The 113,109-nt window shown below is 58.7% G+C and carries 103 protein-coding genes and 1 tRNA gene (2 of these 104 running past the window's edge); 51 read left to right on the top strand and 53 right to left on the bottom strand.

All coding sequences use genetic code 11. From position 1 onward, the window contains the following. The 4 genes from ICA15_RS19950 to mscL form a co-directional block, all read left to right on the top strand. Positions 1-2,565 carry the 3' portion of a class I SAM-dependent DNA methyltransferase gene (locus tag ICA15_RS19950; RefSeq protein WP_210554422.1) on the top strand. It extends 897 nt beyond the left edge of the window, so only the last 2,565 of its 3,462 coding nucleotides appear in the window; the start codon falls outside the window, past its left edge; it ends in the stop codon at positions 2,563-2,565. Positions 2,566-2,709: 144 nt separating this feature from the next. Then, entirely contained in the window at positions 2,710-3,045 is a 336-nt protein-coding gene (locus ICA15_RS19945) for a hypothetical protein (protein WP_224450896.1), read from the top strand. 263 nt (positions 3,046-3,308) lie between these two features. Then, positions 3,309-3,659, top strand: coding sequence for a hypothetical protein (locus tag ICA15_RS19940; RefSeq protein WP_318010477.1), 351 nt, complete (start codon positions 3,309-3,311; stop codon positions 3,657-3,659). A 359-nt stretch (positions 3,660-4,018) separates the two neighbouring features. Beyond that, on the top strand, positions 4,019-4,432 hold the full coding sequence (gene mscL / locus ICA15_RS19935) for a large-conductance mechanosensitive channel protein MscL (RefSeq protein ID WP_210554421.1): 414 nt from the start codon (positions 4,019-4,021) through the stop codon (positions 4,430-4,432). 138 nt (positions 4,433-4,570) lie between these two features. Here mscL and ICA15_RS19930 read toward each other — a convergent pair whose 3' ends face one another. From ICA15_RS19930 to ICA15_RS19890, 9 genes are all read right to left on the bottom strand, one after another. Beyond that, positions 4,571-4,873, bottom strand: coding sequence for a hypothetical protein (locus tag ICA15_RS19930; protein ID WP_210554420.1), 303 nt, complete (start codon positions 4,871-4,873; stop codon positions 4,571-4,573). 86 nt (positions 4,874-4,959) lie between these two features. Beyond that, entirely contained in the window at positions 4,960-5,973 is a 1,014-nt protein-coding gene (locus ICA15_RS19925; protein ID WP_210554419.1) for a hypothetical protein, read from the bottom strand. A gap of 110 nt (positions 5,974-6,083) precedes the next feature. Next, positions 6,084-6,740: a helix-turn-helix domain-containing protein gene (locus ICA15_RS19920; RefSeq protein WP_210554418.1), complete on the bottom strand. Its 657-nt coding sequence runs from the start codon at positions 6,738-6,740 to the stop codon at positions 6,084-6,086. Position 6,741: 1 nt separating this feature from the next. Next, complete coding sequence (locus ICA15_RS19915; protein WP_210554417.1) at positions 6,742-7,179, bottom strand: hypothetical protein; 438 nt, start codon at positions 7,177-7,179, stop codon at positions 6,742-6,744. 291 nt (positions 7,180-7,470) lie between these two features. Next, positions 7,471-8,094: a recombinase family protein gene (locus tag ICA15_RS19910; protein WP_210554416.1), complete on the bottom strand. Its 624-nt coding sequence runs from the start codon at positions 8,092-8,094 to the stop codon at positions 7,471-7,473. Positions 8,095-8,265: 171 nt separating this feature from the next. Further along, positions 8,266-8,994, bottom strand: coding sequence for a hypothetical protein (locus ICA15_RS19905; RefSeq protein WP_073453924.1), 729 nt, complete (start codon positions 8,992-8,994; stop codon positions 8,266-8,268). Positions 8,995-9,087: 93 nt separating this feature from the next. Continuing rightward, positions 9,088-9,411, bottom strand: coding sequence for a hypothetical protein (locus ICA15_RS19900; RefSeq protein WP_138726237.1), 324 nt, complete (start codon positions 9,409-9,411; stop codon positions 9,088-9,090). Between the two features lie 75 nt (positions 9,412-9,486). Next, on the bottom strand, positions 9,487-11,307 hold the full coding sequence (locus ICA15_RS19895) for a site-specific integrase (protein ID WP_073453926.1): 1,821 nt from the start codon (positions 11,305-11,307) through the stop codon (positions 9,487-9,489). Positions 11,308-11,415: 108 nt separating this feature from the next. Then, positions 11,416-11,486: transfer RNA gene (locus ICA15_RS19890), tRNA-Arg, on the bottom strand. Positions 11,487-11,934: 448 nt separating this feature from the next. Here ICA15_RS19890 and gabD point away from each other — a divergent pair. From gabD to ICA15_RS19875, 3 genes are all read left to right on the top strand, one after another. Further along, positions 11,935-13,377: an NADP-dependent succinate-semialdehyde dehydrogenase gene (gabD, locus tag ICA15_RS19885; protein ID WP_042557069.1), complete on the top strand. Its 1,443-nt coding sequence runs from the start codon at positions 11,935-11,937 to the stop codon at positions 13,375-13,377. A gap of 185 nt (positions 13,378-13,562) precedes the next feature. After that, a complete protein-coding gene (gene gabT, locus ICA15_RS19880) occupies positions 13,563-14,840 on the top strand; it encodes a 4-aminobutyrate--2-oxoglutarate transaminase (protein WP_210554415.1) in 1,278 nt (425 codons plus the stop codon). A 137-nt stretch (positions 14,841-14,977) separates the two neighbouring features. Next, positions 14,978-16,189 (top strand): response regulator, encoded by a 1,212-nt coding sequence (locus tag ICA15_RS19875; RefSeq protein WP_150603953.1) that lies wholly within the window; start codon positions 14,978-14,980, stop codon positions 16,187-16,189. A 119-nt stretch (positions 16,190-16,308) separates the two neighbouring features. Here the strand turns inward: ICA15_RS19875 and ICA15_RS19870 are convergent, their stop codons facing one another. After that, positions 16,309-17,298, bottom strand: coding sequence for a GGDEF domain-containing protein (locus ICA15_RS19870; protein ID WP_210554414.1), 990 nt, complete (start codon positions 17,296-17,298; stop codon positions 16,309-16,311). A 236-nt stretch (positions 17,299-17,534) separates the two neighbouring features. Then, positions 17,535-18,719, bottom strand: coding sequence for a delta-9 fatty acid desaturase DesA (desA, locus tag ICA15_RS19865; RefSeq protein WP_150603951.1), 1,185 nt, complete (start codon positions 18,717-18,719; stop codon positions 17,535-17,537). 146 nt (positions 18,720-18,865) lie between these two features. Between desA and dibA the strand changes: the two genes are divergently transcribed. From dibA to ICA15_RS19835, 6 genes are all read left to right on the top strand, one after another. Next, positions 18,866-20,785, top strand: coding sequence for a phosphodiesterase DibA (dibA, locus tag ICA15_RS19860; protein ID WP_210554413.1), 1,920 nt, complete (start codon positions 18,866-18,868; stop codon positions 20,783-20,785). Positions 20,786-21,023: 238 nt separating this feature from the next. After that, the gene (oscA, locus tag ICA15_RS19855) at positions 21,024-21,206 is read left to right on the top strand and encodes a sulfur starvation response protein OscA (protein ID WP_007917682.1); all 183 of its coding nucleotides are present in this window, start codon (positions 21,024-21,026) and stop codon (positions 21,204-21,206) included. Positions 21,207-21,347: 141 nt separating this feature from the next. Continuing rightward, positions 21,348-22,361: a sulfate ABC transporter substrate-binding protein gene (locus ICA15_RS19850; protein WP_150603949.1), complete on the top strand. Its 1,014-nt coding sequence runs from the start codon at positions 21,348-21,350 to the stop codon at positions 22,359-22,361. 228 nt (positions 22,362-22,589) lie between these two features. Further along, entirely contained in the window at positions 22,590-23,408 is an 819-nt protein-coding gene (gene cysT / locus ICA15_RS19845) for a sulfate ABC transporter permease subunit CysT (protein ID WP_210554412.1), read from the top strand. A 12-nt stretch (positions 23,409-23,420) separates the two neighbouring features. Beyond that, positions 23,421-24,293, top strand: a complete 873-nt coding sequence (gene cysW / locus ICA15_RS19840; RefSeq protein ID WP_042557077.1) for a sulfate ABC transporter permease subunit CysW — start codon at positions 23,421-23,423, stop codon at positions 24,291-24,293. Between the two features lie 3 nt (positions 24,294-24,296). Next, on the top strand, positions 24,297-25,286 hold the full coding sequence (locus ICA15_RS19835; RefSeq protein ID WP_003220514.1) for a sulfate/molybdate ABC transporter ATP-binding protein: 990 nt from the start codon (positions 24,297-24,299) through the stop codon (positions 25,284-25,286). Between the two features lie 96 nt (positions 25,287-25,382). Here the strand turns inward: ICA15_RS19835 and ICA15_RS19830 are convergent, their stop codons facing one another. After that, positions 25,383-25,910 carry a DUF962 domain-containing protein gene (locus ICA15_RS19830; RefSeq protein WP_210554411.1) on the bottom strand — a complete coding sequence of 176 codons (528 nt, stop codon included), beginning with the start codon at positions 25,908-25,910 and terminating at the stop codon, positions 25,383-25,385. Between the two features lie 82 nt (positions 25,911-25,992). Between ICA15_RS19830 and ICA15_RS19825 the strand changes: the two genes are divergently transcribed. After that, positions 25,993-26,673: a Crp/Fnr family transcriptional regulator gene (locus tag ICA15_RS19825; protein WP_210554410.1), complete on the top strand. Its 681-nt coding sequence runs from the start codon at positions 25,993-25,995 to the stop codon at positions 26,671-26,673. A 122-nt stretch (positions 26,674-26,795) separates the two neighbouring features. On the opposite strand, the gene uraH is transcribed toward ICA15_RS19825, so the two are convergent. Further along, positions 26,796-27,206, bottom strand: a complete 411-nt coding sequence (gene uraH, locus ICA15_RS19820; RefSeq protein WP_150603945.1) for a hydroxyisourate hydrolase — start codon at positions 27,204-27,206, stop codon at positions 26,796-26,798. 11 nt (positions 27,207-27,217) lie between these two features. Beyond that, a complete protein-coding gene (locus ICA15_RS19815; RefSeq protein WP_150618406.1) occupies positions 27,218-27,703 on the bottom strand; it encodes a GlcG/HbpS family heme-binding protein in 486 nt (161 codons plus the stop codon). Between the two features lie 135 nt (positions 27,704-27,838). Between ICA15_RS19815 and ICA15_RS19810 the strand changes: the two genes are divergently transcribed. The 4 genes from ICA15_RS19810 (at position 27,839) to ICA15_RS19795 (ending at position 31,476) form a co-directional block, all read left to right on the top strand. Beyond that, positions 27,839-28,519, top strand: coding sequence for a heavy metal response regulator transcription factor (locus ICA15_RS19810; RefSeq protein ID WP_042557086.1), 681 nt, complete (start codon positions 27,839-27,841; stop codon positions 28,517-28,519). After that, entirely contained in the window at positions 28,509-29,897 is a 1,389-nt protein-coding gene (locus tag ICA15_RS19805; protein ID WP_210554409.1) for a heavy metal sensor histidine kinase, read from the top strand. The genes ICA15_RS19810 and ICA15_RS19805 overlap by 11 nt, the downstream gene beginning before the upstream one ends. A gap of 114 nt (positions 29,898-30,011) precedes the next feature. Continuing rightward, the gene (locus ICA15_RS19800; RefSeq protein WP_210554408.1) at positions 30,012-30,260 is read left to right on the top strand and encodes a helix-turn-helix domain-containing protein; all 249 of its coding nucleotides are present in this window, start codon (positions 30,012-30,014) and stop codon (positions 30,258-30,260) included. Continuing rightward, positions 30,253-31,476 (top strand): type II toxin-antitoxin system HipA family toxin, encoded by a 1,224-nt coding sequence (locus ICA15_RS19795; protein WP_210554407.1) that lies wholly within the window; start codon positions 30,253-30,255, stop codon positions 31,474-31,476. Before ICA15_RS19800 ends, ICA15_RS19795 begins: the two co-directional genes overlap by 8 nt. A gap of 27 nt (positions 31,477-31,503) precedes the next feature. On the opposite strand, the gene ICA15_RS19790 is transcribed toward ICA15_RS19795, so the two are convergent. Then, positions 31,504-32,508 carry an AraC family transcriptional regulator gene (locus ICA15_RS19790; RefSeq protein WP_210554406.1) on the bottom strand — a complete coding sequence of 335 codons (1,005 nt, stop codon included), beginning with the start codon at positions 32,506-32,508 and terminating at the stop codon, positions 31,504-31,506. Between the two features lie 100 nt (positions 32,509-32,608). Here ICA15_RS19790 and ICA15_RS19785 point away from each other — a divergent pair, with 100 nt between their 5' ends. The 8 genes from ICA15_RS19785 (at position 32,609) to ICA15_RS19750 (ending at position 40,723) form a co-directional block, all read left to right on the top strand. Next, positions 32,609-33,682 carry a fatty acid desaturase gene (locus tag ICA15_RS19785; RefSeq protein ID WP_210554405.1) on the top strand — a complete coding sequence of 358 codons (1,074 nt, stop codon included), beginning with the start codon at positions 32,609-32,611 and terminating at the stop codon, positions 33,680-33,682. Positions 33,683-34,629: 947 nt separating this feature from the next. Continuing rightward, on the top strand, positions 34,630-35,211 hold the full coding sequence (locus ICA15_RS19780; RefSeq protein WP_210554404.1) for an alpha/beta hydrolase: 582 nt from the start codon (positions 34,630-34,632) through the stop codon (positions 35,209-35,211). A 55-nt stretch (positions 35,212-35,266) separates the two neighbouring features. Then, positions 35,267-36,187 (top strand): sigma 54-interacting transcriptional regulator, encoded by a 921-nt coding sequence (locus ICA15_RS19775; RefSeq protein WP_210554403.1) that lies wholly within the window; start codon positions 35,267-35,269, stop codon positions 36,185-36,187. Positions 36,188-36,443: 256 nt separating this feature from the next. Further along, positions 36,444-37,241, top strand: a complete 798-nt coding sequence (locus ICA15_RS19770) for a MetQ/NlpA family ABC transporter substrate-binding protein (RefSeq protein ID WP_042557106.1) — start codon at positions 36,444-36,446, stop codon at positions 37,239-37,241. A 528-nt stretch (positions 37,242-37,769) separates the two neighbouring features. Continuing rightward, positions 37,770-38,435, top strand: a complete 666-nt coding sequence (locus ICA15_RS19765) for an amino acid ABC transporter permease (protein ID WP_150603936.1) — start codon at positions 37,770-37,772, stop codon at positions 38,433-38,435. Then, positions 38,416-39,075, top strand: a complete 660-nt coding sequence (locus ICA15_RS19760) for an amino acid ABC transporter permease (RefSeq protein WP_103304103.1) — start codon at positions 38,416-38,418, stop codon at positions 39,073-39,075. Before ICA15_RS19765 ends, ICA15_RS19760 begins: the two co-directional genes overlap by 20 nt. Next, positions 39,072-39,854, top strand: coding sequence for an amino acid ABC transporter ATP-binding protein (locus tag ICA15_RS19755; protein WP_150618412.1), 783 nt, complete (start codon positions 39,072-39,074; stop codon positions 39,852-39,854). The genes ICA15_RS19760 and ICA15_RS19755 overlap by 4 nt, the downstream gene beginning before the upstream one ends. Then, positions 39,851-40,723 (top strand): transporter substrate-binding domain-containing protein, encoded by an 873-nt coding sequence (locus ICA15_RS19750; protein ID WP_210554402.1) that lies wholly within the window; start codon positions 39,851-39,853, stop codon positions 40,721-40,723. Before ICA15_RS19755 ends, ICA15_RS19750 begins: the two co-directional genes overlap by 4 nt. 140 nt (positions 40,724-40,863) lie before the next feature. Here ICA15_RS19750 and ICA15_RS19745 read toward each other — a convergent pair whose 3' ends face one another. Then, positions 40,864-42,024: an AAA family ATPase gene (locus ICA15_RS19745; RefSeq protein ID WP_150603932.1), complete on the bottom strand. Its 1,161-nt coding sequence runs from the start codon at positions 42,022-42,024 to the stop codon at positions 40,864-40,866. A 123-nt stretch (positions 42,025-42,147) separates the two neighbouring features. Between ICA15_RS19745 and ICA15_RS19740 the strand changes: the two genes are divergently transcribed. From ICA15_RS19740 to ICA15_RS19725, 4 genes are all read left to right on the top strand, one after another. Then, positions 42,148-43,251, top strand: a complete 1,104-nt coding sequence (locus ICA15_RS19740; protein ID WP_210554401.1) for an efflux RND transporter periplasmic adaptor subunit — start codon at positions 42,148-42,150, stop codon at positions 43,249-43,251. After that, positions 43,248-44,312: an efflux RND transporter periplasmic adaptor subunit gene (locus ICA15_RS19735; protein ID WP_210554400.1), complete on the top strand. Its 1,065-nt coding sequence runs from the start codon at positions 43,248-43,250 to the stop codon at positions 44,310-44,312. The genes ICA15_RS19740 and ICA15_RS19735 overlap by 4 nt, the downstream gene beginning before the upstream one ends. Continuing rightward, entirely contained in the window at positions 44,309-47,362 is a 3,054-nt protein-coding gene (locus tag ICA15_RS19730; protein ID WP_210554399.1) for an efflux RND transporter permease subunit, read from the top strand. The genes ICA15_RS19735 and ICA15_RS19730 overlap by 4 nt, the downstream gene beginning before the upstream one ends. A gap of 174 nt (positions 47,363-47,536) precedes the next feature. Continuing rightward, positions 47,537-49,789 (top strand): glycoside hydrolase, encoded by a 2,253-nt coding sequence (locus ICA15_RS19725; RefSeq protein ID WP_210554398.1) that lies wholly within the window; start codon positions 47,537-47,539, stop codon positions 49,787-49,789. A gap of 1 nt (position 49,790) precedes the next feature. Here the strand turns inward: ICA15_RS19725 and ICA15_RS19720 are convergent, their stop codons facing one another. After that, on the bottom strand, positions 49,791-50,417 hold the full coding sequence (locus ICA15_RS19720; protein ID WP_210554397.1) for a class I SAM-dependent methyltransferase: 627 nt from the start codon (positions 50,415-50,417) through the stop codon (positions 49,791-49,793). A gap of 204 nt (positions 50,418-50,621) precedes the next feature. Here ICA15_RS19720 and ICA15_RS19715 point away from each other — a divergent pair, with 204 nt between their 5' ends. Then, positions 50,622-52,028 carry a hypothetical protein gene (locus tag ICA15_RS19715; protein WP_215731438.1) on the top strand — a complete coding sequence of 469 codons (1,407 nt, stop codon included), beginning with the start codon at positions 50,622-50,624 and terminating at the stop codon, positions 52,026-52,028. Between the two features lie 91 nt (positions 52,029-52,119). Here ICA15_RS19715 and ICA15_RS19710 read toward each other — a convergent pair whose 3' ends face one another. The 11 genes from ICA15_RS19710 to ICA15_RS19660 all read right to left on the bottom strand — a co-directional run bounded on the left by ICA15_RS19710 (position 52,120) and on the right by ICA15_RS19660 (position 63,772). Further along, positions 52,120-52,764: a methionine ABC transporter permease gene (locus ICA15_RS19710; RefSeq protein ID WP_210554396.1), complete on the bottom strand. Its 645-nt coding sequence runs from the start codon at positions 52,762-52,764 to the stop codon at positions 52,120-52,122. Further along, positions 52,754-53,875 carry a methionine ABC transporter ATP-binding protein gene (locus ICA15_RS19705; RefSeq protein ID WP_210554395.1) on the bottom strand — a complete coding sequence of 374 codons (1,122 nt, stop codon included), beginning with the start codon at positions 53,873-53,875 and terminating at the stop codon, positions 52,754-52,756. Before ICA15_RS19705 ends, ICA15_RS19710 begins: the two co-directional genes overlap by 11 nt. Before the next feature lie 2 nt (positions 53,876-53,877). Then, on the bottom strand, positions 53,878-54,687 hold the full coding sequence (locus ICA15_RS19700; RefSeq protein WP_150618421.1) for a MetQ/NlpA family ABC transporter substrate-binding protein: 810 nt from the start codon (positions 54,685-54,687) through the stop codon (positions 53,878-53,880). Between the two features lie 125 nt (positions 54,688-54,812). After that, entirely contained in the window at positions 54,813-56,165 is a 1,353-nt protein-coding gene (locus ICA15_RS19695) for an LLM class flavin-dependent oxidoreductase (RefSeq protein ID WP_210554394.1), read from the bottom strand. Continuing rightward, entirely contained in the window at positions 56,165-57,358 is a 1,194-nt protein-coding gene (locus tag ICA15_RS19690) for an SfnB family sulfur acquisition oxidoreductase (RefSeq protein ID WP_210554393.1), read from the bottom strand. The genes ICA15_RS19695 and ICA15_RS19690 overlap by 1 nt, the downstream gene beginning before the upstream one ends. A gap of 35 nt (positions 57,359-57,393) precedes the next feature. After that, positions 57,394-58,635 (bottom strand): SfnB family sulfur acquisition oxidoreductase, encoded by a 1,242-nt coding sequence (locus ICA15_RS19685; RefSeq protein ID WP_210554392.1) that lies wholly within the window; start codon positions 58,633-58,635, stop codon positions 57,394-57,396. 392 nt (positions 58,636-59,027) lie between these two features. Further along, positions 59,028-59,792, bottom strand: a complete 765-nt coding sequence (locus ICA15_RS19680; protein WP_150618425.1) for a hypothetical protein — start codon at positions 59,790-59,792, stop codon at positions 59,028-59,030. A 477-nt stretch (positions 59,793-60,269) separates the two neighbouring features. Next, entirely contained in the window at positions 60,270-61,019 is a 750-nt protein-coding gene (tcyN, locus tag ICA15_RS19675; protein WP_150603918.1) for an L-cystine ABC transporter ATP-binding protein TcyN, read from the bottom strand. 4 nt (positions 61,020-61,023) lie between these two features. Continuing rightward, positions 61,024-61,689 carry a cystine ABC transporter permease gene (gene tcyL / locus ICA15_RS19670; protein WP_042608566.1) on the bottom strand — a complete coding sequence of 222 codons (666 nt, stop codon included), beginning with the start codon at positions 61,687-61,689 and terminating at the stop codon, positions 61,024-61,026. After that, complete coding sequence (gene tcyJ / locus ICA15_RS19665; RefSeq protein ID WP_210554391.1) at positions 61,689-62,489, bottom strand: cystine ABC transporter substrate-binding protein; 801 nt, start codon at positions 62,487-62,489, stop codon at positions 61,689-61,691. The genes tcyL and tcyJ overlap by 1 nt, the downstream gene beginning before the upstream one ends. Positions 62,490-62,779: 290 nt before the next feature. Further along, complete coding sequence (locus tag ICA15_RS19660) at positions 62,780-63,772, bottom strand: D-cysteine desulfhydrase (RefSeq protein ID WP_210554390.1); 993 nt, start codon at positions 63,770-63,772, stop codon at positions 62,780-62,782. Between the two features lie 190 nt (positions 63,773-63,962). On the opposite strand from ICA15_RS19660, the gene epsC reads away from it, so the two are divergent. From epsC to mgrA, 3 genes are all read left to right on the top strand, one after another. Next, positions 63,963-64,889 (top strand): serine O-acetyltransferase EpsC, encoded by a 927-nt coding sequence (gene epsC / locus ICA15_RS19655; RefSeq protein ID WP_210554389.1) that lies wholly within the window; start codon positions 63,963-63,965, stop codon positions 64,887-64,889. A 403-nt stretch (positions 64,890-65,292) separates the two neighbouring features. Continuing rightward, positions 65,293-67,254 carry a choline transporter BetT gene (gene betT, locus ICA15_RS19650; protein ID WP_191627708.1) on the top strand — a complete coding sequence of 654 codons (1,962 nt, stop codon included), beginning with the start codon at positions 65,293-65,295 and terminating at the stop codon, positions 67,252-67,254. A gap of 90 nt (positions 67,255-67,344) precedes the next feature. Continuing rightward, positions 67,345-68,382: an L-glyceraldehyde 3-phosphate reductase gene (gene mgrA / locus ICA15_RS19645; protein ID WP_150596768.1), complete on the top strand. Its 1,038-nt coding sequence runs from the start codon at positions 67,345-67,347 to the stop codon at positions 68,380-68,382. 90 nt (positions 68,383-68,472) lie between these two features. On the opposite strand, the gene tauD is transcribed toward mgrA, so the two are convergent. The 7 genes from tauD to ICA15_RS19610 all read right to left on the bottom strand — a co-directional run bounded on the left by tauD (position 68,473) and on the right by ICA15_RS19610 (position 76,813). Next, a complete protein-coding gene (tauD, locus tag ICA15_RS19640; protein ID WP_210554388.1) occupies positions 68,473-69,312 on the bottom strand; it encodes a taurine dioxygenase in 840 nt (279 codons plus the stop codon). Between the two features lie 138 nt (positions 69,313-69,450). Further along, complete coding sequence (gene tauC, locus ICA15_RS19635) at positions 69,451-70,284, bottom strand: taurine ABC transporter permease TauC (protein ID WP_210554387.1); 834 nt, start codon at positions 70,282-70,284, stop codon at positions 69,451-69,453. Continuing rightward, positions 70,281-71,075 (bottom strand): taurine ABC transporter ATP-binding subunit, encoded by a 795-nt coding sequence (gene tauB / locus ICA15_RS19630; protein ID WP_210554386.1) that lies wholly within the window; start codon positions 71,073-71,075, stop codon positions 70,281-70,283. The genes tauC and tauB overlap by 4 nt, the downstream gene beginning before the upstream one ends. A gap of 16 nt (positions 71,076-71,091) precedes the next feature. Then, on the bottom strand, positions 71,092-72,069 hold the full coding sequence (tauA, locus tag ICA15_RS19625; RefSeq protein WP_150603910.1) for a taurine ABC transporter substrate-binding protein: 978 nt from the start codon (positions 72,067-72,069) through the stop codon (positions 71,092-71,094). A 207-nt stretch (positions 72,070-72,276) separates the two neighbouring features. Next, entirely contained in the window at positions 72,277-73,860 is a 1,584-nt protein-coding gene (gshA, locus tag ICA15_RS19620; protein WP_150603909.1) for a glutamate--cysteine ligase, read from the bottom strand. A gap of 245 nt (positions 73,861-74,105) precedes the next feature. Next, positions 74,106-74,489 (bottom strand): PaaI family thioesterase, encoded by a 384-nt coding sequence (locus tag ICA15_RS19615; RefSeq protein WP_210554385.1) that lies wholly within the window; start codon positions 74,487-74,489, stop codon positions 74,106-74,108. Then, entirely contained in the window at positions 74,489-76,813 is a 2,325-nt protein-coding gene (locus tag ICA15_RS19610) for a Tex family protein (RefSeq protein WP_210554384.1), read from the bottom strand. Before ICA15_RS19610 ends, ICA15_RS19615 begins: the two co-directional genes overlap by 1 nt. A 357-nt stretch (positions 76,814-77,170) precedes the next feature. On the opposite strand from ICA15_RS19610, the gene ompR reads away from it, so the two are divergent. Next, complete coding sequence (gene ompR / locus ICA15_RS19605; protein WP_042557134.1) at positions 77,171-77,911, top strand: two-component system response regulator OmpR; 741 nt, start codon at positions 77,171-77,173, stop codon at positions 77,909-77,911. 114 nt (positions 77,912-78,025) lie between these two features. Further along, positions 78,026-79,339 carry an ATP-binding protein gene (locus ICA15_RS19600; RefSeq protein WP_042557135.1) on the top strand — a complete coding sequence of 438 codons (1,314 nt, stop codon included), beginning with the start codon at positions 78,026-78,028 and terminating at the stop codon, positions 79,337-79,339. 90 nt (positions 79,340-79,429) lie between these two features. Here ICA15_RS19600 and rimK read toward each other — a convergent pair whose 3' ends face one another. Genes rimK through ICA15_RS19585 form a run of 3 tightly spaced genes read right to left on the bottom strand, consistent with a single transcriptional unit; the run spans position 79,430 to position 81,607 of the window. Continuing rightward, positions 79,430-80,335 (bottom strand): 30S ribosomal protein S6--L-glutamate ligase, encoded by a 906-nt coding sequence (gene rimK / locus ICA15_RS19595; protein ID WP_007952690.1) that lies wholly within the window; start codon positions 80,333-80,335, stop codon positions 79,430-79,432. Beyond that, a complete protein-coding gene (locus ICA15_RS19590) occupies positions 80,332-80,778 on the bottom strand; it encodes an ATP-dependent zinc protease (protein ID WP_191626465.1) in 447 nt (148 codons plus the stop codon). Before ICA15_RS19590 ends, rimK begins: the two co-directional genes overlap by 4 nt. Positions 80,779-80,827: 49 nt before the next feature. Then, the gene (locus ICA15_RS19585; protein ID WP_210554383.1) at positions 80,828-81,607 is read right to left on the bottom strand and encodes an EAL domain-containing protein; all 780 of its coding nucleotides are present in this window, start codon (positions 81,605-81,607) and stop codon (positions 80,828-80,830) included. Between the two features lie 116 nt (positions 81,608-81,723). On the opposite strand from ICA15_RS19585, the gene ICA15_RS19580 reads away from it, so the two are divergent. Then, positions 81,724-82,131: an RNA-binding S4 domain-containing protein gene (locus ICA15_RS19580; protein WP_150593838.1), complete on the top strand. Its 408-nt coding sequence runs from the start codon at positions 81,724-81,726 to the stop codon at positions 82,129-82,131. A gap of 179 nt (positions 82,132-82,310) precedes the next feature. Here ICA15_RS19580 and ICA15_RS19575 read toward each other — a convergent pair whose 3' ends face one another. Continuing rightward, positions 82,311-83,111, bottom strand: a complete 801-nt coding sequence (locus ICA15_RS19575) for a phosphatase PAP2 family protein (protein ID WP_210554382.1) — start codon at positions 83,109-83,111, stop codon at positions 82,311-82,313. Between the two features lie 103 nt (positions 83,112-83,214). Here ICA15_RS19575 and hslO point away from each other — a divergent pair, with 103 nt between their 5' ends. The 3 genes from hslO to ICA15_RS19560 all read left to right on the top strand — a co-directional run bounded on the left by hslO (position 83,215) and on the right by ICA15_RS19560 (position 86,070). Continuing rightward, a complete protein-coding gene (gene hslO, locus ICA15_RS19570; RefSeq protein WP_042557140.1) occupies positions 83,215-84,117 on the top strand; it encodes an Hsp33 family molecular chaperone HslO in 903 nt (300 codons plus the stop codon). A 181-nt stretch (positions 84,118-84,298) separates the two neighbouring features. Then, a complete protein-coding gene (locus tag ICA15_RS19565; protein ID WP_047299301.1) occupies positions 84,299-85,840 on the top strand; it encodes a phosphoenolpyruvate carboxykinase in 1,542 nt (513 codons plus the stop codon). A gap of 17 nt (positions 85,841-85,857) precedes the next feature. Then, on the top strand, positions 85,858-86,070 hold the full coding sequence (locus tag ICA15_RS19560; RefSeq protein WP_210554381.1) for a hypothetical protein: 213 nt from the start codon (positions 85,858-85,860) through the stop codon (positions 86,068-86,070). Between the two features lie 142 nt (positions 86,071-86,212). Here the strand turns inward: ICA15_RS19560 and ICA15_RS19555 are convergent, their stop codons facing one another. The 4 genes from ICA15_RS19555 to ICA15_RS19540 form a co-directional block, all read right to left on the bottom strand. After that, positions 86,213-86,758 carry a PBECR2 nuclease fold domain-containing protein gene (locus ICA15_RS19555; protein ID WP_224450894.1) on the bottom strand — a complete coding sequence of 182 codons (546 nt, stop codon included), beginning with the start codon at positions 86,756-86,758 and terminating at the stop codon, positions 86,213-86,215. 182 nt (positions 86,759-86,940) lie between these two features. Next, entirely contained in the window at positions 86,941-87,240 is a 300-nt protein-coding gene (locus ICA15_RS19550) for a hypothetical protein (protein ID WP_210554379.1), read from the bottom strand. Positions 87,241-87,604: 364 nt separating this feature from the next. Further along, positions 87,605-88,732, bottom strand: a complete 1,128-nt coding sequence (locus tag ICA15_RS19545) for a hypothetical protein (protein ID WP_210554378.1) — start codon at positions 88,730-88,732, stop codon at positions 87,605-87,607. A gap of 98 nt (positions 88,733-88,830) precedes the next feature. Next, positions 88,831-89,118, bottom strand: coding sequence for a hypothetical protein (locus ICA15_RS19540; RefSeq protein WP_150617415.1), 288 nt, complete (start codon positions 89,116-89,118; stop codon positions 88,831-88,833). 273 nt (positions 89,119-89,391) lie between these two features. Between ICA15_RS19540 and ICA15_RS19535 the strand changes: the two genes are divergently transcribed. From ICA15_RS19535 to ICA15_RS19520, 4 genes are all read left to right on the top strand, one after another. Further along, on the top strand, positions 89,392-89,895 hold the full coding sequence (locus ICA15_RS19535; RefSeq protein WP_210554377.1) for a polysaccharide deacetylase: 504 nt from the start codon (positions 89,392-89,394) through the stop codon (positions 89,893-89,895). A gap of 180 nt (positions 89,896-90,075) precedes the next feature. Further along, entirely contained in the window at positions 90,076-92,004 is a 1,929-nt protein-coding gene (locus tag ICA15_RS19530; RefSeq protein WP_210554376.1) for an ATP-dependent DNA helicase RecQ, read from the top strand. A 217-nt stretch (positions 92,005-92,221) separates the two neighbouring features. Next, complete coding sequence (locus ICA15_RS19525) at positions 92,222-93,448, top strand: 3-hydroxyacyl-CoA dehydrogenase (RefSeq protein WP_210554375.1); 1,227 nt, start codon at positions 92,222-92,224, stop codon at positions 93,446-93,448. Between the two features lie 208 nt (positions 93,449-93,656). Beyond that, positions 93,657-94,082, top strand: coding sequence for an acyl-CoA thioesterase (locus ICA15_RS19520; RefSeq protein ID WP_210554374.1), 426 nt, complete (start codon positions 93,657-93,659; stop codon positions 94,080-94,082). A 99-nt stretch (positions 94,083-94,181) separates the two neighbouring features. Here ICA15_RS19520 and ICA15_RS19515 read toward each other — a convergent pair whose 3' ends face one another. The 4 genes from ICA15_RS19515 to ICA15_RS19500 all read right to left on the bottom strand — a co-directional run bounded on the left by ICA15_RS19515 (position 94,182) and on the right by ICA15_RS19500 (position 99,175). Beyond that, the gene (locus ICA15_RS19515) at positions 94,182-94,664 is read right to left on the bottom strand and encodes a glycine zipper domain-containing protein (protein ID WP_210554373.1); all 483 of its coding nucleotides are present in this window, start codon (positions 94,662-94,664) and stop codon (positions 94,182-94,184) included. A 346-nt stretch (positions 94,665-95,010) separates the two neighbouring features. Next, positions 95,011-97,359 (bottom strand): FdhF/YdeP family oxidoreductase, encoded by a 2,349-nt coding sequence (locus ICA15_RS19510; RefSeq protein WP_210554372.1) that lies wholly within the window; start codon positions 97,357-97,359, stop codon positions 95,011-95,013. Then, complete coding sequence (gene fdhD, locus ICA15_RS19505) at positions 97,356-98,195, bottom strand: formate dehydrogenase accessory sulfurtransferase FdhD (RefSeq protein ID WP_210554371.1); 840 nt, start codon at positions 98,193-98,195, stop codon at positions 97,356-97,358. The genes ICA15_RS19510 and fdhD overlap by 4 nt, the downstream gene beginning before the upstream one ends. 92 nt (positions 98,196-98,287) lie before the next feature. Further along, entirely contained in the window at positions 98,288-99,175 is an 888-nt protein-coding gene (locus ICA15_RS19500; RefSeq protein WP_150617423.1) for a LysR family transcriptional regulator, read from the bottom strand. 139 nt (positions 99,176-99,314) lie between these two features. On the opposite strand from ICA15_RS19500, the gene lysM reads away from it, so the two are divergent. Continuing rightward, entirely contained in the window at positions 99,315-99,755 is a 441-nt protein-coding gene (gene lysM / locus ICA15_RS19495; RefSeq protein WP_150617424.1) for a peptidoglycan-binding protein LysM, read from the top strand. A 102-nt stretch (positions 99,756-99,857) separates the two neighbouring features. On the opposite strand, the gene yrfG is transcribed toward lysM, so the two are convergent. Then, positions 99,858-100,520, bottom strand: coding sequence for a GMP/IMP nucleotidase (gene yrfG / locus ICA15_RS19490; protein ID WP_210554370.1), 663 nt, complete (start codon positions 100,518-100,520; stop codon positions 99,858-99,860). Between the two features lie 88 nt (positions 100,521-100,608). Between yrfG and nudE the strand changes: the two genes are divergently transcribed. Further along, positions 100,609-101,175 (top strand): ADP compounds hydrolase NudE, encoded by a 567-nt coding sequence (gene nudE / locus ICA15_RS19485; RefSeq protein ID WP_150617426.1) that lies wholly within the window; start codon positions 100,609-100,611, stop codon positions 101,173-101,175. Between the two features lie 11 nt (positions 101,176-101,186). Next, positions 101,187-102,014 (top strand): 3'(2'),5'-bisphosphate nucleotidase CysQ, encoded by an 828-nt coding sequence (gene cysQ / locus ICA15_RS19480; RefSeq protein ID WP_210554369.1) that lies wholly within the window; start codon positions 101,187-101,189, stop codon positions 102,012-102,014. A 77-nt stretch (positions 102,015-102,091) separates the two neighbouring features. Here the strand turns inward: cysQ and ICA15_RS19475 are convergent, their stop codons facing one another. Genes ICA15_RS19475 through rfbC form a run of 4 tightly spaced genes read right to left on the bottom strand, consistent with a single transcriptional unit; the run spans position 102,092 to position 106,316 of the window. Continuing rightward, entirely contained in the window at positions 102,092-102,547 is a 456-nt protein-coding gene (locus ICA15_RS19475; RefSeq protein ID WP_210554368.1) for a thioesterase domain-containing protein, read from the bottom strand. After that, complete coding sequence (locus ICA15_RS19470; RefSeq protein ID WP_210554367.1) at positions 102,544-103,926, bottom strand: sigma-54-dependent transcriptional regulator; 1,383 nt, start codon at positions 103,924-103,926, stop codon at positions 102,544-102,546. Before ICA15_RS19470 ends, ICA15_RS19475 begins: the two co-directional genes overlap by 4 nt. Further along, positions 103,923-105,731: an ATP-binding protein gene (locus tag ICA15_RS19465; protein WP_210554366.1), complete on the bottom strand. Its 1,809-nt coding sequence runs from the start codon at positions 105,729-105,731 to the stop codon at positions 103,923-103,925. The genes ICA15_RS19470 and ICA15_RS19465 overlap by 4 nt, the downstream gene beginning before the upstream one ends. Positions 105,732-105,770: 39 nt before the next feature. Then, positions 105,771-106,316, bottom strand: coding sequence for a dTDP-4-dehydrorhamnose 3,5-epimerase (gene rfbC, locus ICA15_RS19460; RefSeq protein WP_150617431.1), 546 nt, complete (start codon positions 106,314-106,316; stop codon positions 105,771-105,773). 147 nt (positions 106,317-106,463) lie between these two features. Between rfbC and ICA15_RS19455 the strand changes: the two genes are divergently transcribed. From ICA15_RS19455 to ICA15_RS19440, 4 genes are all read left to right on the top strand, one after another. Continuing rightward, on the top strand, positions 106,464-109,376 hold the full coding sequence (locus ICA15_RS19455; RefSeq protein WP_210554365.1) for an aminotransferase: 2,913 nt from the start codon (positions 106,464-106,466) through the stop codon (positions 109,374-109,376). A gap of 284 nt (positions 109,377-109,660) precedes the next feature. Beyond that, entirely contained in the window at positions 109,661-110,539 is an 879-nt protein-coding gene (gene aguB, locus ICA15_RS19450; protein ID WP_150617433.1) for an N-carbamoylputrescine amidase, read from the top strand. Between the two features lie 5 nt (positions 110,540-110,544). Further along, on the top strand, positions 110,545-111,651 hold the full coding sequence (aguA, locus tag ICA15_RS19445) for an agmatine deiminase (protein WP_210554364.1): 1,107 nt from the start codon (positions 110,545-110,547) through the stop codon (positions 111,649-111,651). A gap of 245 nt (positions 111,652-111,896) precedes the next feature. Further along, a complete protein-coding gene (locus ICA15_RS19440; protein WP_150604059.1) occupies positions 111,897-112,109 on the top strand; it encodes a hypothetical protein in 213 nt (70 codons plus the stop codon). Between the two features lie 148 nt (positions 112,110-112,257). Here ICA15_RS19440 and ICA15_RS19435 read toward each other — a convergent pair whose 3' ends face one another. After that, positions 112,258-113,109 carry the 3' portion of a TonB-dependent receptor gene (locus tag ICA15_RS19435; RefSeq protein ID WP_210554363.1) on the bottom strand. It continues 1,242 nt past the right edge of the window, so 852 of the gene's 2,094 nt are visible here — the last part of the coding sequence; its start codon lies beyond the right edge, outside the window; the stop codon is at positions 112,258-112,260.

Here is a 113,109-nt window from a genome sequence, read left to right as displayed (position 1 = left end):
CAACTCAACCTTTTAGCTGGCGCGGCCAAGGCTGACTGGCGCTATGTTGAACCAGCTATTTTCGGCACTTTGCTGGAGCGTGCCCTGAACCCCCGCGAACGACACAAGCTGGGTGCGCACTATACCCCCCGTGCTTACGTTGAACGTCTGGTACTGCCCACTATTATCGAGCCATTGCGCGCCGAATGGGGGGAAGTCCAGGCCGCCGCACTGACCTATAAGCAACAGCGGAAAACTAAAGAGGCCGTTGCCGAGATCCGCAAATTTCACCATCAGCTCTGCCAGACTCGTGTACTTGACCCGGCCTGTGGCAGTGGCAACTTCCTGTACGTCACTCTGGAGCACATGAAGCGACTGGAAGGTGAGGTTTTAGAGGTGCTCGGCAGTATTGTGAAGTCGGGTTCCTTCGAGCTGGAGGGGCTAACGGTCGATCCTCACCAGTTCCTCGGCATGGAGATCAACCCCCGCGCTGCCAAGATCGCAGAAATGGTGTTGTGGATCGGCTATCTGCAATGGCACTTCCGCACCTACGGCAAGGTCAACCCGCCTGAGCCCGTGTTGCGCGACTTCCACAATATTGAGCACCGTGACGCACTGATCACTTACGACGCAGTGGAGTTGATCACTGACGAGTCCGGCAAGCCCGATACTCGTTGGGATGGTCTGACCTACAAGATCAGCCCGATTACCGGGGAGTCAATTCCAGACGAATCCGTTCAGGTCGATCAATACCGTTATATCAATCCGCGTAAGGCTGAGTGGCCACAGGCCGATTACATCGTCGGCAATCCACCGTTTATCGGTGCCTCGACAATGCGACGGGCCTTGGGCGACGGCTATGTAGATGCTGTGCGCAGTACTTGGCCTGAGGTTCCCGAGTCGGGAGATTTCGTCATGCATTGGTGGTATATCGCTGCCGAAACGGTGCGCGCCGGAGAGGCACGGCGTTTCGGCTTCATTACGACCAATAGCATTAAGCAAACCTTCAATCGGCGCGTTCTACAGGCGCAGTTAGAAGCCAAAAACCCACTGTCATTGACCTTTGCTATACCTGACCACCCGTGGGTAGATGCTGGCGATGGAGCGCAGGTGCGAATTGCCATGACGGTGGGTGCCGCAGGCGAGCACGAGGGGCGTCTGCTCCAGGTTCGCGATGAGATCAGCGGCGACCAGGATGAGATTGAAGTCAGGCTACAGGAGCAGCAAGGTCGACTTTTTGCTGACTTAAAAACCGGCGCGAATGTCGTGGCAGCAAAACCGCTGCAAGCCAATTTAAATATCAGCTCGCCTGGCGTGAAGCTGCATGGTGCGGGCTTTATCGTGACGTCGGAACAAGCTACACAGCTAGGCTTTGGGGTTGTCGATGGGCTAGAACAACATATCCGCGCCTATCGCAATGGCCGTGATTTAACCCAATCGCCACGCGGTGTGAGGGTGATCGACTTGTTCGGTTTGAGCGCGGCTGACGTGCGTGATCGCTTTCCTGCGGTCTATCAGCATGTACTTGAGCGGGTAAAGCCCGAACGCGATCAGAACAATCGTGCAACCTATAGAGATAACTGGTGGTTATTTGGCGAAGCCCGTAAGGAGTTGCGGCAAATGGTCGATTGCCTGCCGCGCTATATCGCCACCGTTGAAACGATGAAGCATCGGATCTTTCAATTTCTTGATATTGATGTCCTGCCGGACAACAAGCTCGCCAGCATTGCCATCAGTGATGCCTTCACTCTTGGGGTGCTCTCAAGCCGTCTTCATACGGCGTGGGCTTTAGTGGCCGGGAGTCGGTTGGGGGTTGGCAATGATTCGGTTTATGTGAAAACGACCTGCTTCGAAACCTTCCCCTTCCCGGATGCCACACCAGAGCAACATTCCGACATCCGCGAACTTGCCGAAAAGCTTGACGCCCACCGTAAGCGTCAGCAGGTGCAGTTTCCCGATTTGACTCTAACTGGCATGTACAACGTGCTGGAGAAACTACGTGCCGACGAAGAGTTGAATGCCAAGGAAAAAGTGATCAACACTCAGGGTTTGGTCTCCATGCTATGCGAGCGGCATGACGACCTCGACCGTGCCGTATTCGCTGCTTATGGCTGGGATGATCTTGGCGGAAAACTTGTCGGACTACCCGGTGCCACCACCCCACTGCCTGACAAGCCCGAGGCGCAGGCCGAAGCGGAGGAAGAACTGCTGCGTCGTTTAGTTGAGCTCAACGCTCAGCGCGCCTCAGAGGAGGCCCGTGGCCAGATACGCTGGTTGCGTCCTGATTATCAGAACCCCAACGCCAAAGCTGTGCCGGAACAGACGGAGGCCAAGCTGGAAACAGAGATTGAAGGCTCCACGCCACTTGCTGCCAAGGCGAAGAAGGCCGCTTGGCCGAAGGGTATGCGTGAACAGATTGCGGCTGTGCGCAGCGCGTTGAGCATCGACGCTATGACAGCAGAAGCCATCGCCGGTAACTTCAAGGAGCCCAAGAAAACCTCCCCGCTCATCCTTGAAGCGCTGGCAGCCTTGGAGGAATTGGGAATGGTCTATCAGCAGGATGATCACTACCGCCTTGCCAGCTAAGCTTTGCGTCGTTTGCTGAAGCTGGAAAAAAGCTGAGTGGGCGGAATCATGACGAACAGGTAGGGTGCGATATTCGCCGCCTGTTCGATCTGGTGAGCAACGTCGGCGAATGATGAGCTACGCTGGCTCTATTGTCCGCTGGAGATGGCAATGAGACATCGGGGCGGGGAATACTGGGCTTGGGCTGATTGCCGACTTCATAGCCGGGCACATGATGAAATGCTGAGCGACTGTACTCAGATTGACGTGCAAGTCCGTCTGTCGAGGAAAGCCAAAACACAGCTATTTATTGGTGTTTACACAAAAGAAGGTCGCTTGCAGTTTGAAGAATTCTACCCAGCCCTCGACTCTATGACGATGGAGGATGCTTTGGTCCTGGGTGTCGACAGGGCAAGAGCGCTCGCTACCGGCGTAATCACACAAAGTGGAATCACTGGACGCTTCGGTACCTCGCAGTCCCTGCACGGGATTGTTTCGTAAACGAGGGATTGAAATAGTGGCTAGATGCCGGTATCAGTTAGATTTACTCAGCACAAGGACGCCGAAATGGGAACGAGATACGCTGTTGTTCATGCGATCCCCGTCGAAACGGGATCGGTTCGCAATGGGGCTCGCTTTTACTCCACGACAGTTCCGGTCGGTTTTGATATCTATGACAATCAAGACAAGCGGCGATTGAAGCCTACCTATCCGACCCGTACAGAAGCTGAAGACGAGTGCGAAAGGCGCAACGCCGAGTAGCCATGTCAGTCATTGAATTTGTGGCGTTTCTGCCGTTGGTGCTGATAAGTGGTGATTTTTCGAACTGCTTACATCCTGGCTGGTCTATCGCGATATCGCTCATGGGCAGAATGGCAATTATGAAAGATCCAGCACTGGATGCGACAACGAGGTGCAATGGTGGCCGGTTACTGGCGCAGATCAGCCGGGCTGATTCCATGATTGTTGCGGTGAAGGCAGGTGCGATAGCCGAAGGCTTTGTCCTGGGCTTGGAGACAGCAGGCGTGCTGGGTACTGGCGACGCCGAGAACCTCAATGTGGTTTTCGAGTCGGCGCTTCAACAGCGACTGAGATTCTGGTTGCTTGAACGTTAGCGCTGGACACTATGACAAGCAGCGCCAGCGGACAGCACGTCGCGCCAGAGGCAATGGCCAGGATAGCCCTGAGAGCTTGCTGGCGCTTTCAAAGCAGTTGTTCGGGAGAGAGCTCGGCATTGGCCGCAGCGGTTGCTATAGCGGCTCTAGGAGCGCAGCCAAACCCGAATCGCCTCATAACACTCTCTCCCTGTTGTGGTCACAAGCATTATTAATGCTGGCGGGGCACTGTCAGGCATTGAGCTAAGCGCCAATGCCCTCATAGAACGCCTTCGCTTGTTTTGTGTGAGCTGGAGCAAGATGCATTTTGCTGACTTACACTGCATTCACCAACCTCATCTGTAAGAAGGAAACAACCTATGGGCGTGATAAGTGAGTTCAAGGCCTTCGCGGTCAAAGGCAACGTGGTCGACTTGGCTGTCGGTATCATCATCGGCGCCGCTTTCGGCAAGATCGTCTCGTCGTTTGTCGGTGATGTGATCATGCCGCCAATCGGCCTGATGCTCGGTGGAGTGGATTTCAGCGACCTGGCCATTACGCTCAAGGCAGCCAACGGGGACATTCCGGCGGTGCTGCTGGCTTACGGTAAATTTATCCAGAGCCTGATCGACTTCATCATCGTCGCGTTTGCGATCTTCATGGCCGTCAAAGTCATCAACCGCTTGAAACGCGAAGAGGCCGTTGCCCCCACCCTGCCGCCGGTTCCGACCAAGGAAGAAGTGCTGCTGGGCGAGATCCGTGATCTGCTCAAGTCCCAGAGCAATCGGCCCTGAAGTTACTAGCGAAACAAAAAACGGTGCCTTCAGGGTGCCTTTTTTACCAGTAGTTCTGCACCGCTGTTTACACACAACCCGGTTTCGCGCCCCGCCTCCTTCTTCAGTAGGACTCGCAGCGACTGCTCTTGAATGCCCTTAAGCATGGATCAGGGCCGTCGCATGCATCGTCAAGATACTGAATGCCGTCTGGCTCAGTGCGCCGTCCAGATACCAGCGTTTCAATTGGGCCAACAAAGGTGGCCCGCCGATCTGCGGATTTTGTTGCACGCGGCGACACAACCAATAGATCATTTGTTGGACGACGTCGGGGGCATACACCCTCTCGCCATCCAAGGCATCACTGATCGCCGCCGCGAATTCAGCGAGGTCCGGATTTACCTGGCGCAACGCCTCAAAATCTTTCTGTGTTCGATAACTGTGGGGCAATGGCATTGGCATTGGCTATCCTTTTCCAGTAAGTAACAGACTGCGTAAAAACCACTCGCTACAAGATAGGTAGCCCAGTCGGTGGGCTGCTGAGCCGATTACGGTATATAAGCTTCTGCGGGCTTGTAGAGGCCTTCGGGGGCAGCTCGAATGAGTTCCGGCACAGTTAGTCCAGCCATCATTCCCGAATACCAGCGTTTTGCTTCACGCCTCAATTGAGCAGAGATGAAGGTCTGTTTTCCTCGTGGAAGGTCATAAGCGCCAGTCAATCCCGGATTGAACTGCACAGACAAACCATTTTTGACAGCATAGAAGCACCAGCCCATGGCTGACGACCTTGTGTCTCGTCCAATCTTCGCTCCAGGTGTCTGGAACATGAGGTCGGCGTCGGCCTCTCCTTTGATAGCCTGGAGAGCTCGACGAAGGGGGGTCTTCCCTTGAGCAGAAAATCCCACTGGCCCAATGATCAGACCATGAAGGTGCCAGCGGCCCCGGCTGGATTCATCAGCCAAGGCCCCCGGAGCTTTTTCGACACCATACAATAACTCTGCGCCAGCACCCACTGCTTCCGGAATGAGTCGTGTCAGTTGATCCCGGATGTATGGCAAGGTGGTGGTGTCTCCATCGTCCAGGCGGTCGCTGAGCTTTTTGCTGAGGATGAGAGTAAAGGTCTTCAGTTCCCAGCCCTTTTTCTCTGCCATCCAATACAAGGGGGTTGCTGCTGCGGCTAGCTTTGTAAACTCGTCCTCCTGTTTCCATGGCTTCAGCTTGGTCTCAGTAGGAAGAGGTTGATCAAGGAGAGTCTTAGCTCTCATCTTTGATCCAGGGATATGAGGAGTCTTGTTAGATAAGGTACTTCTCTTGTGCATAGCGAATTCCTTCGCATGCACCGCAGTTACTGCCGTTGAGAGCGTTTTAATAGGTCGAGTCTTTACGGCTTTTTGCTTTGACTCGACGAAATGCGCCGCTTTGTCAGAATGACGATCGGTATGAAGAATGCCCCCGATTGGGCGGCTCAATTCCTTGAGCTGCTCAGGGCTGTCTGAGAGCTCGCGTGAGAGGCGCTCGCGCTCTTGAGAGGATGCTGGTCCGGTTTCGCGGTCCGTTATCATGGTGGGCTCTTAGCCTCTCATCGAGGACGATTTTCAAAATGGTCATCCCGGCAGAGGCGCCAGGGTGTTCGATACTTACACTAGTTTCTAGGGGTTTGACGAATGGCCGGTCAAGTTCCGGTCATGAGTGAGTCACCCTCCTCACAGACAATGTCGTCTTGATCCGTCTGATCTAGTTGCGCTAGGCGTCTACTCTCCATCCATCGCAGGGTTTCCAACTCATCTTGAGTGCCTTGAGCATCTCCATTGATCTCCGCGTCCTCTAGCCGCTGCTTTGCCCGCATCTCCGCCACGTCCAGCTCGGTCATGATGTGAATTTGAAGCGTCGGAAGCTCCTCGATATCCTGAGCCTGATTCAGCTTCTCGATAGGAAGAGAGCGCCTGGTCACGTCCTGCGTTAGCTTGAGCGTTGTTGATGCAGCGGCAAGTCCTCTGAACGCAATTGGATCAGTCGGGTCTAGGGCTTCCAAGGCGTTTGCGAGCTTTGTTCTGATCTGGTGACTCAGCGCCAGTTCATCCATCACCAGCGTCGCTACTGTCTGCTGTACAGCTTCCAATGAAAAAGCTGACATGAGCAGCTCCTCCCTGGCTTTCTCGATGAGAGCCTGCGTCCCGGCGCCAGCTACAACTTTGTTCGTCTTGATAATGCGTTGCACCGTGCTGATGCTGAGATCAAGTCGACTCGCAATCGCTGGTAGCGCGTAGCCAGCTTCGCGAAGGATGACTACCTGAGTGCTTTGATCTGGAGTTGTCTTTTTACCGGGCATCTCACACCTCCTCGCCATCGAAGATGTGGAGCACAGTCGGCTTTGGCGGCAGCTTAGCTAAGGCAAGCAACTCGCGTTCGAGTCGGTCCCAGTTGCCGGTAACAGTGGCAAGCGGAAAGCCGGACAAGCGGGCGATGTCGTTGATTTGGAAAGGGGCAAGTGAGACTAGTAGGGTGCCGGACGCTCTGAGGGCGTCTGTCAGCGCCTCAGCGATGGCTTGGCGAGTGTGGCTGCGTTGCGTGATGCTCGCAGCGGGTTGGTTCCTGCATGGCCTAGGCGAGGTAATGCCATTTTTGCGGCAGAGATGATAGGCGGAGTCTTTCGTCCAGCGAACGCCGTCAGTTCTCGGATTGCTGTTGTTCAGGTGTTGAGCTAAACGACGGTAGGAGTTGATTGGATTCCGGAGAAAGTCACGAGCGTTTTCTTCGATAGTACTCATTGGGTCGTATCCTTGGTTTGGTGTGTTGATAAAGGTTCATGAGTTGAGTCTCTCGTCTGTTTAATGGTTGATCTGCTTCTATGAGCAGTAGGTTGAGCATATGCCGTGGAGTGTTTAGCGTCTAGCGTTTAATTCATAAATGTCAAGCGCTTGCAAGCGTTTTTTAGATCTTGTCTCTTGGTGTGAAACCCATGCTGACGACGCCACACCAAAAAAGGCGTTCGAGGGCGCGGATACCTGCCAGGAAGCACAAAGCCCGCACTAGGCGGGCTAGGGAGCCTTGCAGACTGATCAGGTGTTCAGCGCGCGCTTGATGCGGTAGACAGTAGCAACTCCACATTCGGCCATCTTGGCGACCTCGTCAGTGGTAGCCTGCGGATGTTTGGCGAGGATGCTTTGCACCTTGGTCCACTTGCTTGCGTCTTTACTCTTGCCAGTGGGCTTCCAGTCAGGTTCAGCGGCTTGCTTGTTTTGGATACCTTGCCGGATGCGCTCCACACGTTTTTCTTGATCGAGGCGGGCCATGGTCGCCATCAGGTCAATCAGCATGCCGTTGACCACTTCCATGATTTGGCCGGTAATACCGGTATCCTGCACCAGCAGGTGGCTGGTTGGCAGATCGGCAATGACCAGTCGCAGTCCCTTCGCTTCAATCGTGGCTTTCAACGACTTCCAGTCGGATTGTGAAAGTCGAGTGAGCCTGTCCACGGATTCACAGAGACAAATGTCTCCGGGTGCTGCGGCTTCAAGCATGGCGAGCAACTGAGGGCGATCAAGCTTGGTCCCGCTGATATTCTCCGCATAGATGCCCGCGATCTTCAGGCCCTTCTCGACCGCGAAGGTTTCCAACGTTACCTTCGCTCGGTTAGCGTCCTGATCCTTGGTCGATGCGCGGAGGTAAAGGTGGGCGTTCATTGGGGTCTATCCTTTGGACTAGTATTTAATAGACCTATGATAATTCGATCAGATAGCTATCAGGAATAGTTATTTGATAGGCGGCGACGAGTGGTCGCCGCACTATCAAACCTGTCTACTGTTTTGATAGTGGTCTGAGGACTATTTACCGGCCCAAATCAGATCTCGCGCCTAGTCTCCGGAACGGTTTGCGACAAGGCACTTGTCAATGTCCTCAAGTGCTCCTTCCATGATCTCGTTTGTCCGCTCGTGAAGTTCCTCACCGTAGTGGCCGGCTTTCATGCGGTGAGAGCGCCGAGTTTGGTCATAAATATCGCGCAAATACATACGGCTTTCTTCAAGATGAACGGAAACTAGCAGCCGCAAGCGCCTGAGTTTGGCTGTACTCAATCGACCCAACTCAGCCTCCCAAGTGCTGCGGTAGAAGGGCCGCATAGAGATGCTGCGGTAACTGCCGGCAGAATTAGCCAGGACGTCGTGCAAGTGCGGCGCCATGCTCTTGATCTCAGTCGACCGATCCCAGTTCGAGCCGACTTCGGGCTGCTTGAGATTGACGCTTCTGCTATGCGGCGTGGGTTTTATTTCAAAGCCTCGGCCATCAGTTGCGCGCTTAAACGCCCCGCCAGGGTTGGCCTGGGCCCAAGCCCGAGCCTGAGCAAAGGTCTCGAAACGCAGGGAAGCTCCGCTGGATGAAGACAACCTATTGCCAGATTGTTGAGTGCTCTCGCCGCCCCTTTCGTCGGCCGTCCAGGACAAAGACTTGCTACGGCCTGAGGAGGTCGCGTTGGGATTGCCCGTGCGCATGATGTGCTGCACGCCTGCATCCAGCTCGTCCTCGGTGAAGGCCGCATCGGGCATGCCATCATCGTCATCATCCCAGCCGAACTGACCTGAACCCATGCACTGACACCTTTTCAAACATGTTGACGATACTGCCGTCCTTGGGGGGAATAAACCCAAATCCGGGCCGTCTACTCACGTTAAACAATCTAATTAATTATCATCATCTTCATAGCCGCCCCCATATTGACCATTCGATTGGTCATAATAGGTATTGATACTATTAGAGTTTTGTTGATCCCGTTTTTGAGCGTCAATATCAATACTGTATCGATTACTATCGGCCGGATTACTTAAATCATAGCTATAGCTTTGGCCTGATGATCCTTGATAGGAGTCATTGCTCGAACCATAGCCTTTAATTTCTGTCCCAGATGCGCAATTGCCCATGACAGTAGGGCCCACACAACCTGCATTTGCAGTATTCATCACGCCAATAAAAAGCATGAATGTGGCTGCCATATAAACATTTTTCATTTCCTGCACTCCATGTCGTTTTTTTTCAAAATGCGATTATAGCCTTACCATTTTTCCTATCGCTAAATGATCAGCCTACTCGCTTTGGTTGAGGCCATAAGAGTCTCGATGCCGTTCAACACAGCTTTTAAGCTTGCTTCCAAGCCGGGACTCAAATTCCGAGTATGTGAGCTTCGAAAGATCAACAGGGATGGTCAAGCTCTCCAGAACTGCCTGTTTCCTCGATTGGCTGAATCCATTGCCGTACATGGCGACTTGACCCTCCCGGCCTCTTGAGTGTCCTGTCAGGTCCGGCAGCACAAGATATGCCTCTCCTCCGGCCTCACGGGCAAGGTCCGTGAATGTGTGGCGGAAGCTATGGAAATTCTTCCTATCAGTTTTGCCCGCCGCGTCTCTTTCACGAATGCCGCACTTAAAGAAATACCCTGATGCCGGTGTACTCTTGCTTGGGAAGCGACAGAAGAAATGGGTGGCATTGCTCCCCCATCCCTTTTTGGGGTTGTAGGTCAAACCATCTGAGAACAATTTATCCCGCCCTTCTTTGGCTGCTTGCTCTACAAATTCCAAAAAGCCCATACGAATCAGCTCGCTGTGTATCGGCAGTATCCTCCGGCTGGACTGGTTCTTCAGTGACTTCGGCAATGGGCGGTCCCGCTCGTCGTCCATCAAGCTGATGGTCCAGATACCTTCACGCTCGTTTTTGCTAACGTCCTCGGTATCAAGCTGACAGAGCTCGTTGAGGCGTCCGCCGGTGAGAAGTCCCAAGATTGGGAGCCAGAATTGGTATGGGAACACAGCGCTGCTCTTGACGAGTTCTGTGCCTGTGTACAAATAGCCGGAATAAATGGCTTGTAGGTCAGCTTTTGTGAACGCTTTTTCCACTGGTTTTTTCCCAGCTGGATTGCGATCTGGAGTCGGTCGGTCTGGGGCATCCGGTGAGATCTTTGTCAGCCCTTTCTTAAAGGCAAATTCATGGAGTACGCCGAGGCGAACGATGAGCTTTTCAATCGTGGCTGCTTCGATGCGTCGCTCCCCGTCTTTCGCCAGGATCGTCTCTATTGATGAGTCCGGGGGCGGTAGCTTGCTGCCTCGGCTCGGTCGTATGTCAAAAACGTCAGAGTAGATGCGCTCAAAGTCTTCAACTGTGAACTGATTGATCGGTTTGCTGGCGCTCAAGATATTCAAACGACAAGCGTGACCTTGCTCATCTTCTTTTGTCCGTGCGCTTTTCTGTTGGCCTCTCGACAGTTTCGCGAGCGTTTCCCAGTGTTGCTGCCACAGCTCGTATAAATTCGGCCCGTTAGGCGGAACGATCACGTTTGTTGCTGTCGATGCTTCATTGCTTTCGAAGGGTTGCAGCGCCAGCCGCTCAATAAGCGTGGGGAGAAGTTTTTTAAACTGAGGTAATGGCAAACTACGCCCCCGAGCGTAAAGCTGCTCAGCGAGCTTCTCCATTCTTGTAGGGATGGTCCTTGTGCCATGGCCAGTCAGCGCTCTGGCAATTATTTGTCGTCGCTGTTCCTCTTCGATTCCACACCACTCGTCGTCGGAGAGAAGCGACTGGAAGCCTGGCTTCTCTTGATCGCGTGTCGAGTGAGAAGCCCATGTTCCTGGGGCCTCAGCTTTCGCCATTTCGCTTAGATAGATTTCGTAATCTTCGTCTGTAGGCATGTATTCGTCGTTTTCGGCCATAGCTAGCACCTTGTCAAAAGCGGCTTCGAAGCGTGCAGCGTATTGCCGGGCACGTCGAAGCGCCAGCTTGGCACTGTCTGTTTTTAGCGTTCGTCGAATTTCTCGCTGTAGGCCAAATGCTGAGCGCAGAGGTTTTGGAATTACTATTCGGAAATAGTAGGTTCCATGGCGATTCTGAGTTAGGAATGCGGGTCGGGCTGGCATGGCTGCACCTTTGCGATGCCCCACCTGGTGGCACTACTCAGTGCCCCACTAACCTAAAAGACCCTTCACTGATCGAAAAAACGAACTCCGACAAGCGTTTAGCGAAACTGGATTTGATGGCGGGATTCGAACCCACGACCACTGCCTTCGGAGGGCAGTACTCTATCCAGCTGAGCTACTGGTGCAGCGGGCGACATCATACCTAGGTCGGCTCGGGGCGTCCATGCTGCGTTTCGGCACCTATTGTCAGTGCGCGTGTCGGAATAAAACGCTGCATTCCATAAAGCGGTAACGTCCTGCAAAACCCTCGCTTGGCGCTTTCGCAGGGCTGTTCTATGGTTTTGCTGCGGCCGGGGCTTTTTGTGCGTTGATCTGAAAATTTCCACAAACACGCCGTTTTTGTTCTTTTTTTCGAACGCCCTATTGTCCTTTAACCCCTTTGCTCCTACGATCCGTTTGAGATTTCAAACGCTCGTTGATTGGGTGTTGAAGCGCAGGTGTTCCGAAGCGTGCACTATTCTTGCGCCTCACCCGGTCACTGATTTCCCTGACGGCAGCCTTGCGAGGCGCCTTTCTACAATCATAATTTGCTCCGCGCAGGCCGCGGTGCTGTTAAGGAAAGCCGACATGCAGCTTAAAGACACCCAGTTGTTCCGCCAGCAAGCCTTCATTGATGGCGCTTGGGTCGATGCGGACAACGGTCAGACGATCAAGGTCAATAACCCGGCAACTGGCGAAATCCTCGGCACCGTGCCGAAGATGGGCGCTGCCGAAACCCGCCGTGCCATTGAAGCCGCTGACAAAGCGCTGCCGGCCTGGCGTGCACTGACCGCCAAGGATCGTGCGAACAAGCTGCGTCGCTGGTTCGAACTGATCATCGAGAACCAGGACGACCTCGCTCGCCTGATGACGCTCGAGCAGGGCAAGCCGCTGGCCGAAGCCAAAGGCGAAATCGTTTACGCCGCTTCGTTCATCGAATGGTTCGCCGAAGAAGCCAAGCGCATCTACGGTGACGTGATTCCGGGTCACCAGCCAGACAAGCGTCTGATCGTTATCAAGCAGCCAATCGGCGTTACTGCGGCCATCACCCCGTGGAACTTCCCGGCAGCGATGATCACCCGTAAGGCCGGCCCTGCGCTGGCTGCCGGTTGCACCATGGTGCTCAAGCCTGCTTCGCAAACTCCATTCTCCGCATTCGCTCTGGCTGAACTGGCTCAGCGTGCCGGCATTCCTGCTGGCGTGTTCAGCGTGGTGTCCGGCAGCGCTGGCGACATCGGCAGCGAGCTGACCAGCAACCCGATCGTGCGCAAACTATCCTTCACCGGCTCGACCGAAATCGGCCGCCAGTTGATGGCTGAATGCGCCAAGGACATCAAGAAAGTCTCGCTGGAACTGGGCGGCAACGCGCCGTTCATCGTGTTCGACGACGCGGACCTGGATAAGGCCGTCGAAGGCGCGATCATTTCCAAATACCGCAACAACGGTCAGACCTGCGTCTGCGCCAACCGTCTGTACATTCAGGATTCGGTCTACGATGCGTTCGCCGAGAAACTGAAAGTGGCTGTAGCCAAACTGAAGATCGGCAACGGTCTGGAAGACGGCACCACCACTGGTCCGCTGATCGACGAAAAAGCCGTGGCGAAGGTGCAAGAGCACATCGCTGACGCTGTAGCCAAAGGCGCAACCGTATTGGCTGGCGGCAAGCAAATGGAAGGCAACTTCTTCGAGCCGACCATCCTGACCAACGTGCCGAAAAACGCGGCAGTGGCCAAGGAAGAAACCTTCGGCCCACTGGCGCCGTTGTTCCGCTTCAAAGACGAAGCTGAAGTGATCGCGATGTCCAACGACACCGAGTTCGGTCTGGCTTCGTACTTCTATGCTCGCGATCTGGGCCGTGTGTTCCGTGTGGCTGAAGCCCTGGAATACGGCATGGTTGGCGTCAACACCGGGCTGATCTCCAACGAAGTCGCACCGTTCGGCGGTATCAAGGCCTCGGGCCTGGGCCGTGAAGGCTCCAAGTACGGCATCGAAGATTATCTGGAAATCAAATACCTCTGCCTGGGCATCTAAGCCGGGGAAAGGGATCGCTGCAAACGCAAAGGGCACGAGAGCGCTGTCCCTTTGCGTGTTTCAAACCGGAATTTTCTCTGCGGCCGGGAACGCCGTGGCAGTCGATCATCGCATGCTGTCACCGTCGCTTCCTCCCGCTTAATCCTTGAACCACGCCGCCCGATGAGCGGCGAATGAGGACTGTAATGAGCAAGACTAACGCTGAACTGATGGCCCGCCGTAACGCTGCTGTACCTCGTGGTGTTGGCCAGATTCACCCGATCTTCGCCGAATCCGCGAAGAACGCTACCGTGACTGACGTTGAAGGTCGTGAATTCATCGACTTCGCCGGCGGTATCGCCGTACTGAACACCGGCCACGTGCACCCGAAAATTATCGCTGCCGTGACCGAACAGCTGAACAAGCTGACTCACACCTGCTTCCAGGTGCTGGCCTACGAGCCGTACGTTGAGCTGTGCGAAAAAATCAACGCCAAGGTGCCAGGTGATTTCGCCAAGAAAACCCTGCTGGTCACCACCGGTTCCGAAGCGGTGGAAAACGCCGTGAAAATCGCTCGTGCTGCCACTGGCCGTGCTGGCGTGATTGCCTTCACCGGCGCTTACCACGGTCGCACCATGATGACCCTGGGCCTGACCGGTAAAGTCGTGCCTTACTCGGCCGGTATGGGCCTGATGCCTGGTGGCATCTTCCGCGCGCTTTACCCGAACGAACTGCACGGCGTGAGCATCGACGACTCGATCGCTTCCATTGAACGCATTTTCAAGAATGACGCCGAGCCGAAAGACATCGCCGCGATCATCATCGAGCCTGTACAGGGCGAAGGTGGTTTCTACGTCGCGCCGAAGGAATTCATGAAGCGTCTGCGTGCCCTGTGCGACCAACACGGCATCCTGCTGATTGCTGACGAAGTGCAAACCGGCGCTGGCCGTACCGGTACGTTCTTCGCCATGGAACAGATGAGCGTTGCTGCCGACCTGACCACCTTCGCCAAATCCATTGCAGGCGGTTTCCCGCTGGCCGGTGTGTGTGGCAAGGCTGAATACATGGACGCCATCGCACCAGGCGGCCTGGGCGGCACTTACGCCGGTAGCCCGATCGCTTGCGCCGCTGCTCTGGCCGTGATGGAAGTGTTTGAAGAAGAACACCTGCTGGACCGCTGCAAGGCTGTCGGCGAGCGTCTGGTCACCGGCCTCAAAGCCATCCAGGCCAAATACCCGGTGATCGGCGAAGTCCGTGCATTGGGCGCGATGATCGCCGTTGAGCTGTTCGAAAACGGCGACAGTCACAAGCCGAACGCTGCCGCTGTAGCGTCCGTTGTGGCCAAGGCTCGCGACAAGGGCCTGATCCTGCTGTCCTGCGGCACCTACGGCAACGTGCTGCGCGTACTCGTACCGCTGACCTCGCCGGACGAGCAACTGGACCAAGGTCTGGCGATCATCGAAGAGTGCTTCTCCGAGCTCTGATCCCCCAGTGTGACCTGATCGACAAAAAAACCCGCTTCGGCGGGTTTTTTTATGCCCCTGAAACACATCGCCTGCTTTAACGCTGTATCGAATGGCCATCATTGGCTAAGGTTCAGGCATTGCAAGGGAGAGCGTGCATGACTGCCGTTGATTTACCCGCCGTACCCCGAGTGCTGATTGCCGAAGCTGATCCGTGGTCCCGGGACCTGCTCAAACAAGTGTTGCTGAACGTGCGTTGTGATGCGCGGCTGGACCTGTGTGCCGATGGCAAGCAAGCGATGGCGATGCTCAGTGAAGTGCCGTACGACCTGGCCATCGTCGATTGGGAATTACCCGGCGTCGATGGTTTGAATGTGTTGCGCAGTGTGCGTCAGCGCAAACGTAATCCGCCGCTGCCGTTCATTTTGATGAGCAGCCGCAACGACAGTGCCAGCGTGCGTGAAGCCATACTGCTGGCGCCGACGGCGTACCTGACCAAACCGCTGAACATGGAAAGCCTGACCGAGCGTTTGCAGGGTTTGCTGTTGAATGCCGGGGAAGAAGTGTTCTGTGAGGTGCCAGCGCTGGCGCCCGGCATGACCTTGTCGGTATTCCTTGAGCGACGCCGTGAGCAGGCCGACGGCGCGCCGTTGATGACGGATGTGCAGGTCGCGGTCAAGCGCAGCCTCAATCCTGGTGGTCTCGATCTGACGGTGCTGCAACAGGAAATCCGTACCGATCCGCAGATTACAGCGGTATTGATTGCGGCGGCCAACAGCGCCGCGCAACACCATGGCGCACCGGTGCAAACTGTGGCTCAGGCACTGCAGCGGCTTGGCACGGGGCAAAGCATGAATCTGATTCTGGGGCTGGCGCTCAAACGCAGCGCCCGGCTTAGCGACCCATGTCTGGCGGACTACGCCGAACGTTATTGGGGGCTGTCGCTGCACACCGCTGAATACGCGCGCACGCTGGCGCGGTTGCTCGATCTGGATCAGGAGCGGTGCTATTGCGCGGGCATGCTGCATCGTCTGGGTGATCTGGCGTTGCTGCGCTGTTTGCAAGAATGGAAACAGGCGGGCGGTGAGCTGGACGATCTGGAGGAAGTGGGTGAAGCGTTGGCGCAATTTGGCGCGGCGTATGGTTCTGCGCTGCGCACCCGTTGGCGACTGCCGCTGGAACTGCGTGAGTTGATTGCCTCGGTCTACCAGCTCGGCGGCGGGGTGTATTCCCGCGAGGCGCTGGTGATGAACATGGCGGCGCAAATGGCTCGCCTGACCGAGCATGAAGGTATCGAGGCGTTGGCGAAGAGCCGGACGGCGCGGTTGCTCAAGATCGGTTTGCCGGAGTTGATGCGGATGCGTAAATAGCCAGATTCCAATGTAGGAACTGCGGCACGCTGCGATCTTTTGATCCTGATCTTTAAAGTCAAAAGATCGCAGCGTGCCGCAGCTCCTACAGGGGATTTGGTTGGGCTTGAGCCAAAGGTTCAGCCGGAGATAATCCGGTTCTTGCCCTGACGCTTGGCTTCATACATCGCCGTATCCGCCCGGGCGAACAGGCTGTCGAGGCTTTCGTCGCTGTCGGTGAGGCTGGTCAGGCCCTGGCTGACGGTGATGCCGAACGTCTGGCCGTCATGGCTGAAGCTCAAACGCTGAATCTCCTGTTGCAGCCGCTCGGCGACTTGCATGGCCATGTCGGGAGCGCAGCCGGGGAACACCGCGGCAAATTCTTCACCGCCTATTCGCCCGAACAAATCTCCCCGTCGCAACGAGGCGCGTCCACATACGGCAATGGCTTGCAGCACGCTGTCGCCTTGAGGGTGGCCGTAGGTGTCGTTGATCATTTTGAAGTCATCGATATCCAACAGCAGAAACGCCAGTGGCGAGCCTTGCAGCCGCGCCTCTTCGAACTCGCGATTGGCGCATTCGAAAAAATGCCGGCGGTTGCTGCTCTGGGTCAACACATCGGTGGTGGCCAGACGTTGCAGCTCGGTTTCCATCTGCTTTTTATCGGTGATGTCTTCAGCGATGCCGACGATGATCACCGGTTGCCCGGGCTCGTCCTGACGATTGATGAAGCATTTGTCGCTGAGCCAGCGCACCTGCCCGTCAGCGGCGATGATCCGGTACTCGCGATCTTCCACGGCGCCTTTGTGCAGGACTTCGGCGAGGCTGCGTTCAGCGTAATCCAGATCGTCGGGATAGATGCTGTCGCGCCACTGGTTGTAGTCAGCCAGCAAAAGCCCTGCCGAGCGACCGAAAATCCGCTCATAGGCCGGGCTGACGTACAGCACCTGGCGGGTTTCCCAGTTGAATGCCCAAAGCACGGCGTTGACACTGACCAGCAGCGAGCTGAACAGCTGTTCGCGTTCGCTCAGACGAGCGACTTCGCCCTGGGCGTGCATCAATGCCATGAGTGTTTGCGCGGCCTCGGGCCACTGCGGGAGGGATGAGTCTTTTTGGTTGTTGTTGACCATCGGCACAGTTCTCAGAGGGCGTGCCGCGTCGACAACAACGGCCACACCTAAGCCCGCCGGAATGGCGAAGTCTTTGAGATAGGGGATTTTCGGCGAAGTTCCCAACGGTAGTGGGGTTCTGCTAGGCGGTAAGGATGACGCGGTCCCTCAATGAAAACGCGTCGTCTGGTTTTGCGACTGCTGCGCAGCCGATCGGGGATAAATCCCCTCGCCACAGGGGATCCCATTGTTACCCGTCAGGTGGTGGCTGGGCGCAACGAGTAGGTTTTCAGCTGGTCGGCAAACTCGCGCAGGGACTGAATACCGCTGGCTTCAGCCTCGTGAATCCACTCTTTGATGGCGGCGAGCATGTCGTGGCCGTTGGAGCTGGTCTTCACCCAGATCTGCTGCAGGGCCAGGCGTTTTTCGTAAATGACCTTCAGCGCCTGGCTGTGCTCGAGCATGCTCTGGATGCGCGCGTGGTGGCGATCTTCCAGCAGGCTGGTTTCCCGCGAGAGCAGGCGTTTGGCGCGGTGGAACTGGTGACGCACCGAGTGATCGACTTTGGCCAACTCCTGCTTGACCAGCGGGCCGATGACCAATTTGCGGTACTGGGCCATGATCTGGAAGCGGTTGTTGAGGATCGCCATGGCGGTGTCCATGTCCAGATTGCCTTTGCCTTCGACGCGGTGGGCGATCGGCGCTACACGTTGCACCTTGGCCAGACGAAAGAAGCTGAAGACTTTGATCCACGCCCAGCCGAGGTCGAATTCCCACTTCTTCACCGACAGCTTGGCCGAGTTAGGGTAGGTGTGATGGTTGTTATGCAGTTCTTCGCCGCCGATCAGGATGCCCCAAGGCACCAGATTGGTTGCCGCGTCGCGGCATTCGAAGTTGCGATAACCGACCGCATGGCCCAGACCGTTGATGACGCCGGCGGCCCACACCGGGATCCACATCATCTGGATCGCCCAGATGGTGATGCCGATGGTGCCGAACAGCAGCAGGTCGATGACGCCCATGATTGCCACGCCCAACAGCGGGTAACGGCTGTAGACGTTGCGCTCGATCCAGTCTTCGGGGCAGTTCTTGCCGTAGATGCGCAGGGTTTCCGGGTTCTGGGCTTCGGCGCGGTACAGCTCGGCGCCGGTACGCAGTACCGTGGACAAACCCTTGATGACCGGGCTGTGCGGGTCATCTTCGGTTTCGCATTTGGCGTGGTGCTTACGGTGGATGGCGGTCCACTCGCGGGTGTTCTGCGCCGTGGTCAGCCACAGCCAGAAACGGAAAAAGTGCTTCAGGCCGGCATTCAGCTCCAGGGAGCGATGGGCCGAGTAGCGGTGCAGATAGACCGTGACGCCGACAATCGTCACGTGGGTCATCAGCAAGGTGACCGCGACCAGAGACCAGGCCGACAAGCCAAGAAAACCTTCGTACCACATAGGCTATAGGGCCCTCGATAAAGATAAAAACAGCCGATGCATTATCACTAAGCACACAGATAAAACCAGTCACGCTTTCAGATAAGAGTTAGCTGGATGTTTCCTGACCTATAATCCCACTTTTTTGTAGGGACATGGATGGCCTAATGCCTGACACTTATCGCGATGCCTTGCGTGCAGCGCTGCTCTATCTCGTACTTGCGGCGGTCTGGCTGCAAGGTACTGGTTATTTATTAAACAATTTCTTCGATAATCCGATCCAACTCGCACGATGGCAACTGATCAACGGTTATGTCTTCGCGGCGGTCAGTGCCGGGCTGATTTTTCTGGCGCGGGCGCGGTTGTATGAGTTTCTAGGGATAGGTGCGAGGTTGCGTGAACGTCACGCTGACCGGGAGCACTTGCGCCAGGCAGCGGCCGTGTTCGATTGCACCCGCGAAGGCGTTTTGGTCACCAGCCATCAGGGGCTGATCGTGCACGTCAATCGTGCGTTTATCGAGATCACCGGTTATCTGCGCGAAGAAGTGCTCGGCCAACAACCCAGTCTGTTCAAGTCCGGCCATCATCCGCCGGGCTTCTATCAGGCGATGTTCGCCACGCTCGAATCGCAAGGCGAGTGGAGCGGCGAGATCTGGAACCGCCGCAAAAGCGGGGAGATTTATCCCCAATGGCAAACCATCCGCGTCATTCATGATGATCAGGGGCGGATCAGTCATTACGTGGCGGTGTTTTCCGATATCAGTGCGATCAAGCATTCCGAGCATGAGCTTCAGCACCTTGCCCACCACGATCCGCTGACCGATCTGCCCAACCGTCTGTTATTCAGCGATCGTACCGAACAGGCCCTGGCATCGGCGCAGGTCCATAAGCGCGGCTGTGCGCTGCTGTTGCTCGATCTGGATCACTTCAAGATGATCAACGACAGCCTCGGGCACAACGTTGGCGATCGTTTGCTCAAAGCGGTGGCGACCCGTTTGCGTGAGCTGTTTGGGCCCGGCGTCACCGTGGCGCGGCTTGGTGGTGATGAATTCGCGGTATTGGCAGAAAGTTGTCCACAGCCCGGCCAGGCGGCGGCGTGCGCCCAGCGCATTCTCGATGCACTGAAGGAGCCGGTCGGCATCGACGGCGATGAGTTGTTCATCAACGCCAGTGTCGGCATAAGCCTGTTCCCCAGCGATGCGCTCAGCGCCGGCCAACTGTTGCGCAATGCCGATGCGGCGCTGTTCAAGGCCAAGAGCAGCGGGCGCAACGGTTATGCCTTGTATACCGAAGAGCTCACCGCTCACGCCCAGAAACGGGTCGAAATCGCCTTCGAACTGCGCCGTGCGCTGGAGCAACAGGAGTTGCGGGTCTACTACCAACCGGTGCATGACCTTAAAACCAGTCGCCTGATCGGCGTTGAAGCCTTGGTGCGCTGGCAGCATCCGCAGCGGGGACTGGTGTCGCCCGCCGAATTCATCCCGATCGCCGAGCGCACCGGGTTAATCGCCGAAATCGATGCCTGGGTGATGCAGCAGGCTTGCCAGCAGATGTGCCAGTGGCAGCAGGCCGGGGTGGTGTTGGCGTTTGTGGCTGTGAACGTGTCTTCGCGGTTGTTTGCCCGGCGTGAACTGTATCAGCAGGTGGCGCAGGTGCTGCGCGAGACCGGGCTGGATCCGGCGTATCTGGAACTGGAAGTGACCGAAAGCGCGGTGATGGACGATCCGGAGGTGGCGCTGGAGCAGATGCATCGCTTGCGTGAATTGGGTATTCGCCTGGCCATCGATGATTTCGGCACCGGCTATTCGTCGTTGCTGCGGCTCAAGCGCTTGCCGGTGCAAAAGCTCAAGATTGATCAGGGATTTGTTGCCGGTTTGCCGTGGGACGAGGATGACGCAGCGATCGTCCGGGTGATCATCGCGCTGGCGCAGAGTATGGGCATGCAGGTGCATGCCGAAGGGATCGAGCAGGTTGAGCAAGCGGCGTTTTTGCTGGAGCAGGAATGTGATCTGGGGCAGGGATATTGGTTTGGGCGGCCGGTGCCGGTACAGGAGATAGATTGGGCTAGAAAACCGGTGATTGGTTAAAAGATCAAAAGATCGCAGCCTTCGGCAGCTCCTACACCGATCCATGTAGGAGCTGCCGAAGGCTGCGATCTTTTGCTCCGCCACCGCGCAACCCCTTGCCCCACCACATAATGTTTTCTGGTTATATAAACATTCTTAAATAGTCTTTTTAAGAATATCCGAGCCTCTCTTATATTGCTCCCACGCCGAACGCAGTGCCGCCCACTGCCAGGCATATCCCATTCAAAGGAGCAGCACCATGAGCGCATCCCTTCGCAGCGTTGACGGTCAGGACGAAAGCACCATCTTGCGTGAAATCCAGAGCGCCCTGCGCGATCTGCGTTTCGGCGCGGTGGAGATCACTGTGCACAACGCTCAAGTCGTGCAGATCGAACGCAAAGAGAAATTCCGTTTGCAGCAGCCCGGTAAACAACCTGGCTAAAAGATCGCAGCCTGCGGCAGCTCCTACAGGGGGCTGTGTGTAGGAGCTGCCGAAGGCTGCGATCTTTTATCCATGGGCAACCTGATTCCAGCAGTACATACATAAGAAAAAGCCACCACCAGAATTCCAGGAGCTTTCACCATGTCGTCGATTCGCCGTTACGCTTTGGCCGCCCTGGCCAGCGCTGTGTTTGCCGGTTCCGCGGTTGCCAAGGATTACGAACTGCTCAATGTGTCGTACGACCCGACGCGCGAGCTGTATCAGGACTACAACGCTGAGTTCATCAAGTTCTGGCAGAAAGATCACGCTGGCGACACCGTGAAAATCCAGCAATCCCACGGTGGTTCGGGCAAGCAAGGCCGCGCAGTGATCGACGGCTTGCGTGCCGACGTGGTGACCCTGGCGCTGGCCGGCGACATCGACGAAATCGCCAAACTCGGCAAGACCCTGCCAGCCGACTGGCAGAAGCGTCTGCCGGAAGCGAGCACGCCGTATACCTCGACCATCGTGTTCCTGGTGCGCAAGGGCAACCCGAAAGGCATCAAGGACTGGGGTGATCTGGTCAAGAACGACGTCTCGGTGATCACCCCGAACCCGAAAACCTCCGGCGGTGCGCGCTGGAACTTCCTCGCCGCGTGGGCCTATGGCCTGAAAGCCAACGGCGGTGACGAAGGCAAAGCCAAGGAATACGTACAGACCTTGTTCAAGCACGTGCCGATTCTGGACACCGGTGCTCGCGGTTCGACCATCACTTTCGTCAACAACGGTCAGGGTGACGTGTTGCTGGCCTGGGAAAACGAAGCGTTCCTGGCGCTGAAAGAAGACGGCGGCGCCGACAAGTTCGACATCGTCGTGCCTTCGCTGTCGATCCTCGCTGAACCACCGGTGGCCGTGGTCGACAAGAACGCCGAGAAGAAGGGCAACGAGCAGATCGCCGAAGCGTATCTGAAGCACCTGTACAGCCCGGCCGGTCAGGAAATCGCCGCGAAGAACTTCTATCGTCCACGTGACAAGGACGTGGCCGCCAAGTATGCCCAGCAGTTCCCGAAACTGGAGCTGGTGACCATCGACAAGGACTTCGGCGGCTGGAAATCCGCGCAGCCGAAATTCTTCAATGACGGTGGCGTGTTCGACCAGATTTATCAGGCGCAGTAATCTCACTCTAACCAGCCTGATGTTTGGGCACATGACATGTGGGAGCGAGCTTTTGTTGTGAGGGGATTTATCCCCGACCGGCTGCGAAGCAGTCGCAAAACCCTGGTATGCGGTGTATTTGAAACACCGCATTTTCTGGTTTTGGGGCAGCTTCGCTGCCCATCGGGGATAAATCCCCTCACCACAGGGTTCGCTCCCACATTGATGCGTTTTTAACCAGGGACTTTTATGTCGCGTCGTATCTCCCCCGTCATACCCGGCTTCGGGCTGACGCTGGGTTACACCTTGGTGTACCTCAGTCTGATTGTGCTTATCCCGCTGGCGGCGATGTTCGTCCACGCCTCGCAGCTCACTTGGGAACAGTTCTGGACGATCATCTCCGCCCCCCGCGTGCTGGCAGCCTTGAAGCTGAGTTTCGGCACCGCGCTGTGCGCTGCGATCATCAACGGCATCATCGGTACGCTGCTGGCGTGGGTGCTGGTGCGCTACACCTTCGCCGGGCGCAAGATCATCGACGCGATGATCGATCTGCCGTTCGCCTTGCCAACAGCCGTCGCTGGTATCGCGCTGACCGCGCTGTACGCGCCGGCCGGCCTGGTCGGCCAGTTCGCCGCCGATCTCGGTTTCAAAATCGCCTACACCCCGCTGGGTATCACCCTCGCGCTGACCTTTGTGACGCTGCCGTTCGTGGTGCGTACGGTGCAACCGGTGCTGGCCGACATTCCCCGTGAAGTCGAAGAAGCCGCAGCGTGCCTTGGCGCGAAACCATGGCAGGTGTTCCGTCACATCCTGGTGCCGGCATTGCTGCCCGCCTGGCTGACCGGGTTTGCCCTGGCTTTTGCTCGCGGTGTCGGCGAGTACGGTTCGGTGATTTTCATCGCCGGCAACATGCCGATGAAAACCGAGATCCTGCCGCTGCTGATCATGGTCAAACTCGACCAATACGATTACACCGGCGCCACTGCCATCGGCGTGCTGATGCTGGTGGTTTCCTTTGTCCTGTTGCTGCTGATCAACTTGCTGCAGCGGCGCATCGAAACCCCATAAGGAGGCGCGAACATGTCCCAATCGTCTATTGCGGCCGCTTCCTCGGCCAACGCTGCACGCCGTGGCAGTGCCACTTCGCGCAGAATCCTGATTGGCCTTGGCTGGCTGATCTTTTTCCTGTTTCTGTTGCTGCCGTTGTTCATCGTGGTGTCGCAGGGTTTGAAGAACGGCCTTGGCGCATTCTTCACCGCGATCTTTGAACCGGATGCACTCTCGGCACTGAAGCTCACCGTGTTCGCCGTGCTGATTTCGGTGCCGCTCAATCTTGTGTTCGGCGTCAGCGCCGCATGGTGCGTGAGCAAGTACTCGTTCCGCGGCAAGAGCATGCTGGTGACGCTGATCGACCTGCCGTTCTCGGTGTCGCCGGTGATCGCCGGTCTGGTCTACGTGCTGATGTTTGGCGCCCAGGGCTTCTTCGGGCCGTGGTTGCAGGATCACGACATCCAGATCGTCTTCGCCCTGCCGGGCATCGTGTTGGCGACGATTTTCGTTACCGTGCCATTCGTGGCTCGCGAGCTGATCCCGCTGATGCAGGAACAAGGCACTCAGGAAGAGGAAGCCGCGCGTCTGCTCGGCGCCAACGGCTGGCAGATGTTCTGGCATGTCACCGTACCCAACATCAAGTGGGGCCTGATTTATGGCGTGGTGCTGTGTACCGCGCGGGCCATGGGTGAGTTCGGTGCGGTGTCGGTGGTATCCGGGCACATTCGCGGGGTGACCAACACCTTGCCGTTGCACGTCGAGATCCTCTACAACGAATACAACCACGTGGCCGCGTTCGCCGTGGCGAGCCTGTTGCTGATCCTGGCGCTCTTCATCCTGCTGCTCAAGCAGTGGAGCGAAAACCGTATCAACCGCCTGCGCGCCAGCGCCGCGGAGGAATAATTCATGTCGATCGAAGTGCGTAACGTCAGCAAGAATTTCAACGCGTTCAAGGCGCTGGACAACATCAGCCTGGATATCCACAGCGGCGAGCTGGTGGCGCTGCTCGGCCCGTCCGGCTGCGGTAAAACCACCTTGCTGCGCATTATTGCCGGTCTGGAAACCCCGGATCAGGGCAACATTGTGTTCCACGGTGAAGACGTGTCCGGCCACGACGTGCGTGATCGCAACGTCGGTTTTGTGTTCCAGCACTACGCCTTGTTCCGCCACATGACCGTGTTCGACAACGTCGCCTTCGGCCTGCGCATGAAGCCGAAAAACCAGCGCCCGAGCGAAAGCCAGATCGCGACCAAGGTTCATGAGTTGTTGAACATGGTGCAACTGGACTGGCTGTCGGATCGCTACCCGGAGCAACTGTCCGGTGGTCAGCGCCAACGTATCGCTCTGGCCCGTGCCTTGGCGGTTGAGCCGAAAGTGCTGCTGCTCGACGAACCGTTCGGCGCCCTCGACGCCAAGGTGCGTAAAGAGCTGCGCCGCTGGCTGGCTCGCCTGCACGAAGACATCAACCTGACCTCGGTGTTTGTGACCCACGACCAGGAAGAAGCGATGGAAGTCGCTGACCGTATCGTGGTGATGAACAAGGGTGTGATCGAGCAGATCGGCTCGCCGGGCGACGTTTACGAAAACCCGGCCAGCGATTTCGTTTATCACTTCCTTGGTGATTCGAACCGCTTGCTGTTGAGCGACGACAATCACGTGCTGTTCCGTCCGCACGAAGTGTCGTTGTCGAAGCATGAGCTGGAAGATCACCATGCCGCTGAGGTACGCGATATCCGGCCGCTGGGCGCGACCACGCGAGTGACGTTGAAGGTTGAGGGGCAGACTGATTTGATCGAAGCCGAAGTGGTGAAGGATCACGACAGCCTGATTGGCTTGGCCAAAGGTGAGACGTTGTTCTTCAAACCCAAGGTCTGGCAGAAAGTCGCCAGCCTTTAAGATCAAAAGATCGCTGCCTGCGGCAGCTCCTACAGGGGTTCGGCATCAACCGAAATTCTGTAGGAGCTGCCGCAGGCTGCGATCTTTTAAAGCGGCCTAAACCGCCGCTTTGCTGTTCGGATTAACCCGCACCACCCCCGCCCGCGCCTCGATCTGCTCTTTCAACTCATGCCGCATCCCAAGCATGAACGCCAGCTCCGCCACCACGAACAACGGCCCGACAATCAGCCCGCTGACGTCATCGACAAACGCCGGTTTGCGCCCCTCGTAGTGATGGCCGACAAACTGGATCACCCAGCCAATCACAAACATCGCCAGACCGCTGCTCAGCCAGACCATGGTGCTCTGTTGCGCCAGGACATGTCCGGCCCAGACGGAAAGCCCCATCAGCACTGTCATCAGTACGCCGAGTTGCAACTCCAGGCGTAGGTAAAACCACGCCGAGGCCAGCGCAACCAGGACGGCTGGAGATATCCACAACCCGCCCAGCGACCATTCCGGACGCGACAACAAAACCGCGACCGCCACCACAATCAGCGGAATACCGATAAAGTGGCTGGCGATGTTGCGTGGGTCGCGGTGGTAAGCGGCGTATCGACTCAAATGATCGACGAGGCTTTTCATTGTTGTTCCTCCTGTAGGGTGATCGCAGCATGCGCCGGGATCGGCGCTTACTCTGTCAGGCAGGCGACAGTTAGGAGTATTGATGGATAAGCGTTCACGACTGATGACCGGGCAGTGGTTCAGTCATTTACCTGCGTCCTTTCAGGATAGTCTGCTGACGGCTGCGCGGGAGCGGCGGCTGACGGCGGGGCAGCGCTTGTTCCAGCGTGGTGATCCGCCCTGTGGTCTTTACGCGGTACTCGATGGCGCCGTGCGCATCGGCGCGGTGAGCGAGCAGGGCAAGGAAGCGTTATTGAGCCTGGTGGAAGCGCCGCACTGGTTTGGGGAAATCTGCCTGTTCGACGGACAGCCGCGTACCCATGACGCCTATGCCGTGGGGTCTTGCACGCTGCTCAATATCCCGCAAGCGACACTGCTGAAACTGCTCGATGAAAACCCGGTGTACTGGCGGCATCTGGCGCTGTTGATGAGCCACAAACTGCGCCTGACTTTCATCAATCTCGAACAGCTCAGCCTGCTGCCGGCCCCCGCGCGGCTGGCTCATCGCTTGCTGATGATCGCCGAAGGCTATGGCGAAATCGACGCGCCCCGCCGGGTGCTGCAACTGCCGCAGGAGCAGTTGGCCTCGATGCTGTCGCTGTCGCGGCAGACCACCAATCAGATCCTCAAGGATTTGCAGGGGCAGGGGATTATTGGCTTGGGGTATGGCGAAATCGAGATCCTTGATGCCGTACGGTTGCGCGCGCTGGCCATGCTCCAGTGAGTTCACGCAGATCCAATGTAGGAGTGAGCCTGCTCGCGATCACAATCTGTCAGTTAACAAATGCGTGACTGATAAACCGCTATCGCGAGCAGGCTCACTCCTACAGTTGTTGTGTGTAAGGCTTAAGAACCGCGATAGGTCGAGAAGCCGTACGGGCTCAGCAGCAGCGGGATGTGGTAATGCTGATCGGTCTGCTTCACTTCAAAGATCACCGGAATCTCCGGAAAGAACGTGTCGTGTTTCACCTTCTTGAAATACTCGCCGGTCTTGAACACCACCCGGTATTCGCCCGCTTCAAAAGGCTGTTTGGCCGGGAACAGTTCGGCAATGCGCCCTTGCTCATTGGTGGTGCCTTGGGCCAGCGGCTGCCAGTTCTGACCGACGTGTTTCTCCAGCGTCACGTTGATGCCGGGCGACGGCAGGCCGTTTTCCAGGTTGAGCACGTGCACGCTCAGCGGGTTGCCGGCGGCCAGCGCCAGGCTTGAAAACGCACTCAGGCCGAGGGCGGCGAAGGTCATGCGCAGGGTGGTCATGATGAATCTCCTTATTGGGAACGGGTGATGGACAGACCGGCCTTGTCGGCGGCCCGGGTCGCACAGGTTTCGTCTTGCTCGCCACCGCCGGAACCGGCCACGCCCATGGCGCCGACCAATTCATTAGCGGCGAATAGCGGAATGCCGCCGCCGAGCAACAGCAATTCGTCGAGGGTGTTGAGGTTGGCGGTTTCCGGATTGCTGCGGGCGCGCTCGGCGAACAGGCGCGTTGGGGTTTTCGTCGATAACGCCGTATACGCTTTGCGTTGGCTGGCGACGGTGTTATGTGGCCCGACACCATCGCCACGCAGGGTCACCAGCAAGTTGCCGCCCCGGTCGAGCACCGACACCGTGCCGGTGCAATTACTCATCGCCGCGTCGGCCAGCAGGCGCGCAGTTTTCAGATCGAGGTCAGCGTGGCGCGGCAGTTCAGCAGCAGCGAAAGCGCTGGCGCTGACGCCAAGGGCCAGGCTCGCAACGAGGTATTTGAAGGTCATGGACAGGCTCCGGGTTGAATGTCGCCACCTTAGCCGCCGCACTTCGTCAGAACCTCGTCAGTCGGATTACAAGTTTGTAATAGGCAACGTTGCCGAAGACGCCTAGCCTGTGCGTCTGAACAATCGAGGTGTGCCATGCGTTTGCTGGTCGTAGAAGATGAAGCCAAAACCGCGAATTTCCTCGCCAAAGGCCTGGGCGAGTCGGGTTTTGCCGTGGACGTGGCGCTCAATGGCCTTGATGGGCGCTATTTCATCGAGCAGCAGGAATATGACCTGATCATCCTCGACGTGATGCTGCCGGGCCTCAATGGCTGGCAATTGTTGCAACTGATCCGTCAGCGCGGCGCCACCCCAGTGCTGTTCCTCACCGCCAAGGACGCCATTGAAGATCGCGTGCGTGGTCTCGAACTCGGCGCCGATGACTACTTGCTCAAACCCTTCGCCTTCGCCGAACTGCTCGCGCGCGTACGCACCCTGTTGCGTCGCGGGCCAATGCGCGAGGCCGAGTCGTACAGCATTGCCGATCTGGAGATCGACGTATTACGCCGTCGTGTCAGCCGCGGCGGCCAGCGCATCGCCCTGACCAACAAGGAATTCGCGTTGCTGCAATTGCTCGCCAGCCGCCAGGGCGAAGTGTTGTCGCGCACTCTGATCGCCTCGCAGGTGTGGAACCTGAATTTCGACAGCGACACCAACATGGTTGAAGTCGCGGTACGACGCTTGCGCTCGAAAGTCGATGACCCGTTCATGCCGAAACTGATTCACACCGTGCGCGGCGTCGGGTATCAACTGGAAGCGCCCGACGATGCGCTCTAGGTCGATTGCCTGGCGCCTGGCGCTGGCATTCGCGATGGTCTGCGCTTTGGTACTGGGCGCAATTGGCGTGTTTCTCTACCGCTCGCTCGCCGCAGAAATCGCCTACCGCGATGACTTGGCATTGCTAGGCCGACTGGAACAGGTGCGCGCCTTGCTCGCCGACAGCGACAGCCTCGACGCCTTGCAGGCGCGGCCGCGGCTGTATCAGAACATGCTCGGCAATCTCGACAGTTTGCTGCTGGTGCGCCGCACTGATGGATCAAATGTGATTGCGATCAACCCGCGCCAGCGAACGCTTCCAGCGCTGAACTCAATCGCGCGCGATCAGCCGCCGCAACGTCGCGACGTGATGACCTGGCAGGCGCCCGACGGTGCCGAAGTGGCGCTGCTGTCCGGCGAAGCTCAGGGGCCGAACGGCGAATCCCTGACCGTGATTGCCGGCAAAGTGTTAAACGAACGCGAGCAGATGCTCGCCAGTTACCGGATGCGGCTGTACGTCGCGATTGGACTGGGTGCATTGCTGGCGTTTGCGTTGGGGCTGGTGCTGCTGCGCCGTGGCCTCAAACCGTTACGACAATTGAGCGAAGCAATGCGCGGCATTGACCTGCGCAGTCTCGATCAGCGCTTGCCTGCCGCCGGCACGCCTGCGGAACTGCTTGAGCCGGTAAACGCGCTGAACGGCATGCTCGCGCGGCTGGAGGACAGCTTCCAGCGCCTGTCGCAGTTCTCCGCCGACCTCGCTCACGAAATCCGCACGCCGCTGCACACCTTGCTCGCCAGCAATGGCCAGGCGCTGAACCACCCGCGCAGCACGGCGGAGTATCAGGAAGTACTGGCCTCGAATATGGAGGAGTTCGAGCGGCTCAAACGCATGGCGGAAAATCTGATGTTCCTCGCCCGTGCCGAACAGGCGGAGCGTGCGCTCGATTTGCGCACGCTGGATCTGGCTGACATCGGCGATGAGCTGTGTGATTACTTCGAAGCCTTGGCCGACGATCGTGGGATTCACTTGAGAAACACCTTCAGTGGGCAATTGTTTGCCGACCAGCAACTGCTGCAACGCGCCCTCGGCAACCTGTTGGCCAACGCGGTGCGCCACGCTGACGTCGGCTCGGTCATCAGCTTGCGCCAGCGCGATGAGCCGGGCATGTGCTGGTTGCAGGTGAACAACTACGGCCCGGCCATCGCGCCTGAACATTTGGGCAAACTGTTCGACCGCTTCTACCGCGTCGACCCGGCCCGCGCTGAACCGGGTGATTCCGGCGGGTTAGGTCTGGCGATCGTGCAGTCGATCATGCAATTGCATGGTGGGCAGGTGCGGGTAAGCAGTGATGCGTCGGGTACTGTGTTTGAGCTTGGGTTTGTCAGCAGCCGATAAGCCCTCCGCCCATAACGTCTCATCTAAGCTAAACTCTTTCTGAATATGCATTGAATGCGATGCATATAATGCCTGTATAGCTTTATTGCATCGTAAATAATGCAGGAATAAACAATGGAAGAGCTTGGCGAATTAATTAGAACCCTGCGTAAAGCACACAAGCTCTCGCAGCAGGCGCTGGCGCAACGGTATGGAATGAGCCGCTCTACGATCTCGGGGATTGAAAACAATACGGTCTCTGAAATCGGTCTACGCAAGGTCGAGGCGATCCTCAATGGTTTCGGCTATGAGCTGAAGGCGGTACCTCTGCAAGCGCAGCGCCCCACGCTCGACTCGTTGCAAAGGGTAAATTTCCATGACTGATTCGACAGATCGATTACAAATTACCGTTGCCGATAGGTCAGTCGGGACGCTCGGTAGGGGGCAGGCCGGCATGGATAGTGTGTTCAGCTATCGCGAGGACATCACCGATCAAAATGCAGTTTCGCTGACCATGCCGACCCGTCTGGAAAGCTACGGCTGGGAGCGTGGCATTCATCCGGTTTTCGAGATGAATCTGCCGGAAGGGGCGCTGCGCGATGAACTGGTCCGGCGCTTCAGCAAAGCGGTTCGTGGCTTCGACGATTTTTCCTTGCTCGCGATCGTGGGGCCGCATCAGCTTGGACGGCTAGCGATTTCCAGTAAGTCGACAGTAGATCGTCAGCCTGAAACTGCGTTGGCAGATCTTCTGGTGCACGACGGTGCGCAAGGTTTGTTTGAGGACTTGTTGCAAACGTACGGCCAATATTCTGGCGTCTCAGGCGTGCAGCCTAAAGTCCTGGTTCGCGACAGCGCAGCCGCTGTTGATCGGCTGACTCACCGGGGCTCCACGCATCTGGTCAAAGCCTTCCGCCCCGAAGAGTTTCCTGAACTGGCAACCAACGAGTATTTCTGTATGCGCGCTGCAGCGCTGAGCGGGCTTGAAGTGCCAAAATTTGAACTGAGTGAGCGGGGCAAATTTTTGGTGGTGGAGCGTTTTGACCTGAGTGATCGTGGCTATCTGGGTTTTGAAGATTTCTGCGTGCTCAACGGCTGGGCTTCGAAAGCCAAGTACGATGGTTCTTACGAAGGCGCTTCCCGGCAGATCAAGGCCTATGTTTCGCCGGCGCTGTTGAGCCAGGCAATGGAAGATTTTTTCAAGATAGTGGCGTTGTCGGCGGGGCTGAAAAATGGCGATGCGCACCTGAAAAACTTCGGTGTGCTGTATGACAATTGCGGCGCGCAGGCTTCAATCCGGCTCGCCCCGGCGTACGACATCATCACTACATCGGTATACATCAAGAATGACAGCTTGGCCTTGCTGCTGGGGGGATCAAAAGCCTGGCCTAAAAACAAGGTGCTTATGCGTTTTGGTCGCACGGCGTGCAACCTTACAGAAGGACGCTGCAACGAGCTGCTGCAACAGGTGGTTCAGGGCATGCAGTTGGCAATGGACGAAATGGCTGACCACATGCGAACTCATCAGCCATTCGCTGAAGTGGGGGCGGCGATGATCGAACAGTGGAAATCAGGCATGGAGCGCAGTCTGATCAAGGGCTAGGGCGATTAACGCCGGATCAACGCCTGATCAACGCAACTGATCCCGAAACTGCCCCGGTGTCAGCCCCGTCCAGCGTTTGAACGCGCGGCTGAAGCTGCTGGTGTCGGCAAATCCCAGTAGATAGCTGACTTCACTCAATGAGCACTGCGGATCACGCAGGTGCAGCAGCGCGAGGTTTTCGCGGCTTTCGTTGAGCAGCGTGTCGAAGCGGCAGCCTTCGTCAGCCAAGTGCCGTTGCAGGCTACGCAAACTCAAATGTAAAGCCTGGGCAATGCGTTCGGCGCTGGGCTCGCCTTCCGGTAGTTGCTCCTCAATGGCGTCGCGAACTTTGCGCTCCCAGGTCAGCGGTTTGAGCTGGGCCATGGTGCGCTTGAGCACGGCCTCGTTGTGTTCCGCCAGTTCGGGGTTGGCGTCGTCGAGGTGGCTGTCGAAGTCGTTGAGGGCGAACTCCAGGCGATCTTCGACCGAGGCGAAATGCACCGGGGCGCGGAAGACCTTGTGCCATTGATGGACATCGAGCGGTTCCGGGCGCCGCAGATAAACGGCCAGCGGTGCGTAATCACGGCCGAGGCGATTGCGGCAGGTGCGCACGTAGATCGCAGCGAAGGCATCGATGGCTTCGAAGGCTGGCGCTGGATTGCCTGCGGGAATTTTCAGACGGAACAGATAGCGGTCCTCGCTGCGGCTCAGATCCAGCTCCAGTGCATCGCTGACCACCGGGTGATAGCGCACGATACGCTCGAACACTTCGCGCAAACTGCCACTGGCCACCAGCGCGTATCCGAGCGCGTGGAACGTGGTCGGGCTGACGAACCGCGACACGCGCAAACCAATCGCCGGATCGCCGCTGGCCTGCACGGATAGCTGCCACAGGCGCGTGGTGGCGGACAGGGGATAGCGGGCGTTGGGGTCGTCCATCAGTTGCGGATCGAGCCCGGCCTGTTGGCACAGGTCAGTACTGTCCAGCCCCAGCGCGTCGAGTTGCTTGCGCAGGGCACGGGTCCAACTGGCGAGGGAGGTCGGTTCCTTCATGCTGATTGGCGCTTCCGGTCAACAGGTTGGCGTTCTCGGCTACCGTCATTGCATACATCACAACGCAAGATACGCACATCTTAAACCCGAGGATGGAAGCATGGACGGTACTTCTGCAAGCCCCCAGCGACACAATGCGGCGCAGCGATCAGCGCATATTCGCCAAGTGGTGCTGGCCAAAGGCATGGAATTGCGTGAGCGCTACCCGATTCTCAAGCATCAGGATGCGCTGGGTGCGGGGATTCTGGCATTTGCCCTGGCCGGGATGATCGGTTCGGCGGCGTTGTACGTCACTGGCCATATGGCCTGGTGGGTGTGCCTGCTGCTCAACGCGTTTTTCGCGTCGTTGACCCATGAGCTGGAGCACGACCTGATCCACAGCATGTATTTCCGCAAGCAACGCGTGCCGCATAACCTGATGATGGGTCTGGTATGGCTGGCACGACCGAGCACGATCAATCCGTGGATTCGCCGGCATTTGCACCTCAATCACCACAAGGTTTCGGGCACTGAAACCGACATGGAAGAACGCGCAATCACCAACGGCGAACCGTGGGGTTTTGCGCGTCTGCTGATGGTCGGCGACAACATGATGTCGGCCTTCATCCGCTTGTTGCGGGCGCCGACCTGGGCGCATAAGTGGAGCATTCTGAAACGTGTCTTCAAGGTCTACGCGCCGCTGGCGCTGCTGCATTGGGGCGCGTGGTATGTGTTTCTCGGCTTTCATACTGCCAATGGCATCGCCTATCTGTTGGGCACGCCGATTGATTGGTCGGCGACCACGCTATCAGTGATGCAGGTGATCGATATCGCTGCCGTGGTGATCATTGGCCCGAACGTGTTGCGCACGTTCTGCCTGCACTTCATCAGTTCGAACATGCATTACTACGGGGATGTCGAGCCGGGCAATGTGATGCAGCAATGTCAGGTGTTGAACCCTTGGTGGCTGTGGCCGTTGCAGGCGTTCTGCTTCAACTTCGGCAGCAGCCACGGCATTCATCATTTTGTGGTGAAGGAGCCGTTTTACATTCGCCAGATGACCGTGCCGGTGGCGCATGAGGTGATGCGGGAGATGGGCGTGCGGTTTAATGATTTTGGCACGTTCGGGCGGGCGAACCGGTTTGTGCGGCGGGATGAAGTGGTGAGTGAAGAAGTGCGTACAGCCCGGGCCTGACCGCTGAATTCAAGGGCCTCTTCGCTGGCAAGCCAGCTCCCACAGGTTTTTGTGTCGTCCATAATATTTGTGAGCGACATCGCCCCCTGTGGGAGCTGGCTTGCCAGCGATAGCTATAGCTCAGGCAACTTCAATCCAGCCGAAATGGCGAAGCACTCAAAATCCCCGCCCTCGTGACTCACCATACTGCCGCAGCCAGACCATGAATCTCCCCAGATCACTTCCCAGGTGATAACGCTGCTGTGGCGCGGCTGGTGAATACGGAGTGTTTGCTGGCCTCAAAGGGCGCCAAGCGGACGGCATCGAGAATCGATTTCGTACTGTACAAGGTGTGGTATGAAACAAGTACAGTTGCTAGTTTCAGCAGTGCGGTGTGATGTACGAAAAATGCAAACGCCAGAATTTCTCGCGTTCCTCATCGATGAATCCATAGCGCAATTTTTAGTGTAGTCAGCTTCTGCGTGTTCGCCCGCGGTACTTGCGGGTGCACGTGGCGGCCAAGCAGGCTGATGTAGTCTAGGTCGGCTGGGTCAGCGTGCCCGTCGATTTCAAAATTCATCGAACCGAAACCAAATTCGCGCGAAATGTTTACATGAGGGACACATCATGACGCTCCTGCCATCTCCGCTGAGATTTATCTAAAGCGCGGTGATCTGGCTACGCGTTAACAGCATTTACGATTTTCCGGGGCCGTCTCCTTGGCAGGGTGCGGCCCTTTTTTTATGCCCGATTTTATCCAGCACCCAATCCCCTGTAGGAGCTGCCGAAGGCTGCGATCTTTTGATTCTGCTTTAAAGATCAAGATCAAAGGATCGCAGCCTGCGGCAGCTCCTACACAGAACACTACATATTCTTTTTGAGTCTTAATAAATAGCTTCTTATTCCTTAACGAATATAAATCCCATCCCTATACTCGGTAAGGAACAGACACGCAGGAGAGCTCCCCCATGCGCAACGAATCTATTCGCTACCTGATTGTGCCGGGCTGGCAAGGATCGCCAGAAGATCATTGGCAAACCCACTGGCAGAACAGCCTGCCAAACAGCGCGCGGGTGGAGCAGGCCGATTGGCTGACCCCGCGCCGTGAAGACTGGGTCGCGGCGCTGGCCGAGGCGATTGCTGCCGACAGCGCGCCGGTGATCCTCATCGCGCACAGCCTTGGTTGCATCACCGTGGCTCATTGGGCGGCGACTGCCCCCGTGCACTACCTGCGTCAGGTGCGCGGTGCCTTGCTGGTTGCGCCTGCGGATGTCGAGCGTCCCGCGTGCGCGCCGGCGCTGCGCAATTTCGCGCCGATTCCCAGCGATCTGCTGGCGTTCCCGAGCCAGGTCGTCAGCTCCGACAACGACGCCGCCGTCAGTGCGCCGCGAGCTCTGGAGCTGGCACGCAACTGGGGTGCCGAGGCGGGGATTCTTGCCGGTGCCGGGCATATCAATGTGAAGTCCGGACATCAGCGTTGGGAGCAGGGTTTTGCCTACCTCTATCGCCTGCAAAACCGTATGGAACACCACGCCCGACGTCGCGCCTGATTTTCTATTTCTTTAAACGCCCCCGTCTGCCGGCGGTTGTGGGCGGGAGTCTGCCATGAGTTTCGAAACTTTCGGTCAGCCGCTGCTGACCTTTCCCGATGCGGAAAAAAGCCCCTTAAGCATTCGCGCCAAAGCACTGGTGTTCGTCGATCCGCGCTCGCGTCAGTTGCGTGAAGAGCTTGAGCAGTTAGCGCCACGATCAATATCAGTGCTGATCCGTGGCGAAACCGGTACCGGTAAGGAACTGCTCGCCCGGCACATCCACCGCGCCAGTGATCGCAGCGGTCTGTTCGTCTCGGTCAATTGCGGCGCGATCAGCCCGACCTACGCCGATGCCGAACTGTTCGGCTACGCCGCCGGCAGCTACACCGGCTCGGCCAGCAGTCGCGCCGGATGGTTCGGTTCGGCCAATGGCGGCACCTTGTATCTGGATGAAATCGGCGATCTGCCGCTGCCGATCCAGATCAAATTGCTCTCTGCTCTGGAGAACCATGAGGTCACCCGTGTTGGCGCGCATCAGCCGAGCCCGGTGGATGTTCGCCTGGTCGCGGCGACCAGCATCGACCTGGCGCAAGCGGTGGACGCCGGTAAATTCCACGAGCGGCTCTACCACTATCTCAGCGAAGGCCATCTGGAATTGCCAGCCTTGCGCGCGCGGATCGGCGACATTCTGTCGCTGGCCGAATATTTCCTCGGCATCTACAGCCAGCGCCTGGGTCTGCCGGTGCCGTTGATCAGCGAAGCGGCGCAACATGTGCTTGAACAACACAGCTGGCCAGGCAACACCCGCGAACTGGAAAACGTCATTCACTTTGCCTTGCTGGTGAGCACCGGTGATGAAATTCTCCCGGAGCACCTGAACCTGCCACCGCCACTGACGCAGATCGAAACCCAGATCACCCAAATCCTCGCTTCCGGCTCCTCGACTGACCAAGCCGCGCTCAAGCAACTCCTGAGAAACGCCGGCCTCCTGTAGGAGCTGCGGCACGCTGCGATCTTTTGATCTTCAGCAGTTTCAAGCCATTGAAAAATCAAAAGATCGCAGCGTGCCGCAGCTCCTACATGTCTAGCGCGCGGGTGCAAACCAAATGGAATATAGAGCTGAATAAACGTTATTGTCCGGGAATAAAAAATCCCGGTATTGTCCGCTTCACGCCAGAGATAGCACTTCACTGGCACACGTATTAATAGCCGTCGCCATGAGCGACCGTGATTTTCGATAAGGACACTGCATGAAAAAGGTTCTGTTGTTTACCGCATTGGCGGCTGCTCTGACGGCTTCCCTGGCCCAGGCCGGTGAGAAACTGGTCGTCGCGGCGACCCCGGTCCCGCATGCTGAAATTCTTGAGCTGATCAAGCCGACCCTCGCCAAAGAAGGCGTGGATCTGGAAATCAAAGTCTTCACCGACTACGTACAGCCGAACGTACAGGTTGGTGAGAAGCGTCTGGATGCCAACTACTTCCAGACCCTGCCGTACCTGAACAGCTTCAACCAGGGCAAATACAAGGACGACAAATCCAAGTACCTGGTGACCGTGCAAGGCGTGCACGTTGAACCGTTCGGTGGTTACTCGAGCAAGTACAAAACCCTGGCCGAACTGCCGGACGGCGCAACCATCGCCATCCCGAACGAAGGCAGCAACAGCGGCCGCGCGCTGATCCTGTTGCAGAAGGCTGGCCTGATCGAATTGAAAGATCCGAAAAACGCCCTGGCGACCCCGAAAGACATCGCCAAGAACCCGCACAACTTCAAGTTCAAGGAACTGGAATCGGCTTTGCTGCCGCGCGTTCTGAAGGAAGTTGATCTGGATATGATCAACACCAACTACGCGCTGGAAGCAGGTTTGAACCCGAATAAAGATGCTTTGGTGATCGAAGGTGCTGATTCGCCGTACGTGAACTTCCTGGTGGCCCGTGAGGACAACAAGAACAGCGACGCGATCCAGAAACTGGCCAAAGCCCTGACCAGCCCGGAAGTCAAAGCGTTCATCGAGAAGAAGTACAACGGCGCGGTACTGCCGGCGTTCTGATCTGACGCTTGAGTGAACCCCTTCGAGGTGTGAAAACGCCGATGGCCAGCGATGGTCATCGGCGTTTTTTGTTTGCGCTCAAAAAAGCAAAAGATCGCAGCCTTCGGCAGCTCCTACAGGGGGAATGCGATCTCTTGATCTTGTCGGTGACTCAGGCGACTTGAGCCTTCAACGCCCGACGCAACGCCACCAACAACTTCACAATGTCCTGTGGATCCAGTCGCTGCGGCGCTTTTAAATCAGCCATGTTCTCTTCCTTGTGATGGTTCGGCCGGGGGAGTCTGGCCAAAAGCTGTTCGTCCTTGGAGGGCTTTCGCGAAAAAAAGATCCCTCCTACAGCGAAAAGGAAAATAGCCTTCTTATTCATTCCCGGCAAACCCACAGGATAGTTTTTTGGGTGATATCAATATGCTTTAACGGTATTTAAATTATTGTTTTTATACCGATAAAGTCACTTCCTGCCGGACAGTCACCCGCTGCCCATGGACTGCACCACCGTCGTTTACCCAGCGGCGCACAGGATGTTTCATGACCTTCGATTACGCTTTTATCCTCAGCACCCTGCCGGCGTTTCTCAAAGCCGTGGGCGTGACGCTGCAGGTCGGTTTGATCGCCATCTGCACCTCGCTGCTGGTAGCGTTGCTCAACGCGACGATTCTGGTATTTCGTACGCCTTACTTGCAGCGCGCGGTCGGCCTGTATGTGGAACTGGCGCGCAATACACCGCTGCTCATCCAGCTGTTCTTTGTCTATTTCGCCTTGCCGGCATTGGGGATCAAGGTCTCCGGCTTTACCGCCGCGATCATCACCATGACGTTCCTCGGTGGTGCTTACCTCACCGAAGTGCTGCGTGCGGGCGTCGACGCGGTGCCGCAGGCGCAACTGGAATCCGGGCGCTCCATCGGCCTGTCTCATGGTCAGTTGTTGCGCTACGTGATCCTGCCGCAAGCGGGAATCCTCAGCCTGCCGTCGCTGTTCGCCAATTTCATTTTTCTGCTCAAGGAAACCACCGTGGTCTCGGCGGTGGCGGTGCCGGAAATCCTCTACACCACCAAGAGCTACATCGCGCTCTATTACAAAACCTACGAAATGCTCGCCGTGCTGACACTCATCTGCGTGCTGCTGTTCTTGCCGCTGTCGCTGCTGCTCAGCCGTCTGGAAAGGAGGCTCCAGCATGGCCAGTTCGGGTCTTGAACTGCTCTGGGTGTCGTTGCCGCAACTGGCAAAAGGCGCCGGGCAAACCTTGTCGATTTCGTTCCTGAGCATCGCCATCAGCACCGTCGGCGGCGTGCTTTACGGTGTGTTGCGCACGCTCAACGTGACGTGGCTGAACGCGATCCTGCGCGTATATCTGGAGCTGTTCCGGGCGATCCCGGTGCTGGTCTGGCTGTATCTGCTGTTTTTCGGCCTGCCGATTTTCTTCGGGCTGAGCCTGCCGAGCTTCTGGTGCGCGGTGCTGGTGTTGTCGCTGTGGGGCGCCAGCGAAGTCGGTGAAGTGGCGCGCGGCGCGTTGCATTCGTTGCCGCGCGGGCAGCGTGAGGCGGGGTTGTCGATTGGCCTTAACGCGCCGCAACTGTTCGGCTACGTGCTGCTACCGCAAGCGCTGAAACGCATGACGCCGCCGACCATCAACGTCTATACGCGGATCATCAAGACCAGCTCGCTGGCGGTGCTGATCGGTGTGGTCGATGTGATCAAGGTCGGCCAGCAAATAATCGAGCGCACTTACGAATCGGTGTTGATCTACGGCGCGCTGTTTCTGTTTTTCTTTTTCATCTGCTACCCGCTCTCGGCCGCTTCGCGCGTGCTGGAGCGGCGCTGGACGCAAGCATGAGCGCATTGATCGAGTTTCAGGGTTTCAACAAATTCTACGGCGAGCAGCAGGTGCTCAACGGCATCGACCTGCAAGTGAAATCAGGCGAAGTGATCGTCATCCTTGGTCCCAGCGGTTGCGGCAAAAGCACCTTGCTGCGCTGCCTCAACGGTCTGGAAAGCGCGCACAGCGGCAGCCTGAAATTTGCCGGGCGCGAGCTACTGGACCAGGCCACTGACTGGCGCGAAGTGCGTCAGCAGATCGGCATGGTTTTCCAGAGCTATCACCTGTTCCCGCACATGAGCGTGCTCGACAATCTGCTGCTCGGTCCGCTCAAAGTGCAGAAGCGTCAGCGCCGCGAAGCGCAGCAGCAAGCCGAGGCCTTGCTCGAGCGCGTAGGCCTGTCGGACAAGCGTGATGCTTTTGCGCGCCAGCTCTCCGGCGGCCAGCAGCAACGCATCGCCATCGTCCGTTCGTTGTGCATGAACCCACGGGTCATGCTCTTTGACGAGGTCACCGCCGCGCTTGATCCGGAGATGGTCAAGGAAGTCCTGCAAGTGATTCAGGGGCTGGCCCGCGAAGGCATGACCCTGTTGATCGTCACCCATGAAATGGCCTTCGCTCGCGCGGTGGCCGATCGCATCGTGTTCATGGATGCCGGGCGCATCCTTGAACAGACACCGCCCGAGATTTTCTTTACGAACCCGCAAACCGCACGCGCGCAGCAGTTCCTGGAGAAGTTCTCCTTCGTTGCAACATTGCCAAAAACGAATCCGACAAAGGAACTGGAACTGCTATGAAAACTGCCACTTTTTTACTGCCCCTGTTGAGCCTCGCATTGCTGGCCGGTTGCAGCAAAACCGATGAACCACCAAAGCCGAAAGTGGCCAGCGAAAGCGCCGCGCCCGCCGGCTATCTGGACAAGATCAAGGCACGCGACAAATTGATCGTTGGCGTCTTTACCGATAAGCCGCCGTTCGGTTTCGTCGATGAGGCCGGGCGCTACGTCGGTTTCGATACCGACATCGGCCGCCAATTCGCCAAGGATCTGTTGGGCGATGAAAACAAGGTCGAGTTCGTTGCGGTGGAGCCGGCGAGTCGTATTCCGTTTCTGCAAAGCGACAAAGTCGACCTGATCCTCGCCAACATGACCGTGACCCCGGAGCGCAAGGAAGCGGTGGAGTTCACCAACCCGAACCTCAAGGTCGCGGTGCAGGCCCTGGTGCCGCAGAGCAGCTCGGTGAAAAACCTCGATGACCTGGCGACGCGCACCACCATCGTCACTACGGGCACCACGGCTGATATCTGGCTGACCAAGAACCACCCGGACTGGAAACTGCTGAAGTTCGAGAAAAACTCCGAGTCGCTGCAAGCCTTGGCCAATGGCCGCGGCGATGCCTACGCGCAGGACAATCTGGTGCTGTTCAGCTGGGCCAAGCAGAACCCGGGCTATCGCGTGCTGGAAGAAAAACTTGGCGCCGAGGCACCGATTGCGCCGGGCGTGAAGAAGGGCAACATCGAGCTGCGCGATTGGGTGAATACCGAGTTGGCCAAGCTCGGTGAAGAGAAGTATCTGCTCAAGCTGTATGACCAATATGTGCGTAAAGAACTGAGCGATGACACCAAGCCTGAAAGCGTGATTGTTGAGGGTGGGAAGTGGCAGGGGTGATCGGCCAGCATTATTGAATAAAGATCAAAAGATCGCAGCCTGCGGCAGCTCCTGCAGGGCGTCGGCGTCCGTCGCAAAATAACGGAGCGACGTGGCCTCTGTAGGAGCTGCCGCAGGCTGCGATCTTTTCGGTTTCGGAATCAATCAGGCCAATGCCACGCCGGCTCATCCAGCACCCGCTGCCCGACAATCCCGGTCTGCCCCAGCGTCTTCTCCAGCACGATGCAGTTGCACTCCGAATCCTCCTGCAATGCCGAAATCAACCGTCGCGCATGGGACACCACCCATACCTGACACTCTTGCGACGCCTTGATAATCAACCGCGCCAGCGCCGGCAACAGGTCCGGGTGCAAACTGGTTTCCGGTTCGTTCAGCACCATCAACGAAGGCGGCCGTGGCGTGAGCAATGCTGCGACCAGCAGTAGATAACGCAACGTTCCGTCCGACAGCTCTGCCGCCGACAATGGGCGCAACAATCCTTCCTGAAAAAATTCGATGGCAAACCGTCCACCGGCCTGTGATTCGATATGCAACCGCGCGCCGGGGAATGCATCGCTGATGGCGGCGCGCATCGCGTCGCCATCGCCTATTTCGATGATCGTCTGCAACGCGGCTGCCAGATCGCGACCGTCGTGATGCAACACCGGCGTGCGCGTGCCCAGTTGCGGCTGGCGCACCGGGGCGTCGGCATCGCTGCGAAAGTGATCGTAGAAGCGCCAGCGGCGGATGAACTCGCGCATCTGGAACACTTCCGGCGAGCTGCGCAGGCTGCCGACCTGATCGAACAGGCTGTCGAAATTCGGCGTGTGCTGTGCCAGTACATCCCAGCCACGGCCCTCGCGTGCGCGGATCATCGGGCCGTTGCGATCCACCAGCAGGCTGGCGGGGCGATAGAGCGGCCCGGCCCAGATGCATTCCTTTTTGATTTCCGGGTCGAGGGAAAAGAACGAGCGGCTCGGTTCGGGCAAGCCCAAGGCAATCGAATAACTGAAATCCTCCCCCGCAAACCCCAGCCGCAGACGTTTGACGCCCTGGCGCACCGTCGGCTCGATCGCCACCTCACCGTTGCGCATCCGTCGGCTGATGGTTTCCGGCCCGGCCCAGAACGTTGAATCCAGCCCGCCTTCACGGGCCAGCGCATTGACCACGCCGCCTTGCGCAGTCTCTGCCAACAGACGTAGCGCCCGGTAAAGATTGGATTTGCCGCTACCATTTGGGCCGGTGATCAGGTTCAGCCGACCCAGCGGGATCACCAATTTATTGATCGAGCGGTAATTGGCCACCGCGAGGGTCTTGAGCATGGAATTCCTTCTCTTGAGGCGCCCATCAGGGAAATGTGGTGAACTCGCGAGCGAACGTTGAACCCTGTTCTAAGCTCACAGTCGTATCGACACTTGCACGTTCGTACACAGGAAGGAGTCTGCATGGCGAGTCCCGGTTTGAAAACAGCGCTCATGCTGAGTCTGTTCATATTATTGAGCGCCTGCGGCGAGAAAAAAGCCCCTCAGGAGTACCTGCCTCGGGTCTTTGTGCAAGAGGTCAAACCGACGGATTATGCCGCTGCCGTGACCCTCACCGGCGACGTTCAGGCGCGGGTGCAGACCGAACTTTCATTCCGCGTCGGCGGCAAGATCATCCAGCGTATGGTCGATGTCGGTGACCGGGTGACCGCCAAACAAGTGCTGGCCAAACTCGATCCTAAGGATCTACAGACCAACGTCGATTCCGCCCAGGCCCAGGTTGTCGCCGAGCAGGCGCGGGTCAAGCAGACCGCTGCCGCGTTCGTGCGCCAGCAAAAGCTGCTGCCCAAGGGCTACACCAGCCAGAGCGAATACGATTCAGCGCAAGCGGCGTTGCGCAGTAGCCAAAGTGCGCTGAGCGCGGCGCAGGCGCAACTGGCCAATGCCAAAGACCAATTGAGCTACACCTCGCTAATCGCCGATGCACCGGGGGTGATTACCGAGCGTCAGGCCGAAGTCGGTCAGGTCGTGCAGGCCACCGCGCCGATTTTCAGTCTGGCCCGCGATGGCGAGCGCGATGCGGTGTTCAACGTTTATGAATCGCTGCTGGCCGAGCGCCCGGCGGATCCGTCCATTGTCGTCAGCCTGCTCGATAACCCCGCAATCAAAACCACCGGCACCGTGCGCGAAGTCACTCCGGCGGTGTCGGCGCAGTCCGGCACGGTGCAGGTCAAAGTCAGCCTCGACAGGCTGCCGCAGGGCATGCAACTCGGCTCGGTGGTCAGTGCCACGGCCAAGGGCAGCGGCAAGGCAGCGGTGGTATTGCCGTGGTCGGCGCTGACCAAAAACATCAGCGCCCCGGCCGTGTGGATGGTCGACGACAAAGGTGAGGCGCAGTTGCACAACGTTACGGTCGGGCGCTACCTGATCGGCAAAGTCATCATCAGCGAAGGCCTCAACGGCGGGGAAAAAGTCATTGTCGCGGGTGGGCAGTTGTTGCACCCGGGGATGAAAGTCGAGATTGCCGAAAACACCTACAAGGATCTGCAACCGGGAGCGCAGCCATGAAGCGTCTGGGGCTGTTGTCCATTGCAGTGATGCTGGCAGCGTGTTCGAAAAGCGAACCGCCACCGGAGCCGGTGCGTCCGGTGCTGTCGGTCAAGGTCGAGGCGCTGAACGAAGAAACCCTCGGGCGCTTCGCCGGCAGCATTCAGGCGCGTTACGAGAGCAACACCGGTTTTCGCGTGGGCGGGCGCATCGCCAGTCGAAATGTCGATGTCGGCACCGAAGTGGAGAAGGGCACGCTGCTCGCCACCCTCGACCCGTCCGACCAGCAGAACCAATTGCGTTCGGCTCAGGGCGATCTGGCCAAGGTTCAGGCGCAACTGATCAACGCTCAGGCCAATGCCCGGCGTCAGCAAGCGCTGTTTGATCGTGGTGTCGGTGCTCAGGCCCAACTGGACATCGCCACCACGGATCTGAAAACCACCCAGGCTTCGCTGGAGCAGGCGCGGGCGGCGGTGAATCAGAGCAAGGATCAACTCAGTTACACCGAATTGCGCTCCGACCACAAAGCCGTGGTTACTGCGTGGAACGCCGAGGCCGGCCAGGTCGTCACGGCGGGTCAGCAAGTGGTGACATTGGCGCAACCGGACATCAAGGAAGCGGTCATCGATCTACCGGACACACTGGTCGATCAGATCCCCTCAGACGTGGTGTTTCTGGTCGCCGGGCAACTCGACCCGAGCATCAACACCACGGCGGTCATCCGCGAAATCGAACCGCAGGCGCAGAGCGCTACCCGCACTCGCCGGGCGCGGTTGACCCTGGCCGAAACACCGCCCGGGTTTCGCCTCGGTACGGCGATCAGCGTGACCCTCAGCTCGGCGATCAAACCGCGCATCGAATTGCCGGCGACTGCCTTGCAAGAGGTCGACGGCAAAACCCGTATCTGGGTGATCGACCAACAAAACAAAACCGTTGCCCCGCGTGATGTCAGCCTGATCAGCCGCACCGACAGCACCGTGGTGCTGGCCGGCGGGGTGAACGCCGGTGAGCGCGTGGTCAGTGCAGGCGTCAACAGCCTTAAACCGGGACAAGCCGTGAAACTCGACGAGGACAGTCAATGAAAGGCTCTTTCAATCTCTCCGAATGGGCCCTCAAGCATCAGTCGTTCGTCTGGTATCTGATGTTCGTCGCGTTGTTGATGGGGGTGTTCTCGTACTTCAACCTGGGGCGCGAGGAGGACCCCTCGTTCACCATCAAGACCATGGTGATCCAGACCAAATGGCCGGGCGCGACCCAGGAGGAAACCCTCCAGCAGGTCACCGACCGCATCGAGAAAAAACTCGAAGAGCTCGATTCCCTCGACTACGTGAAAAGCTACACACGGCCCGGCGAATCGACGGTTTACGTGTACCTGCGCGACACCACCAGCGCCAAGGACATCCCGGAGATCTGGTATCAGGTTCGCAAGAAAATCGACGATATTCGCGGGCAGTTTCCCCAAGGGATTCAGGGGCCGGGATTCAACGACGAGTTCGGTGACGTCTACGGATCGGTCTATGCGTTTACCGCCGATGGCCTGACCATGCGGCAGTTGCGCGACTACGTGGAGCAGGCCCGCGCCGAGATTCGCAGTGTGCCGGGGCTGGGCAAGGTCGAGATGATCGGCCAGCAGGACGAAGTGATTTACCTGAACTTCTCCACGCGCAAACTCGCGGCGCTGGGCATCGATCAGCGTCAGGTTGTGCAGAGCCTGCAGTCGCAGAACGCCGTGACCCCGGCGGGAGTGATCGAGGCCGGGCCGGAGCGGATTTCGGTGCGCACCTCGGGCCAGTTCGCCTCGGAAAAAGACCTCGCCGAGGTCAACTTGAAACTCAACGACCGCTTCTATCGTCTGGCGGACGTCGCCGACATCCGCCGGGGCTACGTTGATCCGGCGTCGCCGCAATTCCGTTTCGACGGCAAACCGGCCATTGGTCTGGCGATTGCCATGCAGAAGGGCGGCAACGTTCAGGAGTTCGGTAAGGCGTTGCATGCGCGGATCGATCAGGTCACGGCTGATCTGCCGGTCGGCGTCGGCGTGCATACCGTGTCCGATCAGGCGGTGGTGGTAGAGGAAGCCGTCGGCGGTTTCACCAGTGCCTTGTTCGAAGCGGTGGTGATCGTATTGGTGGTGAGCTTTATCAGCCTCGGCGTGCGTGCCGGACTGGTGGTGGCGTGCTCGATCCCGCTGGTGCTGGCGATGGTGTTTGTGTTCATGGAATACAGTGGCATCACCATGCAGCGGATCTCCCTCGGTGCATTGATCATCGCCCTCGGCCTGTTGGTGGACGATGCGATGATCACCGTCGAGATGATGGTCACGCGCCTGGAAATGGGCGAGACCAAGGAGCAGGCGGCCACATTCGCCTACACCTCGACGGCGTTCCCGATGCTCACCGGTACGCTGGTGACCGTGGCCGGTTTCGTGCCCATTGGCCTCAATGCCAGTTCTGCCGGTGAGTACACCTACACCCTGTTTGCGGTGATTGCGGTGGCCATGCTGGTGTCGTGGGTGGTGGCGGTGTTCTTTGCACCGGTGATCGGTGTGCACATCCTCAGCGCCAAAGTGAAGCCTCACTCTGCTGAACCGGGGCGTGTCGGGCGCGCGTTCAACGGTGGTTTGCTGTGGTCCATGCGCAACCGCTGGTGGGCGATCGGCATCACGATTGTGCTGTTTGTGCTGGCCGTGTTTTGCATGCGTTTCGTGCAGAACCAGTTCTTCCCGTCGTCGGATCGTCCGGAAATCCTGGTCGACCTGAACCTGCCGCAAAACGCCTCGATCGATGAAACCCGCAAGGCCGTCGACAAGCTTGAAGAAACCCTCAAGGGTGACCCGGACATCGTCCGTTGGAGCACCTACATCGGCCAGGGCGCGATCCGTTTCTATCTGCCACTCGACCAGCAACTGCAAAACCCGTACTACGCGCAGCTGGTGATCGTCAGCAAGGATTTCGAGGCCCGCGAGGCACTGAGCCAACGCTTGCGTGAGCGCTTGCACAAGGATTTCGTCGGCATCGGCAGTTACGTGCAAGCGCTGGAAATGGGCCCGCCGGTCGGGCGTCCGATCCAGTACCGGGTCAGCGGCAAGGACATCGATCAAGTGCGCAAACACGCGATCGACCTGGCCACCGAACTGGACAAGAACGAGCACATCGGCGAGATCATTTACGACTGGAACGAGCCGGGCAAAGTGCTGCGCATCGACATCGCCCAGGACAAGGCCCGCCAGCTCGGGCTGTCGTCCGAAGACGTGGCGAACCTGATGAACGGTATTGTCAGTGGTGCGCCGCTGACACAGGTCAATGACGACATCTACCTGATCAACGTGGTGGGTCGTGCGGTGAGCGCCGAACGCGGTACCCCGGAAACCCTGCAAAACCTGCAGATCGTCACGCCCAACGGCACGTCGATTCCGCTGCTGGCGTTCGCCACGGTGCGTTACGAACTGGAGCAACCGCTGGTGTGGCGTCGCGACCGTCTGCCGACGATCACCATCAAGGCTTCGGTGCGCGACGAAATCCAGCCGACCGATCTGGTGAAACTGCTCAAGCCGTCCATCGATGCCTTTGCCGACAAACTGCCGGTTGGCTACAAAGTCGCCACCGGCGGTACGGTCGAGGAAAGCGGCAAGGCCCAGGGGCCGATTGCCAAGGTCTTGCCGCTGATGCTGTTTCTGATGGCGACCTTCCTGATGATCCAGTTGCACAGCGTGCAGAAGATGTTCCTGGTGGCGAGTGTTGCGCCGCTCGGGCTGATCGGCGTGGTGCTGGCGCTGGTGCCGACCGGCACGCCAATGGGCTTTGTGGCGATCCTGGGGGTTCTCGCGCTGATCGGCATCATCATCCGCAACTCGGTGATTCTGGTGACGCAAATCGATGAGTTCGAGAAAAAGGGCTCCGCGCCGTGGGATGCGGTGGTGGAAGCGACCGAGCACCGGCGTCGCCCGATCCTGCTGACCGCCGCGGCGGCGAGCATGGGCATGATCCCGATAGCCCGAGAAGTATTCTGGGGCCCGATGGCCTACGCGATGATTGGCGGGATTGTCGTTGCAACGCTGCTGACGCTGCTCTTTCTGCCGGCGCTGTATGTCGCCTGGTACAAGATTCGCGAGCCGAAGAAAGAGGCGGCTTAACAGCGAGCGCTTTGCGCGCGTCGCCAGCAGGATGGCTCCTACAGGGAAATACATTCCGACTGTGGGAGCCAGCCTGCTGGCGATGGCTATCTACAATTTACCAACATCTTGCAGACCGACTTCTGCTTCCAGTTGCCTTACCCTCCCTTCTCTTGACGCAGAAGGGACATCCCCATGCAGCTCATCTATCGCTTTCTACGCTATGCCCTGTTCAGTTGGGCTGTGTTGTTGTCGCCGTGTGTTTCGGCCAACACCGTGTTGGAAAACCCGTTGTGGCGTGTCGAACTCGATCCCGCGACGCTGTCGATTCGTGTAACGCCCGCTCAGGTAAAAACGCTACAGGCTTCGGCCGGCGTCGCCGCGCACATAGTCAGCCACCTCACGACGACCTCCACACGCGCCGATTGGCAATGGGACGATGGCGCCTGGGCTGTTAGCGTCGAACTGGATCAGCGCGACCTCCTGTTCACAATCACCGCGCGTGAGCCGGGGGAATTGGAGTTCCTGCGCCAACCCGGCAGCGCCATGGGCAAAGGCTTGATCTGGCCGCTGGCTGAGGGGCATTACGTGCCGCGTGGCGATCAGATCTGGCAAAGTTTTCTGCTCGACCAAGGCGCATTCAACACCACTCAGGATCTCAGCTTGCCGCTATGGGGCGTCGAACACGACGGGTTCAGCCTCAACTGGTTGCTGACCAATCCCTACAACAATCAGTTGCTGTTCAGTGCTGAAGGCCAGACGTTGGCGTTGTCCGCGCGGCATCAATTCACCTCATTGCAACCGTCGACGCCGCTGACATTCAGCCTCTTTTTGGGCGACGCCGAACCGTTGGCGGGGGCCAAACGCTACCGGCAATGGCTGATCGATAACGGTCGCTATGAAACGCTGAGCAGCAAGCTTGAGAAAACCCCGCAGGCCAGCAAGTTGCTGGGGGCCAGTCACGTTTACCTGTGGGGCAATGATCTGTTGGGCGCGAAAGATGTGCGCAACTGGCCGGCGCTGCTCGGCAAACTGCGCAGCCAGACACCGCTGGCCAGTGCGCTGCGCGGCGCGATGGATCACGAAGCCTTGCAGATGCTCGCTGGCGGAACCGTGCTCAATCGCTACCAGCAAACCGTGCTGCTGCGCAGTTTCAATCGCGCGCTCAACACCTTGGCGCGCAAAACCTGGCAAGCCCGTGCGGAGCCGGATATGCAGGCTCTGGCCAGTGGATATGGCGTACTTCGCGGGCAACTGGCCGGCGAATTCGCGGGCGCCTTGACCGCCGATTCCACGCGCTGGGGCAGCACCATGTCGCTGGATACCCTAGAACGTTTGCAGGGCGCCGGGCTGACGCGTTTATGGCTAGGGCTTGGCGAGGGTTGGGAGGGCGGACTCTGGCATCCGCAAGTGATTCGCGCAGCGGTGAAGGCCGGTTATCTGATCGCGCCATATGACTCTTACGAAACGGCGCTGAGCCGTGCCGAAAACCCCGACTGGACCACCGCACATCTGGGCGATAAAGCGAACACTGAATGCGCCATCGTGCTGGAAAATCGCACGCTGAAAACCGGTTTCCAGCAGTCGGGACACTACACCGATCCACGTTGCGTGCGGCCGTTGCTGGAGAAACGCGTCACCGCCATCAGCGCCGCTGCCGGTTTCAACAGCTGGTTTCTCGACGCGTACGCGACCGGCATGTTGTTCGACAGCTACCGTGCGGACGCACCCATGACTCAGGCGCAGAATGCCGAGGGCAACGTCGAGGCTTCACGCTGGATCAACCAGATCTTGCAACTGCCTACCGGTTCTGAGGATGGCAACGCGACCACGGCGCAAGGCGTGCTGTTCGCCCATGGCATGCAGACGCCCGTGATCGGCTGGGGCGACGTCGACATGAGCAAGAATGCCGAATCCGAATACTTCGTCGGCAAGTGGTATCCGCCCGAACAGCCGGCGGTGTTCTTCAAACCGGTGCCGATCAAAGAACCGTATCGCCGCATTCATTTTGATCCGGCCAGCCGTTTGCCGCTGTACCAGGCGGTGTTCCACGGCTCGGTCATCACCACCCATCACTGGTTGTACGACAGCCTGAAACTGAGCAACGTGCGGGTCGCGAATGAACTCACGCAACTTCTCTACAACGTGCCGCCGCTGTATCACCTGAGTGCGGCGACGCTGGCGCAGCGATTGCCGCTGATGGCACGGCAGGACGGTTTTTTCCGTCCGTTGCATGAGCGTCTGGCAACGCAGGCGCTGACCGCGATCGAGTGGTTGAGCGACGATCGACGGGTGCAGCAAACAACCTTTGCGGATGGCACTCGATTGCTGGCCAACTTCGATTCAGCCGCGCGGGAAGTGCGTGGCCAGACCTTACCGGGCGAGACCCTCACGGTCTTGATGCCCGACGGCACGGTCAGCCATTACCAGGTAAAAAACGCGCCCTGATTCAGACCTTGCGCCAGACACTCGCCAGCCACGGCTGCTGCTCTCGCGGCAGCCCCGCCGGGCGGAAGTAATGCTCCAGCTCGACAAATCCGGCGGTCGTGAGCAACCCGCGCCATGCTTCCAGATCGTGATACGAGCCATAACGCGGGCCGTTCCAGCCCTCGCGGTTATCGCCGCGCGGATTGGAACTGAACAGCACGCCACCCGTTTTCAGGCTGCCGTGCAGTTGCTGTAAAACCCGCGGCAACTCCTGCAACGGCACATGAAACAGCACCGCGTTGGCGAAGATTCCGTCGAAGCGCTCTGCGGGCAGGTCCAGTTTCAGGAAATCCTGCTGAAGCACTTCGCAACCGCTGTCCTCACGCGCCATCTGCGCAAATTTTTCCGAGCCGTCGAGGCCGACGGCGATGTGACCCATGCGCGTGAATGTCTGCAAATCCCGCCCCGGCCCACAGCCGAAATCAAGAATCGTCAACGGTGCCGTTCCCTGAATATGCCGCAACAGCGCGTCGATGTTCTGGCTGACATCGTGATCGCGGGTGCCTTCACGAAAGTCCTCGGCCACCGCGTTGTAGTGGCCGAGGGTCGTGGCGGTGATCTGCTCAAGGTCGCTAGGGGTCTGCTTCATGATCATTTCGTGACTGGACGGATATGGGCTGACTATAGCGTGAAAGGTTACGAACGAAGCACAAAACTGCGACTCATGTGCGTTACATATGTACCGCACTCGAGGTGTTGCCATCGGATGTACTGACGCCCACGCGATAGACCACTGTCGCGTTGTCTGCCCTGTTTTATTTTCGGGGGGATTCACTAAAAAAAGGATTTTTTAATGGGCATTGTTCGTCAATCCGTTATCTCGCCATCCAGCCGTAGCCCGACGGATGTACTGCCATCACGTAAAAGGTCAGGCAGTGGACTGCCCGACCATCCACCTGCGGTGAAAAGCTTTCGTGCGGACATCGAGCAAGTAGGCGTAGAGGTGGTTCGGCCAGGTTACACGCCAATCGCTGCCGTCACCGTTGAGGCGTTGCCGCGTACCGGGGTGCTGCCTATCCACCCGACAGTCACCACGCTTGAGCGCTATCGCTTGAAAGCGCCTGCGATCCTGCCTGCGGCCAACGCGTGGGGCCTCAGGATCATCAAGGGGCGCATTTACGCCGATATCGGTTCCGGCGAGATCGTCCAGGTTCGGCAGAGCGCACAAACCGGTGAGTATCGCGCCACACTGGCCTCTGAACTCAATGCATCGGGGCCGCAACTGTTCTTCGATCCGCAAAGTGCAACGTGGAAGCTTGAGCGTGTTCAGCCCCTCGATAACCGCGGCACGGTCATTGATATCGATATTGATGCGCTCATTCACGAAGTGAGAAATCATTCGGCAAAAAAGCATCGAGTCCATACTGGGCTCAATGACTCGTTTGAACGCAAGACCGCAAACGACGCCCCGCTGGTTGCGCGCGGGTTGAAGCAGTTTGCGCCGCAGGAGGCAGCCTTGATTCGTTCGGAGCTGCGCGTGGTTGAAAGCATTTTCGCGGATGCCGCTCACGTCGCAGGTCTGAATTACACAGAAACCGCGGCCCTTTATGAAAGTTTCTTTGGCAGCGAGCATAGCGCTGTTGCCTCGCAGGTCGCTGGATCAGTTGCGCGAGGTCTGGCGCTGTCCAAAGAGTATCAAGGGCATTGGGGAGAAGAAAAATTCCTAGGGGTTGATACCGATACCAACAGCGAAGCCTGGATGTACAAGGGAGATTTTCATGGCCGGTTCTTCCTCAATCGCAAGTACATGCGGCAGGGGGATTTGAGTATGTCTTTGGGTCATGAAATGTTGCATACCAACAGAATCGACCGTTTCAAGGCCATTGGCCCGAACGCGGCAGATTTTTTCTACCTGGACGCCAGTATGCGCAGCCTGCTGGGTGCTGAGCCGCAAACCATTTACGACGTTGCAGAGCGCGGTGTTTCCGAGGTGATCATGCGCGGTGGATTGACCGTCGATTATTTGAACGCCTTTTCTGATCACCACGACAGCTTCCTGTTCCGTATCAGCGATTACTTGGGCATCGGCGACGATCTGGACCTGAAAACGGCGGTAAAACTGTTCAATGCCAATCCGTTGATGCGTGCGCAAATGGCCGCGAACAATGCCGACAGCATCATTTACGCGGCAAAAAGCATGCAGGTGCTGCACCGCGCCAAAATCGAATATGCGTGGCTCGACAGCCTGATCGACGATTGATTCGGACGAACGCAAACGAGCAGGTCGCAGCCGGCGGTATACGCCAATCCCCCTTAGGCGTTGCCGCAGGCTGCGGTCTTTTGATCATGCGTCAGCGCTTGTTCAACCCCTGTGCCAAGCGATCGCCGCCAAGTTGAATCACCGCCACCAACGCCACCAGCAACACAATCACCGTCAGCATGATCTGGCTATCAAAGCGTTGATAACCGTAGCGATAGGCGATGTCGCCCAAGCCACCGGCACCAATCGCCCCGGCCATGGCCGAGGAGTTGATCATCGTCACCAGCGTGATGGTGAAACCCCCAACAATCCCCGGTAGCGCCTCCGGCAGCAGCACATGCCAGACGATGTGCCAGCGCCGGCACCCCATCGCCTGCGCGGCTTCGATCAAGCCGTGGTCAACTTCACGCAAACTCACCTCGGCAATTCGCGCAAAGAATGGCGTTGCTGCAATCGTCAACGGCACCACCGCCGCCCATACGCCGTAGGTGGTACCGACGATCAGCCGCGTAAACGGGATCAGCGCGACCATCAGAATCAGAAACGGGATCGAGCGAAACAGGTTCACGAATGCGCCCAAGGCGCGGTTCAGCACCGGCGCTTGATAAATCCCGCCCTTGTCGCTGGTGACCAGAATCACCGCCATGGGAATGCCCACCAGCAGCGCGATCAACGACGACACGCCGACCATCAGAAACGTATCGATAAAGCCCTGCAGCAAGCGATCAAACCACATAACCCAGAACCTCCACCCGTTGTGCCCATTGCCCGGCGCGTTGACGCAATGTTTCGGCGTCCAGCGAAGAACCACTCACCGCCAACAGCAACTGCCCCAGCGCGTGGCCCTGAATCCGTTCGACGCCGCCCTGAAGCAACTTCACTCGACCCCCGAGAGCTGTGAACAAAGCTGCCAGGTCTGGCTCATCGCTGGCGCTGCCGGTGAACTGCAAACGCAACGCCACTGCGGCCTCGGAGGAGGGTGACTGGGTCTGCAAGCGACTCTGCAATTCTTCCGGTAAGGCATGCTGCAGCGGCGCGAGCAGCGTCTGGCTGACCTCGTGCTGCGGGTTGCCGAACACTTCCCAGACCGGGCCTTGCTCGACGACCTGGCCGTGTTCCAGCACCACCACGCGGTCGCAGATTTCGCGAATCACTGCCATTTCGTGGGTGATCAATACGATAGTCAGGCCCAGGCGCCGATTGATCTCGCGCAGCAAGCCGAGGATTGATTGCGTGGTCTCCGGATCGAGTGCCGAAGTCGCTTCGTCACACAGCAGAATATCCGGGTCATGCACCAGCGCGCGGGCGATGCCGACACGCTGTTTCTGCCCGCCGGAAAGCTGCGCCGGATACGCCTTGTGCTTGCCTTGCAGGCCCACCAGTTCCAGCAGTTCGCGAACCTTGTTCTCGCGTTGCTCTTTCGGCACCCCGGCGACTTTCAGCGGCAACTCGACGTTCTGCCAAACGGTCTTGGCCGACATCAGATTGAAGTGCTGGAAGATCATGCCGATCCTGCGCCGCAGCGCGACCAAGCGGTCTTCATCGAATTCACCGATATCCACTTGATCGATCAGCACCCGCCCCGAAGTCGGTTGTTCCAGACGATTGATCGTACGGATCAGCGACGACTTGCCGGCGCCGCTGCGGCCAATGATGCCGAATACTTCACCGCGCTGGATCGCCAGGTCGATGCCGTGCAGAGCGGCGACCGGGCCTTGTCGACCGTTGTAGGTTTTACCAAGGTTGATGAAGCGCACGTGGGCGCGGTTCAGTTCCGGGTGCAGTTCTGTGCGTTCAGCATTCTTTGGCTCTGGAATCTCCAGTCGCCGTTGGATCGCGGCCGTCATGCTCAACTTTCCCAACCGGCCTGATACAGCTTGCCGTGGGCCTTATCCAGTGCCGCGCGAACGGCTGGCGAATGCTGATAGATATCGACGAATTTGCTCAGGCGCGGGTCGGTTTTGCTTTTGGGTTGGATTACGAATTGAATCACGTATTCCTTGTGATCGAGGCCATCGAACAGCAGCGCGGATTCGGCATCGAAGGTCTTCGCCAGGCGAATATAGGCCGGGTAACCCTGGACGAGATCAGCGTCGTCGTAAGCGCGCACCAGTTGCACGGCTTCAACCTGGAGGATTTTGATTTTTTTCGGGTTGGCGACGATGTCGTCCTCGGTGGCCTTATAGCCGACGCCCGGTTTCAACGTGATCAGTCCCGCCTTGGCCAGTAGCTGCAAACCGCGGCCGCTGTTGATCGGATCGTTGGCAATGGCGACGCTGGCGCCTTCTGGCAATTCGTCGAAGCTTTTGTATTTCTTAGAGTAGAGACCGACGTTGTTGATGATCCCCGGGGCGAACGGCACCAGGTCATAACCGGCGGCGGCTTTGGCGTTTTCGAGGAACGGGATGTGCTGGAAGTAGTTCACGTCGATGTCGCCGGCGGCGAGGCTGACGTTGGGCGCGATCCAGTCGGTGAACTCAACCAGTTCGACTTTCAGGCCTTGTTTGTTGGCTTCTTCGACGGCGGCTTCCAGTGGAATGGCGAATGCGGCGGTGGTGCCGATTTTCAGCGGCGCATCGGCGGCGAAGATTGCCGAACTGAACAGGCCGAGGGCCAGGGCCAGTGCTTTGACTGGGTGGGACAGGGGGTTCTTGGTCATGATGAGTTTTCCAGTCAGTGCATAAATTTGTGGTGTCTGTTGCGGCCTCATCGCTGGCAAGCCAGCTCCCACAGGTTTTGTGAACGCCACAGACCCTTGTGGGAGCTGGCTTGCCAGCGATGCTTTTAGCGGCGAAACGCGGAACCCGTGTGTTGCTCGGGCAAGTGCGCCTCCCGGTGAAACAGCTTCTCGCGCAAGCTGCCGCTGTCATAAGCGGTCTTGTACGACCCACGCCGCTGCAACTCAGGGATCACCAAATCAATGAAATCCACGTAGCTTTCAGGCGTGACGATGCGGGTCAGGTTGAAGCCGTCCAGACCGGTTTCGGCGATCCACGATTCCAGCTCATCCGCCACTTGCTCGGCCGAACCGACCACGGTGATGTAGCGACCACCGAGGGCGTGCTGGTCGAGCAACTTGCGTCGGGTCCAGTCGTTGTTTTGCAGGTTTTTGGTGGCGGACTGAATGGCGTTGCTCTTCACGTACTGGATCGGTTCGTCGATCTCGTACTGGGAAAAATCGATGCCGGTGGACGCGGAGAAATGCGCCACGCCGGCCTCGGCGCTGGCGTAGCTGAGGTATTCGGCGTGCTTGGCCCAAGCGGCTTTTTCAGTTGCGCCGACGATCACGTTGAGGCCCATGAACACCTTGATGTCCTCGGGATTGCGCCCGGCCTCTATAGCGCTGGCGCGGACCTTGTCGACCTGAACCTTGGTCGAGGGTTTGTTCTGCCCGCTGATAAACACGCACTCGGCGTGACGCCCGGCAAACAGCAAACCGCGATCTGAACTGCCGGCCTGAAACAGCACCGGCGTGCGCTGTGGCGACGGCTCGCAGAGGTGATAACCCTCGACCTGATAGAACTCGCCCTTGTGCTCGACCTTGTGCACTTTTTCCGGTTGGGCATAGATGCGCTGTTCGCGGTCGTTGAGCACCGCGCCGGTTTCCCAGCTGCCTTCCCAGAGTTTGTAGAGCACCTCAAGGTATTCGTCGGCCTGGTCGTAGCGACGGTCGTGTTCGACTTGCTCGCGCAGGCCCATGGCTTTGGCGGCGCTGTCGAGGTAACCGGTGACGATGTTCCAGCCCACGCGACCACGGCTCAGATGATCGAGCGTCGACATGCGCCGTGCGAACAGATACGGCGGCTCGTAGGTGAGGTTGGCAGTCAGGCCGAAACCAAGGTTTTTGGTCACGGCTGCCATCGCCGAAACCAGTAGCAACGGATCGTTGACCGGCAACTGGATCGACTCTTTCAGCGTGACATCCACCGAGTTCTGATAGACGTCGTACACGCCGACAATGTCTGCGATGAACAGCCCGTCAAACAGTCCGCGCTCCAGCAACTGCGCCAGTTCGGTCCAGTATTCGATGCTGTTGAATTGGGTCGAGGTGTCGCGCGGATGCGTCCACAAACCGTGATTGATGTGGCCGATGCAGTTCATGTTGAACGCATTGAGCAGGATCTTTTTCTTGCTCATCAGATAGTCCCCCGCAGCGGCGGGTTTTCATCGTTGAGGTAATAATTGCCAACCGCGTGATACTTCCAGCGCACCGGATCGTGCAGGGTGTGCACCCGGGCGTTGCGCCAGTGGCGGTCGAGGCCGTGTTCGATCAGCGTGGCCTGGCTGCCGGCCAGTTCGAACAACGTACTGCCGGCAGCCAGAGAGATTTCGGTGCTGATGGCGCGTGCTTCGGCGACGGCAATCGATGCCGCGGCGACGGTGTCTGCGTTGGTCTCGGCTTGCGCGGCATCGAGGAATTCGCCTGCGCGCTCAAGCAAAGCCTCGGTGGCGTGCAGGCGAATACTCAGGTGGCCGAAGCTTTTCAGGGTCAGCGGATCTTCGGTGGCCTTGTCATTGCCCGAGTCGATCCATGGCCGGGTTTTGCTGCGCACAAAGTGCAGCGCGTCTTCATAAGCGGCGCGGGCGATACCGGTGTCGATGGCGGCGTGAAGGATCTGCGCGAGCGGGCCGACGGTGGTCGGACGTTCGAAGGCGCTTTGAAACGGCAGCACGTCTTGCGCTGCGACGTACACGTCTTCGAACACCACCGAACCGCTGCCAGTGGTGCGCTGGCCGAAGCCGCTCCAGTCGTCGATCACGCTCAGGCCTTTGCTCTCTCGTGGGACGAAGGCCAGTTGCTGCACGCCGTTTTCATCGACCACCGAGGTTGGAATGCGCTGCGCGTAAATCGCCCCGGTCGCATAGAACTTGCGGCCGTTGATACGGTAGCCGTCACCATCACGCTTGAGGCTGGTAACGCGGTCGTGGGCGGTTTTGGTGCCCAGCTCCGCCAAAGCGTTACCGAAGCGCTGACCGGCCAAGACTTCCGCGTACAGGCGTTGTTTCTGCGCGTGACTGCCGTTCACCCGCAGCACTTCGAGCGCATAGAAATGGTTCTGCGGAATCTGCCCGAGCGAGCCGTCAGCCTGAGCGATCAGGGCGATGACTTTTGCCAGGGTCACGTTGGACACAGCGGCGCCGCCGTATTCCTTGGGGACGGTGATGCCCCACAGGCCGGAGCGGGAAAACACGTCGAGTTCCGGCAGCGGCAGGCGACGTTCACGGTCGCGCAGGGCGCTGTCGCGTTTGAAATCTTCTGCCAGGTCGCTGGCGACGATCAGAGCTTGCTCATCGCTGGTGATGACCGCGACGGGATGGGAAAAAGTCATGTGTTTCTCCAGAGATCTGGTCAAAAGTGTTCTGGTCAAATCCAGGAATGGCGAGCCGGCAAAGTGCCGTTCAGGCGATAGGCGCCGACCGCGTGATATTTCCAGCGAACCGGGTCGTGCAGCGTGTGCACGCGGGCGTTGCGCCAGTGGCGGTCGAGGTTGAATTCGGCGAGGGTCGCTCGGCTGCCGGCCAGTTCGAAAAGCTTTTCGCTGGCCAGCAGCGAGATCTCGGTGGTCAGCACTTTGGCTTCAGCCACAGCTATCGAGGCGCGGGCGGCGGACTCGGCGGTGACTGGCGCGGCCTGTACCTGATCGAGCACTTGCCCGGCCTTGCGCAGCAGCGCTTCGGCGGCGTGCAGTTCGATTTTCAGCTTGCCGATGTCGGCGATCACATAGAGGTCATCACTGGCGCGCTCGACCTTGGCGTCGATCCATGGTCGCGCTCGGGTTTTGACGAATTCGATGGCGTCATCGATGGCGCCGCGGGCAATGCCGGCGTCGATCGCGGCTTGAATCAGCTGCGAGACCGCACCTTGAATGTTCGCGGTTTCGTTGATCTTCCAGTTGTCGACGACAAGGCCCGCTTCGACGCGAACGTTGTTCAGCAGGATCGTGCCGCTGGCTGTGGTGCGCTGACCGAAACCCGACCAGTCATCGACGATGCGCAATCCCGGCGTGCCGCGACGGACGAAGGCCAGCACTTGCTTGCCGTCATCGTTGAGCGCTTTCACCGCGACCCAGTGCGCAAACAGCGCGCCAGTGGAATAAAACTTCTGGCCGTTGATCACGTAATCATCACCGTCAGCGGTGATCCGGGCCTTCAGTTCAAGGGTGTTTCTGGTGCCGCGTTCAGGGCCGGCATTACCGATGCGCCAGCCTTCCAGGACACTTTGGAACAGCTGCTTTTTCTGCGCTTCGGTGGCGCAGCCGAGCACCAGATTGATGATGCCGAACTGGTTCTGCGGGATCTGTCCCAGCGCCGGATCGGCGGCGGAAATGATCGCGAACACCTCGGCCAACGTTACGAACGAAACCTGTGGCCCACCGTATTCGCGCGGGATGGCAATGCTGCCCAGACCGCTGCGGGTGAACTGTTCGATTTCCGACCACGGCAACTTGCGTTGGCGGTCGCGTTTGGCGGCCTGCACGCGGGCGACTTGCGCCAGCTCATGGGCGGCCTCGATGGCTTGGGCGTCATCACGCAAGACTTGCGCGGGCAACAACAACGGGGCGATATCCAGATCAGACTGGACGATTGCATCTGCCAGACTGGACATCAGTGCCGCTCCTTGGCTGCACGCAATGCCCTGGCGATCTGCACTGGGGTGATTGTGTTCCGGACCATACTACCTACCTCACATCTCATGAAAACGCCGCACAGTGCGACGAAAGAAAGAATGTCCGGTGGTCCGGTTCATATACCCTAAGCGTGTATAAAAATTAAATAAACTAACTTTTAGGAATATGCATAGAAGGGGTGATGGTCGGGTTGGTCAAGAGTTTTTGAGCAGAAGCCTTGTGGTGGTCAGAGGGCCTTTGTGGTGAGGGGATTTATCCCCGATGGGGCGCGCAGCGGCCCCTCTCTTGATCCAAAAATAATTGGGCCTGCTGCGCAGTCCATCGGGGATAAATCCCCTCGCCACAAAGGCCCTCAGCATTGAGTTTGGTGCTATTGCTTGCGTGGCTCTGCAGCCTTGAACTCGGGCTTGAGCGGGACCTTCAGATAAGGATTCACACACCCGATCTTCAATGTCCTTGGCGGTGCCCAGCGCGAGTTGTTGCCGACCCGGTCGAGGATGCAGTAGGTCACGTCCAGACGCAGATCCTCACCGGCTTCGACGATGACCGCCGGCGGTATCCAGACTTGAATCGGCAACCCGATATCGGCCGCCGTGATCGGCGCCAGATCCATACGGACGTCGCCCCAACGCAAGGTGATGGCGTCGTCTTCGGCCATGTTCAAGTACGGCTCGATGGTCAGGGGCACGCCGCGTTTGATCTGATTCGGATTCACCCCCTGGCGGCGAATGGTGTCGGGAATTGTCACCGGCGCCAGTTGCTGGTTTTCATCACCGCACAGGGGCGCTGGCTGGCCGCCAGGACAATCGAGTTTGACCTGCACACGCGTCGCCGCCGACAGTGCCGCGCCCTGACCGACTTGCATCACCCGGTAGTGGATACGCGCGGTGCCGTTGGCAATGAAACTCTCAGGCACGCGCAGACTGATCGACTCGCCAACGTCCTCGGCGGTCAGCACCTTTGATGCGACGTAGCACTTGTTCCAGAACAGTTCGATCAGGTCGCCGCAGTCCATGTCGGGATAGGGCGCAACGGCGACCAGCAGATGGGCGGCGGCGGCCAGATTGATGCCGGTTTTTTGCGCTGGTGCCAAAGTCGGCGCTGCCAGTTCGGGGGTATGCGAAGTGCGGGTCATCGAATTTCTCTCCTTGAAGCCTTGCAGCGAAGTCCGTTTCTGGAAGTACAAATGGCATGAATCAACTGACAATAAAGCAATGAACATTTCGTTCAACTTGAGAGTGAGTTGATTAAACTAAGTAGTGCCGGTTGGCGACTAGATAAGAGTGTGCGGGAAGGGGTGTCAATAGTCGGCGTTAGTTAATCTGTGAATTACGATTTAATCAGAAATTTCCTACAGTGCCGGCGCCGAATGCCTCGGTTGAGATGCGAATAGGGCTACGTTTCCCAGGCTTTTTTAGCGATTTTTATGGGGTGTTATTTGAAAGTGGGCTATTGGCATTCGGTAGATTTCAGACGGGTTTTATCTGTTGCAGAACATATATATATATGTAGTGCGCCGAGCATGTTGGGTTTGTATATATTGAGGAGGGGGATGGAGCGGGGTGGAGATAACTTCCATCCATGGAAGTTTGAGAGGGTGCGCTGAAAGTTCTCAGGCGTGATTCAGGAACTTGCTGAGAAACTGTTGAGTGCGTTCTTCTTTCGGGTTGGCAAACAACGCTTTGGCTTCACCTTGTTCAACGATCACGCCCTTGTCGAAAAACACCACACGGTTGGCCACGTCGCGGGCGAAGCCCATTTCGTGGGTGACGATCACCATGGTGCGTTTCTCTTCGGCGAGACCGCGGATGGTCGCCAGCACTTCGCCGACCAGTTCCGGGTCGAGGGCCGAAGTCGGCTCGTCGAACAGGATCACTTCCGGCTCCATCGCCAGCGCCCGGGCAATCGCCACGCGCTGTTGCTGACCCCCGGACAGTCGACGCGGATAGGCGTCTTCCTTGCCGGCGAGGCCAACCTTGGTAAGCAGCTTCTTGCCCAGGGCAACCGCTTGCTCGCGCGGCATCTTCTTGACCACGATCGGCCCTTCGATGACGTTTTCCAGAGCGGTGCGATGGGGGAAAAGGTTGAAGTTCTGGAACACGAAGCCTACGTGCTGGCGCAGATTGCGCACCAGACCTTGCTGCTGGTTCAGCGGGCGGCTGGTATCGATTTCGATATCGCCGACCTTGATCCGGCCGCTGGTGGGCTCTTCAAGGAAATTCAGGCAACGCAGGAACGTCGTCTTGCCCGAGCCGCTAGGGCCGATGATCGCGACGACCTCGCCTTCCTTGACCTCAAGATCAATGCCGTTGAGCACGACTTGATCCTTGAATTGCTTGGTCAGTTTTTCCACGACAATCATGGGGTCAGGACTCCTGGTCGTGCCGATTGACCCGCTCTTCCAACTTGTTCTGGAAGTGCGAAAGCACCGTGGCCAGAATCCAGTAGATCAGCGCGGCGGCAAGATACATGGTGAAGACTTCAAAAGTCCGGGCGGTAATCAGTTGCGCCTGACGGAACAGTTCCGGCACCTGAATAGTGGCGGCCAGCGCGGTGTCCTTGACCAGCGAAATGAAGCTGTTGCCCAGCGGCGGCAATGCCGTGCGCATGGCTTGCGGCAGGATGGCCCGGCGCAGGGTCTGCGCGCGGGTCATGCCGATACTGGCAGCAGCTTCCCACTGACCGCGTTCGATCGAACCGATCGCGGCGCGCAGGATTTCACAGGCGTAGGCGGCCATGTTCAGCGAAAAGCCGATCAGCGCCGCTGGCAGCGGATCGAGCTCCATGCCCAATTGCGGCAAGCCGTAATAGATCACGAACAGTTGCACCAGCAACGGCGTGCCGCGAAAGAACGACACGTAGATGCGGGCCAGCCAGCTGACCGACTTGAAGCGCGACAGGCGCATCAACGCCAGGCCAAAGCCCAGCAGCAGGCCGAAGAACATCCCGCCAAGGCTGAGGACAACCGTGTAATACGCGCCCTTGAGCAGAAAGGGCGCGGAATCAAGTGCGAGTTGGAAAGCCTCTTCCATTATTTAGTGACGTCAGCGTTGAAGTATTTCGTGGACAGCTTCTCAAGGGTGCCGTCGGCACGCAGTTCGTCGAGGGCCTTGTTCAGGGCTGCCAGCAATTCAGGCTCGCCTTTGCGCAGGGCTATACCCGATTCCTGACGGGAGAAGGCTTCACCGGCAGCGACGGTTTTCGGGGCTTTCTTGGCGTATTCGAGAGCGGCCAGACGGTCGATCAAGATGGCATCGGTACGGCCGTTATTCAGATCGGCGAACTTGGTCGGATCATCATCATAGGTACGCACGTCAGCACCCGGTACGTTGGCGCGGACCCACTGCTCGTAGTTGGTGCCCAGACCTACACCGACTTTCTTGCCGGACAGGTCAGCAGCGGTCTTGATGTTCAGTGCCGCTTCCTTATTCTTCAGCACCAATGCCTGGATACCGGAGACGGTGTACGGTTCGGAGAAGTCGTACTTCTTCTTGCGCTCGTCGGAGATAGTCACCTGGTTGACCACGACGTCCAGACGCTTGGATTCCAGCGCGGCGAGAATGCCATCCCATTTGGTTGGCTGGATCTTGGCTTTGACACCGAGTTTTTGCGCCAGCGCTTCGGAGAGCTCGACTTCAAAACCAGACAGTTTGCCGTCGGCATCGACGAAGCTGAACGGTGGATAAGTGCCTTCCAGGCCGACGTTGATAACGCCTTTGTCCTTGATCTGTTGCAGCTGCTCACCGGCCACTGCCTGGCCGATCAGACCGGCGCTCAGTGCCAGGCCCAGCGAACCAACCAGCAGATTGCGACGTAGTGCGGAAAAATTCATGACAAGCCCCTGTGTTTTCTTATGGAAGACGCTTAAGGAATGTAGGCAAATGGGTGATTTGAACGACAGCGCTATCCTGCCTTAAAGCAGCTTATGCGTCTCTCGCGAAATTCGCCTGCGGCGAGACTATATGATGACTGCGTTAGACTTGAAAATACTAAATACTTAATTTGATATTCTCTTGAGGAATATGTGGCGAATTCGAAAAGATCGCAGCCTTCGGCAGCCCCTATAGGGGAACGCATTCCAATGTAGGAGCTGCCGAAGGCTGCGATCTTTTGATTTTTCGGCTACAGAAAATCCTTATAGGCAAACAACGCCGGAGCCCCACCAGTGTGCAGGAAAATAATCGGACCTTGATCGAAGCGCGAACGGCCAATCCCGTCGAGCAAACCCGCCATGGCCTTGCCGGTGTAAACCGGGTCCAGCAACAGACCTTCCTGACTCGCCAATAGCTTCACCGCCGCCAGTGTCCCGGCATTCGGTTCGCCGTAGCGCGGGCCAAAGTATTCGTCCCACAACTCGACCTTGAAGCTTGCCGGCAGTTCCACGCCGAGCAGCTCCGCGGTGCGTTCGGCCAGACCCTGTACCTTCGGGCGCTGATCTTCCTCGCTACGCGAAACGGTCACGCCGATCACCGGCAGCTCTGGCAACTCTTCGCTCAGGGCCAGCGCCAGACCGCTGTGCGTCCCGGCACTGCCTGAAGCCAACACCACGGCGGCGAAGTCGAGACCGGTGTCCTTGATCTGCTCGGCCAGTTCCAGGCCTGCGCGCACGTAACCCAGCGCACCGAGGGCGTTGGAGCCACCGATTGGCACCAGATACGGTTTCTTGCCGTTGCTGCGCAGGCGCGCGGCGAGTGCGGCCAGTTGTTCGTCGGCGTTGTCGAGGTTTTCGACCAGCTCGACTTTGGTATCGAACAGGTCCAGCAGCAGCCGATTGCCGTTGCCGGTGTAATTACTGTCGTCAGTGCCCAACGGATTTTCCAGCAGCGCGACACAACTCAGGCCCAGTTTGGCGGCCAATGCTGCGGTCTGGCGAACATGGTTCGATTGCAGCGCGCCGGCGGTGATCAGCGTGTCGGCGCCCTGCGCGAGCGCATCGGCGGCGAGGTATTCAAGTTTGCGCAGCTTGTTGCCGCCCATGGCCAGCGGCGTCAGGTCATCGCGTTTGATGTAGACATCACGGGCGAGCCAGGCAGACAGGCGCTCAAGTTTTTCCAGTGGGGTGGGTTGGCCGAGCAGGTCGAGACGGTTAAAACGGTCCAGCTGTTGTTTAATCATGAGTCCGTACTGGCGGAGAAAGATGAAAGGACTATAGGCAGTCGATTTTGCAGGGGCAACCGTGAATCGCTTATAGCTAAATGAACTGAGCCCAGCACTATCGGTTCTTAATTCGCTCTCGCAGGCATGCCGTAAAGTAGGCGCCGTTGACGCGGCCAGACAGTCCGGCCGCCCGTGAGGAGTCTTTACCGTGAGCGAGCGTTCCAGCCATTGGCAATTGCAGTCCATCGTCAGCCAACTGCGCACCGCGCGGGATCAGTGGCGCGCACAAAATGGCCGGGCCTCCGGCGAGCAGGGTGGCAGGGAGCTGCCCTCACGTGCTGCGATGGCGGAGATTCTCGAGGCGTTGTGTGGCGCGTTGTTCCCGATGCGCCTGGGGCCGGTCGATCTGCGCGAAGAAAGTGAAGATTTTTATGTGGGGCACACCCTCGACGTCGCGTTGAATGCCTTGCTGGCGCAGACGCGACTTGAACTGCGTTATGTCGCCCGGCACAGCGCGCAGGTCGACACCGAAGTCGAGGCCCGGGCGATCCAGATCGTTCAGGATTTCGCCCTTGCCTTGCCGGGGTTGCGCACGCTGCTCGACACCGACGTGCTGGCGGCCTATCACGGTGATCCGGCAGCGCGCAGTGTGGATGAAGTGCTGCTGTGCTACCCGGGGATTCTGGCGGTCATTCACCATCGTCTGGCGCACCATTTGTATCGCGCCGGGTTGCCGTTGCTGGCTCGGATCAGCGCGGAAATCGCTCACTCGGCGACGGGCATCGATATCCACCCGGGCGCGCAGATCGGCCGCAGTTTCTTCATCGACCACGGCACGGGTGTGGTGATCGGCGAGACCGCGATCATTGGTGAGCGGGTGCGGATTTATCAGGCGGTGACTCTGGGCGCCAAGCGCTTCCCGGCAGATGAAGACGGGCAGTTGCAGAAGGGCCATCCGCGTCATCCGATTGTTGAAGATGACGTGGTGATTTATGCCGGGGCGACGATTCTTGGACGGATCACCATTGGCAAGGGCTCGACCATTGGCGGCAACGTCTGGCTGACGCGCAGTGTGCCGGCCGGGTGCAATTTGACTCAGGCCAATTTGCAGCATGATGACGGGACGCAGAAGTAGGGCGGCTAACACTCCCGTGTAGGAGTTGCCGCAGGCTGCGATCTTTTGATGTTGTTTTTGAAGATCAAAAGATCGCAGCCTGCGGCAGCTCCTACAGGGTCGATTTTAAGTTCGGAAGAGATAATGGCAATCAGCCAATTCTCCAGTGAACGAATTGCCCCAAACCTACGTCATACCCCTCCTTGGGCTACTGTAGGAAAGCTACCGCCTAGCCCTGCGATTAGTCCTTACCACCCCATTCATGTTTAACTTGAACGTTCATTCAAGTTAAACCGGTGGTTCGCTGCCCGCTCACAACAGGAGGCTTGCCTTTGCTGAGTCCGATCATTTCAGCCACGTTTCAACCCCTCGAGGTGCACGTTTCATGAGTGCATCGTCTACCCCCGCCAGCGGTCTGGTGCGGATGAATCCGCCGGTGTTCTACTTCGCCGCGACGTTTATTCTGCTGTTTGGTCTCGTTGTCATCGCCATGCCGCAACAGGCCGGTGCCTGGCTGCTTGAAGCACAAAACTGGGCGGCCAACACGGTCGGCTGGTACTACATGCTCGCGATGACGCTGTATCTGGTCTTCGTGGTGGTCACCGCGTTATCCGGCTACGGCAAGATAAAACTCGGTGCCGACCACGACGAACCCGAATTCAGTTATCTGTCCTGGGCCGGCATGCTGTTCGCCGCCGGGATCAGCATTACGCTGTTCTTTTTCTGCGTTTCAGAGCCGCTGACTCACATGCTGCAGCCGCCGCAAGGCGAGGCCGGCACTGCGGATGCAGCGCGTCAGGCCATGCAGGTTCTGTTTCTGCACTGGGGCCTGCATGGCTGGGGCGTTTTTGCCTTCGTCGGTATGGCCCTGGCGTACTTCGCCTACCGGCATAACCTGCCGCTGGCCCTGCGTTCGGCGTTGTATCCGCTGATCGGCAAACGCATCAACGGCCCGATTGGTTACGCGGTGGATGGCTTCGGCATCATCGCCACGGTGTTCGGTCTCGGCGCCGACATGGGCTTCGGTGTGCTGCACCTCAACTCGGGTCTCGACTACCTGTTCGGCATCGCCCACACACAGTGGATTCAGGTCGGCCTGATCACGCTGATGATGGGTGCGGCGATCCTCGTCGCCGTGGCCGGGGTCGATAAAGGCGTGCGGGTGATGTCCGACATCAACATGCTGCTGGCCTGCGCGCTGCTGCTGTTCGTGCTGTTCGCCGGCCCTACCCAGCACCTGCTTAACACCTTGATCCAGAATATCGGTGACTACCTCGGTGCCTTGCCGATGAAGAGTTTCGATCTCTACGCCTATGACAAACCGAGCGACTGGCTCGGCGGCTGGACAGTGTTCTACTGGGCCTGGTGGATTGCATGGTCGCCGTTCGTGGGCCTGTTCATTGCGCGGATTTCCCGTGGCCGCACCATCCGTGAGTTCGTTTTCGGCGTGCTGTTGATTCCGCTCGGTTTCACCTTGGCGTGGATGTCGATCTTCGGTAACAGCGCCATTGATCAGGTGCTCAACCACGGCATGAGCGCACTCGGCATGTCGGCGATCGAGAATCCGTCGATGACCCTCTACCTGCTGCTGGAAACCTACCCGTGGAGCAAAACCGTCATCGCCGTGACGGTGTTTATCAGCTTCGTATTCTTCGTCACCTCTGCTGATTCCGGCACCGTGGTGCTTTCGACACTGTCGGCCAAGGGCGGCAACCCTGACGAAGACGGGCCTAAATGGCTGCGGGTGTTCTGGGGCGCGATGACAGCGTTGATCACCAGTGCGCTGCTGTTCTCGGGCAGCATTGATGCACTGAAATCGGCCGTGGTGCTGACCTCGTTGCCGTTCTCGCTGATTTTGCTGTTGATGATGTGGGGTCTGCACAAGGCCTTCTATCTCGAATCGCAGAAGCAGATCGCGCAACTGCATTCGCTGGCGCCGGTGTCCGGTGCACGGCGTGGAACGGGCGGTTGGCGACAGCGTTTGAGCCAGGCCGTGCATTTCCCGTCGCGCGATGAGGTGTACCGTTTCATGGACACCACGGTGCGCCCGGCGATCGAAGAAGTGACGGCGGTGTTCGTCGAGAAAGGCCTGAACGTGGTCACTCAGCCGGATCCCTCCCATGACAACATCAGCCTGGAAATCGGCCATGGCGAGCAGCATCCGTTCATCTATCAGGTGCAGATGCGCGGCTACTTCACGCCGTCATTCGCGCGTGGCGGCATGGGCTCAAAACAGCTCAACAATCGCCGTTACTACCGCGCTGAAGTGCACCTGAGCGAGGGCAGTCAGGACTACGATCTGGTCGGCTACACCAAGGAGCAGATCATCAACGACATCCTCGACCAGTACGAACGGCACATGCAGTTCCTGCACCTGGTGCGTTGATCATGAGCTGGGCGCCGCGTCTGTTCAGGACTCGGCGCTCAGCTCGCAAAGCAGTCGACACCTGTTTCAAGACAAACAAGAGAGGATTCGATGACTTACACCGCTGCCGAAAACCGCTACGACTCCATCCCTTACCGCCGCGTTGGCCGCAGCGGTCTGGTGTTGCCAGCGCTGTCGCTGGGCCTGTGGCACAACTTTGGCGACAGCACGCCGATCGACACCCAGCGCGCCTTGCTGCGCACCGCGTTCGACCTGGGCATCAACCACTTCGACCTGGCCAACAACTACGGCCCGCCGTACGGCAGCGCCGAGATCAACTTCGGTCGCCTGCTGCGCGAAGACTTCAAGCAGTATCGCGATGAGCTGATCATCTCCAGCAAGGCCGGTTGGGATATGTGGCCCGGCCCGTACGGCCAGGGCGGCGGTTCGCGCAAATACGTGCTGGCGAGCCTCGATCAGAGCCTGCAACGCCTCGGTCTGGACTATGTGGATATCTTCTATTCGCACCGTTTCGACCCGGACACCCCGCTGGAAGAAACCGCCAGCGCCCTCGCCACTGCGGTGCAACAGGGCAAGGCGTTGTACATCGGCATCTCGTCGTATTCGGGCGTGAAAACCCGCGAGATGGCAGCGCTGCTCCAAGAGTGGAAAGTGCCGCTGCTGATCCATCAACCGGCGTACAACCTGCTCAATCGCTGGGTGGAAAAAGACCTGCTCGACACCACCGATGAACTCGGCACTGGCGTGATTGCTTTCACGCCGTTGGCGCAAGGTCTGCTGACCGATAAATACCTCAACGGCGTACCGGCGGATGCGCGGGTCAATCGTCCGGGCGGTGGTTCGTTGCAGGCTGCGCACTTGTCCGAAGCCAACATCGCCCATGTGCGCGCGTTGAACGAGATTGCCAAGCGTCGGGGTCAGAGTCTGGCGCAACTGGCGTTGGCCTGGACCCTGCGTGATCCACGGGTGACCTCGGCACTGATCGGCGCGAGCCGGCCGGAGCAGATTATCGAGAACGTCGGGGCGTTGAAGAATTTGAGCTTCAGTGCTGAGGAATTGGCGGAGATTGACCGGTTTGCTCAGGAGGGTGGGATCAATCTTTGGGAGAAGCCTTCGACAGCGGAGTAATTGGTAAAGCAAAAGATCGCAGCCTGCGGCAGCTCCTACATTGGAATGCGTTCCCCTGTAGGAGCTGCCGAAGGCTGCGATCTTTTGATCCTAGAAAAACGGCACATCCCCCAACACCGTAGCCCGCTGCATCACCCGCCGCGCCGGGCGGTAATCATCCACCGCGTAATGCTGCGTCACGCGGTTATCCCAGAACGCAATATCGTCCTTCTGCCAGCGCCAGCGAATGGTGAATTCCGGCCGTGTCGCATGGGCGAACAGAAACTTCAGAATCGCCTCGCTTTCGGTTTCCGACAGCTCATTGATCTTCGACGTAAAGCCTTCGTTGACGAACAATGAACGCCGCCCGCTCACCGGGTGCGTGCGAATCACCGGGTGCGACAACGGCGGATTCTTGCGCCGTGCCTCTTCCCACTGCGCCAGCGCTTCGGGCGTGTTGCCATAGCGCTCCAGCGGAAACGAGCGAGTGAAATCGTGGGTCGCGGTCAGACCTTCGAGCAAACCTTTCATTGGCGCTGACAAGGCTTCATAGGCGGCGATGCCACTGGCCCACAACGTGTCGCCACCAAACTCCGGCAGCAACTTGGCGCTGAGCACCGCGCCCATCGCCGGCGTCGGCAGGAAGGTTACGTCGGTGTGCCAGATCGCGTTGTCGCGCACGTCGGTGACGGCGGTGTCGAGGATCAACACTTCTGGTTGCTCCGGCACGTTCGGGTAGATCGGGTGAATGTGCAGGTCGCCAAAATATGCGGCGAAACGCGCCTGTTGCGGCGGTTCGATCGGCTGGTTGCGGAAGAACAGCACTTGATACTTGAGCAACGCCTGCTCGATGGCATCGCGGTGATCCAGGCTCAATGGCTGGCTGATGTCGACGCCGCTGATCTGCGCGCCGAGGGCCGAGCTTAACGGGGTGATGTGCAGGCTGCTCATGGTCTTTCTCTTCAATTCCGGGTAACCACTCCCTGTAGGAGCTGCCGCAGGCTGCGATCTTTTGACTTTGATCTTCTAAAAAACAAGATCAAAAGATCGCAGCCTGCGGCACCTCCTACAGGGGGGGATAGAAAATTTTTAGTGGGCCTGGCCGTGCCACGGCACCAGTTTGCGTTGCAGGGCGCGCAGGCCCATCTCCATTGCGAAGGCGATCAGGGCGATGACCAAAATCCCCAGCACCACCACATCAGTCACCAGAAACTGCGCGGCCGATTGCACCATGAAGCCCAAACCGCTGGTGGCGGCGATCAGTTCGGCGGCGACCAGCGTCGACCAACCGACCCCCAGACCAATGCGCACACCGGTGAGAATGTCAGGCAATGCGCTCGGCAAAATCACATGACGAATCAGCTGCGCGCGGGTGGCGCCGAGCGACTGCGCGGCACGCAATTTCGCCGGGTCGACGGTGCGTACGCCGGTCGCGGTAGCGATGGCAATCGGCGCGAAAATCGCCAGGTAAATCAGCAGCACTTTCGACAATTCGCCGATGCCGCACCAGATCACGATCAGTGGCAAATAGGCGAGTGGCGGAATCGGTCGGTAGAACTCGATCAGCGGATCGAGCACACCGCGCGCGATTCGGTTGGCGCCAATCGCGATGCCCACTGGCACGGCGGTCAGAATCGCGAAACCCAGGCCCAGGCCGATGCGGCTCAGACTCGCGCCGAGGTGCTGCCACAGCGTCGAATCCATGTAGCCGCTGGTCGCCAGCAACCAGCCTTTTTGCGCTACGGCAGACGGTGGTGGCAGAAACAGCGGTTCGATTAAGCCAGTGGCGGTTACGGCCCACCAGACTGCCAGCAAAACGAACAACGTCAGCAGGCTGATCCAGCGAGTGCTGAGGCTGCGGCGCACTGGAATTACAACCGAAGGGGTTTTTACTGGCGCAGCGGAAACGTCGTAACTGCTCATGCGCGCTCCTGCCGTTGAACGGCGCTGCGTTGCGAGAACACTTTGCTGAGTACGTGTTCGCGGGTTTCGATAAAACGCGGGTCGGATTTGATCGCTCGCGCGGACTCACCAGCGGCATAACGCTGACCGAAATCCAGATGCAGACGCTCGACGATCTGCCCCGGATTGGGCGCCAGCAGAATCAGGTCAGTGGCGAGAAACACCGCTTCTTCAATGTCGTGGGTAATCAGGAAAACCGGTTTGGCGGTGCGTTGCCAGACTTGCAGCAACAGCTCCTGCATCTGTTCGCGGGTGAAGGCGTCGAGGGCGCCGAAGGGTTCGTCCATCAGCAAAACGCGCGGGTCGGCAGCGAGGGCGCGGGCGAGGCCGACGCGCTGTTTCTGGCCACCGGAGAGTTGCCAGATACGACGGTTTTCAAAACCGCAAAGATCGACCAGTGCGAGCATTTCGCGGGCGATTTTTTCGCGTTTGTTTTTGGCGACGCCTGCCAGTTCCAGGCCGAAAGCGACGTTGGCCAACACGTCCTGCCAAGGCAGCAACGCGTCGTCCTGGAACACCACGCCACGTTCGGCGCTCGGGCCTTTGACCGGCACGCCGTCGAGGGTGATGCGCCCGGCGCTCGGTTCGACGAAACCGGCAATCAGGTTCAACAGCGAAGTCTTGCCACTGCCGGACGGGCCGAGCGCGACCAGCAATTGCTGAGGCCCAAGGGTCAGAGAAATATCCGCCAGCACCGGTGTAGGGCTGCCCGGGTACTGTGCGCTGATGCGCTCCAGCTGTAGCAAGGCCATCGCTGTTAACTCCCGATCAGTTGGTGATGTATTTGGCGCTTACGTACGGCGCGTAGTCCGGCAGAACGGCTTCGACCTTGCCTTGCTCCTTGAGGAACGCGGCGGTGTCGGTGATGGCTTTGGTGGTCGGCGCCCCGAGGTCGCTGACCTGATCCGCCGCCAGCGGGTAGACGTTGCCTTGCAGCAGCAGCGGAATGTCGCTGGCCTTGGCACCCGAGAGTTTCACAAGCTTGTCGACGTTGGATTGATCGGCGAGCCAGGCTTTCGGGTCCTTGCGGTAATCGGCGTAGGCGTCGAGGGTGACCTTGGCAAACGCGGTGACGATTTCCGGGTGCTTGGCGGCGAAATCTTTGCGCACGATCCACGCATCGAATGTCGGCGCGCCGAACTTGGCCAGTTCGCCGGAAGTGATCAGCACTTTGCCGTTTTCCTTGGCCACACCGAGGGCCGGATCCCAAACGTAGGTGGCGTCGATGTCACCGCGCTTCCACGCCGCGATAATCGCTGGAGGAGCGAGGTTGAGCACGGTGACTTTCGACGGATCGATGTTCCAGTGCTTCAACGCTGCGAGCAGGCTGTAGTGACCGGTAGACACGAACGGCACGGCGATTTTCTTGCCGATCAGATCTTGCGGGGTCTTGATGCCGGAACCGTCGCGGGCGACCAGTGCTTCGGCGGCGCCGATCTGGGTGGCGATGAGGAAAGTTTCGACCGGGACTTTTCGAGTGATTGCCGCGGTCAGCGGGCTCGAACCGAGGTAGCCAATTTGCACATCGCCGGAAGCGATGGCGGCGATGATGTCGGCGCCGTTGTCGAACTTGCGCCAGCTGATATCGGCTTTGGTGGCTTTCTCGTAGGCGCCGTCGGCTTGTGCGACTTTCGCCGGGTCAACGGTGGTTTGGTAAGCGACGGTGAGGTCGGTGGCCTGAGCCAGAAAACTCGCGGCAGCCAATGAGGCCACGGCCAGCAGGCGAAGCGGGAAATTCAGTTTCATTGAAGAGCTCCATATCAGGCGACCGAGTGTCGGCGTGAAAGGAGACTAAATGATCTAAGAATCGAGAAATAAATAACTTTTTCGAATGAGCTTATGAGCGGAAAAATCTAAGGATCAAAAGATCGCAGTCTCCGGCAGCTCCTACATGGGACAGGCGTACACCCTGTAGGAGCTGCCGAAGGCTGCGATCTTTTTTATCGACAACGCTTAGTTACTGATCGCCAGAATACTCGCCTGATACGACCCAACGAACACGTCGAAATCGCCCACTTCGTTCTGCTCCAGCTCAGCCTGCGCCGCCAGCGAAGTGCGCGCCACTTCCTCAAACTTCGCCTGCTCATCCGCCGCCAATGGCTCGCTGCGGAAGAACTCGGCATGTGCCTGGCTCTGGCGCAGAGAGAACTGCGCGAAGCTTTCCTTGTGCTCGGCCATCGCGGCCAGCACCTGCGCCGATGGCGTCAGGGACGAGTCCTTGACCTTGGCCAGTTGCGCATCCAGCGCGGTACTGTGCGCATCAAAGCCATGGCTTTGATCCAGCAGCGCCGCCAGCGGAGCAATCTGTTCCAGCAGTTCGGCTGCCCAGGTCTTCATGTCGACCGCTTCACCGTCACGCTGCAATTGCAGGCCCGGACGGCGACCTTCCTTGACCACGCTGAGGAAGTTCGAGGTGGCGTTGCCACACGAGGTGTTGGTCAGCAGCGGGCTGTCGTTCAGCGCGCAATACAACAGGAAGGCGTCGAGGAAGCGCGACTCGGTGAGATCGATGCCCATCGGCAGGAACGGGTTGATGTCCAGGCAACGCACTTCGACGTACTGAATGCCACGGGCGACCAGCGCCTGAATCGGCCGCTCGCCGGTGTAGGTCACGCGTTTCGGGCGGATGTTGGAGTAGTACTCGTTCTCGATCTGCAGGATGTTGGTGTTCAGTTGCACCCATTCGCCATCCTGGTGCGTGCCGACTTCAACGTACGGCGCGTAAGGCGTGGCGACGGCCTTGCGCAGGCTGTCGGTGTAGCTCGCCAGATCGTTGTAGCACGGCGTAAGGCCGGCCTGGGCGTTGCTCTGATAACCGAGGTCGCTCATGCGCAGGCTGGTCGCGTACGGCAGGTACAGCGTGTCCGGGTCCAGTTGTTCCAGTTGATGCGAACGACCGCGCAGGAAACCGGCGTCCAGCGCCGGCGACGCACCGAACAGGTACATCAGCAGCCAGCTGTAGCGGCGGAAATTGCGGATCAGCGCGATGTAGGAGACCGACTGGAAGTCCCGGTCGGTACCGACAAAACCTTCGGCTTCCTTGAGCAGCGGCCAGAGCTTTTCCGGCAGGGAAAAGTTGTAGTGAATTCCGGCGATGCACTGCATGGTCTTGCCGTAACGCAGGGCCAGGCCTTTGCGATAGACGTACTTGAGTTGACCGATGTTGGACGTGCCGTAATAGGCGATCGGAATGTCTTCCTCGGCCGGCAACGGGCACGGCATCGATGGACTCCACAGGTACTCGTTGCCGAGCTTGCTGTAGGCAAAGCGATGAATCTTGTCCAGGCTCGCCAGGGTGTCTGCCGGGTCGGGCAGGGCGGGCGTGATGAATTCCAGCAGCGACTCGGAATAGTCGGTGGTGATTTGTTCATTGGTCAGCGCGGAACCCAAGGCTTCGGGGTGCGGCGTTTGCGCCAGACGACCTTCACTGGTCACGCGCAGGCATTCACGTTCGATACCGTGCAGGCACTGCTCGAGCAGAGAGAGGTTGGCGCGCTCACCGAGCAGAGCCAGGCGGCGGTTGAGAAGTTCGCTCAATTTGGATTCCTTCACGCGTCAGTCGCCCCAATATGGGGGTGGGCAGGACGGTCTACAAGGGTGAAGTTGAAACTGGCGTTTTCGCCTGGTTTTACTAGCCGGTCAGCCGCACATAACCTGTAGGAGCTGCCGAAGGCTGCGATCTTTTGATCTTGCTGTTGGAAAACAAAATCAAAAGATCGCAGCCTGCGACAGCTCCTACAGGATTCGTTGCGCCGAAATTAACTCAAAATGATGATCAACATCTACAGGACAGCGAACGTGCCTTGCGCTTTTGCGACCAGTTTGTCGCCCTGCATCACCTCGGCTTCGACCACCAGCGTGCGCCGCCCCGGGTGAATCACCCGCGCCGTGCACATCACCTCGCCATCGGAAACGGCGCGGATGTAGTTGATCTTGCACTCGATGGTCGCGCTCTGCTGATCGAAGCCGTGGGTGCTGGAACACGCCAGCCCCATGGCGATGTCGACCAGACTGAACAGCGCGCCACCGTGCAATTTGCCGCCGCGGTTGCGCAGTTCGGGTTCCAGCCCCAGGGCGACTTGCGCCACCCCGGTTTCCAGGCTGTGCAGGCGACAGCCCAACAGCTTGAAAAACGCGCTCTGAACGAGCCCGGCCGGAATCTCCATCAGCGTTTCTTCAGCTGTTTGGCGTTGGCGAACAGCGAGGCCATTGCATTGTTCACTGGCGCTGCGGTCGCGGTTTCCTTGCGCGGCGCGTTGTTCGACGGCTGGCGTTGAGCCGAGCCCGGGCGCGAGCCACGGGCACCGTCGATTTTCTCGCCCGGGGTGTCGCCCATGCGCATCGACAGGCCGACGCGTTTGCGCGGGATGTCGACTTCCATGACCTTCACTTTCACCACATCACCGGCCTTCACCGCTTCGCGTGGGTCCTTGATGAACTTCTCCGACAGCGCCGAGATGTGCACCAGACCGTCCTGGTGCACGCCGATGTCGACGAATGCGCCGAACGCGGTCACGTTGGTGACGACGCCTTCAAGGATCATCCCCAGTTGCAGATCCTTGAGGTCTTCGACGCCTTCCTGGAACTCGGCAGTCTTGAACTCAGGACGCGGGTCACGCCCCGGCTTTTCCAGCTCCTGGATAATGTCGGTCACCGTCGGCAGACCGAAGGTCTCGTCGGTGAATTTCTTCGGATCCAGACGCTTGAGGAAACTGGCGTCGCCGATCAGCGAACGGATATCGCGGTCGGTTTCAGCAGCGATGCGCTGCACCAGCGGATAGGCTTCCGGGTGAACAGCCGAGGAATCCAGCGGGTTGTCACCGTTCATCACACGCAAGAAACCGGCAGCCTGTTCGAAGGTTTTTTCGCCCAGACGTGCGACTTTCTTCAGCGCCGCACGAGTCTTGAACGCGCCGTGTTCGTCGCGGTGAGCAACGATATTCTGCGCCAGCGTCGCGTTGAGGCCGGAGATTCGTGCCAGCAGCGCCACCGAGGCGGTGTTGACGTCGACTCCGACGGCGTTCACGCAGTCTTCGACCACGGCATCCAGACCGCGCGCCAGCTTCAACTGCGATACATCGTGCTGGTACTGGCCAACGCCGATGGATTTCGGATCGATCTTCACCAGCTCTGCCAGCGGATCCTGCAGACGGCGAGCGATGGACACCGCGCCACGGATCGATACGTCCAGATCGGGGAATTCCTTGGCTGCCAGTTCCGACGCCGAGTACACCGATGCACCGGCCTCCGACACCATGACCTTGGTCATCTTCATGGCTGGATATTTTTTGATCAGTTCGATGGCCAGTTTGTCGGTTTCGCGGCTGGCGGTGCCGTTGCCGATGGCGATCAGGTCAACCGAGTGCTTGGCGCACAGGGCCGCCAGAATGGCGATGGTCTGATCCCACTTGTTGTGCGGCACGTGCGGGTAAACCGTGGCGTGATCGAGCATCTTGCCGGTCGAATCGACCACGGCAACCTTGCAGCCGGTACGCAGGCCCGGGTCGAGGCCCAAGGTTGCGCGTGGGCCGGCCGGGGCGGCCAGCAACAAGTCATGCAGGTTGTGGGCGAAAACGTTGATCGCCTCGGTTTCGGCGCCGTCGCGCAACTCGCCCAGCAGGTCGGTTTCGAGGTGGGTGTAGAGCTTGACCTTCCAGGTCCAGCGCACAACTTCACCAAGCCATTTGTCGGCCGGACGGTTCTGGTTCTGGATATTGAATTGCTGACCGATCATGCCTTCGCACGGGTGCATGGTGCCCGGCAGTTCGTCGCCGACTTTGAGCGCCGAGCTGAGGATGCCTTCGTTGCGACCACGGAAAATCGCCAATGCGCGGTGCGACGGCATGCTTTTCAGCGGTTCGTCGTGTTCGAAGTAGTCGCGGAATTTGGCGCCTTCCTCTTCTTTGCCGGCGATGACGCGGGCACTGAGGATGGCTTCCTGCTTGAGATAGGTACGCAGTTTTTCCAGCAGGCTGGCGTCTTCGGCGAAACGCTCCATCAGAATGTACTTGGCGCCTTCCAGCGCAGCCTTCACGTCGGCCACGCCTTTTTCGGCGTCGACGAAGCGTGCGGCTTCGGTTTCCGGTGCAAGGTTCGGGTCGTTGAACAGGCCGTCGGCCAGGTCGCCGAGGCCGGCTTCCAGGGCAATCTGGCCCTTGGTGCGGCGCTTCTGCTTGTACGGCAGGTACAAGTCTTCGAGGCGGGTCTTGGTGTCGGCGAGTTTGATATCGCGCTCAAGAGCAGGAGTGAGTTTGCCTTGCTCCTCGATACTGGCCAGGATGCTGATGCGCCGTTCGTCGAGTTCTCGCAGGTAGCGCAGGCGCTCTTCCAGATGACGCAACTGGGTGTCATCGAGGCTGCCGGTGACTTCTTTTCGGTAACGGGCAATGAAGGGAACGGTTGAGCCTTCATCGAGTAGCGCGACGGCCGCTTCGACCTGTTGTGGGCGTACGCCGAGTTCCTCGGCGATGCGGCTGTTGATGCTGTCCATAAAACCACCTGACATATTGTGAAAGCAGGCTCGCAGGCACGGAAATAAAGGCCCGGAGTCTGGTTGAGCGGCTGGAAAATTGCCGCTGCCTGGGTCAAAAGGCAGCCCATTGACCCGTGAAATCGAACTATTACTGCGCTGGCCGGTAAAAAAGACGGCCACTTGCGGTAACGATTCAGACGTTGCCTGGCACAAAACGCCGCGCATTATAACCAGCGTTCTGTCATTCGGGGGCGTCACAGTCTGTAGGCTTAAACCCCGGTTTTCTGGCAGTGAAGGAAAAATCTGCTAACAATGCACACGGTGCGTATAACGGCAGCTACGCCATAATGCGCGCCGAGCTAAAAGGAGCATCTAATGAGCAGCACTGCACAAACTGCTGAAGGCGAAAAAATTCTTATCGTTGATGACGATCCGGGGCTGAGCAGCCTGCTGGAACGTTTCTTCGTCAGCAAGGGCTACCGTGCCCGTACCGTACCGAATACCGAGCAGATGGATCGTCTGCTGGCGCGTGAAGTATTCAATCTGGTCGTCCTCGACTTGATGCTGCCCGGCGAAGACGGTCTGACCGCTTGCCGCCGCCTGCGGGCCGCGAACAACCAGATTCCGATCATCATGCTCACCGCCAAGGGCGATGAGATGAGCCGTATCAAGGGCCTGGAGCTGGGCGCTGACGATTATCTCGCCAAGCCGTTCAACCCGGACGAGCTGATGGCCCGGGTCAAAGCGGTGTTGCGTCGTCAGGCCGCACCGGTGCCGGGCGCGCCGGGCAGCGAAGACGAGAACGTCACCTTCGGTGATTACGTCTTGTCACTGGCTACTCGCGAGCTGAAACGTGGCGACGAAGTGCACATGCTCACCACCGGTGAGTTTGCGGTACTCAAGGCCTTGGTGATGAACGCGCGTCAGCCACTGACCCGCGACAAACTCATGAACCTGGCCCGTGGCCGCGAATGGGATGCCCTGGAGCGTTCCATCGACGTGCAGATCTCCCGTCTGCGCCGGATGATCGAGCCCGATCCGTCGAAACCGCGCTACATCCAGACTGTCTGGGGCGTTGGCTACGTGTTCGTACCGGATGGCGCCGCCACCAAGTGATCGGCGATTTGTAGGAGCGGGTCTGTTGGGGATTGGTCAAACGACCATGCCCACAGACTCGCAATCCGCAATATGCGAGCATTGCTCGCTCCTGCAAGTGTGTAGCGGTTATTGATGAAGACGCCCGTCTGGTTCCCCCAAAGTTTTTTCTCCCGCACCCTCTGGCTGGTGCTCATCGTCGTGCTGTTTTCCAAGGCGCTGACCCTGGTTTATCTGTTGATGAACGAGGATGTGCTGGTGGATCGCCAATACAGCCACGGCGTCGCCCTGACGCTGCGTGCGTATTGGGCCGCTGACGAAGAAAATCGCGCGAAGATCGCTGATGCCGCGACCCTGATTAGGGTGGTGGGTGCCGGTGTGCCTGAAGGCGAACAGCACTGGCCGTACAGCGAGATCTATCAACGCCAGATGCAGGCGGAACTCGGCGCCGACACCGAAGTGCGATTACGCATGCATTCGCCGCCGGCACTGTGGGTTCGCGCCCCGAGCCTGGGTGATGGCTGGCTGAAAGTGCCGCTGTATCCGCACCCGTTGCGTGGCCAGAAAATCTGGAACGTGCTGGGCTGGTTCCTCGCGATTGGTTTGCTGTCGACTGCCTCGGCGTGGATTTTTGTCAGCCAGCTCAACCAACCCTTGAAGCGCTTGGTATACGCCGCCCGGCAACTCGGCCAGGGTCGCAGCGTGCGTCTGCCGATCAGCGACACGCCGAGCGAGATGACCGAGGTCTATCGCGCCTTCAACCAGATGGCCGAAGACGTCGAACAGGCCGGACGTGAGCGTGAGCTGATGCTGGCCGGCGTCTCCCATGACTTGCGTACGCCGTTGACGCGCTTGCGTCTGTCGCTGGAATTGATGGGCGACCACAACGACCTGACTGACGACATGGTGCGCGATATCGAAGACATGGACGCTATTCTCGACCAGTTCCTCGCGTTCATTCGCGATGGTCGTGACGAGTCGGTGGAGGAGGTGGACCTCAGCGATCTGGTGCGTGAAGTGGCTGCGCCGTACAACCAGACTGAAGAGAAAGTTCGCCTGCGTCTGGAGCCGATCCAGCCGTTTCCGTTGCGTCGGGTATCGATGAAACGTCTGCTCAATAACCTGATCGGCAACGCCTTGAACCATGCCGGTAGCGGCGTTGAAGTCGCGGCTTATGTGTCCGGCGACACCAGCGCGCCGTATGTGGTGCTGAGTGTGATGGACCGTGGTGCGGGGATTGATCCGTCGGAGCTTGAGGCGATCTTCAACCCGTTCACCCGTGGTGACCGTGCGCGCGGCGGCAAGGGAACCGGGCTGGGCTTGGCGATCGTGAAGCGGATTGCCTCGATGCATGGCGGCAATGTTGAACTGCGTAACCGGTCCGGTGGTGGACTGGAGGCGCGGGTGCGGTTGCCGCTTGGGTTGATGCTTCCGCGAGATGCGGTGTAGCAACAAAAATCGCAGCCTGCGGCAGTTCCTACAGGGTACGCATTCCCATGTAGGAGTTGCCGCAGGCTGCGATCTTTTGATCTTCCCGCTTTAGCCCTTGCCTTTTGTGCGGGTCATATTCGGTCCGCCATTCTTCTCAAGATGCTCGATGATGATCCCCGCCACATTCTTCCCCGTGGTGGTCTCGATCCCTTCCAGTCCCGGCGACGAATTCACTTCCATCACCAGCGGCCCGTGATTGGAACGCAGAATATCCACGCCCGCCACCGACAGCCCCATGACCTTGGCTGCACGCAGCGCGGTCATGCGTTCTTCCGGGGTGATCTTGATCAGGCTGGCGCTGCCGCCGCGATGCAGGTTGGAACGGAATTCACCCGGTTTGGCCTGACGCTTCATCGCCGCGATTACTTTATCGCCGACCACAAAGCAGCGGATGTCTGCACCGCCAGCCTCCTTGATGTATTCCTGAACCATGATGTTCTGCTTCAGGCCCATGAACGCCTCGATCACTGACTCGGCGGCGGTCGCGGTTTCGCACAACACCACGCCGATGCCTTGGGTGCCTTCGAGCACTTTGATCACCAGTGGCGCACCGTTGACCATGTCGATCAGGTCGGGGATATCGTCCGGCGAGTGAGCAAACCCGGTCACCGGCAAACCAATGCCACGGCGCGACAGCAATTGCAGCGAGCGCAATTTGTCCCGCGAACGGGCGATGGCCACCGACTCATTGAGCGGGAACACCCCCATCATTTCGAACTGGCGCAACACCGCGCAGCCATAGAACGTCACCGACGCGCCGATCCGCGGGATTACCGCGTCGAAGCCTTCCAGCGGTTTGCCGCGATAGTGGATCTGCGGCTTGTGGCTGGCGATGTTCATGTAGGCGCGCAAGGTGTCGATCACTACCATTTCATGCCCGCGTTCAGTGCCGGCCTCGACCAGACGACGGGTGGAATACAGACGCGGGTTCCGCGACAGCACAGCGATCTTCATGCAACACCTGTGGAGGAGGTAGATACCGGGAACACCGGCTTGTCTTGTACATATTTGATGCCCGGATTGACCACCAACTGGCCATCGATCAGGGCTTTGGAGCCGAGTAACAGGCGATAGCGCATCGATTTGCGGCAGGCCAGCGTGAACTCGATTGGCCAGACCCGATCACCAAGGGCCAGGGTGGTGCTGATCACGTAGCGCTCCTGGGCATGGCCGTTGGAGCTCTTGATGGTTTTGCGCGTCACCAGCAGCGCTTCACAACGCCGGTGACGCAACTGCACCACCGTGCCCAGATGCGCGGTGAAACGCACCCATTTCACACCATCGCGTTCGAACGGTTCGATGTCGGTGGCATGCAGGCTGGAAGTACTGGCACCGGTGTCGATTTTTGCGCGCAGACCCGCGACTCCCAAATCCGGGAGCGCCACCCACTCGCGCAGACCGACAACGGTCAAATGGTCAAATGTCTTCAATATAAGAAACCAACGATTAACGCGCCCAGGCCTCAGGTGATACCTGCGCCAAGGCTTTGAATGCAGGTTTGGCGAACCAGTAACCCTGCATCAGAAATATTCCACAGTCCGCCAGGAAATCCCGTTCACCGGCGCTCTCGATGCCTTCGGCAATGACTGTAACGTCCAACTCCGCACAGATTGTGACAATCCCCCGGACGATAGCCTGACGGACACGGTCTTGATCGACATCGCGGATCAACGCCATGTCGAGTTTGATCAGGTCCGGTTGGAAATCAGCCAGCAGATTGAGCCCCGAGTAACCGGCACCGAAATCGTCGATGGCGGTCTTGAAGCCGAATTCGCGGTATTCACGCAGAATATTGGTCAAATGGCGATAGTTATCTACGTGCTCGCTTTCCAGTGTTTCAAAAATCAGTCGGTCGATCGGGAAATCGTGTTTTTTTGCTGCCTCCAACGTGCTGCGAATGCATAACTCTGGACGATAGACAGCGTTGGGCATGAAGTTGATCGACAAGTGTGTCTGCATATTAAGATTGGCCGCGCCTTCGATGGCGCGCGTCCGGCAGAGCTGGTCGAAACGGTAGCGGTTCTCTTCTGTAACCTGATCTAACACCGTCAATGCACCTTCGCCGACTACACCACGGACCAGCGCTTCATGAGCGAAAACCGACTGGTCGCGCAGGTCGACGATAGGTTGGTAGGCGAAGGCAAAATCGAAGCCCAGCGGCTCACTTTGCTGGCAGCCCTGGCAACTCGCCTTTGGCGAGGTTAATGAAGACGGAAATTTAGTCACTCGATCACTCCATGCCGATGAACCGGCCAAGATCACAGTCTATCTGGAGGGCCGAGTTCTTGCGCCCGACAGAAACGGTAGTACAGTTCCGACTACTGGCTGAGCGAGGAATTCATATGGCACAAAAACAGGAAGAGGACGACAAGGTCCGTCTCGATAAATGGTTGTGGGCGGCGCGCTTTTATAAAACCCGTGCCTTGGCCAAAGCGGCCATCGAGAGCGGCAAGGTGCACTGTCGAGGCGAGCGCTGCAAACCCGGCAAAGAGCCGCGCGTCGGCGATGAGTTCGAGATACGTACCGGTTTCGAGGTGCGCATCGTCAGGGTTGAAGCCTTGTCGATCGTGCGTCGTGGCGCCCCCGAGGCGCAGGCGTTGTACGCGGAAACCGAGGCGAGCATTGCCAAGCGCGAAGCGGCCGCAGCAATGCGCAAGGCTGGCGCGTTGGGCATGAGCACCGACGGCAAACCGAGCAAGAAGCAGCGGCGGGATCTGTTTAAATTTCGTGGGAACAGCAACGACGACTAAGGCTGATGTTTCAGTGTTGTTTGTGCTGACCTCATCGCCAGCAGGCTAGCTCCCACAGTTGAAAGGCAATCCAACTATGGGAGCCAGCCTGCTAGCCCCCTCAGTTTGAAATGCAGTCCCTGTGGGAGCCAGCCTGCTGGCGATTCGAGTGCGCAGCACTCGCCAGAGACTTTGCGGTATCAGGCGCTACGCACGACACTCATCCGCGAAACCAGCGGCAACTTGCCCAGCAGATTGAAAACCGGTGCCGTCACTTTCAACCAGAAATTCGCCGCGTGATACGCAAACGGCGTGTAGTAACCCCAGCCCAACGCCCACACCGCCAGCAACATCCCGCCGATGTAATCGTCCTGACCCCAATGCGCGCCAGCCACCAGTCGCGGCAGCATGAACAGCAGCGCCAGGCCCCAGATCGTCACGAACTGTCCGACCGTACGGCTGAACACACCCATGAACAGTGCCCAGATCAGCAACACCGACGCATGGTCACCGGGGAAGCTCTGGCCCGAGCGATCCTTCAGCTCCCAGGTCTTCTCCAGATGCGGGAAGTAGTCGCTGAGGTGCACCGCGCCTTCCAGCACCATCGACGGGCTGCTGTGCTGCCAGCCCATGTGGTCGGCGAACTTGGAAAACAGTGCGCGAATCACCACCATCAACAGCAGAATCGAGAAAAAACCGAAAAACGCGCGACGCACGTCAATCGCCTTGAACACCCAGTCGCCCTTGATCAACAGCATCAGCAGAATCAGTCCGACGACGATGTCGAACGGGCGCAGACTTGCAATTGCCCAGATGTGGAGCCATATCGGGTTGCTGGCCAGCGGTGCATTGAGCGAGCGAAACAGCCACTCGTCGAAAATCACACACAGCATGTTGCCCGTAGGCCATAACCAGAAAGCCAGCAACGCCAATGGCACGACGTTGCACAGAACCAGCCGGCCGAGGTTCCACCTTGATTGGAACAAACCCGGATTGTTCATAAAATGCCTCCCGTGGCTGAACGTTCGCACCAAACAGGTGCAAAGAAGCGCGGCATTTTCATATTTTGTAACCAATTTGTCATCAATTCAGATACCCAGACCTATGACCGATCTCCCGGATACCGATTACACCCAACGCTTCATCTTTGATGACAGCGACACTCGCGGCGAACTGGTAGCGCTTGAGCGCAGCTACGCCGAAGTCCTCGCCAAGCACCCGTACCCGGAACCGGTTGCGCAACTGCTGGGCGAATTGATGGCGGCGGCCTCGCTGCTGGTGGGCACCCTGAAGTTCGACGGTTTGCTGATTCTGCAGGCGCGTTCCGAAGGCCCGATCCCGATGTTGATGATCGAGTGTTCCAGCGATCGTGAAATCCGTGGCCTGGCGCGTTATCACGCCGATCAGGTATCGGCCGATGCGACCCTCAGTGACTTGATGCCCAACGGCGTCCTGGCCCTGACCGTCGACCCGACCGTTGGCCAGCGCTATCAGGGCATCGTCGACCTCGATGGCGAAACCCTGTCCGATTGCTTCACCAACTATTTCGTCATGTCGCAGCAGGTTGGCACTCGCTTCAAACTGTTCGCCGACGGTCGTCGTGCCCGTGGCATGTTGTTGCAGCAACTGCCGGCAGATCGCCTGAAAGACGAAGAAGATCGCGCCGCCAGCTGGCAGCACATCACCGCGCTGGCCAGCACCCTGAGCGCCGATGAATTGTTGAGCCTGGACAACGAAACCGTGCTGCATCGCCTCTACCATGAAGAGCAAGTGCGCCTGTTCGATGTGCAACATCTGCGCTTCCACTGCAGCTGCTCGCGGGAACGCTCGGGCAATGCGCTGGTCAGTCTGGGTCTGGAAGATGCGCAGGCACTGGTGGCAGAGCAGGGCGGTACAGTCGAGATCGATTGCCAGTTCTGCAACGAGCGCTACCTGTTTGATGCGGCCGATATCGCTCAATTGTTCGCTGGCGCGGGCGTCGACACGCCGTCAGATACCCGGCACTAAAACGGTTCAGCGCAGGTAAATTCACTGCTCAACGACGGAATTACGCCGTTACGACGGGAGGGCCCTACTCTTTTTGGGCTTTTCTGGCATAATCCGGCCCACTTTTTTCGCGGTAGTAGTGCACGACTTTCTACTACAAAACGTTTGGAGCACACTCGGCCACTGGCCGACGGGGAACCTCATGACGCAAGCCAATAACGCCGTGTACACCGATCTGAGTGTTGATGATCTGGTAAAAGAAGCCCTGAACCGCGGTGAAGGCGAGCTTGCCGATACCGGCGCTCTGGTTGTTCGCACCGGTCATCGCACCGGCCGTTCGCCAGTCGACCGTTTCATCGTTGAAGAGCCTTCCACTCAGGCCGCTATCGCCTGGGGCCCGATCAATCGCAAGTTCCCGGCCGACAAGTTCGATGCCTTGTGGGCTCGCGTAGAAGCATTCAACAACGCGCAAGAGCACTTCGTTTCCCATGTGCATGTAGGCGCAGCTGAAGATCACTACCTGGCCGTGAAAATGACCACCCAGACTGCCTGGCAGAATCTGTTCGGTCGTTGCCTGTTCATCAACCCGGCCCAGTACAACCCGGCTGGCCGTGATGAGTGGCAAGTGCTCAACGTCGCCAATTTCGAGTGCGTGCCTGAGCGTGACGGCACCAACTCCGACGGTTGCGTGATCATTAACTTCGCACAGAAAAAAGTGCTGATCGCTGGCATGCGTTACGCCGGCGAGATGAAGAAAGCCATGTTCTCGGTGCAGAACTTCCTGCTGCCGGCCGCTGATGTGCTGCCAATGCACTGCGCTGCCAACATCGGCGAAGAAGGCGACGTGACCCTGTTCTTCGGTCTGTCCGGCACCGGCAAGACCACCCTGTCCGCCGACGAAAGCCGTTACCTGATCGGCGACGACGAACACGGCTGGGGCGAAGGCGTTGTCTTCAACATCGAAGGCGGCTGCTACGCCAAGTGCATCGACTTGTCCGAGAAGAACGAGCCGGTCATCTGGAAAGCCATCAAGCACGGCGCAGTGCTGGAAAACGTCGTCATCGACGATGCCAAGCACGCTGACTATGCCGATGTCAGCCTGACCCAGAACAGCCGCGCCGCGTACCCGCTGGAGCACGTTGCCAAGCGTTCCGAGCACAACCTCGGTGGCGAGCCGAACGCTGTGATCTTCCTGACTTGCGACCTGACCGGCGTCCTGCCGCCAGTGTCGATCCTCAACGAAGAACAAGCGGCCTACCACTTCCTGTCTGGCTACACCGCACTGGTGGGCTCGACTGAAATGGGTTCGGGCAGCGGCATCAAGTCGACCTTCTCCACCTGCTTCGGCGCGCCGTTCTTCCCGCGCCCGGCTGGCGAATACGCAGAGCTGCTGATCAAGCGCATCCGCGGCTTCGGCTCCAAGGTCTACCTAGTCAACACCGGCTGGACCGGCGGCGGCTACGGCGTCGGCAAACGCTTCAACATCCCGACTACCCGCGCGGTGATCGCAGCGATCCAGAGCGGCGCCCTGATCGGCACCGAAACCGAACACCTGGACACCATCAACCTCGACGTGCCACTGGCCGTACCGGGCGTTGAAACCGGCCTGTTGAACCCACGCAACACCTGGGCTGACAAGGCTGCATACGACGAAGCTGCGAAAGCACTGGCCGGTCTGTTTATCGAGAACTTCAAGAAGTTCGAAGTGAGCGACGCGATCAAGGCTGCAGGGCCGAAGTTGTAAGAGTTGGGTTGTAGAGAATGAAAAAGCCGCCTCTTGGGGCGGCTTTTTTGTGGGTAACATCAGCCAAAGGTTTGACTGCCATTATTCCCGCAGAAAAGCGCTTTAACTCGCAGAATATTGCCACTTATCCGCTTCGCTTTTGCGCACCGGTGCAGCCAAAACTGCAACATCCAGCGAGAGGAGATTTTTTGAGAATCACGGCCATTCATCATTCTGCATTGACGCTATGATCAAAGACGAATAGCCTTGGTTCCGAGCGCGAAACCAGTTGCCTCCCAGCGGCAATAACTGGCGTAGGAACCCCGTCGATGGTTGGGACATCAGCGTAGGGTGAGACCTCCACACCCCTGCTTGAGGGTGTGTATATGAATATCAAGCATCAAATTCGAGGGCTACTGTCACCAGTAGCCCTTTTTCTTTGCCTTCAAAAAGTGTGTAGCGCTTGTACAACAATTCGCCATGGCGATGCTTGTTGAGCGATTTAGCGTCTGTGTGCATGAAGTTCCAGAGCAGTTGGCCATCGACGATCGCGACACTCACTAACATTTGCCGTTTTGATTCATACGCACCGATGAACGCAAATCGGTCGGTATCGTTGGTGAAGGCGACTTTCCATATTTCCAGTGGGCCTGTGAGCGTATCCAAGGCAAGTCTCACGTAACGCTCGCGGGCATCTTTACGTTTTTCAACGATGTGATAAATGCTGCTGCGCAGGATCGTCACTTCGCCCCAAGGCGTTTCTACCGACAGGGACAGGATTGAAGGGTGACTGAATCCAAGGTGCTGAGCTGTAACCTCGACAGCGTCCTCGTGGGAGGTAGCCGCGATGACTTCATCAATCGTCTGAGTACGCAGTTCACGAGCCAGGGTACGCAGGTCTGGAAGTTTGCTTTCAACCCATGTGGGTTGGCCCTTCACTTCGCAAACCTTGGGTCGAAACGTGTCCGTGCTCAAATGCGCTGCTCACTGTTTACGTTGGCCAGACTACTGCAAGGCAACTCACTTCCGAGAGCTGCTGCTTATGGGCGCTCCAATGTTTTTCTTTTTGGTTCTTTCAGTCGCTCTCAGGTAATGCGTGAGAGCGATACGATCACTCGATTTCAGGCCGGAGCTTTCCAATTGAGCATCTGCTGTTGCGCGACTTGCAGCAGGTCACAGCCATCCTGCGTCAGCAGATAGAGGGCGTGGGTGATGTGGGGGATGTCTTCGACGTCGGCTTGTTTGAAGCTGAGGCAGTAGAGGGTTTTTAGCAGGTCGGCGGAGGCGCGCAGGCGCTGGACGGCGCATTCGAGGATGTCTTGCGGGTTGGCCGTTGTGTCGATGATCAGGGGCTTGGTGTCGGTGAGATTGGATTCGAGTGGGTGGTAGCGATCAGGGGTGAGCGGGTTCCATGCTTTCATTGTTCTTCTCTCTATAGGCGTTCCAATAGCCGCCGCCATCATGACCAAACGATGGGAGGCGACTGTGTTCGGGTTGGTCAACCAGAGAGAGAGAACTCCGTGTACGCCGAAGCGTCCCAAACACAGCCGCCATAAAGCATGCCGCGCAATAGATCGCGGCAAGCATACAAGGGCATGCGCAGTTTCTCTCTCTCGATTTCAGGTGACCAAACCCGAGCCGCTGATTTGGCAGCGGCAGACACGACTATAGATTCGAGCCATCGAGCCGCGATAGACGGCAAGGGAGTCTGGGTTTGTAGGAACGGGACGAATACCCAATAGGCAATTGCTGTAGGTTTTTTCTCCGGCTCATTCTCCACAGCGTTCAACCAATATTCCGATACGCCGCCACATCCAGCACGCTGGTCGTCAGCCCGGTTGCAGGCGCGTAAATCGAGCCTTTCACCGCCGAGAACGGTACACCCTTGCTACCCAGCGACACATAGCGTTCGCCTTTGTGGAGCTCGGTGAAGTAGGTGTACGAGCACTTTTCCATGGCTTTGTATTTCGCCTCGGCGTTGACGATGGTGTCGCTGTGTTGGCGCAGATCGGCGTCGGTCAGGTTGAGGGTCTTGCTCAGCGGCGTGCCCCAGCGCTTTAAGCACACTTCGGCGAAGTGGCGGACGATCAGGCCGGGTTCGGCCAGCATTTTTGGGCCGCTGTGGCCGTCAGCGGCGGCGTTGCCGACGAGGGTGGCGTGGCGGCCAGGCATTGGAAAGATGCTCGTCTTGGTGCCGGTGGCGGTTTGCGGGATGACGCAGCCGAAACCTTTGGAGCGTTCGTCCCGAGCATAGAAACCAACATATTCTTTAACGTTGGCGTTAAGTTTTACTCGGTGTTTCTGGAAGTTGCCGATGCCCGGAACCGGGTCAATGGCAAAAATCTTTACCAGAATGTTTTTCAGTGCCCTGTCAGTGAACATGGCGTTAGCCAGCATGTGGCAACTTATGCCGCCTCGGCTCCAACCCACCAGATTGACGCGGGTGGGTATAACGCCATCTTTGCGGAAAGTCCTGATAATCCCTTCCTGTAACCTCTGTTGAGTAATGCTACGGGCGCCGTAGTTATACTTTCGCTCCAACCACGAGCCTTCGACCTTGACATCGTCAATGGGAATGACAGCGGCTTTGAGGCGGTTGTATTCGGCTTCGGTCAGTTGCTCGCGTTGCCAGTCACATTTGCCCTTGATGATATTCAGCGCGTGCTGCACGTTTTCTTCCCAACCCTTGCCGAATAACGTGCCGCTGAGGCCGTACTCCTTGGTTTTGGTGAACAGTTCATCGGCTTGCAGGTTACCGCTGCCGGGTCCGTCGACGACGATCCATTCGGCAAACTCGCGACCGCAATGATTTGCAGCCAGTGTGGAAATCAGTTCGCCGTTCCAAAAGTTTTCATGGTGCGTATCAAACTTATTGGAGCCAGTACCGCAAAAGAAAATAGTGAGTACGGTCATGTTTGTTGCTCTTGTTTAATGAAAGAGCAGTCAACGTAATGTCGTTTTTTTTAAGGGCAAAGAAGTGGGTTGTTTCCGGGTTTGTTATTTGTTTGCTTTTAGTTTTTGGAAGTGTTTTTAAGTTTTGCAACTTCCAGTAGTTCGCAGCCGTCTTGAGTCAATAAATAAAGCGCTGTGAGGATGTTGGGGATGTCTTTGACGTCTGCTTGTTGAAAACACATGCAGTAAAGAGTTTCCAGCAGATCCGTCGCGGCGGAGAGTCGTTGGTGAGCGGCGTCCACCAAGTCTTCGTGGCAGGCGTCTGTGTCGATGACCAGCACCGGATTTTCGCTGTAGCTGGATTTCAAACGGCGATAGCGGTTGGTGGGCGGATGCAGTGAGTTCATGGAGTAAGGCTGTCCTTTGAGAAGTCGCGCCGGCCACTATAGGAGGGCATTGCGCAGTGGGACAAGGCGGCCAGAGTGGACAGAGTTCGTAGGGGTTTTTCCGGGTATCGGGTACTTGCCCTACAGGTTTTCATGACGTTTTCAAGGCAAAACCCTTAGATCGGAAATTTCCCACGTGTTTGTCAGGCGTTTCGCGGTAAACCGCTGTATCGTGCGCGCCAGAATCTGTAGGACGTTTCCAAGCGTCCGATACGCGCTTAAAGGGAATTAGGTATGCAATGGCTACGAATGGCCTCGATCGTATTGCTGTGGGCCAGTGGTTGTCGTTTGGCAATGGCCGCCGACGTTGGCAATCCGCTGGTACTCGATCATTTGAATCGCACCGGATGGCCGGACGCACTCAACAGCCAGGCGAATATCGACACGGCGTCCCGCGCCGAGGTGCTGATGTTCGGCAAAGCCCTGCTCGCCAGCGAAGCGCTGGACGAGTCGGGTTTGAAGCAGAAGCTGGGTGTGCCGCAAGTGCAGTTGAAGTCGATCAGACAACTGCGCGACGGTTTGTGGGATCACTTGCTGAGCACCTATCGCAACGCCAGTCAGGACTGCGCTGAACAACCGTTTTGTCCACAGGTACGCCGTGTTGCCGATCTGCGTCAATTGGCGGCAGCGTTCACCGGCGACATCAGCCCGGCCCATGCGTTATGGGCGAGCAAAAGCCTGGGTGTGCATGAGCAGATGTTGAATGAACAGCTGCGGGTGGCCGTGTTGCAGCCGTGAACGTTTAGATTTTGTGTAGTCAGTGCCGACCTCTTCGGGCAAGCCCGCTCCCACAGGGACCGTGGCGTTTAGGTGAATCGCTGTATCATTCCGTATCGATTTGGCCCCCGACCTTTTCTCGACTCGCTGCGATCGCCCGCTAGGCTGTTGGCATGGCAGCAGTCAAAGGAGTGACAGCGAATGCACAACACCCTGGAACAGGTTTTTGGTTATCCACAGTTCCGACCCGGACAAGAGGCCGCGATCAGCGCGGTGTTGGCCGGACGCTCGGCAGCAGCGATTTTTCCCACAGGTTCCGGCAAGTCCCTTTGCTATCAACTGTCGGCACTGATGCTGCCGAATCTGACGCTGGTGGTCTCGCCGCTGCTGGCGTTGATGCAGGATCAATTGGCGTTTCTGCAACGCCACGGCATTGCGGCGGGCAGTATTGATTCGGCGCAAAGCCGCGATGATGCCAATGACGTGATGGCCCGTGCCCGATCAGGTGAACTGAAGATCCTGATGATTTCCGTGGAGCGGCTGAAAAATGAACGCTTCCGCAACTTTTTGCAGCAGGTGCCGATCTCGTTGCTGGTCGTAGATGAGGCGCATTGCATCTCCGAGTGGGGGCACAATTTTCGCCCGGACTACCTCAAGCTGCCGGACTACCAACGACAGTTCAGCATCTCGCAAACCTTGCTGCTGACCGCTACGGCAACGCCGAAAGTCATCACCGACATGCAGGCCAAATTTGCCATCGCCGCCGAAGACGTGGTGACCACCGGTTTCTATCGGCCCAACCTCAATCTGCTGGTGGAGCCGGTGCGCGGCCAGGACAAGCGTCGGCGTCTGGTGGAGTGGATGGCTGAGCGCCCGGGCCAGCCGAGCATTGTCTACGTCACCTTGCAGAAAACCGCCGAACACATAGCCGAACACCTCGAGCGTAACGGTATTCAGGCCGAGGCATACCACGCCGGTTTACCCCACGATAAACGCGAGGCGATCCAGAAGCGCTTCATGGCCGGGCAGTCCAATTGCATCGTCGCGACCATTGCTTTCGGTATGGGCATCGACAAAAGCGACATCCGCAATGTGGTGCACTTCGACCTGCCCAAATCCATCGAAAACTACAGCCAGGAAATAGGCCGCGCGGGGCGTGACGGGCAGCCGTCGGATTGTCTGGTGCTGGCCAATCGCGACAGCCTCAACGTGCTGGAAAACTTCGTTTATGGCGACACACCGGAGCGCGATGGCATCCGCTATGTGCTCGACGAGTTGAAAGCCTCGGTGCCGGAAGGTCAGTGGGAGTTTCTGCTCGGTCCGCTCGCGGATCAAAGCAACATCCGCGCGTTGCCGCTCAAGACATTGCTGGTGCAATTGGAGCTGCGTGGCCTTATCGCGCCGCGCTACGCGTACTACGCCGAATACCGTTTCAAATACTTGCTGGAACCGGACGCGCTGCTCGAACGTTTCGAGGGCGAACGCAAGGATTTTGTCGCGGCGATTATCCAGACGTCGAGCCGTGCGCGAACCTGGGCGACCGTGAGTTTCGAGGCGATGTACACGCAATATTCGGCTGAGCGGAATCGGGTGGTGAAGGCGCTGGATTACTTCCAGGAGAAGGGCTGGGTCGAGCTTGAGAGCAAGCAGATGACCGAGGTCTACAGCGTGCTGGAGAGCGACTTTGACAGCGACGTGTTGAGCGCTGACCTACACGATTACTTTACCCGTCACGAGCAGGCCGAAGTCGCACGAATTCACGCCATGCTTGAGGTGTTCGCCACTGAGCGTTGCCTGGGTTATCGCCTGGCCGAGTATTTCGGCGACCACAATGCGCCAGAGCGCTGTGGGCATTGTTCAGTGTGTCATGGGCATGTCGCGCGGTTGCCGGCGCCACCCGAACTGCCGGCGCTTGTGGATAAAAACTTTGCTGCGCTGTGCGGTGACTTTATCCACAAGCACGAACAACACACCGGCAACGTACCCACGGCGGAACGGCTCACGCGGTTTCTGTGCGGGATCAGTGTGCCGCTGTTCACCAAGCTCAAGGCGCGGGCGATTTCCGGGTATGCGGCGTTGGAAGACTACCCCTACGCCGAGGTGCGGGGCTGGGCCCAAGAACACCTCTGAACCCCTGTAGGAGCTGCCGAAGGCTGCGATCTTTTGACTCTGTTTTTAACATCAAAAGATCGCAGCCTTCGGCAACTCCTACAGTGAGTTGCGCCAAGTCAGTCGGAAGGGGTGAAATCCATCCGCTGAATGTCGATCATCACGGTAATAAACTTCAAAAAGTGTCGTTGGCTGACTATGGTGAGAGCAGTCTTTGGATCGCCAACAAGAGAACAACATGAGCCAGACATCTTTCGATATTCAGCAGGCCGCGGTGATCGGTGCGGGCACCATGGGGCGTGGCATTGTCATGTGTCTGGCCAATGCTGGCGTGACGGTGCAATGGGTGGACACCAATCCACAGATGCTCGAACAGGCGCTCGCAACTGTGGCCGAGACTTATGCACATAACGTGCGCCAGGGCCGGATTGATCAGGCCGAGGCTGATGCACGTTTGGCCCGGGTCAGCGCCGCAGCGGATTACGCGGCGATCCGCAATGCCGATCTGGTGATCGAGGCGGTGTACGAAAACCTCGAACTGAAGCAGAAGATTTTTCGTGAGCTGGATGGCTTGCTCAAGCCGCAAGCGCTGTTGGCGAGTAACACGTCGGCACTGGATATCGATGCAATTGCTGCGGCCACCAAGCGGCCTGAGCAAGTGTTGGGTCTGCATTTCTTCAGCCCCGCGCACATCATGAAACTGCTGGAAATCGTTCGTGGTGCGCAGACTTCGCCGGCAGCGCTGGACGCTGCGCTGGTACTGGGCAAGCGCATGGGCAAGGTCAGTGTGGTATCGGGCAATTGCCACGGTTTTATCGGTAACCGCATGCTGCATCCGTATGTGCTGGAGGCGCGCAAGATGCTGCTTGAAGGCGCTTATCCACAGCAGGTCGATGCGGCGTTACAGGGATTCGGTTTCGCCATGGGGCCGTTCCGCATGTACGACGTGGTCGGCATCGATCTGGAATGGCGCGCTCGTGAGCTGGCCGGCAAGGGCCAGGATGCCCCGGAAGTTCAGGTGGATAACCGCTTGTGCGAGATGGGCCGGTTCGGGCAGAAGTCTGGCAATGGTTATTACCATTACGAGCCGGGCAGTCGTCAGGCAGAGCATGACCCTGAGGTCGATGCGCTGGTGTTGCGTGTCAGTGAGGGTTTGGGCTTCCAGCGCCGCGAGATTGGCCCGGAGGAGATTCTGGAGCGCTGCCTGCTGGCACTGGTCAACGAAGGCGCGAAGATTCTGCAGGAAGGCATTGCCGAGTCGGCGCATGACATCGATCTGGTGTACCTGAACGGTTATGGCTTCCCGGCGGACAAAGGCGGGCCGATGGCCTGGGCGGATCAGCAGGGGCTTGCAGATATTCATCAACGGCTGCTGGCGCTGGAGACGCGGCAGGGTGATCAGTGGAAACCGGCAAGGCTGATTGGTGAGTTGGCGGCGCAAGGGAAGGGGTTCGCTCAAGCGTGATGTCGGGGCGAGAATCGATCCCCCTCTCCCCCAAGGTGCGAGGGGGAAAGGGAGCTGATCTTCATGCGTTCCAATCTTATGATCGACTCGATCTTTCAGGTCGGCGGACCTCGAATGACCACGTCGGTCAGTCCCCTCTACCTCTGGGAGAGGGTTAGGGTGAGGGCAACCGGCCTCACACGATCCATCCAGGAGAAACAGCCCAACCATGTCCACCCCTCAACGCACCGACTACCCACACTTCCAGCCCATCACCACGCGCTGGCACGACAACGACGCCTACGGCCACGTCAACAACGTCACCTACTACAGCTTCTTCGACACGGCGGTGAACACCTACCTGATTCAGGTCGGTGGTCTGGATATTCATGACGGTGAAGTAGTGGGTTTTGTGGTCAGTTCGGCGTGCGATTACTTCGCTTCGATCGCTTTCCCGGATCTGATCGAGATCGGTGTGAGGGTCGGCAAGTTGGGCAACAGTTCGGTGCAGTACGAACTGGCGGTGTTCAAGGTCGGCGAAAGCGAGGCTTGTGCGGCGGGGCGCTTCGTTCATGTGTTTGTGGATCGTACGACCAATCAACCCACGCCGATTCCCGCCGGATTGCGCCAGGCGCTGGAGCGAATAGCAGTTTAAAAAGCGCAAAAAAAATCGCAGCCTGCGGCAACTCCTATAAATCCATGTAGGAGCTGCCGCAGGCTGCGATCTTTTGATCTACCTGCCGCCATTCAGCGATTAACGGTGGCGATAGTGCTTGTGATGCTTGCGGTGACCATAGGCATGGCCGCGACCAGGGTGGCCGTCGCGATAGTAGCGACGGTCACGGTCGCCGCGATCGTAATGACGATCATCGTCATCGCTCTTGTTGCCCATGTAGTTACCCAGCGCGCCGCCGGCACCGCCACCTGCTGCCGAACCGATCAGGCTGCCGGTGGTGCCGCCCATGCTGCGGCCAACCACGTTACCGCCGGCTGCGCCCAACGCACCGCCGATGGCGGCTTCGCCACGGCTGCGTTTGTCTGCGCCGACCGCGCTACCACCCGCGCCGCCCAGGGCTGCGCCGATGGTGGAACCTGTATTGCCGCCTAAAGACTGACCGACGACCGAGCCAAGAACCCCGCCCAATGCGCCGCCCACACCTGCTTCGGTGGTGCCGCCTGCGGACGCAAAACCACTGACCAGGCCAAGGGACAACAAGAGAATCGAGGAGAACTTCATAGAGGAGCCTCAAAGGGATGACGGCGCCGATCCTGAGGCTGTGTAACAAGCGTGACAATCGAAATCCGACGAATAGCACGACCTGTATACAATTTCGCAAGTTACTGTTTTAACTGCGGAACTTAAGCGTTTTTCGCCGGTCTTTAACTACTTCGGACAGGCCGCTTTTGTGAAAAAGCGGCCTTTTTTGTGGGCGATGGGAAAGTGCAGGCTGGTGAGAAATGAGCAGGGTCGACTACCGCTATCGCGAGCTGGCTCACTCCTACAGTGATCGCGTTCCTGCAGATAGAACACGAAAAACTGTAGGAGTGAGCCTGCTCGCGATAGCAATGGGTCGGTCGCCGCTTTAAGCAGACTTGGCCATGATCAATCCGGTCTCACTCGCCGCTTCCAAGCGGATCGCGATGAACTTTGATGTCGGCGTATGACTGCCGTCGCCAGTGCTTTCCAGCGGTACCAGTGGATTCACTTCCGGGTAATACGCAGCGGCCTGGCCGGCAGGGATATCAAACGCCAGCAGTGTGAAGCCCTTTACCCGACGCTCGCGTCCATCGTCCCAGATCGACACGATGTCCGCTTTCTGCCCCGGACGGAAGCCCAAGCGAATGATGTCGGCCTCGTTGGCGAACAACACATCGCGCTGGCCCTTCACCCCGCGATAACGGTCGTCGAGGCCATAAATCGTGGTGTTGTACTGATCGTGCGAGCGCATCGATTGCAGGATCAGATCCGGCAATTGCCCGGTGGCGCGGGTGCGTTCGTGAACCAGATCCTTAGGCAGCATGTTCGCGCGGAAATTGGCGCGGCCCGACGGCGTGTTCCACTTGCGTGCACCGGCGCTGTTGCCGAGGTAGAAACCACCTGGATTTTTGATCTTTTCGTTGAATTCCTTGAAGCCCGGGATGGTATCGGCGATCAGCTCGCGGATACGCCCGTAATCGGCCACCAGCCAGTTCCAGTCCACCGGTTTGCTGCCCAACGTCGCGGCAGCGATACCGGCGACGATCGACGGCTCTGAGCGCATCTGGTTCGACAGCGGCTGCAACTGACCGTTGGAGGCGTGAACCATGCTGAAGGAGTCTTCCACGGTGACCGCTTGCGCGCCTTCAGTCTGGATATCGATGTCGGTGCGACCGAAGCACGGCAGGATCAACGCGTCTTTACCGTGAGCCAGGTGGCTACGGTTGAGTTTGGTGCTGATCTGCACGGTCAGGTCGCAATTGCTCAGCGCCTCGAACGTGCGCGGGCTGTCCGGGGTGGCTTGGGCGAAGTTGCCGCCCAGACCGATGAACACCTTGGCGCGGCCCTCGGCCATGGCGTGGATCGCCTCGACCACGTTGTGCCCGTTGTGACGTGGCACCTTGAACTGGAAGCGACGCTCCAGCGAATCAAGGAACGCTACCGGCGGGCGCTCGTTGATACCCATCGTGCGGTCGCCCTGCACGTTACTGTGACCACGTACCGGGCACAGGCCGGCGCCGGGTTTGCCGATGTTGCCGCGCAGAAGCATCAGGTTGGCGATTTCCTGAATGGTCGGCACCGAATGCCGATGCTGGGTGATGCCCATCGCCCAGCACATGATCACGTTTTTGCCTGTGGCGTACATGCGCGCTGCCTGTTCGATCTCGATCAGGGTCAGGCCGGATTGCTCGACGATCTGTTCCCACGGCGTGTCGTCGACGACGCCGAGGTATTCCAGCACGTTGGCACTGTGTGCATTGAGGAAGTCGTGATCGAACACCGCCGGCGCGCCAGCCTTCTGCGCATCGCGTTCCCATTGCAGAAGGAACTTGGCCATGCCGCGCAGCAACGCCATGTCGCCGCCCAATGCCGGGCGGAAGTACGCGGTGTTGGTCGGCTTGTCGCCATTGGTGAGCATTTCGATCGGGTGCTGCGGGTGCTGGAAACGTTCCAGACCACGCTCTTTGAGCGGGTTGACGCACACCACCTGAGCGCCGCGTTTCACCGCTTCACGCAGTGGTTCGAGCATCCGCGGATGGTTGGTGCCGGGGTTCTGGCCCCAGACGAAAATCGCGTCGGCGTGTTCGAAATCATCGAATGTCACGGTGCCTTTGCCGACACCGACACTCTGCGCTAACGCCACGCCGCTGGCCTCGTGGCACATGTTTGAGCAGTCAGGGAAATTGTTGGTGCCAAAGGCGCGCACGAACAGCTGATACAGATACGCCGCTTCATTGCTGGCACGACCCGAGGTGTAGAACTCGGCTTGATCCGGGCTCGACAGGCCTTGCAGGTGTTTGGCGATCAGGGCGTAGGCGTCGTCCCAGGCAATCGGTTTGTAGCGGTCGGTCTCGGCGTCGTAGACCATCGGCTCGGTCAGACGACCCTGATATTCCAGCCAGTAGTCGCTCTGCTCCAGCAACGCGGTGACGCTGTGTTTGGCGAAGAATTTCGCATCCACCCGGCGCTTGGTCGCTTCCCAGTTCACCGCTTTGGCGCCGTTCTCGCAGAACTTGACCATGCCGCTTTCCGGGGAATCGCCCCACGCACAACCCGGGCAGTCGAAGCCGCCGTTCTGGTTGGTCTTGAGCATCATGCGCAGGTTTTTCAGCGCGTTGTCGCTGGTCAACCAGGCCTGAGCCACGCTGATCAGGGCACCCCAACCGCCGGCTGCGCCTTTGTAGGGCTTGTAGCGCGGGACAGGTTTCTGGTCGGCTTGATGATGTTGGCTCACGCTTGATTCTCCATCGCGGGGCTATACACCCGCGGCGCATTTTTCTGCGGCAGGTGGATGAGATTAAGGTTGTGTCGACGGGCCCATTGCACGGCAAGGCCTGTGGGTGCGGACAGGCTGACCAAGGTCTGGATGCCGGCGCGCAAAACTTTCTGGATCAATTCGAGACTGCAACGGCTGGTGACAATCGCCAGGCCGCCATCCGTGGATATCTTCTGGCGGATCAGCCCGCCGATCAGTTTGTCGAGGGCGTTGTGGCGGCCGATGTCTTCGCGCCCGAGCAGCAATTCGCCGCTGGCATTCATGAACACCGCCGCGTGTACCGCACCGCAATGCTGACCAAGCGGCTGGAAGGCGCCGATGCGCTGGCGCAGACCGTCGAGCCATTCAAGTGGCGGCAACGGCGCACCGGGCAACACCTTGAGATCGGGTAACGCCTGTTCCACCGCTTCAACGCCGCACAAGCCACAGCCACTGGTGCCGGCCAGTTGCCGACGCTGGGTCTTGAGATTCCAGAACGCGCGATTGGCGATGGTCACTTGCGCGTATTGCGCCGAACCCGCGCCAGTCAGTTGCAGGTCATAGATGTCATTGGCGTCTTCGATGATGCCGCTGCCGAGGCTGAAACCGACGATGAAGTCTTCCAGGTCCGTCGGGGTCACCAGCATCACTGCCTGGCTGATGCCGTTGTAGGCGATCGCCAACGCAACTTCCTCGGCCAGCGCGGTGCTGGCCGACTCCTCAAGAGGCAGATCGCTGTAACTGTATGTCTGGCTGGCGGCAGGCGCGGGCGTTTCGATTGCAGGCGCCGCGCAGGCTGGGCGCTTGGCGTTCATGGCATCACCGACGGTTTGAACAACGTTAAGACTAGGCGCGGCAAGATGTCGCGTCTAATCGCTAATGTTGATCTTCCGATAGATGCCGTCGATCAAGACTCGCCTGGCGATTTTTGATACAGCGCAAAACAGGCCTCGGCCAGCGCTGAACGCGGTGCGCCCCGACGCATGATGAACCCCAACCGGGCGAGGGTTTGGGCGCTTTCAATCGGCTGCAGACGCAGGTGATCGGTGAGGTTTTCCAAACCGCCGTCCAGCGGCATCACCGCGCAACAGAACCCGCCATGCACCGCTTGTAATAATTGATGCACGGCATCGGTTTGCAGCAGTGTTTGTGGCGTCAGGCCACGGCTGTGGAAGTTATGGTCGATCGACTGGCGAAAGTGCATGCCGCTGGTGAGCATGCCCAGTGGCAGTTCGATCAGCGCTTCCCAGCTCAACGGCGCTTCGCCGAAGGAGAAAAAACGCTGGTCATACAGCAATCCCATGCGGGTTTCGCTGAAGGCCAGGGATTCGAAGCGCTCACTGTCCAGCCGATCAAGGTAGGACACGCCGATATCGATGCGGTTGTTCGCCAGTTGTTCGAGGATCTGTTCGGAACTCAGCGCCGACAATTCAAAGCGCAAGTTGGGGTGCTGCGCGTGCAGACGCTGCATCAGCGGCAACGCATCGAAACTCGACAGCGGCACCACGCCCAGGCGCAACGTACCGACCAGATTGCCGCGGCACGCTGCCGCTTCCGCCTGTAAGCCGTCATACGCCGCCAACACCGTGCGTGCCCACGCCAGCACCCGCTCGCCCGGCGCGGTGAAGCCTTCGAACCGCTGACCGCGGTTGACCAGCGGCAGGTCGAGTTCTTCTTCGAGACTGCGCAGGCGCATCGACAGCGTCGGCTGCGTAATGTGACAACGCGCAGCGGCCTGGCCGAAGTGACGGGTTTCGTCGAGGGCGATGAGGAATTTCAGCTGCTTGATGTCCATCTTCGCTCCGAAGGGTGTTGGCGGGGGTGGGCGATTCTAACGCTTGTGGGGTGACAGGGTCATTGGTCGGCTTGGAACCGGGGTTGTCATTGGTGGTCTAGGCTTTGACGTCTGGAACCCAAATCAAGGAGTGTGCGCTATGAGTCTTTTTAGCTTTGTGAAAGAAGCCGGTGAGAAACTGATCGATCTGCTGACCCCGGGCAATGCCAATGCCGGTGAGCAATTGAAGGAACATATCAGCAAGGTCGGGCTGGGCAATCCGAATGTTCAAGCGACGGTCGACGGTGACAAGGTCACGGTTACCGGCGAAGTGGCGAGCCAGGAAGAGAAAGAGAAAATTCTGCTGGCCGTGGGCAATATCGAAGGCGTGGGCAGCGTCGATGATCAGATCACGGTGGCCGGCCCGGTAGTGGCTGCTGCGCAGTTTGTGGTGGTCAAGTCGGGTGACACACTGAGTGCAATTTCCCTGCGTGTTTACGGCGATGCCAACAAGTATCAAAAAATCTTCGAAGCCAACAAACCGATGCTCAAAGATGTGAACAAGATCTACCCAGGGCAGACACTGCGCATTCCTGAGTAAGCAAAAACCCCTGTAGGAGCTGCCGCAGGCTGCGATCTTTTGATCTTGCCCTTGAAAAATCAAGATCAAAAGATCGCAGCCTGCGGCAGCTCCTACAGGGGGTCAGAGTCCGGAAATGAGGTCGCGGTAGTCTTCCACTGCGGCAAATTCTGCTGTGTCCTTCGGCCCTTTGCGGCTGTCCGGTTCCTTGACTGCCAGCAGGTGCGCCACGCCAAAATCCCGCGCACTGCGCAGAATCGACAAGGTGTCATCAATAAACAGACTGCGCGCCGGTTCAAAATCTATATCTGCCTGCAAGGCATCCCAGAATTGCGGATTCTCCTTGGGAAAACCGTAGTCATGCGAGCTGATCAGTCGCTCGAAATAGGGCGCCAGTTCAATCCGCTCCAGCTTCAACGACAGCGAATCACGGTGCGCATTGGTGATCATGATCACCCGCTTGCCGGAGCGTTTTATCGCTTCAAGAAAGGTATCGGCGTCGGGGCGCAGGGCGATCAGGTGTGCTGTTTCCTGCTTCAACTCTCGCACTGACAACTTCAGTTCGCTGCTCCAGAAATCCAGGCAGTACCACTGCAACTGCCCGGCATGGCGCTCGAACAGCGGCTGCAACTCCATCTCGGCCATGGCGCGGCTGACCCCGTGCAGTTCGGCGTAGCGCTGAGGCAAGTGCTCCAGCCAGAAATGATTGTCGAAGTGCAAATCCAACAGCGTGCCGTCCATGTCCAGCAGAACGGTATCGATGTCGGACCAGGGTAGTGAAGGCATGGCAACGTCTCGAGCGGTAGAAAGATATCCGACGTAAACAATCGGGAAAGCCGCGTTATAGTAGCGCGTTCACGCCAAGGAGCTTTGCATGCGCCAGAAACCCACCGTACTTGCCCGCGAGATCGTCGCCACCAGTCGCCTGTTTTGCGTCGAAGAACTCAAGCTGCGTTTTTCCAACGGTGTGGAACGCACCTACGAGCGTCTGGTGGGCAAGGGTGCGGGATATGGCGCGGTGATGATCGTGGCAATGCTCGACGCCGAGCACGCGGTGTTGGTCGAAGAATATTGCGGCGGTACTGACGAGTATGAATTGTCCCTGCCCAAAGGCCTTATCGAACCCGGTGAAGACGTGCTGGCGGCGGCCGAGCGTGAGCTTAAGGAAGAGGCCGGTTTTGGCGCGCGGCAACTGGAGCATCTGACCGAGCTGTCGCTGTCGCCCGGTTACATGAGCCAGAAAATTCAGGTGGTGCTGGCCACCGAGCTGTACGAAGAACATCTGGAGGGCGACGAGCCTGAGCCGATGCGGGTCGACAAGGTCAACCTGCGTGAACTGTCGGCGCTGGCGTTGAATCCGCAATTCACCGAAGGGCGTGCCTTGGCGGCGTTGTACCTGGCGCGTGATTTGCTGAGCCAGCGCGGTGCCTTTCAACTATGAGTGAGCAATCGATGAACTTTCCCCATCCGTTGATGGCGCCAGTGATTGCGCTGGCATTGAAGGCTGGCGAGGCAATTTTGCCGTTCTGGCGATCAGGCGTTGAAGTCACCGCCAAGTCAGATGAATCACCTGTGACCGCTGCAGATCTGGCCGCGCACCACGTGATTGTGGACGGATTGATCGCGCTGGATCCGAGTATTCCGGTGCTGTCCGAAGAGGATGCCAATATCGCGCAAAGCGTACGTGCCAAATGGCAGCGCTGGTGGCTGGTAGACCCGCTGGATGGCACCAAGGAGTTCATCAGCGGCAGTGAGGAATTCACTGTCAATATTGCGTTGATCGAAAACGGTCGGGTGGTGTTTGGTGTGGTGTCGATGCCGACCAACGGTCGTTTCTACGTCGGTGGTGCCGGGCTCGGTGCCTGGCGCTGTGACGCGGGCGGTACACCGGTTGCGATTCAGGTGCGTGACGTGCCGGGGCCGGGTGAAGCGTTCACCGTAGTAGCCAGTCGTCGGCATTCCAGTCCCGAGCAGGAGCGCTTGCTGGCCGGGTTGAGCGCGAGCCTGGGTGAGCTGCAATTGGCCAATATCGGCAGTTCGTTGAAGTTTTGCCTGTTGGCCGAAGGTGCGGCGGATTGCTATCCGCGACTGGCGCCGACTTCGCAGTGGGACACGGCGGCGGCCCAGGGCGTGCTGGAAGGGGCGGGCGGTGAGGTGCTGGATTTGCAGGGCGAAGCGTTTTGTTATCCGGCGCGGGAATCGTTGCTGAACGAGTTTTTTCTGGCGCTGCCGGCGAAGGCGGCGTGGCGTTCCAGGCTCTTGGAGCTGGCCCGAGGTTAAGATCAAAAGATCGCAGCCTGCGGCAGCTCCTACATGGATCAACCTGTAGGAGCTGCCGCAGGCTGCGATCTTTTGCTTTAACGGTGCAAAACGTACTGCCCGCTAAACGTCACTGCATCCTCATCACTCCCGGCATTGACGATGCGCGTATTCAGCGTCAACCGCGCCCGACCATAACGCTGATACATCGCCAGAAACTTCTTCCACACCGCCGCATCCGGCGCCGGGCAAATGGCTGTCGCATCCCCCGTCACTGGCAGGGGATAACTGATCTGCCCTTCCTGAATCACAATGTGTCCTTCGGTAATCCCTTCTTCCTTCAAGCGCAAATGCAACCAGCCCCAACCGGCCAGTACCGCGCCGCAATAGAGACTGCCGCCGAACATGGTGCTTTTGTGATTGACGTTGGGCTCCAGCGGCAGATGCAGATTCAATTGCTGTGCCTGCCACTCGAGCACCTTGAGGCCCATCTCCCGGGTCAGAGGGATGTCGTGATGCAGCACCGATTCCAGATAGTGAGTGTCCGGGTTCATTCGTTCTCCTCCCCATGGCTGTTGTCACCGAAGTTGAGGCCGTGTTTGCGCAGTTTGTCGTGCAGGGTCTTGCGCGGTATGCCCAGCGCTTCGGCGAGGCTGCGTACCGAGCCGTGGGTGCGCGCCAGTTCGGCGGCGATCAACGATTTCTCGAAGTTTTCCACTTGCTCGCTGAGCCCGCCGCCCGTGATTTGCACCGTGGTGCCGCCACCCTCGAAACCACTGTTATCCAGCGCCAGTTCAAGGCCCAGCGCAAAACGTTCGGCCGCGTTTTGCAGCTCTCGCACGTTACCCGGCCAGGTATGGCGCAGCAGCAAGGCGCGTTGAGCCGGTTGCAATTCGTGGGTCGGCAGACCGTGACGGGCGCTGGCTTCATCGGCGTAATACTGGAACAGCACCAACGCATCTTCGCCACGTTCGCGTAGTGGCGGGATGCGCAGCGGCGCGACGTTGAGGCGGTAATACAAGTCGGCACGGAAGCGGCCCTGATCAGCAGCCTGGCGCAAATCTTCCTTGGTGGCGGCGATGACGCGGATATCCAGCGGGATCAGTTGATTACCACCCAGGCGTTCAACGACTCGTTCCTGCAGCATGCGCAGCAGTTTCACCTGCACATCCAGGCTCATGCTTTCGATTTCATCGAGGAACAAGGTGCCGCCATTGGCAAATTCGAACTTGCCGATACGGCGTTTTTGCGCGCCGGTGAACGCGCCCGGCTCATGGCCGAACAGCTCGCTTTCCACCACCGATTCGGCCAGCGCGCCGGCATTGATCGCCACAAACGGACCGTTGCGACGGCTCGACAGGTCATGCAGCGCACGGGCCACAACCTCTTTGCCAGCGCCGGTTTCGCCGAGGATCAGCACGTCAGCCTTGGTCGCCGCCAGCGCGCCGATCTGCTCGCGCAGGCGCAGCATCGGCGGCGAATGGCCGACCAGTCGCGTGCTCAGTTCGTTGCGATCGCTGAGGGCCAGTCGCAGGCTGCGGTTGTCCAGCACCAGGCGGCGCAGGGCCAGTGCGCGGCGCACGCTGTCGAGCAGGGCGTCGCTGGCAAAAGGTTTTTCAAGGAAGTCATACGCGCCGGCGCGCATCGCCTGCACGGCGAGCGGCACATCGCCGTGGCCGGTGATCAGCAGCACGGGCAGCTCCGGGTCCTGAGCGTGCAGTTCGCTCAACAATTCCAGACCGTCCATGCCCGGCATGCGGATGTCACTGACCACCACACCCGGCCAGTCGCGTTCCAGTTGTCCGGCCAGACCCTTGGCTTCAGACAGCGGCAGGATTTTCAGCCCGGCCAGATCCAGTGTCTGGCCCAATGCCTGGCGCAGATGCGGATCGTCGTCGATCAACACCACCTGAATGCGATTGTCGATGGTCATGCACTTCGATCCTCGGACGGTTGCAGGCTGACCCCGGGCGCACCGGCACGCAGCCGCAGGGTTATCAATGCGCCACCTTGCTTGTGGTTGGCGAACGACAGTTCACCACCGAAGGCGCGCATCAGGGTTTCACAAATCGCCAGGCCCAGACCCAGACCCTGGGTGCGCGTCTTGGTCGTGTAGAAAGGCTCGCTGGCGCGGCCGAGGGCTTCCATGCAGAAACCCGGACCGTTGTCGCGAATGTACAGATTGACGCCGTCGGCCGTGGATTCGGCACTCAGCCACAGTTTGCGCGGCGGGCCTTTTTCGGTGAGGGCGTCGAGAGCGTTGGCCAGCAGATTGCCGAGCACTTGGCGCAGGCGGGTTTCCCCGGCCTCGACCCACAAGGTGGCGGCGGGCAGGTCGCGGATCAACTCGACTTCCATGCTGCGTCGACGTTTGGCCAGCAAGGCCAGCGCATCGTCCAGCGCCGGTTGCAGGGCAACGCTTTCCGGGGCATGCCTATCGCGGCGGGCGAAGGCGCGCAGGTGGGCGATGATCGAGGCCATGCGCCCGGTCAGTTCACTGATCAGCTTGAGGTTGCCGCGCGCGTCTTCGGTGCGTTGATGGTCGAGCAACACTTCGGCGTTTTCCGCGTAGCTGCGGATCGCCGCGAGAGGCTGATTGAGTTCATGGCTGATGCTCGCCGACATCGTGCCCAGCGCCGACAATTTGCCGGCTTGTACCAGATCGTCCTGAGCGCGCACCAATTCCTGCTGCGCCTGCTCGCGCTCCAGCACTTCCTGCTTCAGTCGACGGTTGAGGCCTTCGAGGTCGCTGGTGCGTTCGGCGACCCGGCCTTCCAGTTCCCGTCGCGCCTTGGCTTCGAAGGCGATGCGTTCCAGATAGTGGCGGCGGCGCTGCATCATCAGACCCACCAGCAGCATCACCACCAACAGCGTGGCGCCGCCGATGGCGACCACCGTGCGCACTGGCCGATCGATCAATGTGCGCGGCGCAAGAATGCTGACGCTCCAGCCGGTTTCGGCGATGTCGTGGGTTTGTGTCAGCCAGGCGTCGGGGCTGAGATTCAGCGGCCGGGGTTCGCGGGTCGGGTAGGGCTGGATCGCCGTGATCGCCAAGCGCTCGGTATCGCTCAAGACGCGGGTCGAGCGAAAGCGCCATTCCGGGCGTGACGTGAGGATGACCACGCCGTTGTGGTCGGTCACCAGCAGTTGTTCCGGGGTTTTGCCCCAGAGGCTTTCGGTGTGGTCGAGATCGACCTTGATCACCAGTACGCCGATGATTTTTTCACCGCTGCGCACGGCGGCGGCGAAGAAGTAACCGCGTTTGGCCGACGTGGTGCCGAGACCGAAGAACCGTCCAAGACGTCCGGCCATGGCTTCACTGAAATACGGGCGGAAGGAGAAATTACGGCCCACGAAGCTGTCGTGTTTGTCCCAATTCGACGCCGCCAGTGTTTGCCCGGAGGTGTCCATCAGGTACATCACTTCGGCACCGGTTTGGGCCGAGATGTTTTTCAACAGACGATTGGCATTGCCTTGGGTGACGCCATCGTCCGGCGCCCCGAGCACGGCGCGCAGGGCCGGCAGGTCGCCGAGGATCTGCGGCAATACTTCGTAGCGGTGCAGGGTGCCCAGCAGGTTGGCGACGTACAGGTCGAGGGTCTGGCGGTTCTGGCCGGCCAGTTCGCTGCGGTAATAGCGCTCGGCCAGATGTTCCAGCGGCCAAAGCAGCGGCGCCAGACACAATGCCAGCAGGGCGAGGCTGCGCCAGCGGGGTCTGCGAGGAAGAGGTGGTTTCATGAGCGTGCGCCTGTGGGGACAGGCGCATTATGCCTAGGCTCAGGCGAAGACGTCAGCGTCCTTGAGCAGCGCTGCTACCTGATCCTTGGCCGACAGCTTCGGCGCTTCGTCCAGCTGCCAGTCGATGCCCAGAGCTGGGTCATCCCAGCGAATGCTGCGCTCGGACGATGGGTCGTAATAGTTGGTGGTCTTGTAGAGGAACTCGGCGAACTCGCTCAGTACTACGAAACCATGGGCGAAACCTTCCGGCACCCACAGCTGACGATGATTCTCGGCCGACAGGCGCACCGCTACCGATTTGCCGAAGTGCGGCGAGCTGCGGCGAATGTCCACGGCCACATCGAGCACTTCACCGACAGTGACGCGCACCAGTTTGCCCTGAGTGTTTTCCAGTTGGTAATGCAGGCCACGCAGCACGCCTTTCTGCGAGCGCGAATGGTTGTCTTGCACGAATTGGGTGTCCAGGCCGGTCGCGTCCTGGAACGCCTTGGCGTTGAAGCTCTCGTAAAAGAAACCGCGCTCGTCACCAAACACCTTCGGTTCGATGATCAGAACACCGGGCAAGTCGGTGGTGATGACATTCATAAGTATTTCCAGTGGTAGGGGGCAATGGCCGACATTCTTGCGCAAAGTGCTGCCGGATGCGAGTACTCGAATAACCATCATCAGGGGTTGCGTCTCGCCAGAAGCAATGGCGATATAAGCGCCTAATAAAATTCCAGGGGTCTTTTCATGTCGCTCGCCACGTTGATTCATCGCGCCAGTCTGCCCAGCCCGCAAGTCAGCGAGGCGCAGGCCCTGCAATGGCTGGCCGAGCATTACGGGCTCAGCGGCACGTTGCAGGCCCTTGGCAGCCAGCAGGATCTCAACTACCGCGTTGACAGTGCGCGCGGGCGGTTTGTGCTGAAAATCTGCCGGGGCGACTACGCCCTTGTAGAGCTACAGGCTCAACACGCTGGCCTCAAGTATCTGGCCGAGCATTCTGATGTGCATGTGCCGCGGGTCATTGCGGCCAATAACGGTCAGGATTTGTTGTCGCTTGAGGTCGATGGCGAGGCCGTCCATGTGCGGCTGTTGGATTACATCGAAGGCCAGCCGCTGACGCACCTCGATCATTTGGGCCACGCAGTGGTCGCCGGATTTGGCCGGCTCTGCGGCGAGATGGACCTGGCCTTGGCCGGGTTCGACCATACGGGTCTTGAGCGCACTTTGCAGTGGGATGCACGCCACGCCAGCGCGTTGATCAGCCACTTGCTACCGGTGATCGAGGACGAACAGCAACGCACGTTGATCGCCGACGCCGCCGAACAGGCCGAGCGTCGTTTGCAGCCGTTGCTGGACAAGCTGCCGGTGCAGGCGATCCACATGGATATCACCGATGACAACGTGGTGTGGCAGCGTGACGCGCAGCGCCACTGGCAATTGCAGGGTGTCATCGACTTCGGCGATCTGGTGCGCACCTGGCGTATCACCGATCTGTCGGTGACCTGCGCGGCGTTGTTGCACCATGCCGGTGGCGATCCGTTTGTGATTCTGCCGGCGGTTCAGGCCTATCACGCGGTCAATCCGCTGCAACATGAAGAGCTGCAAGCGTTATGGCCACTGATCGTCGCCCGCGCGGCGGTGCTGGTGCTCAGTGGCGAGCAACAAGTCAGTATCGATCCGGATAACACCTACAGCCGCGACAACCTCAGCCACGAGTGGGAGATTTTCCGCGTCGCAACTTCAGTGCCGTTGGCGTTGATGGAGGCGGCAATTCTCAATGCGGTGGGTCAGACATTGCCGGCAATCAATAGCGAAGGTTTCGCGCCGTTATTGCCAGAGCTGGTCGGGCGCGAATTTGCGCTGATTGATCTCGGCGTGCTCAGTCCGCATTTCGAGGCGGGCAACTGGGAGCAGGAGGGCATTGACCAACGCTTGCTGAACGAAGCCGCCGCCGCCCATGGTCTGGCGGCGAGTCGTTATGGTCAGTACCGTTTGTCACGCACCCGGCCCGACAGTGCTGATGAACCGGATACCTTTGCGCTGCACGTCGAGTTGCGCGTGCCAAATGGTACTGCGGTGGAAGCGCCGTTTGCCGGCGTGTTGCATCAAAAGGCAGACGGGGCATTGCAACTGGACGGCCCGCAGCTCAGCGTTCGGCTGTGGGGTGTGGCGGCAACGCTGCACAGTGGCGCGGCGCTGGTCAAAGGTCAGGTGTTGGGTTCGGTCAGCGGACCGTTGAGCGTGCAACTGATTCGCGGCGCGGATCTGGATGCGCCGCTGTTCTGTACGCCGTCCCATGCACCCGCGTGGCAGGCGTCGTGCCCATCACCGGCCACTTTGCTGGGACTGGCCTGCGATGCCGAACCGGAGCTGGATTCGCAAACGTTGCTCGAACGCCGCGATGCCAGTTTCGCCCGCACGCAAAAACATTATTACGTCGACCCGCCGCGTATCGAACGCGGCTGGCGCAATCACCTGATCGACATGCAGGGCCGCTCCTACCTCGACATGCTCAACAACGTGGCGGTGCTCGGTCACGGCCATCCGCGCATGGCGGCGGTCGCGGCCCGTCAGTGGTCGCTGCTCAATACCAACTCGCGGTTCAACTATGCGGCGGTGGCCGAGTTTTCCGAGCGTTTGCTGAAGCTGGCGCCGGAGGGCATGGATCGGGTGTTTCTGGTCAACAGCGGCAGCGAAGCCAATGACCTGGCGATTCGTCTGGCGTGGGCCTACAGCGGCGGTCGCGACATGATCAGCGTGCTTGAGGCTTATCACGGCTGGACGATCGGCGCCGATGCGGTCTCGACTTCGGTCGCCGACAACCCGAAAGCCCTCGAAAGCCGTCCGGACTGGGTGCATCCGGTGCCCGCGCCGAACACCTATCGTGGCGAGTTCCGCGGCCTCGATTCGGCGCCGGACTACGTGCGCAGCGTCGAACATCATCTGGAAAAAATCGCCGAACAAAAACGCCAACTGGCCGGGTTCATCTGCGAGCCGGTATACGGCAATGCCGGGGGTATCTCGCTGCCGCCGGGTTACTTGAAGCAGGTGTACGCGCTGGTCCGCGCGCAGGGCGGTGTGTGTATTGCCGACGAAGTGCAGGTCGGATACGGGCGCATGGGGCATTTTTTCTGGGGTGTCGAAGAGCAGGGCGTGGTGCCGGATATCATCACCATGGCCAAAGGCATGGGCAACGGTCAGCCACTGGGCGCGGTAATCACGCGCCGGGACATCGCTGAGGCGCTGGAAGCCGAGGGTTACTTCTTCTCGTCGGCCGGCGGCAGTCCGGTGAGCTGCCAGATCGGTATGGCGGTGCTCGACGTGATGGAAGAAGAAAAGCTCTGGGAGAACGCGCAGGTGGTCGGCGGCTACTTCAAGGCACGACTCGAAGCGTTGATCGATAAACATCCGCTGGTGGGCGCAGTGCACGGTTCCGGTTTCTATCTCGGTGTGGAACTGATCCGCAACCGCGACACACTGGAACCGGCGACAGAAGAGACCACATTGCTGTGTGATCGCCTGCGCGAGCTGGGGATTTTCATGCAGCCGACGGGGGATGATCTGAACATTCTCAAGATCAAACCGCCGATGGTGACCTCGCGGCGCAGCGTGGATTTCTTCGTCGACATGCTCGATCGGGTGCTTGAAGAAGGCCTGTAACCCACCGATCCCCTGTAGGAGCTGCCGAAGGCTGCGATCTTTTGATCTTGCTTTTCAAAGGCAAAATCAAAAGATCGCAGCCTCCGGCAGCTCCTACATAAAGCGGATTTATATCGGTAATTTGTAGTTATTTTTAGATGAGTTGATCGTTAAATGCTTTTAAAGCCGATATTTATCGGCTATAAAGTCGCCATTGCTCCGGCATGGCGATGGCTATCCGGTGCGCGCGTTTTTTCTCTTCGGTCGAAACCTCGACCGTCAAAGCACTTGCCCGGAGATGATTCATGAGCCGTACCGTTACCGTCGCCGCCACTCAGATGGCCTGTTCGTGGGACCTGGAAGCCAACCTCGAAACTGCCGAAAGACTGGTGCGCGAAGCCGCCGCCAAAGGCGCGCAGATCATCCTGATCCAGGAATTGTTCGAAGCGCCGTACTTCTGCCAGAAGCCCAACCCGGACTATCTGCAACTTGCCACGACCGTTGAAGAAAACGTCGCCATCAAGCATTTCCAGAAAATCGCCAAAGAGCTGCAAGTGGTGTTGCCGATCAGCTTCTACGAACTGGCCGGGCGTGCGCGGTTCAACAGCATCGCGATCATCGATGCCGATGGCAGCAACCTCGGGATTTATCGTAAAAGCCACATTCCGGATGGCCCCGGTTACCACGAGAAGTACTACTTCAACCCGGGCGATACCGGCTTCAAGGTGTGGAACACCCGTTACGCGAAGATCGGCGTGGGCATCTGCTGGGATCAGTGGTTCCCGGAAGCGGCGCGCAGCATGGCCCTGCAAGGTGCGGAAATCCTCTTCTATCCAACCGCGATCGGCAGCGAGCCGCACGACAAGACTATTTCGTCGCGCGATCACTGGCAGCGCGTGCAGCAGGGACATGCCGGCGCAAACTTGATGCCGCTGATTGCCAGCAACCGCATCGGCAACGAAGAACAGGACGGCTATGACATCACGTTCTACGGCTCTTCGTTCATCGCCAACCAGTTCGGCGAAAAAGTGCAGGAGCTGAATAAAACCGAAGAAGGTATTCTTGTGCACACTTTCAACCTCGACGAGCTGGAACATATTCGCAGCGCGTGGGGTTCATTCCGCGACCGCCGGCCGAATCTGTACGGCGCGTTGAAAACCCTCGACGGTTCCCTGGAGTCCTGATCCCGATGACCACATTGAAAAGTACCCCACGCGCCGACGGCTTCCACATGCCGGCCGAGTGGGCGCCACAAACACAGACCTGGATGATCTGGCCCGAGCGTCCGGACAACTGGCGTCTGGGCGGCAAACCGGCGCAGGCTGCACACGCGGCGGTGGCCAAAGCCATCGCCCGTTTCGAGCCGGTGACCGTTGCCGTGTCCGCCGGCCAGTACGAAAACGCCCGCGCGCGCCTCGACGTGCCGAATATCCGCGTGGTCGAGATGTCCAGCGACGACGCTTGGGTACGCGACAGCGGTCCGACATTCGTCATCAATAACAACGGCGAAGTACGCGGTGTGAACTGGGACTTCAACGCTTGGGGCGGTTTCGACGGTGGTTTGTACGCGCCATGGAATCGCGATTCGCAGGTTGGCGGCAAGATCCTCGAGATCGAGCGCAGCCCGCGCTATCGCACCGAAGGTTTTGTGCTTGAAGGCGGTTCGATTCATGTCGACGGCGAAGGCACGTTGATCACCACCGAAGAATGCCTGCTCAACCGCAATCGCAACCCGCATCTGGGGCGCGAAGAGATCGAAGCGGTGCTGAGCGACAATCTGGCTGTGGATAAAATCATCTGGCTGCCGGACGGTTTGTTCAACGACGAAACCGACGGTCATGTGGATAACTTCTGCTGCTACGTGCGTCCGGGTGAAGTATTGCTGGCCTGGACCGATGATCCACAGGACCCGAACTACCCGCGCTGTCAGGCGGCGATGAAAGTGCTGCAAAGCAGCACCGACGCCAAGGGTCGCCCGTTCACGGTGCACAAAATGCCGATTCCGGGGCCGCTGTATGCGACCGAAGAAGAGTGCGCTGGCGTCGACCAAGTGGACGGCTCGCAGGAACGTAATCCTACCGAGCGTCTGGCCGGTTCCTACGTGAACTTCCTGATCGTCAACGGCGGCATCATCGCGCCGAGCTTCGACGATCCAATGGATGCCCCGGCCCGGGAAATTCTGCAGAACCTGTTTCCGCAACACGAAGTGGTGATGGTGCCGGGCCGCGAACTGTTACTGGGTGGCGGCAATATTCACTGCCTTACCCAACAGCAGCCAGCGCCGCACAAAGAGTGAGTTGAGTCGTAACAGCTTGAGCTGATTGGCAAATCAGTCGAGCAACGATTAGCTCGCCAGGTACGCGTAGAGGCCCGCAGCCCGACAGGACTGCGGGCTTCTTTGTATCCACTTGTCGACAAATCGCAAACCTTGGCACAGCTCTTGTATTTGTCCTGGTGCACTAGGGAGGGAGGAGAACTTCAACAGTTCTGTCATAAACCTTGGATAACTTAGCCGCTCATGACCGGGGAGAGAGCGCTGAAATGAACGCCGAAGTGAACGTAGTCAGCGAGCGGACGTTGCATCCCATGGCCGTAAACGGCGAATCGCTCCAGATGGTCGCGCACTTTTTGAGGTCCAATGGAACGCGTCAGATCAGGGAACCTGATCCGCGCCGGATGATGATCGAGCGCTACCCCGCTGACCTGTTCAGCGAGGCCGAACTGGAAGCGTTGTGGGCTGTGATGGAGGGATAAGAAAAACAACAGGGATTGGTGAAAGCGCTGCCGGGATGGCGGCGCTTTTTTTGCGCGGCTGAAAAGATCGCAGCCTGCGGCAGCTCCTACACTGGAATGCGAATTCCCCTGTAGGAGCTGCCGCAGGCTGCGATCTTTTGATCTTGCTTCAGAAACTGTAGGTACCCGTCATCACCACGCTACGCGGCGCCCCTGGCATGATCTGCGCGGCGCTGGTCGCTGACGCGTAATACTCGCGATCAGTGATGTTGTTCAACGCCGTACGCAAATCCCAGTCCTTGAAGCGATAACCGACCAGCGCATCCCAACGGCCATAGCCCGGCAGCACGGTGGTGTTGGCGTTGTCGGCATAACGCTGGCCGACCAGGGTCAGGCCGGTTTCGCCGTACCAGCCCATCTCCGGTTTCCAGGTCAGGAACAGACTGCCATTGTGCTTGGCGACGTTGTTGATGCGTTTGCCTTCCAGGCCGTTGTTGTCCTTCTCGATCTTCGCATCCTGCATACCGACGCCACCGCGCACGTACCAGTTGCCGACGAGGTTGCCGGTAGCGGTCAGTTCGATCCCGCGCGAGCGTTGCAGACCGGACATCACCGTCAGGGTCGGATCATTGGGATCGGTGGTGCGACGGTTGTAGAGCTCCAGGTCATAGATCGCCAACGTTGTGCTGAGGCGATCATCGAGCCAGTCGCTCTTCACGCCGATTTCTTTCTGCTTGGTCAGCTCGGGGCTCAGGTCGTTGGTGTTGCCGGCCGCCCCCGGCGTGATGCCGATCAGGCCGCCGCCCACTGGCGAGAAGGTCTTCGACCATGAGGCGTAGAAGGAGTGATTCTCCAGCGGCGTCCAGACCAGGCCCACGCGCGGGCTGGTGCTGTGGCTGTCGCGATCTTCGGAAATGTTACGCAGCTTGTTGGTCGACTCGATATCAAACGTGTCGTAGCGCAAGCCGCCGAGCAGTTGCCATTGGTCGTTCAGACGCAGTTGATCCTGCACGTAGACCGC

Origin of the sequence: Pseudomonas sp. P116 (assembly GCF_020149425.1) — a bacterium.
In the GTDB taxonomy this organism is placed as follows: Bacteria; Pseudomonadota; Gammaproteobacteria; order Pseudomonadales; family Pseudomonadaceae; genus Aquipseudomonas; species Aquipseudomonas anatoliensis.
This window is presented reverse-complemented; position numbering and strand designations above follow the sequence as displayed.

Excerpts from the sequence above, each read along its gene's own strand:
- ICA15_RS19560 (WP_210554381.1), top strand. The coding sequence starts at position 85,858 with ATGAAAAAGCCGCCTCTTGGGGCGGCTTTTTTGTGGGTAACATCAGCC.
- ICA15_RS19930 (WP_210554420.1), bottom strand. The coding sequence starts at position 4,873 with ATGCCAATGCCATTGCCCCACAGTTATCGAACACAGAAAGATTTTGAG.
- ICA15_RS19680 (WP_150618425.1), bottom strand. The coding sequence starts at position 59,792 with ATGACCCGCACTTCGCATACCCCCGAACTGGCAGCGCCGACTTTGGCA.
- yrfG (WP_210554370.1), bottom strand. The coding sequence starts at position 100,520 with ATGCCTTCACTACCCTGGTCCGACATCGATACCGTTCTGCTGGACATG.
- ICA15_RS19695 (WP_210554394.1), bottom strand. The coding sequence starts at position 56,165 with ATGAGCAAGAAAAAGATCCTGCTCAATGCGTTCAACATGAACTGCATC.
- ICA15_RS19600 (WP_042557135.1), top strand. The coding sequence starts at position 78,026 with ATGAAGACGCCCGTCTGGTTCCCCCAAAGTTTTTTCTCCCGCACCCTC.
- mgrA (WP_150596768.1), top strand. The coding sequence starts at position 67,345 with ATGACTTACACCGCTGCCGAAAACCGCTACGACTCCATCCCTTACCGC.
- ICA15_RS19530 (WP_210554376.1), top strand. The coding sequence starts at position 90,076 with ATGCACAACACCCTGGAACAGGTTTTTGGTTATCCACAGTTCCGACCC.
- ICA15_RS19660 (WP_210554390.1), bottom strand. The coding sequence starts at position 63,772 with ATGATTAAACAACAGCTGGACCGTTTTAACCGTCTCGACCTGCTCGGC.
- ICA15_RS19875 (WP_150603953.1), top strand. The coding sequence starts at position 14,978 with ATGACTGCCGTTGATTTACCCGCCGTACCCCGAGTGCTGATTGCCGAA.
- ompR (WP_042557134.1), top strand. The coding sequence starts at position 77,171 with ATGAGCAGCACTGCACAAACTGCTGAAGGCGAAAAAATTCTTATCGTT.
- ICA15_RS19810 (WP_042557086.1), top strand. The coding sequence starts at position 27,839 with ATGCGTTTGCTGGTCGTAGAAGATGAAGCCAAAACCGCGAATTTCCTC.
- ICA15_RS19500 (WP_150617423.1), bottom strand. The coding sequence starts at position 99,175 with ATGGACATCAAGCAGCTGAAATTCCTCATCGCCCTCGACGAAACCCGT.
- ICA15_RS19765 (WP_150603936.1), top strand. The coding sequence starts at position 37,770 with ATGACCTTCGATTACGCTTTTATCCTCAGCACCCTGCCGGCGTTTCTC.
- gabD (WP_042557069.1), top strand. The coding sequence starts at position 11,935 with ATGCAGCTTAAAGACACCCAGTTGTTCCGCCAGCAAGCCTTCATTGAT.
- tauC (WP_210554387.1), bottom strand. The coding sequence starts at position 70,284 with ATGAGCAGTTACGACGTTTCCGCTGCGCCAGTAAAAACCCCTTCGGTT.
- ICA15_RS19710 (WP_210554396.1), bottom strand. The coding sequence starts at position 52,764 with ATGTGGTTTGATCGCTTGCTGCAGGGCTTTATCGATACGTTTCTGATG.
- betT (WP_191627708.1), top strand. The coding sequence starts at position 65,293 with ATGAATCCGCCGGTGTTCTACTTCGCCGCGACGTTTATTCTGCTGTTT.
- ICA15_RS19705 (WP_210554395.1), bottom strand. The coding sequence starts at position 53,875 with ATGACGGCCGCGATCCAACGGCGACTGGAGATTCCAGAGCCAAAGAAT.
- ICA15_RS19470 (WP_210554367.1), bottom strand. The coding sequence starts at position 103,926 with ATGACCATCGACAATCGCATTCAGGTGGTGTTGATCGACGACGATCCG.
- ICA15_RS19580 (WP_150593838.1), top strand. The coding sequence starts at position 81,724 with ATGGCACAAAAACAGGAAGAGGACGACAAGGTCCGTCTCGATAAATGG.
- desA (WP_150603951.1), bottom strand. The coding sequence starts at position 18,719 with ATGTGGTACGAAGGTTTTCTTGGCTTGTCGGCCTGGTCTCTGGTCGCG.
- ICA15_RS19775 (WP_210554403.1), top strand. The coding sequence starts at position 35,267 with ATGAGTTTCGAAACTTTCGGTCAGCCGCTGCTGACCTTTCCCGATGCG.
- ICA15_RS19615 (WP_210554385.1), bottom strand. The coding sequence starts at position 74,489 with ATGGAGATTCCGGCCGGGCTCGTTCAGAGCGCGTTTTTCAAGCTGTTG.
- ICA15_RS19925 (WP_210554419.1), bottom strand. The coding sequence starts at position 5,973 with ATGATAACGGACCGCGAAACCGGACCAGCATCCTCTCAAGAGCGCGAG.
- ICA15_RS19720 (WP_210554397.1), bottom strand. The coding sequence starts at position 50,417 with ATGAAGCAGACCCCTAGCGACCTTGAGCAGATCACCGCCACGACCCTC.
- ICA15_RS19755 (WP_150618412.1), top strand. The coding sequence starts at position 39,072 with ATGAGCGCATTGATCGAGTTTCAGGGTTTCAACAAATTCTACGGCGAG.
- ICA15_RS19550 (WP_210554379.1), bottom strand. The coding sequence starts at position 87,240 with ATGAAAGCATGGAACCCGCTCACCCCTGATCGCTACCACCCACTCGAA.
- ICA15_RS19895 (WP_073453926.1), bottom strand. The coding sequence starts at position 11,307 with ATGCCAGCCCGACCCGCATTCCTAACTCAGAATCGCCATGGAACCTAC.
- ICA15_RS19910 (WP_210554416.1), bottom strand. The coding sequence starts at position 8,094 with ATGAACGCCCACCTTTACCTCCGCGCATCGACCAAGGATCAGGACGCT.
- ICA15_RS19805 (WP_210554409.1), top strand. The coding sequence starts at position 28,509 with ATGCGCTCTAGGTCGATTGCCTGGCGCCTGGCGCTGGCATTCGCGATG.
- ICA15_RS19725 (WP_210554398.1), top strand. The coding sequence starts at position 47,537 with ATGCAGCTCATCTATCGCTTTCTACGCTATGCCCTGTTCAGTTGGGCT.
- ICA15_RS19780 (WP_210554404.1), top strand. The coding sequence starts at position 34,630 with ATGCGCAACGAATCTATTCGCTACCTGATTGTGCCGGGCTGGCAAGGA.
- ICA15_RS19870 (WP_210554414.1), bottom strand. The coding sequence starts at position 17,298 with ATGGTCAACAACAACCAAAAAGACTCATCCCTCCCGCAGTGGCCCGAG.
- ICA15_RS19830 (WP_210554411.1), bottom strand. The coding sequence starts at position 25,910 with ATGAAAAGCCTCGTCGATCATTTGAGTCGATACGCCGCTTACCACCGC.
- ICA15_RS19785 (WP_210554405.1), top strand. The coding sequence starts at position 32,609 with ATGGACGGTACTTCTGCAAGCCCCCAGCGACACAATGCGGCGCAGCGA.
- rfbC (WP_150617431.1), bottom strand. The coding sequence starts at position 106,316 with ATGAATGTCATCACCACCGACTTGCCCGGTGTTCTGATCATCGAACCG.
- ICA15_RS19920 (WP_210554418.1), bottom strand. The coding sequence starts at position 6,740 with ATGCCCGGTAAAAAGACAACTCCAGATCAAAGCACTCAGGTAGTCATC.
- ICA15_RS19520 (WP_210554374.1), top strand. The coding sequence starts at position 93,657 with ATGTCCACCCCTCAACGCACCGACTACCCACACTTCCAGCCCATCACC.
- ICA15_RS19545 (WP_210554378.1), bottom strand. The coding sequence starts at position 88,732 with ATGACCGTACTCACTATTTTCTTTTGCGGTACTGGCTCCAATAAGTTT.
- ICA15_RS19835 (WP_003220514.1), top strand. The coding sequence starts at position 24,297 with ATGTCGATCGAAGTGCGTAACGTCAGCAAGAATTTCAACGCGTTCAAG.
- gabT (WP_210554415.1), top strand. The coding sequence starts at position 13,563 with ATGAGCAAGACTAACGCTGAACTGATGGCCCGCCGTAACGCTGCTGTA.
- ICA15_RS19790 (WP_210554406.1), bottom strand. The coding sequence starts at position 32,508 with ATGAAGGAACCGACCTCCCTCGCCAGTTGGACCCGTGCCCTGCGCAAG.
- ICA15_RS19900 (WP_138726237.1), bottom strand. The coding sequence starts at position 9,411 with ATGAAAAATGTTTATATGGCAGCCACATTCATGCTTTTTATTGGCGTG.
- ICA15_RS19745 (WP_150603932.1), bottom strand. The coding sequence starts at position 42,024 with ATGCTCAAGACCCTCGCGGTGGCCAATTACCGCTCGATCAATAAATTG.
- aguB (WP_150617433.1), top strand. The coding sequence starts at position 109,661 with ATGAGCCGTACCGTTACCGTCGCCGCCACTCAGATGGCCTGTTCGTGG.
- ICA15_RS19800 (WP_210554408.1), top strand. The coding sequence starts at position 30,012 with ATGGAAGAGCTTGGCGAATTAATTAGAACCCTGCGTAAAGCACACAAG.
- cysW (WP_042557077.1), top strand. The coding sequence starts at position 23,421 with ATGTCCCAATCGTCTATTGCGGCCGCTTCCTCGGCCAACGCTGCACGC.
- ICA15_RS19905 (WP_073453924.1), bottom strand. The coding sequence starts at position 8,994 with ATGGGTTCAGGTCAGTTCGGCTGGGATGATGACGATGATGGCATGCCC.
- ICA15_RS19565 (WP_047299301.1), top strand. The coding sequence starts at position 84,299 with ATGACGCAAGCCAATAACGCCGTGTACACCGATCTGAGTGTTGATGAT.
- ICA15_RS19610 (WP_210554384.1), bottom strand. The coding sequence starts at position 76,813 with ATGGACAGCATCAACAGCCGCATCGCCGAGGAACTCGGCGTACGCCCA.
- cysT (WP_210554412.1), top strand. The coding sequence starts at position 22,590 with ATGTCGCGTCGTATCTCCCCCGTCATACCCGGCTTCGGGCTGACGCTG.
- ICA15_RS19750 (WP_210554402.1), top strand. The coding sequence starts at position 39,851 with ATGAAAACTGCCACTTTTTTACTGCCCCTGTTGAGCCTCGCATTGCTG.
- ICA15_RS19715 (WP_215731438.1), top strand. The coding sequence starts at position 50,622 with ATGGGCATTGTTCGTCAATCCGTTATCTCGCCATCCAGCCGTAGCCCG.
- ICA15_RS19730 (WP_210554399.1), top strand. The coding sequence starts at position 44,309 with ATGAAAGGCTCTTTCAATCTCTCCGAATGGGCCCTCAAGCATCAGTCG.
- dibA (WP_210554413.1), top strand. The coding sequence starts at position 18,866 with ATGCCTGACACTTATCGCGATGCCTTGCGTGCAGCGCTGCTCTATCTC.
- ICA15_RS19770 (WP_042557106.1), top strand. The coding sequence starts at position 36,444 with ATGAAAAAGGTTCTGTTGTTTACCGCATTGGCGGCTGCTCTGACGGCT.
- ICA15_RS19940 (WP_318010477.1), top strand. The coding sequence starts at position 3,309 with ATGTCAGTCATTGAATTTGTGGCGTTTCTGCCGTTGGTGCTGATAAGT.
- rimK (WP_007952690.1), bottom strand. The coding sequence starts at position 80,335 with ATGAAGATCGCTGTGCTGTCGCGGAACCCGCGTCTGTATTCCACCCGT.
- ICA15_RS19945 (WP_224450896.1), top strand. The coding sequence starts at position 2,710 with ATGGCAATGAGACATCGGGGCGGGGAATACTGGGCTTGGGCTGATTGC.
- tcyL (WP_042608566.1), bottom strand. The coding sequence starts at position 61,689 with ATGGAAGAGGCTTTCCAACTCGCACTTGATTCCGCGCCCTTTCTGCTC.
- oscA (WP_007917682.1), top strand. The coding sequence starts at position 21,024 with ATGAGCGCATCCCTTCGCAGCGTTGACGGTCAGGACGAAAGCACCATC.
- ICA15_RS19575 (WP_210554382.1), bottom strand. The coding sequence starts at position 83,111 with ATGAACAATCCGGGTTTGTTCCAATCAAGGTGGAACCTCGGCCGGCTG.
- ICA15_RS19735 (WP_210554400.1), top strand. The coding sequence starts at position 43,248 with ATGAAGCGTCTGGGGCTGTTGTCCATTGCAGTGATGCTGGCAGCGTGT.
- ICA15_RS19760 (WP_103304103.1), top strand. The coding sequence starts at position 38,416 with ATGGCCAGTTCGGGTCTTGAACTGCTCTGGGTGTCGTTGCCGCAACTG.
- ICA15_RS19740 (WP_210554401.1), top strand. The coding sequence starts at position 42,148 with ATGGCGAGTCCCGGTTTGAAAACAGCGCTCATGCTGAGTCTGTTCATA.
- hslO (WP_042557140.1), top strand. The coding sequence starts at position 83,215 with ATGACCGATCTCCCGGATACCGATTACACCCAACGCTTCATCTTTGAT.
- ICA15_RS19795 (WP_210554407.1), top strand. The coding sequence starts at position 30,253 with ATGACTGATTCGACAGATCGATTACAAATTACCGTTGCCGATAGGTCA.
- ICA15_RS19465 (WP_210554366.1), bottom strand. The coding sequence starts at position 105,731 with ATGAAACCACCTCTTCCTCGCAGACCCCGCTGGCGCAGCCTCGCCCTG.
- ICA15_RS19515 (WP_210554373.1), bottom strand. The coding sequence starts at position 94,664 with ATGAAGTTCTCCTCGATTCTCTTGTTGTCCCTTGGCCTGGTCAGTGGT.
- tcyJ (WP_210554391.1), bottom strand. The coding sequence starts at position 62,489 with ATGAATTTTTCCGCACTACGTCGCAATCTGCTGGTTGGTTCGCTGGGC.
- ICA15_RS19540 (WP_150617415.1), bottom strand. The coding sequence starts at position 89,118 with ATGAACTCACTGCATCCGCCCACCAACCGCTATCGCCGTTTGAAATCC.
- ICA15_RS19850 (WP_150603949.1), top strand. The coding sequence starts at position 21,348 with ATGTCGTCGATTCGCCGTTACGCTTTGGCCGCCCTGGCCAGCGCTGTG.
- ICA15_RS19475 (WP_210554368.1), bottom strand. The coding sequence starts at position 102,547 with ATGAACCCGGACACTCACTATCTGGAATCGGTGCTGCATCACGACATC.
- aguA (WP_210554364.1), top strand. The coding sequence starts at position 110,545 with ATGACCACATTGAAAAGTACCCCACGCGCCGACGGCTTCCACATGCCG.
- tauB (WP_210554386.1), bottom strand. The coding sequence starts at position 71,075 with ATGGCCTTGCTACAGCTGGAGCGCATCAGCGCACAGTACCCGGGCAGC.
- ICA15_RS19700 (WP_150618421.1), bottom strand. The coding sequence starts at position 54,687 with ATGACCAAGAACCCCCTGTCCCACCCAGTCAAAGCACTGGCCCTGGCC.
- cysQ (WP_210554369.1), top strand. The coding sequence starts at position 101,187 with ATGAACTTTCCCCATCCGTTGATGGCGCCAGTGATTGCGCTGGCATTG.
- tauA (WP_150603910.1), bottom strand. The coding sequence starts at position 72,069 with ATGAAACTGAATTTCCCGCTTCGCCTGCTGGCCGTGGCCTCATTGGCT.
- uraH (WP_150603945.1), bottom strand. The coding sequence starts at position 27,206 with ATGACCACCCTGCGCATGACCTTCGCCGCCCTCGGCCTGAGTGCGTTT.
- ICA15_RS19685 (WP_210554392.1), bottom strand. The coding sequence starts at position 58,635 with ATGTCCAGTCTGGCAGATGCAATCGTCCAGTCTGATCTGGATATCGCC.
- nudE (WP_150617426.1), top strand. The coding sequence starts at position 100,609 with ATGCGCCAGAAACCCACCGTACTTGCCCGCGAGATCGTCGCCACCAGT.
- mscL (WP_210554421.1), top strand. The coding sequence starts at position 4,019 with ATGGGCGTGATAAGTGAGTTCAAGGCCTTCGCGGTCAAAGGCAACGTG.
- ICA15_RS19455 (WP_210554365.1), top strand. The coding sequence starts at position 106,464 with ATGTCGCTCGCCACGTTGATTCATCGCGCCAGTCTGCCCAGCCCGCAA.
- ICA15_RS19525 (WP_210554375.1), top strand. The coding sequence starts at position 92,222 with ATGAGCCAGACATCTTTCGATATTCAGCAGGCCGCGGTGATCGGTGCG.
- ICA15_RS19440 (WP_150604059.1), top strand. The coding sequence starts at position 111,897 with ATGAACGCCGAAGTGAACGTAGTCAGCGAGCGGACGTTGCATCCCATG.
- ICA15_RS19815 (WP_150618406.1), bottom strand. The coding sequence starts at position 27,703 with ATGACCTTCAAATACCTCGTTGCGAGCCTGGCCCTTGGCGTCAGCGCC.
- ICA15_RS19825 (WP_210554410.1), top strand. The coding sequence starts at position 25,993 with ATGGATAAGCGTTCACGACTGATGACCGGGCAGTGGTTCAGTCATTTA.
- ICA15_RS19690 (WP_210554393.1), bottom strand. The coding sequence starts at position 57,358 with ATGACTTTTTCCCATCCCGTCGCGGTCATCACCAGCGATGAGCAAGCT.
- tcyN (WP_150603918.1), bottom strand. The coding sequence starts at position 61,019 with ATGATTGTCGTGGAAAAACTGACCAAGCAATTCAAGGATCAAGTCGTG.
- tauD (WP_210554388.1), bottom strand. The coding sequence starts at position 69,312 with ATGAGCAGCCTGCACATCACCCCGTTAAGCTCGGCCCTCGGCGCGCAG.
- ICA15_RS19915 (WP_210554417.1), bottom strand. The coding sequence starts at position 7,179 with ATGAGTACTATCGAAGAAAACGCTCGTGACTTTCTCCGGAATCCAATC.
- lysM (WP_150617424.1), top strand. The coding sequence starts at position 99,315 with ATGAGTCTTTTTAGCTTTGTGAAAGAAGCCGGTGAGAAACTGATCGAT.
- fdhD (WP_210554371.1), bottom strand. The coding sequence starts at position 98,195 with ATGAACGCCAAGCGCCCAGCCTGCGCGGCGCCTGCAATCGAAACGCCC.
- ICA15_RS19535 (WP_210554377.1), top strand. The coding sequence starts at position 89,392 with ATGCAATGGCTACGAATGGCCTCGATCGTATTGCTGTGGGCCAGTGGT.